We start from the raw sequence: 113,618 nt of genomic DNA on the forward strand, positions 1-113,618 counted from the left end.
CCCGGCCCCTGTCGGTCCAGGAAGTCGTGCGTCTTGACCAGCACCGGCTCACCCGTCGGGCGCCACTGCCGTCCCGCGTTCTTGTAGTCGCCGACCAGCTCCTTCTTCTTCGTGTCCACGCTGATCACCGGATCCCCGGCACCGATGTGGCCCTTGGCCTGGTCGTTGATATAGCGGAACTGGGCGTCACGGTCCGGGTGCTGTGTGCCCTCGACGGTCTTCGCGTTGGCCTGCAAGCTGAAGCCCTCCTCCCGCAGCAGGTCCCCGACCGTGTCCGCGCTGACCCGGTGCCCCTGGCGGGTGAGTTCGCCGGCGAGCTTCCTGGTCGACTTGGTCGTCCAGCGCAGCGGCGACATCGGATCCCCTCGTATGTCCGGCTCAACCAGCGCCAGTAGGGCCGGCCGCAGCCCTGGGTCCACCTCGGCGGCCTTCTTGCGCCCGCCGCCCGGCCGACGCACCCGCCCCAGCGGCCCCTCGCCCGCGTCCAGCTCGTCCGCCCCCTTACGGACCGTCGCTTCACTCACCTCAGCCGCTCGCGCAACCGCACGGATGCCGCCATGCCCCAGAATCCGGGCTTCCGCCCCCATCAGCAGTCGCCGCTGGCGCTCGTCCAGGTGCGGGAACAACACCCCGAACTTCACGGCCAGTTGATCACACGCCTCTTCCGGGATGCTCATACCACAACAACGATCCTCAACGCGGGAAGCAACACGTTGATTCTCTGCGAGCCCTTAGGGCTCGCAGAGAATCAACATGCGGATTTGGTCGCTGGTGAGGGTCGGTTGCCGTATTTGTCGAGGTGGGCGGCTACGTCTGTCGGGGTGCGGAATCGGGCGGTTGACGGCGGGATCGTGTGGCCGTGCTCGGCCAGGACGGGCCGTACTTCCTGGACAGCCCGTGTGAGGGTGCTTCCGGTGACGCCGAAGAGCTGGGCGAGCAGGTCGTGGGTGCCAATCTTGCGGTGGCAGAGCACGGTCGCCAGGATCCGGTCGTCATCGGAGAGCTTGTCCTTGGCGCCCGCACCGCGAGCCCTTCGGCGCTCACCTCCACGGCGCTCGTGGCGAATCTGTTCCCGCCGTCGCGCCAGTTCCGGGATCAACTCATCTACCAGGGCGTCCAGTTGCGGAACGGTCATGCCGGTCAGCTCCGGGTTGCGGAGAGAGCCGGCGTCGACGCCGTTCAGAACCGCGGTCGGCCGAGCAGCCGTACGGACCTCAGTCTCCGGCTCTGGCTCATGTCGTGGGGCGGGAAGAGGCCGGGTGGGGTGGAGGGTGTAGTTCCAGTCGCCGTGGAAACGGTACCTGTCCATCGCGAGGGCGTCGATCTCGGCGTCGGTGACCTTCACGCCGGTGTCGTAGGTGCCCGTGTCGAGTTCGGCCCGGACTTTCAAACCGGCGCGGGTAGTGGTCGCGGCGATGCTGTTCACGATGACTTCGTGGCTGGTCAGCGGTCTGCCGCGCCAGTTCATGGAGATGTGGGAGAAGAGTCGGTGTTCCACCTTGTTCCACTTCGATGTGCCCGGCGGCATGTGGCAGACGGTGATGTCCAGGCCGGTCTCGGCGGCCAGGGCGGCGAGTTCGCTCTTCCAGGCGCGGGTGCGGTAACCGTTGGAGCCGCCCGCGTCAGCGGTGATCAGCAGTCGTGCGGCGTGCGGGTAGTCGTGTCGGCCGACTGCCTGCCACCAGCGGCGGATGGAGGCGACCGCGAACCCGGCGGTGTCGTGGTCGGTGCCGACGCTGACCCAGCCGGTGTTCGCGACGACGTCGTAGATGCCGTACGGGATGGCCTTGCCCGGCCCCTGTCGGTCCAAGAAGTCGTGCGTCTTGACCTGCACGGGCTCGTCGGCCGGCATCCACTCACGGCCGCCGTTCTTGTACTGGCCGACCAACTCCTTCTTCTTGGTGTCCACGCTGATCACCGCGTCCCCGGTGTCCCGGTGGGCGCGGGCTTGTTCGTTGATGTACCGGAACTGGGCGTCCCGGTCCGGGTGCTGTTTGCCCTCGATCGTCTTGGCGTTGGCCTGCAGGCTGAAGCCCTCCTCACGCAGCAGGTCGCCGACGGTGTCCGCCGAGACACGATGTCCCTGCCGGGTGAGTTCGTCGGCGAGTTTGCGCGTCGACTTCGTGGTCCAGCGCAGCGGTGACATCGGGTCTCCGCGCATGTCCGGCTCGACCAGCGCCAACAGAGTGGGTCGCAGGCCCGGGGCCACTTCGGCGGCCTTCTTGCGGCCGCCGCCGGGGCGGCGGACCCGGCCCAGCGGCTCCGCGCCCGCTTCCATTTCGTCGACGCCTTTGCGGACGGTTGTCTCGCTGACCTCAGCCGTCTGCGCTACGGCCCGGATCCCGCCGTGCCCCAGGATCCGGGCTTCCGCCCCCATCAGCAGCCGGCGCTGCCGCTCGTCCAGATGCGGGAATAACACCTCGAACCTCACCGCGAGTTGACCACGGATCTCATCAGGGATGCGCATACCACATCAACGAACCGAATCACGTGAGGCAACAGGTTGATTCTCTGCGAGCCCTAAGTGGCCAGCATCCAATTCCACGTGCCCGCCGGTGAAGCGGTTGCGCATGCGGCGGTCGTGGGTCACGACGACGACCGCGCCTTGGTAGCCGGCCAAAGCTCCTTCCAGTTCCTCGACCAATGCCGGGGAGAGGTGGTTGGTGGGCTCGTCCAGCAGCAACAGATCGACAGGTTCGCTGACCAGACGTGCCAGTTCGATCCGACGCCGCTGTCCGTAGGACAGTTCGCTCACTTTCAGACGCAGGTCGGAGGGGCCGAACAAGCCGAGGGACAGGAGTTGGTCGGTGTGCTCGTCCAGGTCGCCTCCCCGGCCGTAGGCGAACGCCTGCGGGACTGTCAGGCCGGGCCGCCACGGTGTTTCCTCCTGCCTCAGGTGCCCGACCCGGCCTCGCGTGCGCACCGTCCCTTCATCGGGCCGCAGCTCACCTGCCAGCACCCGCATCAGCGTCGTCTTGCCGGCCCCGTTGGACCCGGTGACCAACAGCCGCTCCTCGCCGCCGATTCGCAGCAACGGCACGTGCAGCCGATCCCCGACACGGACGCCGGTGAGCTCCGCCGCGGCCCGCGACGTCCGCGACTCGGCGGTGGCGAGACGGACGGCGAACACCAGCGGTTCGGGCGGCGGCGCGACAGGATGGTCCGTCAGCCGCTCAACACGCTCCTTCGCGTTGCGGACGCGCCCCATCGCCCCGTGACCACGGCCGCGGGCACGGAAGCCGCCGTGGCCGAACACGGCGAACGGCAGCTTGCGAGGGATCGCCGCCAGCCGGGCCACGTTGGTGGCGGCCAGCTTCTGGTTGCGGGCCAGCTCCGTGCGCCAGTCCGCGTGCTCCTGCAGACGCCGCCGCCGCTCAGCGGCCTTGGCGGCAAGGTATCCGTCGTAGCCGTCGCCGTAACGCGTCACCCCGCCCTCGCCGACCTCCAGGATGGTGGTGCTGACCCGTTCGAGGAACACCCGGTCGTGGGTGACCGCGAGCACCGTTCCGCGATGCGCCCGCAGGTGTGCCTCCAGCCACCCCACCGCCTGGTCGTCCAGATCATTGGTCGGCTCGTCCAGCAGCAACAGCTCCGGCTGGGACGCAAGGGTCGCAGCCAACGCCAGCCGTGACCGCTCACCGCCGGACAGCGTGCCCAGGGTTCTGTCCCGGGCCAGGCCCGGCAGGCCAAGTCCGTGCAGGGCGATGTCCACCCGGGCATCGGCTTCGTAACCGGCGCGCGCTTCGTACTGGGCGACCAGGTGGGCGTAGGTGTCCAGCGCGGCGGTGAGCTCCGCTCCCGCCAAGGCCGTGAGCCCGGCCTCGGCGTGACGCATGCGCGCTTCGAGATCACGCAGATCGGCGAGAGCGGCATCCACCGCGTCCTGGACGCTGGCTTCGGGAGGCAGGGCAACGATTGAGCGAGACAGCCCAGGCCGCCTGGCGCGATCACGGTCAGCTCGCCGTTGTCGGGCTGGTCCTGCCCGGCGACCAGCCGCAGCAGCGTGGATTTCCCGGCTCCGTTGTCGCCGATGACGCCGGCCCTCTCGCCCGGCTTGATGCTGAAGGACACGTCATCCAGTACGACGTGGTCGTCGTAGCGGCGGGTGACATTCTGAAGAGATAGCTGTGCAGTAAGCATGGTGCCCCCTGTTCTCGGCCAGGCCGATCGACATGGTGGTGGACGCGTCCGCGCACGCCAGAGACACTCCGCGGCACGTCGGGCAGACGGCCTCACGGGAGGGACGGGGGGCACGGATGAGAACGCGCGACGGCGGAGCGAGCTCAACGCGGTCGCACGGGGACTGTCACAGGGAACCCATGCGCAGCACAGTAGGCGGGCAATCCGTGGGCCGGCAAGCCGTTTCCAGGGTGAGGCGGCGAAGGGGGCAGAGGGGCGGGCCAATCCGCGCTCGGGGCCGACGGCGTCGCGTACGGCATGGGCCACCGGTCTCTTCGCCAGGCAGGCCCGCCTTCCGCTTCCGCGAAAGCCAACTCGTTGGAGAACGGCGCTTTACCGCGTTCCCGGACCATCTGGCAGCCCCGCAGGCCGGAGTTCCTTCACCCGCCAATTGGAATGCGACAGAACACCGGCCAGCTTGTCCACTCACGTGAGCAGCTCGTCGCCCACGCCGAGAACAGACCCGTAGCCAGCTGTTGTGTTCGGCCGCTCCACGGCGGACGTCCCTTTGGTACAACGAACAGAAACTACTCGGGTGCGCCCGGACTGCCACCGAGCGGCTCTCACCGACCCAGGCCGGCGGCCTTGACAGCGCGTTGGGCGAAGACGTCCTCACGGCGTTCTGTCATCTGCCGCAGCGCTTCTTTGCGATCCCGCTTGGAGAGCCGGTCGAGATAGGTGTGACCGAAGAGGTGGTCGGTCTCGTGTTGCAGGCACCGGGCGAAGTAGCCCGTCCCTTCGATGACGAGGGGGTTGCCGTCCTTGTCGAGCCCGCGGACGACCGCACGGTCGGTGCGGGGAACTGCCATGCCTGCACCGGGCACGGACAGGCAGCCCTCGTAGTCCTCAACAAGCTGGCGGCTACCCGGACCGGGCAGGTCCAGAACGGGGTTGATGATGTGGCCGACATGCCGGATCCCGTAGTCGTCCGGGCAGTCGTACACGAACAGCCTCAGGTCGACGTCTACCTGGTTGGCAGCCAGGCCGGCCCCGTCGGCGACATGCATCGTCAGGAACATGTCGTCGATCAGGCTCGACAACTCCGGAGAGCCGAACTCGGTCACCTCTTGGCACGGACGGCTCAGGATCTCTTCGCCCACCACCGTGACCCGGCGCACCGAACCCCGCTCCGTCTCCGGCGGCAGTGATGGATAGCTGTCGACTGGGCGGCCTTGCACACGGACTCGTCGGTCGACGGGACGGGACCGTTCGTGACGAACAGACATAGCTGTCTCCTTTTTTGCGCACGCCACAGGTGCCGCGGATGTCACGCCGCGACCTGATGTCTTCAGCACGGACCACTTGCCAAGCTCTTTGCAAAGTAGCAGACTTTGCAAAGTGACTGAGGATGACCTGAACATCCCGGGCGGCCGGACAGCCGGCACCGGTGAAGCATTGCGCCGGCACGAGGTCCGCACAGCACTGCTGGACCTGCTTGCCGAAGTCGGCGCCGTCACGGCGACCGAAGCCTCCTCCCGGCTGGGCTACAGCTCGGGGCTCTGCTCATTTCACCTGCGGCAGCTCGCACGCCACGGATACATCGAAGAAGCACCCCACAGCGGGGGCCGCGCACGCCCTTGGCGCCTGAAGCAGCACACCCCCGCTTCCGATCCCCCCGTGGAGGAGCAGTTCGGTGACTTGGCCCGGGGCCTGGAGGACGAGAGCTGGCAACAATGGCTGACCCAGCGGAATCAGGCGCCGCCCGAATGGCGCCGCGACGAAGCCTTCAGCGCCGTCGCCTACCTGACACCCGAGGAGATGAGCCGGGTCGCGGACGTCATCCGACGGGCACTCGCTCCCTACCGAGACCGCGAACAACGCCCCCTGGCCCGGCCCGACGGCGCCCGACCAGTGGCTCTCATCACCAGACTGTTCCCCCTGCTCCCCCACGCGACCGACGATGCGGACCAGAGCTGAGGAGGTGGACACAGCCCCTGCCCGAGCAACCCCGCCGGGCCATGCGGGCAGGGGGTGGCCGACAGCCGCGGCGTGACGGCCAGGGCCAGCATCCGCATTGCCTTTCGGCCGTTGCTGAAAACAATGCGGGGAGCAGATACGGGCTCGGCCCAGGTGACACCGCGGACTACCTGCCAGGAGGCCCACTGGCTTCGCCCCTGTCGCACCTTCAGGAGGCACTGGAAGCCCTGGTGAAGGTATGGATCGAACAACTCCCCGTCCAACAGCCCGGTAAGAAGGCCACCTTCACGATCGCCAGCAGCGGCATCGGGCGGCCTCACCTTCGCCTACGACACCACCAAGAGCGTCCTGCTCCGCACCGGTGGCCGCCCTCATCGTCGGTGAGCTGGCAGCCCGTGGCCTCGCCGATCCCCTGGGGCGCCGCGGAGGGACTGGGCGGCGCGGGGTACGGCAGCCTTCACGCGGGCCCTGACGGCGCTTGCCCAGTACGTCCAGCGCGAGCAGCGCACCGTCATTCCGCGTCAGCACACCGAACGGATCACCGTCGACGGCCACGAACACGAAGTTCGCCCCAGGCACCCCTCACAGTCCCGCGAGAGCCTGACTCAGCATCAGCCGCCGCGGCGAAGGACCCGCCCCCCTACGCGTTACGGCTTCAGGGTGGTTCCCAACAAGGTCACGGCTTTCGGCGCGTCATCGGGCGTTTTGGCAGCATCTAATACTAATTTCCGTGATCGTAAGGAATCGATCTGCCACGGATCGCATCCTCGTCACTCCATTGGAGATCACATGAAGCTTCGCAAGGCAGCTGTCATGGTCGCTGCCGTCGGCACCCTCGGAATGCTGGCCGCCGGCACGGCCCAGGCACACGACGGCGGGAAGGGCGACCAATTCGGCATCGGGCAAAGCAGCAACTGCAAGTCTCACGACCTGAACGTCGACGTCCTCGGCCAGGTCGGCATCCTCAACGGCCTGCTGGGCAACGCGCTCAACGGCGAGGGCAACCCGGGTGCCCAGAACACTCACATGGGTTCGAGCATGGGCTGCAACAACAGCGCGTTCTGAGCCAGGGCAGGCTCCACACGTAGCCGCCCTGCTGGATAGGGGTGGCTACTGGTGGATACGGGCGTGGCTGCGATGCGAAACAGCCTCGTCCCCGGCATTGGACCTGCCGGGGACGAGGCTGTTGCCGTATCCACTGGTCTGGCTACCCGAGCCGGACGAAGTCCATGACATACAGGTGATGCAGTGATGCAGCGGCTCGTCGATGAAGAACACGATGCTGAGCCGGCCCACCGACGCGATCCGAGTGTCTTTGCCTTCGGGGTCGGCGGGATCTGGCCAGGAATCCCGCCCCTTGGCGATGAATTGGCGGTCAGTCCTCTGCGGCGAGGCCGAGGTGCTCTTCCAGGCGGGCGATGCGGCGGCCCTGGGGTTCCAGTTCTTGGCGGACAGCGCCGGCGAGCGACTGCCGTGGGGCGGCGGTCGGCTGGGACTGACCGCTCTGGGCCCGCAGGTGTACGTAGCCCGCGAGTGCGGCGGTGACGGCACGGTGGACGAGCTTGGGGTCGGCGCCCTGGGCTCGCAGCGTGGAGAAGTTCGCCGCGTCGGGGAATCCGATGACCGCGCCGACGCGTGCGACGGGGGCGGTCGCACGACTGCGGCATGCAGGCCGGCCGTCCCGGTACTCGCGAGGCAGCTGTGCGAACGAGCCCTGCAGCGCTGACCATTGCGCGACGGACGGGCGCAGTACGCATGGCTGGTCGTAACGGTAAGTGCCGATGGATCCGGCACTCGCGCCCGGCAGGAATCCGGGACGGACGGTCGGCCCGAGGCGCCGGGGGGAGATCGGCGCGGTGGAACGGTGCACCTGGCCAGGACGGATCCACAGCAGGAAGTCACCGGCGATGAGTTCATACATGTCGAAGTCCACCACGCGCGTAACCGGACCGTCGTCGACTGGCAGCAGGTGGAAGCCGATGCGGTGGGTGTGCACAGCACGCGGAGCACCTCCGGCTCGGCGCTGTCCTCCACGGCTCTCCGCACTGTGCTCCTCTGCCCTACCGAGCCGCACGTGTCTTGTTTTCACCACATTCTGACAGGGGCTGACCTTTTCGATGGAAGTGCCGGAAACCTACATTGGAACGCGTTCGAGAGCGTCGCAAGGTGCACGCCTCAAGGCCATGGATCGCGTACAGAAAGACATCACATGAGCAGCGCAGTGAAGCTCGCTGTCATCTACTACTACTCCTCCACCGGCTTCAGCGCCGAGATCGCCCAGAAGACAGCCGAGGCGGGCGGCAAGGCTGGCGCCGAGGTGCGGCTGCTCAGGGCCGTCGAGCTCGCGCCCGAATCCGCGATCGCGATCGCGTCCCACGAGGCATGGGCCGCGCACTCCACCGCCAGTGCGGGCATCCCCGTCGCAACACCGGGAGACGTCGAGTGGGCCGATGGCGCAATCTTCGGTACGCCCGCCCGCTTCGGGAACGTCTCCTCGCAGCTCGCCCACAGCGGCCAGGAGTCCACGCTGCTCGCGCTGTACAACTCCATCCGCCACTTCGGCGGCGTACTGGCCGCTCCCGGCTACACCGACCAGGCGAAGTTCGTCGACGGCAACCCCTACGGCACGTCCCACGTGGAAGGACAGGGCGACAACCCGGTCGGCGACGAGACCCTCAACGCGGCCCGTCACCAGGCCCGGCGCGTGGTCCGCCTGGCCGGCCCGCTCAAGACCGGCGTGGCAGCCTGACCCGCTCGACTCACGAAGAAGGGCACACCATGAAAATCACCGTCGTCGGCACGGGCCTCATCGGCTCCCAGCTCGCCACCAAACTCACCGCCCATGGCCACGACGTCACGACGGCCTCGCTGTCGTCCGGCGTCGACCTGCTCACCGGGGCCGGTCTCGACAAGGCCCTCACTGACGCCCATACCGTCGTCAACGTGACCAACTCGCCCACCTTCGACGAGCAGTCGATCGCGTTCTTCCGCACCACGGTGGGCAATCTGCTCGCCGCGGGCGAGCGTGCGGGCGTGCGGCACCAGGTCGCGCTCTCCATCGTCGGTGTGGACCAGGTACCGCAGCTGGATTACTACCGTGCCAAGGCGCTCCAGGAGGAGCTGCTGCGCGGCGGTCCGACGCCGTACTCGATCGTGCGTGCCACGCAGTTCTTCGAATTCATGGAGCCGACCATGTCGTGGACGTCGGACGAGAGCGCCGTGCGGCTGCCCGCGACGCCGCTGCAGCCCATGGCCAGCGCGGACGTGGTCGACGCGCTCGCGGACGTGGCCACCGGGGCGCCGCTCGGCGGAATCCTTGAGGTCGCGGGCCCCGACGCGTTCACCCTCGACGAGATCGGCCGGATCACCCTGGCCGCCCGCGGCGACGAGCGGCCCGTCGTCGTGGACGACCAGGCCGGGCTGTTCGCCGCCGTCGAGGGCGACGCGCTCACCCCCGGCCCCGACGCCCGCCTGGCGCCCACCCACTACCGGGACTGGCTCAACGGCTGACCGCCCCCAGTCCGGGTCAGATCGTCAACACAGCTGCGGCGACCGCAAGTTGGCGCCCACGGAGACCCGGGCTCCTTTGTCAGTGGCGGTTGCCATCATCCGCGCATGCTCATCAGCACCACATTGATGAGGGACATCCTCGCGGACTTGGCCCGGGGATGCCTCGTACCAGTAGCCCCAGACGCGCTGCTCAGTCGTGACTTCCCCGCACACAGCCGTCGTTCAACAGAGGGGGAGATTCGGCGAGCGACATACACGCTGGCCGGGGCTGCCGACTCGTGGTGTGTGCGAGACCTTCGCCTGGTCAAGGGCGCCTAGGGCGGCGCTACGTGCGGCGATGGCGTCAGGAGTGAGCGCCGGAGGCTGACCCTCCTGGAGACGTACCGGGGCTGAAGCGCGGCTCAGGCCGCGAACGCAGGCCGCTGATCGGCAAGGGGCGGGCTTCTTCGTCCTGCCGCGGTTCACACCACCGGCCGGGCCGTGGTGATGACGGCTGTTGTCGCGAACTGCCCGGCCGCTTTCAGGCGGCGCTGGTCGGCGCAGGATTGTCGGGGAGTTCCCAGTTGCCGCCGCGGTCCTCCTTCGACAGGCGTGCGGCGAGGTCGGGGATGCGCAGGAAGCAAGCCAATACGGTGGTGGCCTGGAAGACATGAACCGCGAGGCCGTCATCGCTGAGGCGCTCGGCCTGCTCGACGAGGCCGGCCTGGACGCCGTCAGCACAAGACGGCTGGCGAAGCGACTGAATGTGGAGCAGCCATCGCTCTACTGGCACTTCCGCACCAAGAAGGACCTCCTCGCCGCCATGGCGGAGGCGGCGATGGAACCCCATGCGACCGCGCCCCTGCCGACACCCGAGGACGACTGGCGCGACTGGTTCGCGGACAACACGCGCAGCTTCCGGCGCACCCTGTTGATGCGCCGGGACGGCGCACGGCTCCACGCCGGCAGCACCCCCACCGGCGACCTCGACCGGATCCGCCGCAAGATGGAATTCCTCATTGCCTCCGGCGTCCCCGAGCGGGACGCGCAGATGGCGATGCTGGCTGCCGGCCGCTTCACGGTCGGCAGCGTCCTGGAGGAGCAGGCAGACACCGCCCCCGCAGACAGCGCGGCGCTACCCGCTGACGTGCCGGTGATCGATCACGAGTCGGCGTTCGAAGCGGGCCTCGCCCTCATTCTGAACGGCCTGATACAGCGAACCGGGGCGTAGGTACTCGGCCGGTCCCGCAGCTCAGGGCCCCAGACGGGTGGGGAGATCCGCTGAGCCGGTACGGGGCCACCCGAGCAGAGAGTGGCCGTTTTTCAAAGAGCGTCATCAGGCCCGCGGGAACGCCCACCTCCCTGGGGGTGTGCAACTACCGGTACTGCTTCGCCGGCCAGATCGGTGATGCCTACCGCGAGCGGGCTGTGGGCGAGGCTCACAACCCGCTCGTGCCGTGACGGTAAGTCAGAGCCATGCAGGACTTGATGAAGGCCCGGAGCAACGCAAAGCCCAGCGACCCCACCGGACTCTGTCAGGTTGGTGCCTGAACCGTTACGGGTCCGACAGTAACTCCCCACAGTCCCGGATCGGTTGGAGCCGGGTGAGCGAAGCGCGCCTGGATTGGCCGTTCGTACCATCGATGGATCAGAACAGCGACCGCCTGTGCCGCCACCATCAGCCCCACGGCAAACAGGACTCCGTTCAGCACGGCGAAGCGGTGTTGTACACCGACGGCCTGCCGGGCGGACATCAACAGAGGAAAGTGAACGATGTAAAGGGCATACGACGCCTCCCCCAGTGCAACCACGGCCGGCCGGGCGAGCAAACCGATCCGGCCCTGAACGTCTCCCATGGCCAGCCCTGCGATAGTCAAGGAGAAAGGCACCCCATAGCCGGCCCCGAGGGAATACGGCAGGGGAACGAATGGAGTTGCCACGACTGCCGTCACCAAGGCTCCGATACGAGTCGGCACGTTCAACCGTGGCCAGGACCCCACTTGGACCAGACGCGCGGTGACCATTCCCAGCACGAACTCCGCCAACCGCACCGGCGGGAACACATAGCTGAACCAGAGTGTGTTCAGACCGAGCGGCCAGCCCGGGAGTACTCGCCCGCCGAGCTCCAGCGCCACGGCGGGGAACACCAGGATCGCGCAGCCAAGGGCCAGCCACGCGCAGCGCAGCCCGGTCCGGGTCAGCCTGCGGACCGCAGGAATCAGCAGCGGGAACAGCAGATAGAAAAAGGCCTCGCAACAGACAGACCACGAAGGGTCGTTGAAGCCGTTGAATACCTCCTGCGCAGGCACCCAGACCTTCACCAGGAACAGCTCTGCCACCCCGCCCCGCATGGCTGGCCTGCCGCCGGCCGCCATGGGGCTGGGGGCGGTCGTGACGACAAAGAAGAGCGCGCCCAGAAACCACCCCAACGCATGGCAGGGGTAGACCCTCCAGAAACGGCGTCGCCAGAAAGCCCGGACACGATTCCCCGGCCGGTACGACCAGGCAAGCACAAAGCCAGAGAGGACGAAGAACCCGGATACCGCGGAGGTGGCCAGCGGCGTCGCAGCGCTCGAAAGCTCAGCCTGCACCTTTTCGCTGAAAAGTGCCGAACCCGCCATGACATGAGCAATCAGGACAGCGGCTGCCAGAAGGAAACGCAGTCCGGTCAGCGACGGAAGCCTCGTCGAGTCAGTAGGGGAAAGCATGCGACCGCCTCTTCCCCGCCTTCAGGGCCACCGAGTTGATACCCGATCAAGCTGTCATAACCAATCCCAATTCCAACCGCCTGAACCATAGCGACCCAACCGTGCCTCAGGGCGCCCGGATGCAATTCGGAGCGCGTCACAACCAGCCGCGCGCCCCCAAGAAGGACAGCGCCGTGGCGAACTCACCGGACGGGCAGCGCCGGGGCGGGACCCACGAACCGTGTACCTGGTGGAGCGGATCTGACAGGCACTGCGGCTGGCCGGGCTGCCGCTTGCGGTGGAGACCGGTTACGCCGGGGTGTACACGGAGCGGGAAGGGCCGCTCTCGGGCCCGATCGACCACGTCGTGGTCAGCTCGCCCACCACCAGCGAGCTGTTCGACGCGGCGAGACAGAGCCGATCCGCCGCCTTCAATTCCAGGGAGCGCAGGTGGTTCTTGGCGTCGTAGTCGTCCAAGGCGCGGGCGGCCGCCTCGCGCTCCTTCTCCAGGATCTCCCCGCGATGAGCCCCGGGCTGGTGGCGTCCTCGCGAACCCGCCGGCGGTAGAACGCGGCCGAGTCGTCGCCCAGGACGATGGGCGTGCACCACGGACACGGCTTCGGCCCCATCGACATGCGCGCAGCACAGGACCGCTCACTCGTGATCAGAAGCAGGGAGACATCGGCGGCGGTATGTCGAGTCAGGAGACCCGACACCCTCAGGCAGGTTCTGGTACTCGGACAGGACGCGGCGGGCGTGGGCTTCATCGATGGTCAGGACGTGGTCGAGAGCTTCGCCTCGACGCGCCCGGTCGGCACCGCCCGCCTCCGGGCCAGGTGCCACAGCCCGCGTCGCGGCCTGGTGGCGAACGCTGCAAACTCTCACGCACTGCGGGGTGCCTCGGTGTCGACTACCTCACAAGGACCACGGAGTTGATCGGCGTCATGTCGTACGGTTCGTACTCGCCCGTAGCACGGGAAACGCCGGAGCAGTTGACACCGTTGTACCCGTAGCAGACCGTGAAGCCCGCGCCACCGGTCTGGCTGTTGACCAGCACACGCAGGCCCGTCACGTTCGACAGGTTGTGGGCGCCGTAGCTGTAAAAGATGTTCTTGCTCAGGATGGTGCCGTTCGTCTCACGGATACAGAATGCTCCGGATGGGCAGGGCGTCGCCGCAGCGGCATCGGGCGCTACAGCGAGGCCGAGCGTACCCACGGTGAGGGACAGCCCCGCGGCGGCTAACGCTAACTTGCGCATACTCTTCTTCCCTCTCTGTCCTGATGCCTTCGGTAGGGAGCACCTTGCATTCGAACGTAGCCTGCGCCAACAGGTGGCATCCAGAACCCGGTTGAAAGTCATGGGTGCGGTTCCGGTTCCGGGACGGGCCGGCAAGCAGCTCGGTACGGCGCATCAGGAGAGCCGCCGGTCGCTCGGGGTCACAGTAGAAGCCGTTTGCGGTGATCCGTTCAAGCCGAAAAGTACGCACCTTCACGTGCGCAGTCACCGCAGAGCGTGTGGTCCCTTGGATCTCAGTCAGCGTGTTGTCCGCAGGGCGCGGAAAGCCGGCCCTGCCGGTCGTGCTCGGGCGCGAGCCGTTCAGGCCGCCCATGAGCGCGGGGTCGCGGCGACGGCCCGCAGGGTGAGGGCGCCCGCGCGGATCCCGGTCACCAGGCCGGCCATCCCTCCGGTAGGAGGCTCGACCGCTTCGCCGGATTCCCGCAGACAGCGGACGGCGAGCGCGGCGCCGCAGGGTTCGCCCGCGTGCAGCTCGTAGCCATGGGGCGGCCGGTCTCAACGGAAGCCCGCCTGTGTGCTCACGCAGCGAGGCGTCCAACACCTCACCCGAAGCACGCGCCATGGCGGCCTGATCCATCGACATCATCGAGGCCGATTCCGTCATATGCCGGTGAATGACATATGGTGGTGTCATGACTGACCGTGCGATGCAGGAACCGACCCTGCTCCTCCTCACTGCGCTCGCGGACGAGCCACGTCACGGCTACGCGATCGCGCGTGAAGTGGAGGCGATCTCCGGTGGGCGGGTGAAGATGCGGACCGGCACGCTGTACGGGGCGCTGGAGCGTCTGTTGCAGCAGGGGCTGATCGAGGTGCACAAGGAGGAGGTCGTCGACAGCCGGCTGCGGCGCACCTACACCTTGACCTCTCCCGGCCGCGCGGCCCTGGCCGTCGAGGCCGAGCGGATCGCGGCCACCGCGCGCGAGGCCACCCGGCGCCTGGGCGTCAGCGGCAAGGCGGCCACCACGTGAACCCCGCATGGCTGCACCTGTATCCGGCCGGCTTCCGCCGCGCCTTCGGCGACGAGATAGCCGAGTCCTACCGAGAGGCGACCGAGGGAGCGAGCCGACGGGCCCGCCTCCGCGAGGCCGCCGACATCGTCACGCACGCCCTGCGGCTGCGCCTCGGCATCGGCTCCGCGCACCCGGGCGGACGCCTCTTCGCCGCTGCCGCCCCCTTCGCCCTGGCCGCGACAGCCGCCTACGCCGCGTTCAACCTCATCGGGAGCGCCGGCGACTGGTACGTCATGCGCGCCGCAGGCACCGCCGACCGCATGAGCCCGCTCATGACCCTCATGAACGGCTGCTACCTGCTGACCCTGATCGGCGCGGTGGTCGCGCTGGCCGGGCGCTACCTCCCCGGAGTGCTGTGCGCGGCCGCCGGGGCGGTCGGCAGCTCGGTGACCTTCCTCTACCCGGTCTGGCGCATGCCGCACGACCTGCGGTGGGAACTCTGGGGATTCCTGCTCGCGCCGATCATCATCGCCGTACTCCCCCTGGCCTGCCCGCCCGACCTGCGCCCGGCCCGCCGGGTGCGCGGCACGGCAGGAGTCCTCGCACTGGTGGCCTGGGCCGTCCTCCTGGTCGGTGCGGTCGCCGTGATCGACCCGCTTGGGATCGGCCTGCTCTTCCCCTGGCGGTTCGGCGTCCCGCTGGCCGCGGCCCTGCTCCTGGCAGGCCGCCGCGCCTTCGCCGGGATTCGCACCACAGCCCAACTCGCCTGCGCCGCCGCGCCGTTCATCGTCACGATGTACTTCTCGGGCTGGGCACAGAGCGAAGAGATCGTGACCGTCGTCGGCGCCCTCGCCGTCACCGCCGTTGCCCTGCGGCTGCGCCGCAGCAACCGCCCCGACACGATGAACCCCGCCTGAACTCAGCCAAGTTGTCGAGCACTGGCACGCGGCAGGAACGGCGGGGCGGCCTCCTCCTGATCACCAGTGGCCAGGGATCAGGCGCAGAGTGCCGGAGACACCTGAATCTTGGCCGAGCCACGCTTCGACCGTCGTCGGCAGCAGAGCGGGTTCGGGCCCCGGCTGCCCTTGCCGCGCGCCCGGGGTCGGGCGCCGGGGCCGAAGAAGAAGCGATGAAGAAGTGCGCCAGGCCATGCCCCCCGCGCCGCCCCGGTCCACAACCGCCCGCCTCGCTCTGCCCCCTGGCGCCCGGCGATCAGGGGGCGGTACGCCCCTCGCCTCCCCCTACCGGCAGCCCTCTTCGACCGGCCGCCCGGCCACAGGAGTTTCCATGCCCGCACCCACCAAAGCTGCCCACATCCTGCCCCGCCCAGCCCGGGCCGACAAACAGCGAACAACCCATGTGCCAGCCGGAGTTGGGCGTCTGGCAGCGGTCGACGGGCTGCGGATGCTCGCGGCGACTGCCGTAGCCGCCTACCACTACCTGGGCACCCCCACCCCCCGCTTCTGGGGCGAGGCATACGACCTGCCGCAGGCAGCACCTCTCATCCACGCGGTCAGCGGCTACGGCTGGCTCGGCGTCGAGGCGTTCTTCCTGATCAGCGGCTTCGTCATCTGCATGAGCTGCTGGGGCCGCACCCCGGCGCAGTTCGCCGTCTCCCGCATCGCCCGGCTCTTCCCGCTGTACTGGGCCGTCGTCCTGATCATCGTCGCCACGGGTACCGTCACCGTGCTCGCCGGACAGCGCTCAGGAGCACCCACCGACCTGCGCACCACCCTCGGCAACCTGACCATGATCCCCAGCCCGCTCGGCCTGGACTTCACCGCCGGCGTCGCCTGGACACTCTGGGTGGAAGCCCGCTTCTACCTGCTCATGGGCGTACTGCTGCTGATCGGCCTGACCTACCGGCGTGCCATCGCCTTCGGCTTCCTCTGGCTCGTCCTGGCCTCCATCGGCCGCGAACTGCACTCCACCGTCCTGGACGAGTTCCTCCTCAGCCAATACGCCGGACTCTTCGTGACCGGTATCGCGCTCTACTTGATGCACCGCTTCGGACCCAACCTGCTCCTGTGGCTCCTGACCGGCTTCGCCTGGTGCTACACCCTGACCGTCCTGAACGACCGCGTCGCCACCCACACCAACTCCAACTGGCCCATCAGCGCCACCGTCCTCACCGCCTTCCTCGTCCTGCTCGCCCTGGCCGGCTCCGGCCCGCTGCGCCTCCTCCAATGGCGAACCCTCATCACCGCCGGCGCCCTGACCTACCCCTTCTACCTCGTCCACCAAAGCCTGGGCATACCCCTCACCCGCGGCATCCTCAAAACCCTCCCCAGCCTCGGCCTGCTCCCCTCCATCGGCCTCGGACTCCTCCTCTCCCTCCTCCTGGCCGCCGCACTGAACCACCTGGTCGACCAAAAACTCGGCCGCCTACTACGCCGCCACCTCACTGCCGCCCTCGACCCCAACCACACCGAGCAAGACCGGTCTACCCCGCCCATCGCTCACTGCCCGCCGGACAAACCCACACCCTCACCCCCTGGTCGTTCCCGCCCCGGAGACGGAGAACGCCACCAACCAGGGGATGTCCGATGGGGCGAGTAACAAGACCCGCCGGACGGCACTACGGGCATCGGTGTGTAAGCCATGTGCAGCTCCAGCTTCTCGCCGCGGGAGAGCTTTGCGGAGACGGTGATGGGCAGCTTGTTGTTGCTGCTGTACGAGCATTCGGTTTCCCTGGACTGCTTCCAGGGCTCGCTCTCACCGCCGTATTCGAACCACACCGTGACACGGCGTGCGTCGCTGGCCGAGGAGAGGGCGCCTGTGGCCTCCGTCAGGATGGGTGGTGCAATCGGGCAGATGGGAGTGCCTCCGGAGGTGTCCGCTCCGTCGCAGCCCCGTTCCTTCTGGGCCGCTTGAATCCTCGGGTGAGTATGTGGATGTTGCTGGAGCCTGCCGCGACGAAGGTCGCCCCGGGGGACAGCGCCGTGGTGAGGCTGCGGGTGCGCAATACGGGGGACACGGTTGAGGAGTACCGGTTGTCCGTGCTTGGGGACGGGGCGGGCTGGGCGGTGGTCGAGCCCGCCGTGTTGCGGCTCTATCCGGGTACGGAGGAGGTTGCCGAGATCACGTTCACGCCGCCGCGCACGTCGGATGTGGCGGCGGGCCCGCTGCCCTTCGGCGTACGGGTCGAGCCCGGTGGGCAGCCTGATGCGGCGGATGTGACCGAGGGCCGGATCACGGTTGGCGCGTTCAGCGAGGCACGGGCCGAGCTGGTGCCGCGCCGGGTGCGCGGGTGGCGGCGCGCCGTGGGCCGGGTCGCGGTGGACAACCTGGGCAACCAACCGCTGACAGCGTCGTTCTCGTCCCGGGACAACGGGGACGCGGTCGAGGTGCAGGTGGTACCGGGGGCAGTTCGGGTGGCGCCGGGCCGGGCCGGGTTCGCGGAGCTGGACATCAGGCCGGGCAAGGTGAAGTGGGTCGGCGGCGGCACCGAGCATCCGTTCTCGGTCTCGGTGGTAAGGGCCGGGTCCACGACACCCGAGGTACTCAACGGCACCTACGTTCAGCCGTCCGTGTTCCCTCGCTGGGTCCTTGCCGCGGGCTCGGTAGTGATGGCGGCGGCGCTGGCACTGGCCGTGGTGTGGTTCCAGCACGACCCGAGCATCAAGACTCAGGCCAGTGAGAAACCGGAGAGCGCCGGCCTCCTCTCGCCCCAGGAGAACTCCCAGGCCCCGGCGGCCAGTCAGGCCCCGCCGTCACCACCGGCATCACAGGCTCCGACTGCGCCCGCGGCCCCCAAGGCAGACGGGCAGCCCAGGCCGGGCGCCCCAGCCCCTGGGGCGGCCCCGGCTCCGGGGACGGGCACGAAGCCGAGGCCGGAGAGCGGTGGTGGCGGAGGCGACACGGGCGGCGGCCCGTCGGGCCCGTCCGAGCAGCGCGTGAGCATCGAGACGGGCCAGCGCGGCGGCTACCTGGGGATGTTCCGCGACAGTATGGGCGACTCGACCCCGGTGTACACGCTGGGCTGGGTCGGCGACCAGAAGGACCTCGACGAGTACTGGATCCTGCGCCGCTACGGCGACGGCACCGTCTCGTTGTCCCCGTCGGGCAATCCCTCTCTGGTCCTGGACCGCAAGGCGGAGAACAACCGGGGCCAGCTGTGGAACGCCGACGGAGGCCAGGACTCCATCAGAGCCGGCCGGCTGCCCGCCAACCAGAAATGGCGGCTCAAGGACCTCGGCGACGGCTGGGTGTCGATCCTCAGCGCCACCGACGGACAGTGCCTCACCGACATGTACGTGAAGCAGAACGGCGGCGGCAACGTCCAGCAAACCCTCGTCTACGCCTGCGAGGACCGCTTCCTCCTGGGCCAGAAATGGAAGCTGGGCTGAGCGAGTCCACATCACCCGCTCCCCCACCGACACCGGTCGCCCCGCGCTCCCCGGCCCGGCACACGGACAGCCGCCTATGAGGATCTCTACTCAGCGATCTCCGTTCGCTCCCACCACTCGTAAACAGGCAGCCGGCCCTGGGCCGTTTCCTCGTGCCGCGAGGTCGCCTTGAAATGCTCGTACCCGCCCCGGAAGGGAACCTTGAGTTCGGTCCCGGGAGGCTGGATCGGAACGATCCGCTCGGGCAGCTCGTCCGGACCGCCCTCAAGAAACGCTTTGGCCTCGATACTCATGACCTCGTAGTTCCCACTCAGTCGCCCCAGGAAGCCTGATGCGCGCGCTGACGCGGCTGGATCAGCCATGTGGTCCAATCACTACGCGCGTCGATTCCCTACGGAGCAATTCCTCATTGACAGCCGGGGCGTCGTGGGGCGTCGGGTGTCGGGGGTCGGGTGGCCAATCAATGGAAGTCACAAGCGGCAGAAGTTTGAAAGCCACATCCGACGTACCTGGGTGGGAGAACCATGCGAAGGGCTCGCCCTGTCCCGCAGACAACTCCGACGGGGCCATCCTCTGGTCCAACCACCCCCTCGGCGTGTACGCCGTACTGACGCAACCGCGCCTCCCGCACACCGCCCCACAGGCACAGCAGGCTCGCCAACACGGCCGGCACGAAACCGATCACCTCACGTGTCGTCATCCGACCCTGCTCCCTGGCGTCGACGATCTGCAAACCAGGTCCGCCTGCCCCACGTCGATCCCCTGCGCAGAGGAAACGGCGAACGCGAAGTCGTACACCTACATCGGCGGCCTCCACGAATCCGAGCACGACCACCTCGGCTCCCTGAAGCTCGGCGGGCCCGCCATCCTGTCCGGGCAGCTCGGAGGGGCAGGCCTCGCCGACACGGGAGCAGCCGACCCCGGCCGTGCCTGGCAGGGCCGTTCTCGCAGAGCATCGCGTCGCACAGCTCGGCCTTCCTGAACTGGAGACGGGGAGTTCCGACCGGATCGGACGGCCGGTTGTTCTTGCGGAAGGCCGGCACCGCGTGCTGCGCGGCCTGCCGACCGGCCCCTCACCGCTGCTGTCGAGTCGTCAGGACGCGCTCGGCCTGGCCCATCACCTCCCGGACGATGTCTCCGGCAGGCCGAATGTCATGGACGAGCCCGACGCCCTGCCCCATCAGCCAAGGCATCTCCTCCCAGTCGGCCTTGGTTGCGGGTACGGGCGGCAGGACGTTGAACTTGCGCAGTACGGTCTCTTCTCCCTGGAAGACCGTGGTGCCGACCTGTCCGAGTTCGTCACGATGGGTCGGTACCTCAGCCAGCCGGTCGTTCCACTCGGCCACCACGCGGTCGCGCTGGACCCGCATCGGGTTGAAGTCGGGCCACTCCGGACCGAAGACTCCGCTGAGTACGGTGTCCTGGCCCTGTGAGGCGATGAGCCGTCGGTGGTGTTCGGGATGTACCTGTGCCTCGCGGGAGGCGACCAGCCGGGTTCCCACCCACACGCCGTCGGCACCCAGGCACAGGGCCGCGGCCACCTGACGTCCGTCGGTGATGCCACCCGCGGCGAGGACCAGCGCCTGCTCGCCCACGGCGTCCACCACGGCGGGTACACCCACCATGGTGGGCAGACCGCCGTAGTTGTGCCCGCCGGCCTCCCAGCCCTGGGCGATGACGACCTCCATGCCGTCGTCGACGGCGCGCTTGGCCGTATCTGCGGAGCCGACCTGTTCCCACACCGAGATCCCGGCCTCGTGCAGCTGCTTGAGCTGTTCGGTGGGAGGGTGCCCCCAGTGGAAGGAGACGATCGGCACCTGCTCCTCGGCACAGATGCGCACGAGCTCGCTGTTGTCGAAGTACGTGATCAGGTTGATGTGGAACGGAGCGCTTCCCACCCCCTTCCGGGTCTCATGGATGATCTGCCGCAGTGTGTCCGGAGGCATCAGTCCGGCACCCACCGCGCCGATACCTCCGGCTGTGGAGACGGCCACCGCCAGTCCCGAGGTGCCGCCCGCGAAGGCCATTCCGGCACAGACGAACGGGTACTTGATGGTGAACCTCTCGGTGAGTCTGGTGGACAGCACACTCATGCCGGCTTCCTTTCGCAACGGCGCCTTCAGGGACTTCCAGGGCTGAAGGGCTTCAAGGACGGGCGTGTGGGCGAAGGTCCCCGGCCAGCCGAGGACCGACGTGGGCAGGCGTCCGCCGCGCATTTTCCTCCTGGCCACGCACCGGGTGAAGCAGCGAAAGTCGGCCATGCGGCAGTGCACCTTCCTGACTGAACGGGCCGACCGGGTCGCACCCGCTGCATGACGCCGCAAGCCACCGCGGCGCCAAGTCACCTGGACCGGACCTCAGTTGAAGTGTGCGACGCCGTCTTCCGGTCAGGGTGATGTCGATCGTCCGCTGCCAGAGGTCCAGCGGCACCGAGGTGACATCGGCGTCGCCGCTCATCGTGGCCGTGGACAGGCCGGCCGCCACGTTGTACAGCCCGTCCAGCCGTCCGTAGGTGCGTACGGCGGTGTTGATGAGGTCGGCGTACGAATCCTCGTGGGTGATGTCGAACTGCCCCACCCCGGCCGGCAGCGGGCCGAACAAGCGGGAGGCACAAGGCCCCTGACCGGAAACTCCGGCGCCGGGCGGCTACACCCGCCCACACGGCGTGCGGCACCTGTTCGCTGCTCTCGACCAACGTCGCCAGGGACCGCGACGTGCCCACCAGCCTCGTCGCTGCCCCCCTTCGGACCCGCCCTGGTACTGGATCGCGCGAGTCGGCGCCCTGGGCATTGGCCGATTCGGAACGGTGCGGCAGAGGGGCGGAGTTCCGTAGGCTCTGCACCGCAACGAGGCGCATCTTCCACAAGCGTCCTGGGGGTTGACGTGTTGTACGCATTCGGCTTCGAGCGGGTCGGCGTCGTGGTGAGCGACCTCTACTTCGTTGACCCGAATCCGCTGCCCGGGCAAGAAACCCCCGAACGCGGGGTGCGGCTGGAGCTGCGGATCTTCGAGCGCGGCGAGTTGACCGGATCCATCTACTCCGCACGGCCCATCTCCATCGGGCGCCCGTTGTGGCGGGTCGATCTCCTCCAGGACACGAACTCTGCCCCGGGCAACCTGGACCGGGCGCACCATCATCCGGACTTCGCCGGATGGGAGCCCGGCCCCAGGGTCTTCGTGGAGGAGTTGTCCAGCGATCCCCTGTCGTGGCTGACCCACAAACTCTACGACGTATCACGCCTGTTGAAGGAAACAAGCAGCTCTCCGGACGAGATCCCCGCATCGGACGCCCACGCACTGCGCACGGCGGCACCCGAGATCACGGATACCGTCCGTAGGCTGCTGGAGCGAGTGTGGTCCGGGGAACTCGGTCGGGCGGGAGACACGGGTTCGGGGACGGCCGCCAGCATGCGAGTGAGCTGGCTCTAGGGGGGTCGTCTGAACGATGTCGCCGTCCGGAAGGCGTTCTCCGTTGAGGAGCTGCTGGAATTGGAATCCTCGTCCGCCTGTGCGGACGACGCGTAGCTGACAACTTGTACGGCGCCGAGCACGGCCGCCATCAGAGCGACGATCGGTTACCGATTTACAGCTGAACGCATGCTGCCACCTTCATGGTGAGATTCGGTCGTCGAATGTCGATCACCGGAACCAAGCGCGTCGGTTCCGGAGCCTTCTCATCAGCGGGCCGCCCAGGGCACTCGAAGCATCATTCGCCGCGGCAACGCCCAATGCACCTTTACTAGGTAGCCGCTACGGCGGCTCGATCGCCAACCGAATCAGGTTCGCAGTCGAAGCCGTCGCCGCCACCGTCGAGGCCGTCGGCGGGGACAGGACCGGAATCCGGCTCTCTCCCGGCGGAACGTTCTGGGGCGTCGAGGAGACCGACGTCCGCGAGCTCTACACCGCACTGCTCACCGAACTGGCCCCCTTCGGGCCGGCATACGTGCACCTGAAGGCCACCGCCGACGAAGAAATGCTCGTCGCCCTGGGCCGGACGTGGCCGGGCACCCTGGTCATGAACCCCGTGCTGCCGATGGGGCCGAAGCAGACCGGCCGCGACGACGCCGACCACTGGCTCAGCCTGGGCGCCGATCTCATCAGCTTCGGCCGCGCCTTCCTCGCCAACCTCGACCTGGTCGAGCGGCTGCGGGGCGGACTTCCCATCGCCGAGCAGGAAGGCGGTGGGTTCCAGAGGAGTCATCCCCTCCGCGGTCCAGTAGCCGTACTGCTTGCGCCACAGGCTCGGGCTCAGGTCCGTGGCTGCGGCGTCAAGCAGGCCGGCCATGTCGGACACACTGTTGCCGCCGGCCATGACGGTCCCGTTCCGCCAACGACCGGCAGTCTTCCGGGAGTTCCTGGTCTGCTGTACGGTCCGCGACATGCTCGCCCGCTCACGCACGCCGTCCCCACGGGGGTGGAGCCGCTGGCTCGTGCCGCCCGCCGCGCTCTCCATCCACCTCGCCATCGGCCAGGCGTACGCCTGGAGTGTCTTCAAACCGCCCCTGGAGTCCTCGCTCGGCCTGTCGGGCACCGCGTCCGCCCTGCCGTTCCAGCTGGCCATCGTCATGCTCGGCCTCTCCGCGGCCTTCGGCGGAACTCTTGTGGAGCGCAACGGGCCCCGGTGGGCGATGGCCGTCTCGGCGGTCTGCTTCTCCTCCGGGTTCCTGGTCGCCGCGCTCGGCGCCGCCACCCGCCAGTACTGGCTCGTGGTCCTCGGCTACGGCTTCATCGGCGGCATCGGACTCGGCATCGGCTACATCTCGCCGGTCTCCACCCTCATCAAATGGTTCCCCGACCGGCCGGGCATGGCCACCGGCATCGCCATCATGGGCTTCGGCGGCGGCGCCCTCATCGCAGCGCCCCTCTCCACCCAGCTGCTCTCCTCCTCCGGCGCGGGCTCCGCGGGCATCGCGCGGACCTTCCTCGTGATGGGGGTCGGCTACGCGGTCTTCATGACACTCGGCGTGCTCCTGGTGCGGCTGCCCCCGGACGGCTGGCGGCCCCCCTCCCTGCCCGCGAACGCGACCTCGGCCGCCACCGGCCAGGTCTCCGCCCGCAATGCCGTGCGCACCCCGCAGTTCTGGTGCCTGTGGGTGGTGCTCTGCATGAACGTGACCGCCGGAATCGGCATTCTGGAGAAGGCCGCGCCGATGATCGGGGACTTCTTCGCCGGTACGGCGTCACCAGTCGCCGCGGCTGCCGCCGCGGGCTTCGTCGGTCTGCTCTCGCTCGCCAACATGCTCGGCCGGATCCTGTGGTCGTCGGCCTCCGACCTCCTCGGCCGCAAGAACGTCTACCGCGGCTACCTCGGCATCGGAGCGCTGATGTACCTGCTCATCGCGTTCACCGGCAACGCATCGAAGCCTGTGTTCATCGTCTGCGCCGCCGTCATCCTCTCCTTCTACGGCGGCGGCTTCGCCACGATTCCCGCCTACCTCAAGGACCTTTTCGGCACCTACCAGGTCGGTGCGATCCACGGCCGGCTGCTCACGGCCTGGTCCACCGCGGGCGTCCTCGGCCCGCTGATCGTCAATGCCATCGCCGACGCGCAGAAGAAGGCCGGACGCACCGGACCGGACCTCTACACCACCTCCTTCTTCATCATGATCGGGCTCCTCGCGGTGGGCTTCGCGGCCAACGAGCTAGTACGCCCCGTCCACCCGCGCCACCATGAACCCCCGTCCGCCGAAGGCGAGTCGACACTCCTCGCCCCGGAGAAGGGAGCCCTGTCATGACGGTCCGCAGAAAAGCCCTGTTCGCCGTCGCCTGGCTGTGGGTCGGCGTGCCGTTCGCGTACGGCATGTACGAACTGGGGCTCAAGCTCAAGCAACTGTTCACCGGCTCCTGACGACCCCACCAGGCCGGTTGATCCGCCGGGATACGGTTTCGGTATCCGCCGACAGGTCCAGGGCGACGAACGCCACCGCGATACTGGCGGGGCACCGCCAGGACGCGGTGCCTCGCAGCCGCACCCGGACGTCGGCAGCCAGCATGATGGGATACAAGAACTGCCACCCGCGCCTTTGGGGGGCGTCGGGAAGGTAGCGGACCGGGACCCGACCCCCATGGGAAGACCCTTGCCCCCGGATGAGCCGGCCTGGAACGTGTGTCGGCTGCCCCGCGCATCGACGAATTCGACCACTGCGAACTGGACAGGCCCGCCCCCCTCTCCGGAGCTACTCATGCGGTGGTGAACCACACCGGGCCACCGGCGCGGGTTCCTTTCTGAAGGAGCCGGTGCCGTCGGTCCGGGCGTGTGCTGCTCGCTCCTGTACTTCTGTCGCACACGGTGAAGCACGTCGTTCTGCGCGGAGTCGGGAAGGTCTCCGATTGCCGCATCGACTGTCTCCCTGGCGAATGCCACTCGCACCGGTCCGTCGCCTCCCCCGGACGCAAGGCAGCCGAGCAATGCGGGGTGCGTCTGGAAAAAGCCCTGGTGGACCAGGGCTTCCAGGACGAAGTCACCATCCATGGCGCGTTGCTGGGCATCGACGTCGAGGCCGTCCGCCGCAACCGGGCCGACCAGGGGAAAGGGGCCCGCCGCCTCACCACTCCCACCCCCACCTGCGCGACCCCTCGGGCTGGCCGCGTGAACGTCCCCGAGCTTCTGGCCGATCTCCGGGCCCGGCACGACGAGGCCACCACCCGGGCCGGTGAACTACGCGATCAGATAGAGCACTTCACCGCCTCCCTCGCCGAGACCGAGGCACATCCGGCGGACCTGGCCACCACCCGGAAAGTCATCGTGGAATTCGTACCGGCCGGGGACAAGCCCCGTCCACCCGAGCCGACCACGACCTACCGGCGCGCGCCGGTGCCCGGCGGCGCGTAGTCGACAGCAGCGCGGGATACGGATGCCTTCACGCGAGGCTTGACCGCGCTTGGGCAGTACGTCCAGCGGGAGCAACAGACCGTCATTCTGCGGCAGCACACCGAACGGACCACCGTCGACGGTCACGAACATGAGGTGAGGCTTGGGGTGTGGGTCTCCAACCAGAAAAGCCGCCCCACCGACCCGAGTAGTGGGCAGCTCGGCATGGACCGGGCGCAGGAAACGGGGTAAACGGAGCTGCGCAGTGCCGTTGAATCCGATGGAGATGTACAGGGATACCGGGGTCTGGACACGGCCCCAGGCCCCCGCGCACTCCCCACGCCGCCGGGCCGGACCCGGGCCTCGAACATACACGCCCTGCCGCTGCCACCGGCGGCCAGACGCTCGCCTTCGGGTGCGGCTGTTGCGGCTGCGCCGACGGCCCCGGAAGCCGCCGGCGGACGGCAGGCACACCAGCCCCCGCTCCCGCATGTTGGTCTAAATGAGCGCACTTTGTGACGTTTTATGCACATTCCTCGTTCTAGAGGTGACAGGTTCTCCACTCCCCCAGGGCGGGCCTGTCACCTCATCTCCGATCAACCGAATGGGAGCATGATCGTGATCAAGCAGGTTCTCGCCGGAGCGGTTCTCGCCGCCGCCGTAACGATGGCCGTCGCCGCACCCGCCTCGGCACAGACCGGGGGTGCCTCGGACTTCGGAACCCGCAACGGCAACACCGTCATTGCCGGTGAGTCGGGCGGCATCCTCAACACCTACGGCGCCCCGCTCGCCAACGTCGACCTCCGCTGCGCGGTGCCGCTGCCCGAGGGCGAGGGCATCGGCGGCCACGGCCTCGGCGGCCCCAAGGCCGCCTGCAACATCGCACCCGTCAACCAGTACCAGGCCCCGCAGAAGCTCCTCTGACCGCGGTCGACTGCGCTGGACCCTGGCCCACAGCCCCCTGCCACGCAGGGGGCTGTGGGCACGCCCGGGGGCCCGGGCAGACCGCTGTGGACAGACCGTTGGGGACGGCCAGGACCACGACGTAGCCCGGGTATTTGGCTCCCACCACAAGAGTCGCTGCGACAGGCCGAACGGGAAGCAGCACGCCGGGCCCGCAATGGGCTGGGCCGGGGAACCAGGGTGACTGGCGATGCCAAGAGCCGTTGAACCGGAACCGAGATCACGATAGAGAGTGCCCCCAAGGGTCCCGGGGTCTGACCAGTCGCCCCGGGACTCGGCACACTCTCCCCGGTCGGGCCGGAGGCACCGGATACACGCGCCCCTACCGGCAGCACCGACGGCCAAGGACGTTCGCTTTGAGGTGCGGTTCTTGTTGAGCGACCGCGATCCCACGGCCTGATCACTCTGCGGGATCGCGGCCACTCAACAAGAGCCGGGCTCATACAAGATTTTCGTTGCGGTTGATCGCCCAGAGCTCATCGTCGGGCACGGGCTGGGGGCTGCGGCGTGAATGGGCGACCAGGATGACGCGCTTGCGCAGGAGCTGGATGCCGGCCCGTCCTGGATCGCGCGGAGACCACGACCACATCCCCGAACTCCTTGACCGAACCGACCTGCACAGCGTTGAGCTGCGGCAACAGTTTCAACAAGTCATCGCACACAGGCAGCATCCCGCGAGCCGCCAGAGCCCGACCCACTGCCCGAGGACGCACCGCCACCCGATGACGACGCCGACGAGGACGAGGAGCCCTGGGCGGACGGGGCCTGCGCGGAGTCGTCACCGTTGTTGCACGCGGTGAGCGAAAGACTGGCAGCGAGGCCGACGGCGGCGAGCGCGGCGGTACGGGTGAACTTCATGGTGATCCCCCAGCATGTGATGCGGTGCGTGCGGTCGGCATCTGTATCTCGCACCGAATTACCGGCAGTTCCCCGCTACCTCTTCGTTCTGTCACAACCGAGGATCGGGCCGGTCTACGCCTGCGGCCTGCCGAGTGTCGGAGAATCGCCTGGTCAACCACCCGACTCCCGTTGGTAGTTGGCGCCGTCGCCGCCCACCGGGCCGAACTACAGGCGCCCCCGGTACACCCTGGTCGCAGCCCCGTCAGCGTCCCCGACGGCGAACTCGAGCAGTACCACGAGCGTGTCCGGACCTCCGTCGAACACGGCGAGGGCGCCGTCGCCCCCACCTGAGCCTCGGACGTGTAAGGCTGTTCGGAGTGTCGGGCTCTCGGCTTGCTTGAGAGCCGGCGCAGCGGCCCGGCGTCGCCGGGCACCGCCGTTCCGCACTGCGCGGTCGCGGTGGGAAGAGGAAGCGTGGAGAGGGGAAGCGTGCAGGATCTGCCCAAGTCGGCGACGGAGCCCGATGGCTCGGTGGTCGTGCGCGTGCTCAGTTACAACATCCGCTCCATGCGCGACGATGTCACGGCCCTCGCCCGGGTGATCCGGGCCTGCCGGCCCGACGTCGTCTGCGTTCAGGAGGCACCGCGGTTCTTCCGCTGGCGCAAAGCCGCCGCCCGCCTCGCCCGGACCTCCGGACTCGTGTACGTCTCGGGCGGCGCCACCGCCTCCGGCCCCATGATCCTCTCTTCGCTCCGTGCCCATGTGGAGCGCACCGAGGACGTCCTGCTGCCCCGCACCCCCGGCCTGCACCAGCGCGGTTTCGCGACCGCCGTGCTGCGGTTCGGCCGGGCCCGGTTGGGCGTGCTCAGCTGTCACCTGAGCGTCAAGGACCAGGAGCGCTACGAGCAGGGCCGACTACTCCTGGACCGGCTGTCCGCCCTGGACGTGCCGTACGCCGTCGCCGGGGGCGACTTCAACGACCGGCCCGACGGCCGTACTTTCGGCCTGCTCGCGGGTGCCCTGCAGGATGGCTGGGCGACGAAGCCGTGGGGGCGGGAGCACACCACCCGGCTGGGCGATCCGCTGCAGCGGATCGACGCGGTCTTCGCGACGGAGGGTGTGGAGGTGCTGGGGTGCGGGGTCCCGATGGGGCTCCCCGGTGTCGCGGAACGAGACCTCCGGGCAGCCACGGATCACCTGCCCGTGCTGGCCGCTCTACGGGTGCCCGCCGCGTAGTGGTCCCCGCCTGCCAGGGACCTGGGCTCAGCTGCCGAGTCCGCGCACGCGGAATTGCATGACGTGGTACGGCCACCCCCTCTCGGTATTCCACTGGCTCACAGACAGGTGCAGGTCGTCCAGCGTTGAGCCCGGGATGATGTAGCCGCCGTACAGCTGGGCGACGTGTGAGTCGTCCTCACGGCCCCAGTCGCCACCCCAGATCAAGGTTTCACGGCGGCCGGAGGGCAGCTTTGCGGGAGTGTCCATGATGATGCCGTCGATGCGGTAGTCACCGGCGTTGAACCAGGTAAGGATCCACTTGCCGTCGAGTGCTCGCAGACACAGCTCCCCGAACTTCCCTGCCAGGATCGGGGTGGGCGGGTTTCCCCACGCCCAAGCGCCATCGAGCTTTCCCCAGGGTTCATAGGCGTTGAGATCGGTGATCCGGCCGCTGGGTACCCGATGCAGGATGAGCGGCTTGTCGCGCTGGAAACCCGTGGAGCAGACGTACACGTATCCGTCGTCGCCGAGGCCCCAGGTGATCAGTTGAAACAGCCCGCCGTGCAGGTCGGAGGGAAATCTGGCCCCGGTGTGGGTCCAGGTCGCGCCTGAGTCGTCCGAGCTCCAGATCTCGGTCCGTACAACGTTGCCCAGACCCTTGTTCACCATGACATGCAGATAGACCGTGTCGCCGACGGTGATCACATCCGAGGGCAGGGCGGTGGAGAAGTCCGAACTGTCGTGCTCGTACGCCCACAACTGCTGTGCCTGCTCGCCGCCCACGGCGCCGGTCCATCTCACCCGGTTGCTGAGCAGACGCGCCCTCCCGTACAGGGCGACCGGCGAGCGCCACCAGCCGCCGCCCACCCTCGCCTCACAGAACGTGTCCCCGAACACGAAGAGCAGCCGGCCGTCGGGCGTACGGACGGGGATGCCGAGGTCGGCTGCCTCCATACCGAAACGGGTGGTGATGTCGGGGCCGGTGAGATCGGCGACCTTGATCACCCGCAAGGCGCGGGTGCCGGGCCGTGCCCTACCGGTCGCGGCCTCCGCCCTAGGTGCCGAATTCACACCCGCAGCACCCGGGAACACGGCTCCGAGCGCAGCATGGAGAAACGACTTGCGGCTGACTCTCGTGGGCGAGGGGAGCCCCGGCCCTCCGGGGGACGCAATGGTTCGCATGATCACTCTCCGCCGGGAGACACGGGATGGGCTGGGGCCCGTGAATTCACCGACACGCGCCCGCCGTTGCTCTGAGCCCAGGTTCTCAGCCGGTCAGCGGTTGAGGCCCGTGACTCGCGCATCGGGCCCCGGGGAGGTGATCCATCTACCGGTCAGTCCTACTTCCCGGCCGTGCCGGGATTCCCGCTGATGGACTCCTGATAGATGTCCGCGTGGGTGCGCGAGTTCTTGATCAGGTCGTCGCAGAAGGCAGCTACGTCATTTCCGATGAGTTCCAGGACTCCCTTGCGGGCCGCGACGCCTCCCTCGAAGAATTCGACAATCCCTGAGAGCAGGGGCCCGTCGGTCAAGTCGGTCGGCCCGACCTTGAAGAAGTACTTCTGCATCTCCTTGTAGACGATCTGGTAATCCGGTGGGAGCGCCTTGACTCGCGCCATGTGCGCTCGCCACTGCTTCTTGCCCTCGATGATGTCCTGGATACTCACGTCAGCCTCCCAGCCGGCCCAATTTCCTTGCGACGTTCCGGTTCAACTGCTCGCGCCATCGGTCGCGATAGCTCCGAGCTCCTTCTCCGCCGGCCAGCGCCGCGCAGAAGCCCTGGATGTCGTCGCCCAGCACCTCGTTGATGCTCTGCCCGTCCGCCGCCGTTTCTTCGAGCAGCCCCAGCGCGCCGTCGAGGATCGGCATCAGATTGCGGCCCGTGAAGCCCGAGTAGGGCGAGAGGTGAAGCTTGATCTGCTCCCACGCCGCCCGGTAGTCGTCCGGCAGTGCCTCGGCCCGGGCTTCGAACGCCTTCCATTCCCTGGTGAGGTCGCTGCCGGTGATGGTCTCCCAGAAATTCATCTCCCGCCTTCCTTGAGCTTGTCGATTCGTGATGAGAGGTACTCCCATTTCGCCCAGAACCTCCTGAGTTCCTCGCCCCCCGCGTCGTTGAGCGCATAGAACTTGCGCGGCGGGCCCACCCCGGACGGTCGCTTCGTCACCTCGACGAGCCCGTTCTTCTCCAGTCGCAGCAGGATGGTGTAGACCGTCCCCTCAATGACGTCGGCGAAGCCGAGTTCATTGAGCCGACGCGTGATGGCGTACCCGTAGGTCTCCTCGCTGCCGATGATTTCAAGCACGCAGCCCTCAAGCGTGCCCTTCAACATCTCCGTCAGGTCGTCCATCCCGGGTCCCCATCTTCTCCCCTCGGTACTGCGTAGTACCGAGTACCACTATACGGTACCACCGAGTAGCCCGGTAGGCGCCGATCGCAGGGCAGGGCCATGGAAGGGGTGCCTGGGATACACCGAGGCGTCCAGGGTTCGGATCGCGTCGGGGTGCGGTGCGATCAAGCCAGATTCCGCCTGGTTGAGAGTGGCGCGATCACCTGGAGGGGGTGATTCCTGTTGGGTCTTTCGCCAGAGGCCGTCCGCCGCCCTGTGTCTCGCCGGGGCAGCGGACGGCTGTCACCGAGAGAGGAATGACCACCCCCGATGAACCTCATCCGTACCGTCTCGCGAACCGCGACTGCTGCCGCCCTCGCCGCCGCCCTCAGCGCGGCCTCCGTCCACGGAGCCGCCGCTGAGCCCCTGACCGACAGGACGAGCAAGGCCAACCGCCTCAACCATTCTGCGGATGACGGAGGTTGGAGCGGTGACGGCCTGTCGCTGAAGCCTGCCGACAATGCCGCGGTCGACGCCTTCTACGACCGGGCGACGGAGGCTGAGCGGACCATCAGCCCCCAGGTACGGGTGGCCGCCCGGGCCAGTGGCGCCGAAGTCATCGGCTTCGACTACCGCCTCAAGTCACCCGACTCGCTGAAGCGCAAGGTCGCCACCTCCCTCAAGGAGCACCCGGGCCAGGAGGTCAACGAAGCGCTGGCCGAGATCAAGGACTCGGTGCGCTACACCCTCCAGTGGCCGGACGGGCGCTACGCCCAGGGTGTCACCGTCGCCTCGGAAGTCCTGTCCGCCTGGGGCAATGAAAGCATCAAGTGGTCCAACACCTGGGCCCGTAGCAAGGGCTACAAGGCCATCAACTCCGGGTGGCTGGCGCCCAGTTCGCAGCACGTCTTCGAGGTCCAGTTCCACACGCCCGCCAGCAAGAACGCCCAGGAGGTGACCCACAAGCTCTATGAGGAGCAGCGCCTGCCCACCACATCTCCGGAACGTGCCCGCGAACTCCAGGCACAGCAGGACGCGATTTTCGCCGCCGTCCCCATGCCCCCGGGCGCCGACCGCCTGACCGCACCGGCACCCGCGCCCGTGCCCGTCGGCTGACGGGGGCTCCGTCTTCGCGCGGCCGCAATCCCCCGCCTCGTCGGCCAGTCGGCCTGACTGAATCCACGGGGCAGTCGTGGGATCCGGGCTGCAACAGCAGGGCGCTGGAGGAGGTGAGTTCGGCAAGCCACCACTGCTGAGGGGCCTGGCCATGGCGGGCCTGAACAGCACTTTCGTCAGGCGGCTTGCCAGAACCATCCCTCCCATCAACTGGCAGTTCGCCACCGGGAGATGAGCGACAGAGCCCGCCTGTTATGGTGCGCCGATGTCATCGATCAAGAAGTTCCAAGTCACCTTCGACTGCGCTGACCCTGAGCGCGTCGCTCGTTTCTGGTGCGAGGTGTTGGGATACGTCGTACCTTCGCCCCCGGAGGGGTTCGCCACGTGGGACGACTTCAATCGCTCGCTGCCGCCTGAGGATCAGGGTTCATGGTTCGTCTGCATGGATCCCTCGGGTGTGGGTCCGCGTATGTACTTCCAGCGGGTTCCCGAAGGGAAGGTTGTCAAGAACCGGGTGCATCTTGACGTGCGGGTCGGCACCGGGCTCGTGGGCGAAGAGCGCCTGGCCACGCTTGAGGCCGAATGCGCACGGCTGGTCGCGCTCGGCGCCGTACGCGTGCGATTGCTGTCCGCCGATGAGGACAACGAGTCGTGCATCGTGATGCAGGACATCGAGGGCAACGAGTTCTGCCTCGACTGAGCATCGCCGAGACGGCAAGGCGGCAACCGCCTCCCTTGGGCTTCCCGCGACGGTGGGCCGTAGGAGGCGGAGGCCGCCCAGGCTGCTCCACCCGGGCAGAGTTCATTTTTGGGGACGGGTCATCTCCATCGGTGTGAGCTGTTCGATGTCGTAGCGTCGGCGCAGTTCGGCGATGGCTTCCTGGTCGACGTTCGGGCCGCAGTTGAGGATGGCGAAGAGTTCTTCGAAGTAGTACTCGTGGTCGGGTGGGGGCGACGCCTGGAAGAACATCCGGGCAGGTTTGTCCGACAGGTTGGCGAACGCGTGCGGGCAGCCTCGCGGCACGACGATCACCGTCCCGGCGGTGGCTCGGACGCACCGTCTACCTGTCGGGGACTCCCACTCCCGCCAGTTGCGGCGGGTGCGAACAAGTGGTTCGAAGGCGAGGACGTCGAGCTCGCCTTCGAGGACGTAGAAGAGCTCTTCGCTGCGGGTGTGCAGGTGGGCGCCCACATCGAACCCCGGAGGGACGACGACCTCGAAGCTGGAGGCTGCTTGTGAGTGCTCACCCGTGGCTTTGAACGTCACCTGTTGTGCCGGGGTGACCAGGGTGCGGCCCTCCCCCGGAGCCATGACCAGGCCGTCAGGAACCATGGGCAGCGTCATCGCGTGGAGCCTTTCGCAAGAGCAGGCAGGCCGGGTGGTCGGCTCACCAGGTCACCTGCAGATCGACCGGCCCGCGGATCAGGACATTGGTCTGCCAGCGCACCTGCCCCGGCGGAAGTGCCAGCCGTAGGTCCGGGAGCCGGTTGATCAGGGTGGACAGCAGGACTTCCGATTCCATGCGGGCCAGCAGCGGGCCCACGCAGAAGTGCGGGCCGTGTCCGAATGCCAGATGCGGCGGCCCCTGACGCTCGACGTCGATCCGTTCGGGGTCTGGGTAGACCAGCTCGTCCCAGTTGGCGGCTACGTACGAGACGTAGACGAACTCGCCGTCACGGATCAGCACACCGCCCACTTCGACGTCCTGGGTGGCGATCCGCGGCTGCCCGACGCCGTGCTTGTGCGGGATCCAGCGCAACAGCTCGTCCACGGCCTGGGGCACCAGCCCGGGCTCGGACCGCAGCCGGTCCATCAGCCCGTCCTGGGTGAGCAGGGCGTACACCATGTTCGAGGTGTTGTTGCAGACGGCGTGCCAGCCGTTGAGCTCCATGAGCGTCGTGAGAGCGAGAAGCTCCTCCTCGTCGATGCGGCCGTCGTCCACGGCGGCCACCATCACACTCATCAGGTCGTCCTGAGGTGCGGCGCGGCGCTGTGCGGCCAGTTCACGGAAGTAGGCACCGGCGGCGCCCCTCACCCGCAGGGCCCTCTCCGCGGCTGCCTCGTCGGACGCCCTGGTCAGAAGGGTCTGCGCCCAGTCCCGGATCCGAGGCCGGTCGGCGGGTGGCACACCGATCAGCTCGCTGACCACGTCCAGGGGGAACGGCGAGGTGATGTGCCGGACGATGTCGGCGGGCGGCCCGGCGGCCACCAGCCGGTCCACCCTCGTGTCGAGAAGCTCCTGGGCTCGGGGCCGCAGCCGGTCCATGGCGCGCTGGGTGAACGCCGGGGCGACCACCGCGCGCACCCGTGCGTGGCCGGGCGGGTCCACGAAGCTGAGTGCCCGGTCCATCGGGATGAAATGCCTGGTCATCTTCGGGATGGGGCGGCCCGTGATATCCCGGCTGAACCGCGGGTCGGAGGTGACGAACCTGACGTCTTCGTACCGGGTCACCAGCCAGCAGTCGCCCTCCCCGTGCGGCAGCCGGATCCGGGAGACCGGGGTGTCCCTCAGCGACTCTCTGAGGAACGGATCGAAGTCCAGTGTCGGCAGGTCTTCCACCGTCCACACACGCACAGGACACCGGTCTGGTCCAGCTTCGGTCGACGTCATCGGCCACCACCCCGTCCGGGAACAGTTCTCTTCCCATAGACAGGTCCCCTGCCAGATGTGTACGCAGCCGACCAGGGCGGGAAAGTCACCCTTCCGAGCCAATGGGCTGACGCGCCGACGCGCTCCCGTCGAGGCTTCGCCTCATCCAGTCGTCAGCGCTTGACCGCGACGTAGTAGACGTTGATCGGGTCGCCCTCGATGGACTTGACGTCGACGTTCCCGAAACCCGCCTCTTCGAGCATGCGCAGGGCCGTTTCGCGGCCCCATACCGTGCCCAGCCCGGCTCCCCCGGTGCTGAGGGAGGTCGTCATGCAGTAGAACACGGAGAAACCGTAGAGCGCGGGCCCGAAGGGATGGCCGATGTTCTCCTCCAGCCTGCTGGAAGCGGCGATGTCGCCCATGAGGAACGTGCCATCGTCACGCAAGGCTCGGGCGATCGCCCCGAGCGTCTCGGCCGGCCGCGCGAGGTCGTGGACCACGTCGAAGGCGGTGACCAGGTCGTACTCGCCGCCGATCGTCGTCGAATCGGCAACGGTGTACCGGACGTTGTGCAGCCCGGCACGGGCCGCCGCGGCCCGTCCGGCCTCGATCCCGGCCTCCGACTGGTCCAGACCGTGGAAGCGGCTGGCGGGGAAGGCCTTCGCGAGGACGAGGGGCGCATGGCCCTGTCCGGTGCCCACGTCGAGGACGTCCATGCCCTCGCCGAGGCGCTCGGCCAGCCCGGGAACCAGCGGCACGATCGTGTCCACCAGCGCCAGGTCGTAGATCCGGGCGGTCTCCTCGGCCTGCAGCGCCTGGAACCGCGGATAGGCCGAGTACGGCACACCTCCGCCGTTGCGGAAGCAGCGCACGACCTGCTGCTCGACCTCACCCATGAGCCCGAGGTAGGGCGTCATGCCTGCCATGTTGTCCGGGCCCGCCGCCGTGGTCAGCGACGCCGCGTGCTCCGGGGGCAGGAAGTAGGTCTCCCCCTCCGGTTCGTACGTGACGAATCCACCGACCACCATGCCGCCCAGCCACTCTCGTACATACCGTTCGTCGAGGCCCGCCGCTTTGGCGATCTCGGCGCTGGACGACGGCGGGAGGCCGGCCATGGTGTCGAACAGCCCGCACTGATGGCCGACGCTGGTGAGCAGCCCCAGCACCGACTTGTTGAGCACATCAACCACTTCAGCGGCGAACGCCTCCTGCTTGGCGGGATCCAGTGGCGTCTGCTGCGCTTGGGGAACCGACATGATCCCTCCTTCGCAAGGGGTCGCGACGGGGCACAGATCCAGAGGTGCACCAATTACCAGGCTATGCCCGAATGGGAGTCCTGTTTTCTACGGACCAGTACCGCGATCTCCCCGCGTCGACCCGGTTGCAGTGGACAGGCCCGGGGCCGCACCGGAGTGAACCGCCATGCCCCGGGCCGGACTTCGAGACGGCGCTCGGTAACGGGACAGCCACGGGACGCCACCCATAACGAGATCCCCGCATTCCGGACAGGCGGCTCCACACGCCCAGCATTGATAACGACTTCATAACTGGGCTAGCCCAATAGTGGCGCCCTGTTCCCATCCTGTTCAGGGAAGTGGCCGCCGAGAGCCACCTGAAGGCGTCAAGGTCTTGGCGAACAGAGGGCAATGAGTACGGGGCGGCCGTGCGGGTCTCCCCAAGTGCCGTGCCCACGGCCGACGTTCGGGCTGTGCGGCCGGTGCGCCATGCGGCAGGTCTGCCCTCACTCGCCTCCGCACCTGCGCGTTCACCTTCACCCGACCACAGGACGACCCGACCACAGGGAGCCCCACGTGTCTGCCAGACCGGAAAGCAACGCATCGGAGAGCAACGCACCCGAAAGCACCGCCCCGGAAAGCAACGGCTTCAGCCGCCGCAAGTTCCTCGGTGCCGCGGCCGGCGCCACCGCGGCCGCGACGCTCCTGCCCGCCTCGCTGCGCTCGGCGGTCGCGGTGGCGGCATCCGGCACCTCACTCGCCGACGTCAAGCACATCGTGATCCTCAGTCAGGAGAACCGGGGGTTCGACCACTACTTCGGTGCCTATCGCGGTGTGCGCGGGTTCAACGACCGCAACGCCATCAAGGTCAACGGCAAGTCCGTGTTCACCCAAGGGGCGGCGAACACCCAGCCGTTCCGCATGAACTGGACGTCGACTTCCCCCTTCTGTGTCGCGGCCGGAAGCCAGGACTGGACGTCGGACCACAAGTGGTGGAACTCCGGCAAGTGCGACCAGTGGCTGCTGTCGGAAAGCGGCGTCAAGATGGGCTACCTGGGCCGCCACGAACTTTCCTTCTACTGGGAGCTCGCCGACGCCTTCACCATCTGCGACAACTACCACAAGTCGTCGTTCACGCAGACGAACCCGAACCGGCTGTACATGTTCACCGGTACCAACGGCATTTCGCTGCCCGGCCAGCCGGTCGCGAGCGACAACTCGTACAACGCGGGCAACCGCACCCTGACCTGGAAGACCACGCCCGAGCGCCTCTCGGAGGCCGGTATCAGCTGGAAGTTCTACCAGCAGGGCCCGCTCGGCGGCGACGGCGGCAACTTCGACGACAACCCGCTGGTCTGGTTCAAGCAGTACCAGGACCCCGCGAGCGACCTCTACAAGCGCGGGATGCAGACCGTCTCCGACATTCCGGCGGCGCTGCGGGCCGACGTGGTGGCGGGCACCCTGCCGCAGGTCTCCTGGATCGTGGCCGACTACGCCGAATCGGAGCACCCGGAGGCCAAGCCGCCGGCCGGCGAGGCATTCACCTCGAAGATCATCGATGCGCTGTACGCGCCCTTCGACGGCTCCCCGCACGGCGTCTGGGAAGACACCATCTTCATCATCACCTACGACGAGGCAGGCGGCTTCTACGACCACGTGCCGCCGCCCGTGCCCCCGTCGCCCGCCAGCGGGAGCGGCAGCAAGAGCAACGTGGGCGTCGACGCCAATGGTGTGGTGACCGGGGAGATCTACCAGAACGTGCCGACCGGACCCGGCTGGCGCGTGCCGATGATCGCGGTCTCGCCCTGGAGCACCGGCGGCTTCGTCTGCTCCCAGACGTTCGACCACACCTCGCTCCTCCGATTCCTGGAGACCTGGTCGGCGGCGGTCGGAAAACCCTTCACCGAGACCAACATCAGCGCCTGGCGCCGTGCCGTGTGCGGCGACTTGACGTCGGTGTTCAACTTCTCCTCCCCCGGCGGCTGGCCGGCCGTGATGCCCGACCCCAGCCCGCTGGGCGGAGCGATCAACGCCGCCTGCTACACCGTCGGCGTCCCGTCGAACCCGGTGGCCGCCACGCAGGAAGCCGGCACCAAGCCCGCCCGTCCCCTGCCCTGGCAGCCCAATGTGGTCGGCCGCACGAGCGGCTCCGAGGGCCGTTTCTACCTCGACATGACCAACGCGGGAAGCGCCGCGGTCACCTTCACCGTGCTGCCCAACGCCATCCGGACCGACGGCCCCTGGCACTACACCGTGGGCGCACACACCACCACGACACCGCTTTCCGACTACTTCAGCAAGGACGACCAGTTCGACGTCTCGCTGTACGGGCCGAACGGCTTCCACCGCCGGTTCGCCGGCAAGATATCGGCCCCGCTGGTCGAGATCGCCTCCAGCTACGCCGCGGACGCCTCGCACCTCACCCTCACATTCACCAACCTGCGCTCCTCGGCCGTCACCGTGACCGTCACCGACGGCGCGTACGTCACCGGCGGCCCCTGGACGGTCGTCGTCCCCGCGTCCGGCACCGCGCAGGCCGACTACCCAACTGACCACGGCTGGTACGACCTGACGGTCACCACCTCCTCGGACTCCGCCTTCGCCCGCCGCCTGGCCGGCCACATCGAGAACGGCCTGCCGAGCATCACCGACCCGCTCCGGGGCGCCCTCGCGCCGATTTCCCGCGCGGGCTGGACCGTCAAGTACGCCGACAGCGAGGAGAAGTCCGGCGAGAACGGCGCGGCCGTCAACGTCCTCGACGGCGCGATCGGCACCATCTGGCACACCCAGTGGTCCACCGCCAACCCCGCACCGCCACACGAGATCCAGCTCGACATGAAGCAGACGTACCCCTGCGCCGGCCTCCAGTACGTTCCCCGCCAGGACGGCAGCGAGAACGGCACCATCGCCGCGTACGAGATCTACATCAGTGCCGACGGCACCAATTGGGGCGCCCCCGTCGCGAGCGGCACCTGGGCCGCCGACACCACCCCGAAGCAGGTCGCCTTCGTCGGCGCCGTCAGCGGCCGCTACATACGCCTGAGGGCGCTGTCGGAGATCAACGGCAACCCCTGGACCTCCGCCGCCGAGATCAACGTCCTCACCCGCCAGTAGAACCCCGCCGGCACAGCTCCGCGCGGCCCACCGCCGTAAACTGCGGTGGGCTGCTAGGGAGGTGGTTCCGCACACATGAGGAGGGCACCATGGAGCCGATCACTGTACGGATCTCCGTCCGCGGATATGAGACCGATGCGCAGGGTCATCTGAACCAGAGCGTGTACCTCCAGTACGCGGAACACGCCCGCTGGTCCGCGCTGGAGCACGGCGGGATCCGGCAGAGCGCCCTGCTGGACAAGGGGGTCGGGCCGGTCACCATGGAGACCACCATCCGCTACCGGCGGGAGCTGCGCGCGGGCGACGAGGTGGACGTGAGCTGCGTGTTCGTATGGGGCGAGGGAAAGTCGTTCCGGATCGAGCAGACCATCCGGCGGGCCGACGACGGAACGGTGGCCGCCGAGATCAGCGCCGTCTGCGGCGTCCTCGGCCTCGCCGAGCGCAAGCTGGTCGCCGACCCGCGCGCCGTCTTCCGCGCCCTGGCCTCGGACGAGACGGTCTTCGGCCTCTAGCCTGCAGTCCCTCAGCACTCGTGCCGGCGGGCGCGGTTCAGTGGTCAACACCCGGTCGGTGCCGGGACTCATGGGCGGCGGACGTGCCGCCGCTCGCGTGTCGGAGGAGTGTGAGGGCCTCCGCGGAAGGGGAGCCGGCGGGAGTGGTGCACACGATGAGCGCCTGGTCCGGTGAACGGGCGATCGACAGCGTCTGCTGGGTCACCGTCACCGTGCCGACCACGGGATGGCGCAGCTCGTAGGACGCGGCATCGCACGGCACGACCCCGTGGGCCCGCCACAGAGCGACGAACTCCGGGCTTTTCATGGTGAGTTCGCCGATCAGTTCCGCCAGCAGTGCGTCCTCCGGGTGTCTGCCGACGGCGATGCGCAGGTTGCCGACCACCGCGCGCCTTGCGCTTCCAGTCCGCGTACAGCTCCTGGCAGTGCGGGTCCAGGAACAGCATCCGGCTCATGTTCGGCCGTCGCGCCGGGTCGTCGGGGCCGTGGAAGTCCAGGTGGCCGGCCAGAAGGGCGTGCCCGAGGGTGTTCCAGGCCAGTACGTCCGTGCGGCGGCCGAGGACCAGGGCGGGGGCACCGTCGACGGCGCGGAGGAGATCGCGTGTGTCATCGGCGAGCTTTTCGGGGCGCGGGCGGCGCGGCCGGGGCGCGTGGCGGGCGGCGTCGGCCAGCCGGTCGAGGTGCGCGCGCTCGTGGCCGTCGAGCAGGAGAGCACGGGCGATCGCGTCGAGTACCTCGGCCGAGGCTCCGCGGGACAGGCCCTGTTCCAGTCGTGCGTAGTACGAGACGCTGACACCCGCCAGCTGGGCCAGTTCCTCGCGCCGGAGCCCGGCCACCCGTCTGCGGGGCCCGAGGTCGCGCAGGCCGACGTCCTCGGGCCGCAGTTGTGAACGTCGGGTCTGGAGGAAGGCGCCGAGCGGGCCGGGTCCGTTCATCACCCCAGTATTCGGTGCGCGGCCCACACTCAGCCACACCCTGTGCGAGGTAGGACAACCGGGGAGTGGTCCGTTCCCGTCCGCGTGTCCAGGCTGGCTCCCATCGGGCCACGTGCCCCTGACCCGAGGACGGACCACATGGATCAGAATCCCGAGCAGATCACCCTGGGCGACGTCACCGTTACCCGTATCAAGGAGTTCTACGGCTCGGTCGCGATGACCCCGAGCCAGTTCTTCCCGGACAGCCCGGACGGTGTCTGGGAGGAGCACCGTGACTGGCTGGCGCCCGACTTCTGGAACCCGGAGACGGACGAGTGCCATTCGGCGATCCAGTCATGGCTGCTGCACAGTGAGGGGCGCACCGTCCTCCTCGACACCGGCGTGGGCAACCACAAGGACCGGCCCTGCGCACCGGTGTGGAGCCGCCTGGACACGGACTACCTCGACAACCTCGCCGCCGCCGGGGTGCGGCCCGAGGATGTGGACATCGTGGTCAACACCCACCTGCACATCGATCACGTCGGCTGGAACACCCGCCTCGACGGCCGCACTTGGGTGCCGACCTTCCCGAACGCCACGTATGTGATGCCCCGGCGGGACTTCGAGTTCTGGGACCCGGCCAACGAGAACAAGAGCGTGCTCGGCCGCGGGAATCAGAACGTCTTCGAGGACAGCGTCCTGCCGGTCGACCGCGCGGGGCTGACGCACCTGTGGGACGGGACGTACCGGATCGACAAGAACCTGCGGCTGGATCCCGCGCCTGGGCACACCCCCGGCTCGTCCGTGCTCACCCTGGAATCCGGCGGCGATCGGGCCCTGTTCGTCGGGGACCTGGTGCACAATGCGCTGCAGATCGCGGAGCCGGAGACCAGCTCCTGCTTCTGCGAGGACCCGGTGGAGTCCCGCGCCACCCGGCACAGGCTGCTCGGCCGCGCCGCCGAGGACAACGCGCTCGTTTTCCCGGCGCATTTCGGCGGCCGGGGCGCTGCGGAGGTCGTTCGCACTCGACCTCAACACCGGCACGGCCAGGGACCCGCTGGCCGGGCTCAGCCCGTTCAGCCTGGTCCTGCCGGTCCAGCCCGCCGAGGGCCCGGCCGGCGACGTCGACCTTCTCATCGGCACCAACACCGAGGAGGGACACCTCTACCTCGTACCGCGGGGTGTCCTGGAGTCCACCATGCAAGCCGACGTGCACACCTTCGCCACCCGAGTACATGCCGACCCCGATACCGCCCTTGCCGCGCACCGCGGGACACGGCCGGACCACACGCCGGGCGAGCTGCGCTCGGCCCTGCTCGGACACACCCTGTTCGAGGCCGGTACGAAGCACATGGCGCAGGCCCACGCCCGGATCTCGGGCGGCCGCACCCACGTCTACTCGTTCGGATACCGCTCGACGGCCCTGGGCGGACGCCTCGGCGCCGCCCACACCGTAGAACTGCCCTTCGTGTTCGACGTCGCCGACGAACCCTGGCTGCACGGAGACACCCGGCTGCTCGGCCCCGCCCCCGCACCGGCGGGACTCGCGGCCCACATGCACGGCGCCTGGATCGCGTTCGCCGACACCGGGGCCCCTGGCTGGGCGGCCTACGATCCTCAGCATCCCGAGGCAGAGCCCCTCGGCCGCTGCCCCGGTTAGGAGTTCCCCGTGTGTCCCGGCGCAGGTGACTGGTCGTCAGAGGCCAGACTTGAGCCACCGGGCCCGGCTCCCGGCCAAAACCCCTCCGAACTAAGGGAACACCATGACCTGGGCATCTTGGACCACGGTGGGCATCCACGTCCTTCCCGGCGTTGTGCAGGCCGAGGGGTTCGGCCCCATGCAGGGAGACCTGACCATCCACACCACCTGGTCAGAGCACGAAGCCCACCTCGCCGTGCAGTACTCCGGCGCGTCCGACTGGTACACCCTCGTCGGCAGTCCCGTGCCCTGCCATTCGGAGGAGGACAGCCGCGCCTACCACCAGGCCGTCGTCGACGGAGTCCGCGAAGGCGAGAGAGCCCAGGACGTGCTGAAGAAGCTCTCCCGTACGGCGTAGAGCGTGGCCAGGTGCACGCCTTCGGCGGCTTTCGCCCGCTCCTAGGACACCGCCCTCCCCCGGGTCGCCCTGCCGACCAGGGTGGCGATCGCACCGATGAGGTTCCATCGGGATGCTCACCGCACGCATCCCCTTGCGGGTCGCGGGTCCGCCCCGGCGGGGCGGATCGGCCAGGGGGAACGCCATTCATCCGCCCCCCTCCGCCACGTCAGCCCCGCGCCGTGCCTCACACCCCGCGGTCCGGCGGGTGCAGCTGCTCGGCGGTCGCCCCGGGCACGGTGAGGAATGCCATGACGGCCAGCACGTACATGCCGAACGGGCGGATGACATCCGGGCGGTACCCGAGCGGCTGACAGACCGGTGGCAGGAGGCATCGGGCGACTTCCCCACCATCGATCCATAGGTTAGGTTAGGCATACCTAACTAAGCAGTTGGTGTTGTGCCGTCCCCATGGAGAACCCGCATGCGCCCCCGCAGTTCCCGCACCAAGCAGCCGACCCCCGCCGAGCGGATGCGGTCGATCATCGTGGCAGCCCAGTCCATGACCGTGGTGACCGACGGCCACCACCATGAGGTCTACAACCTCGACGGAACGGACTTGTTGGGCCGCATCCACCTCCACGACCCGGCCGATCCGCTGGAGCCGGGCCCTCAGGCTCCTCGCATCCCCATCCGCCTGGAGCTCACCGACATCGCCCCCACTCCCGTACGCGACCGACTGCGCGCCCGCGTCACGCTGTCCGGCCTCGTGGCCGCCCCCTATCGCGGGGATTCCGCGGACAGCACCTGCGTGGAGTTCGGCCAGGCGGTGATCGAGGACGCCGAGGGACGCACGTACATCACGCTGGAGCAGTTGCAGGAGGCGGAGACCGACCCGATGGCCACCGGCGAGGCCGGCATGCTCACCCACCTCGTCGACGACCACCCCGCTCTCGTGCCCCTCCTCCTCCGACTCGTCGAGCCACGGCTCAAGAACGGCGTGGTGCGCGCCCTGCCGGTGGCCATGGACCGCTACGGCATCACACTGCGCCTCGAACACACCGTCACGCACCGGGACGTACGGCTGCCGTTCCCCACACCCATGACGGACATCGACCAGGCCGGAGTCCAGTTCCACGCCCTCCTGACCGCTGCGCGCCGTTGCTCCTCCCACCATCGACTGCCGGCCTGAAGATGAACGCGTGACACCGTTCGCCGCAATGAACCTGACCGCCCGTCGGAGAGACGCATTCACCGGTTCACCCTGTCGTGGGCGCCTGAGTCTGGGCGGTGTGGCTGGAGCTCTCGCCGGCGTTCCGGGGGCCTCGGCTTCCGACCCGGGGCAACTCGGGACCGCGCGTACGCCCTCGATCAGAGACCCGAACGCGTCATCGGAACCCCAGCCGGGCTCTGCGGTACGCAGTCAGGGGGCAACGCCACTGGCCGCGGCGCGCCGCGGCCAGTCACGTCGAGCGGGTCACCAGCCCGGACAGCGGTTTTGGCAGCCCTGTCGGCTCCCGGCTCCCCTAGCGGACGGTGACGTTGAAGACCGGGGAAACCGTGGTGCCGCTGATGATGCGCAGGTCGTTCTTGCCCTTCAGGCCGAGCTTGACGCCGAGGGAGTACGAGCCGTTGCGGGAGATCGGCGCGGAGGCGGGGAGTGTGACCCACTTGCCGTTCTGCTTCTGCTGAAGCGTCACCTTGCTGCCCGCCTTCAGGCCGGTGGTGCTGCCGGTGACGCGGAACAGCTGCCAGGCGCCGACCGAGGTCACCGACGGCTTGGCGGAGATGCCGGCTTTCGCAGCCACGGCCTGGTGGGCAGCCGGAGCGGATGCGACGGGGGTGGCGGCCATCGCGGTGCCGGCCAGGGCGACGCAGGTGGCGCTGAGGGCGCCGACGGTGACGATGCGCAGGGAGTGACGCTTGATGACGGTCATGGTTTTATCCCTCTCGACATGGAACATCCGGCTGTGCGCCATAAGCGATGTAAGTTCCCTTGGCGCGTTCTCACCAGGAATGACGGCCTCTCTCCCGGATGCGTTGTCCGTGCTCTGTCACCGTCTCGTAACAGCCGGATCGGCAGGCGCAGCGGGCCCCCGGCTCGCCAGGGCCCGTTGACTTTCAATCCCATCGGGCCAGCCGCCGCGGCCGGTGGGAGCCGGCTACTTGGTGGTCCCGAAACGGCGGTCGCGGGTTGCGTACGTACTGATGGCTGCCCACAGGTGAGTCCGGTCGATGTCGGGCCACAGGGGGTCGAGGAAGAGGTATTCGGCGTAGGTGGACTGCCAGGGCCGGAAGTTGGAGGTCCGTTGTTCGCCGGAGGTCCGGATGAGGAGGTCCACGTCGGGCAGGTCGGGCTGGTAGAGGTGGCGCGCGAGATGCCGGGGTGTGATCCGGTCGGGGTCGAGCCCGCCGTGGGCGGCCTGGCGGGCGAGGGCGCGGGCGGCGTGGGTGAGTTCGTGCCGGCCACCGTAGTTGAGGCAGACGTTCAAGATGAGGCCGGTGCGCTCCCGGGTGGCACGGGCGGCCCGGCGGATGCGATCCACCAGGTCCGCGGGCAGACGGCCGTCGTTGGAGGATCCGGACCAGCGCAATTGGACGTCGCGCTGCCACAGCTCTTCGGTGTTCATGTCGAGCCCGTTGCTCACCACGTGCAGAACGGTCTCGACCTCGGCTGCAGGCCGGGCCCGGTTCTCGGTGGAGAAGGCATAGACGCTCAGGCAGGGCAGGCCGATCTCCGGGGCTCCGTAAATGACATCGCGCAAGGCGTGTTGGCCGGCGTGATGGCCTGCGCTTCGCAGCTGGCCCTGAGCCTCGGCCCATCGGCCGTTGCCGTCCATGATGATCGCCACATGCTGGGGGAGCTGCCGGCCGGACAGAGTGGGTGGGACGGCTCCGCCAGGATGTGGTGCGGGCGGCAGCAAGCCCTGCGGTGCGTGCGGACCGTGGTCGGCGCCGGCCGGCCTCGGGGCGGGCAGCACGGCCGTAGTGGCGGATGCGGTCGGACGATGCCGCTGCCAGGCCCGTGCGACGCGCAGGCGCCCGCGCAGCAGCGTGTACTGGAAGCGGACCGGATTGGGCGGGCGCCGGCCGTCCAGGAGAGCCTGCGGGTTGCGTTCGAGGTGTTGCAGCTCGATGAGGGGGCGGAAGGCCGCTGCGGCGGGCGGGTGCTGGGCGCCGATCGACGCTCCCTGGCCGAGCCACTCGCGAGCCTGCCCCCGTTGCGGGGGTCGCGGCAGTCCGCGCAAGGGCAGTTGTCGCGCAGCCAGAGCGGCGGTGCGGCGGCGAGTGCGTCCACGAGGTCTCCAAGTTGTACAGACGACCTTTGTTCAGGTGGGAGCCTCCCAGCCGATGGTGGCCAACGGATTGCGGGCAGCCCGACATGAGGCGTTCGGACCTGAACACGCCATCACCCGCGCCGAGCCGGCCGCCCGGCACACCACCGGCCGCTCGGCGGGCTGGGGCCGGAAAGATCACCCGGAGCCGTTGCACCCGCCGGTTCTGCCGGAACATGAGCCAGGCGAGGCGCGCTTCGACTTCTTCGGCGGAGGAGAGCAGGGTGTTGAGTGTTCTGCGCTGAGTAGCTCGTCGGGGCCGAGTATCCGGGTATCGGTGACGTGCGGCGCGCCGGGCGGAGATGCTGTCCGCATGGACTCGACAAACGTAAGGAGTGTTCGGTGACGGGTCTCTCGGAGTCGCTCGAGCGGAGATGCTGTCCGCATGGACTCGACAAACGTAAGGAGTGTTCGGTGACGGGTCTCTCGGAGTCGCTCGAATCGATGGAGCAACTGGCCGTGGTCTGGCGTGCCATGGTGCTCGACCGTGACGCGGACGCGGACGTCAGAGACCTGAGCGGCATCGCCGTCCGCTGGGCCGACTGCCGGTTCTCCTTCTGGAACTGCCTCACCTTGACCGACGTCGGCGCGGACGCGGAGCTCGCCGAGCGGCGCCTGGGCCAGGCGGCGGACATCATGCGCTCGAAGAAGCACCCGGGCTTCCTCTGGATCTTCGAGGACCTTCTCGACGAGCAGGCTCGTACCGCACTGGCGGGTGCGGCCGAGCGTGCGGGCCTTGCCTACGCGTTCCCCGGAACCGGCATGGCCGGAAACCTGCTCCCGATCCCCGCGCCCGCGCATCCCGACCTGACCTTCGTGCGCGTGACCACCGACGAACAACTCCAGGCCTACGCGGACCTCAACTCATATGCGTACGGCTTCCCCCTGGAGGACGGCCGTGACGGGCTCGCCGGCTCCCCGCTGTGGAAGAGCGGAGCCCACGCCTACCTCGCCCTGCGGGACGACGTGCCGGTGGCGTGCGCCGCCACAGTGGAAGCAGCAGGCCGCCTCTTCGTCGTACTCGTCGCTACGCATCCGCAGTGGCAGCGCAGGGGCTACGGCGAGGCGGTGACGAGGAAGGCCCTGTACGAGGGGGCCCGTGCCACCGGCCTCACCCGGGCCACCCTGCACGCCACCGAAGCCGGGGCACCCGTATACCCGCGCATCGGCTTCGAGCCGAACACACCTATCCACTTCTACACACTCAAGACTCCCTGAGCTGCCCCAACTGCCGCGCTTGTTACGCCAGTTGGGGCAGCTCTCAGGATTGGACCCGCCCATGGGTGTCCTTGTCCTTCCGGGAGTCAGGAGGGGGCTCCGGCCCAGGCGGTCAGCGCCTCGTGCCGCTCGGCGCGGCGGGCATCGATGCCGGAGGAGCGAGCGGCCCAGGCGATGTGGCCGTCGGGGCGCACGAGGGCCTCGGTCACGCCGTCGAGGTCCGCGTGTTCATCGCGTTTGGTGACGGTGACGGCGGTGACGCGCGAGCCCCATCCCCGGGTGACGTGTGCTGCGAGGTCAGGATCGTCCGAGAAGCAGAGGTGGACGAACCGGCCTGCGGGGAGCAGGTCGTAGACGCGGGTGGCCTGTGATGCGGCGACCGTCAGTCCGATGTCGGGCATGCGCCGTCCCACCAGCGGGTCCGCCCCGGGCCTCGTGGACGGATAGGCGATGCCGAGCGCCGAAACCCTCGCACCGATCCGGCGGTTGACCTCTTCCACACCGAGGAGTTCATCGAAAAGCCTGCGCAGGGCAGCGCCGGGCCGCCGGTACTGCTGGACCAGCGCCAGCTCCAGGAGCAGCGTCTGCACCTCGGTGTTCTCGGTGACTGCCCGGCCGACCGGGCGGCGCTCCTCGTCGTAGCTGTCCAGCAGGCCGGGCGGCGCCCATCCGCCCACCTCGGCGGCCAGCTTCCAGCCGAGGTTCATGGCGTCCTGGAGGCCGGTGTTGAGCCCTTGGCCCGCCGCGGGGAAGTGGATGTGGGCAGCGTCGCCCGCGAGCAGGACCCGGCCGGATCGGTAGGTGTCGGCGAGCCGGGTGGCGTTGCCGAAGCGCGACAGCCAACGGGGCTCGGCGATACCGCAGTCGGAGCCGCACATCCGGATCAGGGACGCGCGGAACTCCTCCAGGTGCAGGGGCTCACGGGACGGGACCCTCATCCGCTCCGGATCGATATGGACGAGCCGGGTCAGACCGTCCTCCACCTGCGCGACCAGCACGCCACGGGCGCTGACCGCGTCAAGGAGCGCCGGGTCGGTGTCGACGACGGCGAAGTCGCCGAGCATCCCGGTGAGGGTCTCGTCGGTGCCCGGGAATCCGATGCCGGCCGCCTGCCGCACCACGCTCCGGCCGCCGTCGCAGCCGACCGCGTACCGGGCGCGGACGGTCTCGACGCCTTCGGGACCCCGCGCCTCCACCTCGACCCCGTCGTCATCCTGGCTCAGCGCGACGACCTCGTACCCGCGCAGGATCTCCACGCCGAGCTCGCGGGCCCGCTCCGCAAGCAGCGCCTCGGTGCGCGCCTGGGCGTGGAAGAGCGTGTAGCCGTGCCGGGAGTCCAGCGCGGAGAAGTCCAGCTGCGTGGGGAGCTGGGCGAAGTGCCAGCCGGGTACTTGCCGCCCGAGCGGCAGGAACCGGTCGAGCGGCAGGAACCGGTCGAGCAACCCCCGCTGGTCCATCAGCTCAGCGCTGCGCGGGTGCAAGGACAGCGCCCGCGAATCCTGCTGCGGCTCGGCGCGGCGCTCCACGATCCGTGTCCGCACACCGGCGAGGGCCAGCTCGCAGGCGAGCATCAGGCCGGTCGGTCCCGCGCCCACGACGATCACGTCGACGTTCATCGAGTTGCCTCCATCATTAGTGAACAGCGTTCACGTGAACGCTGTTCACTATACTGAGGCTCATGAGCTCCCCGTCAAGCCCCACCCGAGGCCGACCCCCGCGACTCGACCGCGCGCGCACCCTGCAGACAGCCCTCGACCTGCTGAATGAGTCGGGCCTGGACGCGTTGACCATGAGGCGGCTGGCCGATGCCGTCGGGGTGCAGGCCGGTGCGCTGTACCGCTACTTCGCCACCAAGCACGACCTGCTGACGGCGATGGCCGAGCGCATCCTGGACGGGGTCACGGATGCGGCCGCCGAGGCCGACGCCGCCGACTGGAGCGAGCACCTGGCCGCCCTCGCCCGCGCTCTACGCACCGCCCTGTTGGCCCATCGCGACGGTGCGCGCCTGTTCGCCGGTACTCACTCGACGGGAGCGAACACCTTGGGTTTCTCCGACGTCGCCGTAGGCGTCCTGCGGGGGGCGGGCTTCCGCGACGAGGACGCGGCGCGGGCCCTGTTCACGGTGGCCAACTTCACCGTGGGCCACACCCTTGAGGAACAGGCCGCCCTCCAGCCTGGCGGCGCAGAACCGGCGGGCGCTGGAGTGCTGCGCGACGCGGTGGCGGCCGGCGACTATCCCCACCTCGAAGCCACCCTGCCCACCCTCACCAGCCCGGACTTCACCCACCTCTTCGAGTTCGGGCTCGACCTGCTCATCAAGGGGCTGAAGGCGCGGCTCTGACCAGCGGGCCTGCTCCGGAGGCCGCGGCGCCAACTCCACCCCGCTCCCCCGCAGGTGGGCCACCAGACCCGGCGAGTCGGCGTCATCACTGATACGTGCGGCCAGCCGCACGGGGCGGGTGGGGCCGACGGCGACCTAGGTGGGACTGCGGGCGGGCCACGCGGGCCGGGCCCGTTCGTCACGTACGAGGATGTGGATGAGCTCCTCGCCGATTACGAGTGCCTGCGAGTCTCGGGTTCGCCCTGTTTATTCGCCGACCGAGGAAGCGTCGTGCGTGCAGACCAACCCACCAAACACACCCAGGATCCCGGGCCGGCCACGCCACAATCCCGGGACCCTGCGCTGCCCGCCACCAGGCACCTGCCTACGGGCGGAAAACGACCCGACGAACTGAACAGGCAGCAGCTCGCGCGGGCTGGCCGAGTTCGGAATGGGCTGGGTGGGGGATGGTGGGTGACCGGGACTGGTGGGCAATTCTAGCCATATGGCCGAGTGTGAGGCCCGGCGCGCTCTGCGAGGACTGGTTCGGCGGAGTCGTCAGGGCAGCTGTGGCAGCACCTCGGCCAGCGCGCTCAACATCTCCGGCGTATACGGCGGCAGCAGTTGGATGACTGCGAGGTCCAGGCCCTGGTCCGCCAGCGCCCTGAGTCGGCTTCTCAGCGCGTCGGGGCGGCCGGTGCTCCCGGGCCGGTATCCGGGCCCCAGCCGGACATGGGCGGACAGCGTCATGTCGGCAGGGTCGCGACCGAGCGCGCGGCAGTGCGTGAAGAGCACGTCCCGCTTCCGGGCGAACTCGTCCGGGTCATCCTCGCCGAAGTTCCAGTGACGCGCATAGCGGGCAGCGGTGTGCAGCGTGCTGCGCTCGCCTCCTCCGCCGATACAGATCGGCGGATGCGGCTCCTGGGGCCCCTTCGGTTCGTGGCGGGCGTCCTTCAGCCGGTAGTGGTTGCCGGTGAAGGAGAACGTCTCGTGCGAGAGCAGCCCAGTCAGGACGGCGCAGGTTTCTTCCAGCCGCTCACTGCGCTCCCGGGGGGTGCCGAGCCGGATGCCGTAGGCGTTCGCTTCCTCATGGTTCCAGCCGGCGCCCAGCCCGAGCTCCAGTCGTCCGCCGGAGATTACGTCGACGGTCGTGACCATCTTGGCCAGCACCGCGGGATGCCGGAAGTGGGCGCCGGTCACCAGGATGCCGAGCCGTAGCCGGGAAGTGGCCTGTGCCAGGGCGGCAAGCGCCGTCCATCCGTCCAGGCACGGCCCCGATGCGTCGCCGAGTACCGGGATCAAGTGGTCGTAGAGCCAGCCGGACTCGAAGACCTCGACTTCGTCCGCCCGCCGCCACAGGGCCAGCAGGTCGGCCCACGTGGTGTGCTCCTGCGGGGTCTCGAAGGCGAAACGCATGGCTCGTCGCCCCCGAATCTCGTAGCTCGACGTACCCGCGATGCCGAAGGCGATGACGCGTAAAGCCGCCGCCCGTACGGAAGTTCGCCAATTAGAGGGATTCTATGCGAGACGCCCGGACCCTACGCTTGCCATGGAGAAGGTACCCATGACCACGGCTTGAACCTGCTTCCCTGACGCGGGCGTCGTCCTGAAGACCCTCGACACCCCCCGGCGCAGGCGGGAACGCCGCCGCGGTCACCGGCACTTCGGCCCCGGGCAGCTGTCGCGCCGAGTAGTTTGCCGCCAACTGCCCCACTGGTGTGGCTGGATATGTCCGGCCACCTACATATGAGGAATGCAATGCCGCACATTTCCCGAGAGCGGATCATCAGCCTTCCACGTACCGAGATCGCCGGGATCGACGCCGGCGGCACCAAGACGCACATGCGCTTCCTCGACCCGGTCACCGGAGAGATCAGGCACGTACAGGCCCGGTCCGCCGACTACGACTCTCTGGAGCACCTCTTCTACGGATGCTTCGACATGGCAGGCTGCCTGCCGCGCTCCCTGGTCGCGGGCGTCGCCGGCCGGCCGGGACGGGACGGCGACGTCAGGATCACCAACCACCCGCAGTGGCCCACCTTCCGGCGCCGCGCCTTCGCCACCGATCTGGAGATGACGCTCGTCACCATCAACGACATGGTCGCCACGACGGCCGGAGTCGCCGACCTCGACGAGTCCGACTGGGTGTCGCTGACCCCGGACGTCGCACCCCATCCCGGCCCCGCCCTGCTGGCCGTGTCGGTCGGCACCGGCGTCGGGAGCGCCTCGGTGGACAGGACGGGTCAGGCCCGCCCAGCAGAATCGGGGCACGTCACCTGGCAGCCGCTGACCGTCCTGGAGGAGGACTACCTCCGCGCGCTGCAGCGGCTTCGGCCGGGCATTCCGATCTCCGTCGAGCTGTCCATCGGCGGACTGCGCGGAATCGACCACATGTACGACTTCATGACCGTGCGGAAGAAGCCGGGCCCCTACATCCAGGAACACGTCGACCGCTTCCGGCGCGAGCACCGCGGCATCGGTCCAGTGATCACCGCGGCCGCCGTCGGCGGTGACGCCTGCTGCCGCGAGATCATGCGGCTTTTCGGCGCCATCCTGGGCCAGTTCCTCCGCAACATCGTGCTGACCTGCATGAGCGAGGGTGGTTCCGTCTGGTTGACGAGCGGGGTGCTGCAGGCTCCGGGGGTCTGTGACCTCCTCATCTCCGACACGGCCTTCCTGGAGCGCTTCGTCGCGACGGGCGCGGAGCACGCCGAACTCATGCAGGAGATCCCGCTCTTCTCAGTGACGGACCGTCAGGTAGCCGTGCGCGGTGCGTTCGCGCTCACTCGTCAGTCCTCCGAGCAGGAATCCCCCGCGCTCAACTAAAGCCACCAACAAGCCTGCGGACAGGTGACCTGTGGGCTAACATCCTTGGCGCACCAGGCAGTTCGCACGTCCATGTCGTCGCGTGCTAGGAGTTCACCGCCTATGTTCTGGGTCCTCCGACACCAAAGCGCAACCTGTAGCCGTCGTTTCCGAACAGGGTCTGCCGAACGTGTCGGATGAGCCGACAGTTCTCCGAAGCGGTCAAGCACGAAACAATCAAGCACCCTCCCACCATCACACGCGATCCGTCACGCACTTCTACGAGCTCTTCCTGCGTGACGCCACCAACGGTTTCGACGCGATCGACCCGGGCGCGGTGAATCAGGCCGTGGCACTCCTCCATGCGGCCCGGCGCCGCCGCGCGCGGGTCTACGTCATGGGCAATGGCGGCAGCGCCTCGACCGCCAGCCACATGGCCTGTGACCTGGCCAAGGGAATCGGCCGCACCAGACACGAGCGCCTGCGCGCCGTCGCACTCGCCGACAACTCCTCGCTGCTCACCGCCTGGGTCAATGACAACGGCAGCGCCCAGGGCTTCTCCGGCCAGTTGGACACCCTGCTCGACCCGCAGGACATCGTGATCGCCGTCAGCGTCAGCGGCACCTCGGAGAACGTCCTGGCAGGCCTGGACACGGCGCGAGAACTCGGTGCCGCCACGATCGGATTGCTCGGCTCCGACGGCGGACGCGCCCTGAACCGGGTCGATGTGGCCCTGCACGTGCCCAGTTGGGACTACGGAGTGGTCGAAACCGTCCACCTCGGACTGGTGCACGCCATGGCCAACGCCCTGCGCGGATATCCACTGACCGCACCTCGGACGGTCGCCGCGGACGCGGTCGACCTCGCCATGGAACCTCCGCCATGACACAGGCGCTTGCGATCGCCTCCGATCGCGGCCCCGTCGCCTTGTTCGGCACAGGGCCGCGACTCCGGATGGAACGCCGCATCGGGAGCGTGACCGCCCTCCTCGACACCGCCGCCCGAGGACTCCCCCGGCGCACGCTGTGGGTCGCACCCTCCGGCGCGGAAGCAGAGCAAAGCACCCTCGGTTCCGCGGAGCACGCGAGCCTCACCCACCACCTGGGCTACAGCTACACCCCCGTCCCCATCAGCGAGCGCCAATACCGCGAGTACTACGACGACGTGGGTGTGCGCATGCTCTGGCTGGCACTGCACGGCCTGTGGCCGGACGTCGCCGGTACGGGCGCCCCGCCGCCGGATCCGGAAACCTTCACCCGCTCCTACCAGCAGGTGAACCGGAGCGTCGCGGAGCAGATCGTGCGGCAGACCCGGCCCGGGACCCCCGTGCTGGTCCAGGACTACCAATTGGCGACCACGCCCAGTTTCATCCGCGCCCTGCGGCGGCCGCATCAGCCCGTCGGGCTCTTCCTGCACACACCGTTCTGCACTCCCGACGAACTGGCCCGGCTACCGCGGTCCGTCTCCGGCTCAGTCCTCGACGGCATGCTTGCGGCGGACCTGATCGGCTTCCAGTCTCCCCGATGGGCGGCCAACTTCCTTGAATGCTGCGCGACTTGGGGCCATCGGGTGCACCGCGGCGATCCCGGCGCGCACGTGGCCGGCGTCGTGGAGAGTGCGCATCCCCCACGCTCCGCCGGGTCCCCGGGCACCACCCGCACCACCGCCGTCAGCTGTTACCCCGTGCCCTCGGACTCGGCACTGCTCGCCGCGAACGCCCAGAGCGCGGAGGTCAGGGCCTGGGAGCGCGACCTCGCGCTGGATCCGGCGATGCTGCACATCGTCAGGGTCGACCGGGTCGACCCGTCCAAGAACATCCTGCGCGGCCTCGAGGCATTCGAGATCGTCCTGGAGCGCTCACCGGAGCTCCGGGGCCGGGTGGCGATGACCGCGTGCCTGACCCCGTCCAGGGAACGCATCCCGGAATACCGCGTCTACGCCGATCGAATCCGGCACATGGCCGAGCGCCTGAACGGCCGGTTTCCCGGCTGCCTCGGCGTGCACCTGGGCCATGACCTGTCCCGGTGCCTGGCGGCGCTCAAGTCGTATGACGTGCTGCTGGTGAACCCGGTGCGCGACGGCATGAACCTCGTGTCGCAGGAGGGGCCTCAGCTCAACACGCGCCACGGAGCACTGGTGCTCTCCCGCACCGCGGGCAGCAGCGATCTGCTCGGTCACCGGGCTGAACTTCTGCACGACCCTCGCGACGTCGACATGACCGCGCGGACGATGCGGGATGCTCTTCGCCTCTCCCCCGACGAGCGCCGACGACGCGCGTCGGGGTTGCGTGCCGCGGCGGCCGGCGGTGATCCGGTCCGCTGGCTCGCGCAGCAGGTTCAGGACTTGGAACGGCTCGTCTGCGCACCTCCGCCAGGCGTCGTCTCGCCATAGTGGTCGAACACGCAGACCTCCCGCCCCGTCCCGACGACCAGCCGGTTGTCGGGCGCCGCGGCCAAGGACCAGCCCGGCGCGGGAAGCACGAAGCCCTCCTGACGCTCCCGGGTGTGCAGGTCCCAGAACCGTACGATCCGGTCGTCGCCGGCCGTCACCACGACCGTCCGGTTCCGCAGCTCCATACAGGCGATGGCGTTGGTGCCGGCCCCCGCGTCGCTGAGGCGCACGCACCTCTTCCGGTCCTTGAGGTCCCAGACGAACACACCGCCGTCGTCGTCGACGCTGACCACCACCTGGCGCCCGTCGAGCGTGGCGCAGTCCAGAGCCCGCACCCAGCCCGTGTGACCGGTGAACACCGCCCAGGCCCTGCCCGTCTCCAGGTCCCACAGCCGGACCGAGCCGTCGAACGACCCGGTCAGCGCGACCGGCCGGCCGTCCAGCGACGTGCACGCCACCGTGTTGATCCCGCCGGTGTGCCCCGACAGGATGCCGCGCTCGCTGCTGCTCAGCAGATCCCAGACCCGCAAGGTGCAGTCGTCGCTGACACTGACGGCCACGGGCCTGCCCCTGATCTGCGTACAGGCCACCGAGCTGACCCAGTCGGTGTGTCCGGTGAGCACCGCGCGCTGACGCCGGCTCATCAGGTCCCACACGCGGACAGTTCCGTCGCTGGCCCCACTGACGACCACGGGCACCTCGCCGAGGTGCGCACACGCCACCGCCCGGACGAACCCGGTGTGTCCCTCGATCACTCCACGTTGGCTGCCGGACTCGATGTCCCAGGCGCGCAGAGTGCGGTCGTCACCGCCGCTGACAGCGACAGCACGGTCCTGCACGCTCATGGCGCCGACCGCGTTCACTCCGCCCGCATGCCACACGACGTCCTTCGACCTGGTCTCCACGCTGGGATCCCATACACACATGGTGCCGTCGCTGGCTCCGGTGACGACCGCGGTGCGCCCCTCGATCTTCACGCCCGCCACGGCGCGCACCCAGTGCGTGTGTCCGATCAGCACGCTCAGTTCGACTTCTCGGCGCAGATCCCAGATATGGGCGTGGCCGCTGTCGGTGCCGCACACCACCACGCTGCGGCCGTCGAGCGTCATGCACGCCACGGCTCTGACCCAGCCCATGTCACCGGAGAACAGGCATTTCTGTTCCTGGCTTCGTACGTCCCAGATGCGCACGGTGCGGTCGTCGCCGCCGCTGATCAGCACGGGCAGCCCGTCCAACTCGGCGAGGGCCACCGCGTTCACCTCGCCGGAGTGCCCCTTCAGCACCGCCCGTTCCCGCCAGCGGTGCGCTGCCCGCCCGGAACCCGCGGACCCGGATTCGGAGGGATCCCACAGCCGTACGCTGCCGTCGCTGCCACCGCTGGCGATGACCGGCCTTCCGTCGACCTCTCCGCACGCAAGTGCTCGGACGGCACCGGTATGGCCGACCAGGCGCTGCTCCTCCTGCCCGGTGACGAAGTCCCAGAGACGGATGGTGCGATCGTCGCCGCCGCTCACCAGCACCAGCCGACCGGAGACGACGACACCGGCCGCCACACCCACCCGGCCCACATGCCCACTGAACACCGCGCGTTCACTCTCGTCCCGTAGGTTCCACACCCGGACCGTGCCATCACTGCTCGCGCTGATCCCGAGGGGCTCGCCCTCGAACCGCAGGTGGTTCACGGAGTTCACTTCCGCCATGTGACCGCGCAGCATGCCGTGCAGGTTGCCATTGCTCAGGTCCCACAAGCGCAGCATGCCGTCCGTGTCCGCGGTGACGGCATAGGGCTGCTGGTCGAGCTCGTAGCAGTCGGCGCTCTTCACTCCGTGGGAATGGTCGACGAAGGACGTCTGCAGGGCGGGATTGACCTGGGAGCCGGTGGCCCACCGTACGCGCCAGGGGAGGTTCGCACTCAACTCCCGCGCCAGTTGCGGGACTTGGTGACTCGCGGCGTCGAAAGCCAGGATCTGCCGACGGGTCGTGGGGTCGGACTGGCGATGCAGAGCGAGCGAGGAGCGGTAGATCGAGCGCACCATACGCGCCTGTTCATTGCTGACCCAGCGCAGTGCGGGGGCCAGGACCACCGGATCGGCGTGCACCAGAAACTCGGGATCGGCGAGAAGTTCGTCTAGGGTGCCGGCGATCGCCGCGTGGCTGGCCAGATGGCTGCGTATGTAGAGGTGGGCGTCGCCCCAGGCCCGGCGCCCACCGCGGGTGAGCACCTGGTCGAGCAGGGTGGTGGTGATCCGGCGATGGACCTCCTTGTCGCGACGGGAGTCCCGCAGGAACTCCGCGAGCGTCTCGTGGTAGAGCCGGAACACCGACCGGTCGCCCACGCGCACCTCGACGATGTAGGCTCCGGCGTTTCGCAGCAGCCAGTTGATGTCCTCGTCGGAACAGCGCTCTCCGGCCAGCACCGAAGCCAGTGGCGCCCACACATTGTCCCAGGGAAGGCCCTGCCCTTCGGCGTAGGCGAGGGGGGTGAGCAGCCTGCGCACCCGCGATTCGTTGGCTCCGAAGCGGGACAGGTACGCGGCGAAGACGTCCTTCACCTCGTTGGGCAGCTGACGGTGCCAGCCGGCCTGGGTCGGGTCCACCTGGACCTGACGGTTGATCAGCGAGCGTGCCGTCATGTTGGCGACGAGGAAGGACTGCCCTGCCCGGGCCGCGACCCCACCGGCGACCGCGGCGGCGAGGGTCGCGTGGCCCCGGTAGGGAGAGAGACTGTCGGGATCGTCCTCGGCAAGGAGCAGGGCCGTCACGTAGTCGGCCACGTCCTTGGTGCCGACGTACGCCGGCTGGTCCAGGTCGATGAGCTCGGCAGCGGTACCGAGGGCCTCGATCGGGCCCCGGCGGGTGCCGACGATGAGCCGGACCTGCACCATCGTCGACATCGGCCGCAGCAATGCCCGAGCGATCAGCGTCGCTTCGGCCTGGTCGCCGACGATGCCGGCTTCGTCCAGGGCGTCGACAAGCACGGTGAACTGCGCGGACCGGTCCCGCAGGAAGCCCAGCAGATCGTCCGGTGTGGTGGCCACGCAGCCCGCGGCGCGGCCCAGTTCGGCGACGACGTCGTCGAGGGTGCGGCGGCGCAGGTGGAGGTGCGTGGTGACACACCCGGTCGGCGGAACGGTTTCGGGCGGTGTTCCGTCGGCCACCGGCATGTCCGCGAGGTGCAGGAGCCGTCCGAGCAGGGCGGACTTGCCCGAGCCCGGCCCACCGGTGACGATCCGCGCGCGGCGATCGTGGGAGGGTTGGGACAGCCAGCGCGACAGTGCCGTAAGGGCGGCGGCCCTCCCGGTGAAGTACGAGCCCACCTCCCCCACGTACTCCACACCGCGTGCGCGCGGATCGAAGTGGGCGGAGCGCTCCCGCCTCATCCTGGTGAGCGTCTCGGCATCCAGCTCCCCGCCGAACAGCCCCGGTACGAAGTTCCGGTTGGGGAAGAAGGGCGGCACACCGGCCGTGTCCACGGATGTGCAACTCGCGTGCTGGTACGGATGGTGCTCGCGGAAGTGCTCATTGACCCGCTCGGTGATCTCCGACAGGTCGATGTACTGCTGGTGGGCACCGGCTCTCGGCGCGGCGAGGGTGCCCTTCAACGCGCCGGTCAGCACGCCTTCGCCGGCCTCGTCCCGGGCGCGGGCGCCCGCCAGCAGCCACAGGTTTCCCGCCGCCGTCGTCCGCCCGGCCGCCAACTGGTTGGCCACCATGGCTATGTCGGTCGTTCCCGCGCCCGCATAGCAGGTGTCAAGGACGATCAGCACGCGAGCCCGCACCTCGTCGCCGGCGAACATCAGGGCCAGGTCGTCCGTTCTGATGGCGGTCGACACCAGGCGGTTCTCGACGCTGTTCGCACAGAGCAGGTAGTGGCGTCCGCCGCTCGCGCGCACGCCGTGGCCGGCGTAGTAGAGCACGACGATGTCGTCCGGTCGGCGGTCCGTCGACCCGAGCCACTCCTCCAGACCGGAGACGAGTTCCCTGTCTGTCGGATTCCTGCTCCGGTCCCGCAGCACCCGTTCGTAGCCGAGGGAAGCGAACAGACTCGCGATGAGTTCCACATCGCCTTCGACCCCCGGAAGGTCCTCGATGCCCGGTTGCGAGTAGGTGCCGGTCCCCGCGGCGATCACGAATCTGCGGGGTTCCCCGCAGTCGGCTCCCGTTGGCTCGTGCGAGATCATCAGACTGCTTCCGCCCCCTCGGAACCCATGTCTTGAGCTTGTACGATACGGCCAATGCGTTTGAATCGGTAGCATTTCGCCGCGCACAGGAAGACACTGATCTCAGGGTCGGCACCGACAGCTGGGGCGGAAATGGGCGATGCGGTCAAATTTCAAACACCCCTGCCATTCACCGAGGGCCGCCTCAAAGTGATCATCACCGGCGCGGCCGGGCGCATCGGCCGCGGATTCGCCGAATTCGCGGCGGACCGCTTCGACCTGCTCCTGCTCGACCGGCCCGGTGTCGATCTTTCAGGGCTCGGCGCCTACGGACAGACCGAGCACTGCGACTTGGCGAACCTGCCCCGGCTCACGGAACTCTGCCGCGGTGCCGACTGCGTACTGCACCTCGCAGCGGACTCGAACACCGCCGCGGCATGGGACAGTCTGCTCGCCGCCAACATCGTGGGCACCTACCACGCGTTCGCCGCCAGCAAGTCGGCCCGCTGTCCGCGGGTCGTCTTCGCCTCGTCGGTACACACCGTCTCCGGCTACGCCCCCGGTCGTCAGATTTCCGCGGACGCACCGGTGAACCCAGGGAACCTCTATGGCGTCTCCAAATGCTTCGGCGAGGCATTGGGGCGCTATATGGCCGAGCATGACGGGCTCACGGTCATGACGGTACGCATCGGCGCCTTCCAGAAACCCGATGCGGCAAGGGAGTCGGATTCCGACTGGATGATCGGAACCTTTGTGGCGGACGAGGATCTGTACCGCATCCTGGAACGCGCCATCCGGATCGAGGGAATTCGCTTCGGAATTTTCCACGCGGTCAGCAACAATTGGTTCAAGCGGCTGGACATCACCGCGACAAGCGAGCTGCTCGGCTACGAGCCCGTCTACGACTTCATGCAGCTGTCGCCGACGTTCAAGGAGCTCTTCACCGATCTGCCGCACGGCCGCGATCCCTCGGGCGCGGGCAAGGGCGGCACTTCACGCTGAGCCCTCGCATGCCGCTGTCCGGGAGGGGCGGTCGGTCACGGCTCAGCCGGCGACCGTGTCCCGCCAGGAGCGGGCAGGGCGCCACCCGAGCAACTCCCGTGCCTTCGCGGAACACTGGAGCGACTCGAAGACGCCCAATGGCCTGGTGACCTTCACCGCCCGGCAAAAAGTGTCGAGCAGTTCCGCGGTGGGCCGGTTCGACAGGGTGTCGGGAGCCGCGACCGTGAGGGCTGTCGCGCCGACGAGGTCCGCCGTCAGAGCGAGCCGGCAACTCATCGCGACATCGGCGAGGTCCACATAACTCCACAGGTTCCACCGCCCGCGTTCGGGCTCGGCCCAGTAGTCGGGCAAAGCCGCGTACTCCGTCCGATCCATGACGACCGAGAAGCGAAGAGCCACCAGGGTCATCCCGCAACGGTGGGCGAAGTGGCGGGCGACTCCTTCAGCTGTCGCCTTCGACAGGGCATAGGAGGTCTCCGGACGAACCGGATGGGTCTCGTCCAAGGGCAGCTGAGCGGGGTCACCGATCCGGAACGGCGGGCCGAGCACGGTCTCGCTGGAGGCCCAGACGACGCGCTCGATACCGTGCACCGCCGCCGCCTGGAACACGTTGTACGCGGACGTGGAATTCGCCGTGTATGTCGCGCCCTCCGCCAGTTCCGGGTGCAAAGTGTGCGAGTCGGGCACGCCCGTCGCGGCGAGGTGAACCACCGCGTCCACCCCGTCCAGGGCGTCCACGGCCTGCCAGAGCTCGCGCAGATCGGCCCGCCGATAACCGGGACTCTGCTCTCGCATCGGCGCGACGTCGACCTGGACGGTTTCGAATCCATGCCCGGCAAGCTCCGCCACCACCGCCCGGCCGATCCGGCCCAGTCCCCCGGTCACCGCTACCCGCATGCCAACTCCCTTGCTGCACAAGTGACCTGACGGACCACCACATGGGCGTGGCGCGCAGGGACTATAGTCGTTGGGCTGACCGCTTCGTAAGGTGACCGGTCCGGCGGGTATCCGAGGAGTACACATGGCGCGGATCGTTGTGGTGCACGGGATCGCCCAGCAGTTCAAAGGACCCCGGACACTCCTCGCCTCGGTCGCGCCCGCCCTGCGCGACGGTGTGACGGCCGCCGTCGGTACGGCCGGACCGGAACTGAGCGACAACGACATCACCTGCGCCTTCTACGGTGACGCGTTCGTGCGGCCCGGCACCCGTGCGACGACGGTCCCGCCCTACGACGAGACGGACATCGAGCCCGACTATGAGTCGGAGCTGCTGCTTGCGTGGTGGCTCGAGGCAGCGCGGGTCTACCCGGAGGTACTGGGTCCCGACACGAAGTCCCGTGGTGTTGCGGGGTACTTGGCCGGGCGCCCGCTGAAGCGCCCCATGGTGCGCCGCGCACTCAACGCCCTGACACATGCGCCCTGTTTCGCTCGCGTCGCCGAACCCCTCCTGATCTTCGGGCTGAAGCAGGTTCGCCGGTACTTCAACGAGCCCGGCCTGCGAGAGCGCGTACAGGAGGCGGTGGCTCGGGCCATCGAGCCGGACACCCGCGTCCTGGTGGGGCATTCGCTGGGCAGCGTGGCGGCCTACGAATTGCTGTGCAACAAGGCGGTGCGGGCGTCACATCCAGAGTGGCGGATCTCCACCCTGGTCACTCTCGGCTCTCCCCTGGGGCTGCGCGGCCTGATCTTCGACCGGCTGCTCCCGGCGCCCCGCGAGGGCAACGGCTTCTGGCCGTCCGGGATTCAGGGCTGGACGAACATCGCCGACGCGGGCGACGTCGTCGCCCTCGTCAAGGCACTCGCTCCCCGGTTCGGCCCGGAGGTCGACGACCGCGAGATCGACAACGGTGTCGAGATGCACTCCGTGAGCCGCTACCTCACCGCTCCCGCCACCGGCAGGGCCATCGCCGACGGCCTCGCCCGCTGATCCGGCCCGCCATGGCGGGCCGTGCGGGCCGCCTTCAAGGGCAAGCCGGGGGTGTCCGGCGGACACCCCCGTGCCAGCCCTACGGTGCGACCTTGCCGACGCCTCCCAGCACCTGGGTGGCGCGCCGGCTGATCTGCCACAGCTGGCCTTCACGGTTGCTGACGTAGATCCAGCCGTTGACGGTGTCCAGCGCGAGCCCCTCGCATGTCCCGAGGCCGGAGGCCACTACGCGCTGCGCGCCGTCGGCGAGGGTGATCTCGTACAGGCGCCCGCCGATGTGGTCGATGGTGTACGCCCGGCCGGCACCGTCGAGCTCCACACGGATGGTGCTCGCCCCGGAAGGAAGGCTGGTCAGGACGCGCTTGGCGCCGTCGGCCAGGTTGACCTCGAACAGCTTGGCGCCGTTGTCCTTCTGGCCGACGTACGCCTTGCCCTTCCCGTCCAGCGCCACTCCGCCGATGCCCCCTCCCAGGCTGGCGACCGTGCGCTTCTGCCGGCCCGTCAGGTCGACCTCGGTGAGGAGCCCGTCGGTCCAGCCGGCCACGTACGCCTTGCCGGCTCCGTCCAGCGCCACGCCGTACGCGCCCGTGACGGCGACGACCAGGCTGGAGGAGCCGCTGGACAGGTCAACCGCGAGCAGGCGCGCACCGGACCAGTCGGTGGTGTAGGCCGTGCCCTGCCGGTCGAGCTTCACATCGCCGATGTCGCCCAGGGTGCTCGCGGCCACGCGCTGGGCTCCGTTGTCGACCTTCACCGTGCACAGCCTCGCGCCGCCCCGGTCGGCGACGTACACCGTGTTCCCCGCCGACGGGTCGACCGCCAGGCCTTCGGACAGCCCCAGACCCGTCGCGATCAGGGCGTAGCCCTTCTTGTTGCCGAGGAGCTTCTGCAGGTCTTCGAGCTTCGGGGCGTCGTCGTCGCTGATGCTCACCTTCGGAGGCCCGAACGCCTTCGTGGTTGACGAGGCCATGTTGGACGTCGAGGCGGGGTCCTCGGACACTTGACGCTGGGCGGCGGCCGCGCCCTGGGCGTTCTGGAACAGCGGGCCGAGGAAGCCCATGACGTCGAACGCGCCGTGCGCGGTCTGGCGCATGACCCAGGGGTCGCGCTCGCTCTCCAGTTTTCGTACGGCCTCCGAGACGTCCCCGGCTCCCGGGGTGTCCTTGTTGAGTGCGTCGGCGGACTTTTCGGCGGAACCGGCCTGCTCTCCACCGTTGTCGAAGATGTTCTTGAAGGACATGGGCTTTCCTCCCTGTCCCCTCCGAGAGGGGCTTCTTCTCTTAGAGGGGCTTCTTCTGGTTCTCGTAATCGAGTACTTCCGGCTGGAAAACCCGGTGTTCTCCGACACGGACAGCGACGATCTCGGCCGTCCCCTTCTGCATGAACCGCTTTCCTTCGTCGGCCAGGTCGAAGCGGCTGGAATCGACATCGCGCTCGCCGAGTTTCCAGGCGATGACCTTGGAGTACTTCGGTTCGGCGGCCTGAGGGGGAGTCTCCTTGACCGCCACCGGCTCGGGATAGTGAAGGGCGACCCAGCCGCCGAACGTGACGGGGAATTCGTAATCGAATTGGCGGATCTGACGACGTGTGGTGGCCATGACGTCCACCCGGCTGCCGAGTTCCAGGCTCATCGAAGCCTGGTGCTTCCATTCGGTGGTCAGCGAACCGCTGACGGAGCCGGTGATACCGAGCAGCAGTTCCCCCCACAACTCCCCGGTGCCGGTGACGGAACTCGTGGAGGTGGTGTTGCTCGTCGCCTCCGTCTGGGTCTCCGTGTTGACGCCCTGGTTGTCCTTGCTGTTGAGCAGGGTGGTCTTCTGGTACTGCTTCATCTCCATGCTCTTCTGGAGCTGCTGCTGAAGCGCCGCGGTGGTTTTCGCCCCGAAGGTGAGCTTCACCTCCCCTTGGAGCGACCAGCTGATCGTGTTCGAAATCGTGAACTCGACCGTGTCCGTCACGGTGATTTTGATCGGGTCGGTGCCATTGATGTACGTCTGCTTGGAGATCATGTCGGGTGGCGGCTGCTGAATGTCGCTTCGCTCTTCGATCACCGGTGCGCCGACATTCATAAAGGCGCGCCAGCCGCGCTCGTGCGCGGTTGCCTCACCCTCGGGGAATTCGCCGTAGCGCACCTTGTTCAGGGAGAACCCGATGGGGTTGATCTGCTCGCCCCCACCCTCAGGGGTTCGCTTGAATACGTTCCTGAGCAGATTGCGCTGCAGGATGGCAGCGGCCTTCGCGGCGATGTCGAGCTCTTGCTGGTTCCGCGTGGTGAGCGGGTGACGCATAAACACGTCGTTGATGTAGGCGGTGCCCACATCGTTCCTCGCGCTGCCTTGTCCCATGCTCTTCAGACCCTCCCCTGCGTGTCGGAGTGGTGACGGTACGCAATCGGAGGCGGATGGGCACCCGGTCGAACCGGCCACACGGTCGTAACCGGACAGGAGGCCCCTGACCAGGGCCATGATCACGATCGGGCGGGCGTGCACCCGGAGCCGCCCGACCGCCCTTGGCGGTCCAGGGCTTGATCCTTTGGGGCCAAGATCCACTGACGCAGCGCCGATGACGTCGACCCGGCCGGGCGCGCGATGTGTCCGGATCCGCGATTCCAGGGCTGCCTCGGCTCGGTCGCCCGGCCTCATCGGCGCGATTTGATCTAGGCCGAGTGTTCGACCTGGTCCGGCAGCGGCATCCCGACCGGCCCGCGCATTGCCCAGCGGCGCGGGTGAGAGAACGTACCGTCGTCAGCTGCGCCCGGCCGGAAGATGCCCGGTCAGCCGCTCCCAATTGCCGGAGCCGATCGCGGCCTTCTCCTCCTCCGTGAACGGCGCCTGCTCCAGGAAAGAGCGCGCGACGCCGCCGCTGGTGTCGAGGAAGGGGAAGCCACCGGGCCTGGTCCCGAAGGCGTACGGATAGTCCGTCGAGTACAGCATCCGGTCGGTCCCGACCACCTCGGCCGTCCAGCGCAGATAGCGCTCGCTGACTGTGCCGCTTCCCGCCACCCAGAAGTTCTGGCGGAAGTAGTCGGCGAGCGGCCGCTCCAGCTTGGCCATGTCCTGCACGACGCCGATGTGGTCGAGATAGAAGAGGACGACCTCGCCCCAGTGACCCGCTATCACCTGCAATCCGGGATGGCGGTCGAACACACCTGAGAAGATCATCCGCAGGTACTGCACGCCGAGGTCGTAGTACCAGCCCAGGCCCGCGGTGGACAGCGCGCGGCCGACACCGTTGGGCAGATCCGAGTAGTAGGCGTCCTGGACCGCCTGCACGGGGGTCTGCGGGTGGAAGTGCAGGGGCACCCGCAAACGCTCGGCGGTGGCATAGAGGTCGTCGAACTCCGGGGCGTCGGCAAGCCTGTCGCCGGTCCGCCCGTACAACATCGCGCCACGGAAGCCCAGTTGGGTGACGGCACGCTCCAGTTCCGCCGCGGCGGCTTCCGGCGACGGAGTCGGGATGGCCGCGAGGGCCTGGAACCGCTCCGGGTTGGCGTGGACGATCTCGGCGAGCGCGTCGTTCGCCTCGCGTGCGACCTGTGCGGCATACGCCGCGGCCAGGTTCTGCACACCCGGTGTGGCCAGCGACAGCACCGCGACGTCCAGGCCCTGATCGTCCATGTCGGCCAGGCGCGCATCGCCGACATCCCGCAGCCGCCGGGCGATCGGCTCCTCGCCGTAGCCGAGCTGCGGAATCCGCGGCACTCCGGCCCGCGCCCAGGCGTCCAGCAAGACGGGCAGAACCACGTGCTCCTCAAGTCCTACGATGCGCAGCTTCTCGGGCATGTCGCTCCCCCACCAGGTTCATTTCCAGTGATACGCACATCACGTTAACACTGATATCATCAACGATACAAGAGCAGTGTTATCGTTGATTCATGCCAAAGGGACCGAAGGCAGAGCCCACTCCAGCCACCAAGCCCCAAGCCGCGGCGGACGCCCGCGAGCTCACGCGTCAGCGCGTGGTCGACGCGGCGGCGGACCTGTTGGCGCGCGAAGGGCGCGACGCGGTCACCACCCGCGCGGTCGCCGCGGCGGCCGGCGTGCAGGCGCCCGTGATCTACCGCCTTTTCGGCGACAAGGACGGGCTGCTGGAAGCTGTGACGGAGCACGCCTACGCCACGTTTCTCGCGGCCAAGCACGTGGACCTCGACGGTCGGGATCCGATCGAAGACCTGCGCGCGGGCTGGGACCTCAGCGTCGAGTTCGGACTCACCAACCCCGAGTTGTACGCGCTGATGTACAGCGACCCGCACCAGGGCGCCACGTCCGCCGCCTTCCAGGCCGGCATGGAGATCCTGATGGGGCGCATCCACCGTCTGGCGACCGGCGGCTGGCTGCGTGTCGACGAGAACCTCGCGGCCGGCCTCATCCACGCGACCGCGCGCGGCGCCGTCCTCACCTGGCTGTCCCTGCCCGACGGCCAACGCGACCCGGCCCTGCTGACCGCCATGCGCGAGTCGATGGTCACCGCCGTCACCAACGAGAAGCCCGCCGTGCAGGAATCGGGCCCGGCCGGCGCCGCCCGAAGCCTGCGCGCCCTCCTGCCCGAACAGACGACGCTGAGCGGTGCCGAGCGGCACCTGCTCGGGGAATGGCTCGACCGACTGGCAGCCGACGGCTAGCGGCCCTGGCCCGAGAGCAAGGCCGCCGGGCACCCGGGACAGCCGTCAACCGGCCAGGGAGCCAAGCCAGTTGATCAGCAGCTCGCCGACCTCGTCACGGCGCTCCTGCTGGACCCAGTGGCCGCAGCCGTCGAGAACGTGACAGGACGTCAGGCCGGGCGGGGTGGTGGGGTATGCCTTGATCGCGTCCGCCAGCCAGGTGGTCGAGGCGTCCGGGGCGCCGCCGATGAACAGGGACGGCTGGGTGATGGGGGCGCCGTCGAAGTCGGCGAGGTCCTCCCAGTCCCGGTCCATGTTCCGGTAGTGGTTCAGGGCCCCGGTCATGCCGGTGCGTTCGAACTCTGCGGCGTAGACGTCGAGGTCGGCTTCCCCGAGCCAGCCGGGCATCGGCGCCGCCATCGTGGGAGGGACGGCGCGGGCGCGGCGAGCTTTGTTGCCGGTTCGGCAAAGGGGCACGACCACGGGCCGCCCAGCAGGCCACACCGAACTTGAGGCAGATGCCGCCTTTGGCCACCCAGAGCTCGGAGTCAGTCGAGGAGAAGGGGGTTGGGGAGCGCGGCGGCGGGGTGCATGCGGAGGAGGGTGTGGAGGACTCCAGCCAGGCCTGACATCAGGCTCGGGGAGAACGCTTCGCGGGCGAGGCCCCGACCGGGCCGCGCTGTTCGAGGCCGGTGAGGATCTCGCCGTCGAGGTCGGCGGAGACGCCGGAGCCCATGGCCGTCAGGAACTCCCACAGGCCCAGGTCCCCGTGACACAGGGTGTGGCTCCATCCGAAGCCCTCTGCCGTGCAGGCCCCGGCGGCCCGGCGAGCCATGTCGAGGTGTACGGGATCGCCGGTGCGGCGGTGGAGGTCGAGCATGCCGATGCCGATCCCCGCGCCGCCGTGGCACCAGCTGGTGAAGAAGTCGTCCTCCGCGCCGATGCGGACATCGAGCCAGTTGCCGTCCTCGGGGCGGTAGAGGGATTCCTGGAAGGCGAAGGCGCGCTCGGCGAGGCCGCCCCAGTCGTGGCGGTCGGCCGCGGAACCGGCCTCGGTGAGGCGAGTCGGCTCAGCGCCCGGCCGATGCCGGTGGCGCCGTGCGCCAAGCCGCCGATGCCCTCCGGGTTGAGACGGGTCGGCCACCGGGCGCCCACGGCATCGGTCACGGCAATCCCGGCCAGCCTGCGGCCGATACGCGCTGCGGCATCCAGCCAGTGGGCCTGCCCGGTCGCGGTGGCCAGGTTGAGGAGGGGGACGATCCCGCCGGCGGCGCCGTTGAGGAGGTCCACTTCGACGTCGTCGTCGACCAGCGGCCCCTTCGTGAGCAGCAGGGCCCGCTCGGCGGCCCGCTTCAGGAGCCAGTCCTCGCCGAGGACCCGGTGCAGCGCCAGCCACGTCCACACCTGGGACGCGGCGCCGCTGAAGGCTCCGGCCGACGGTGTCGGCGTCCGGTCCTCGGTGCCGACCAGCACGCGCAGCGCGCCCTCGAACGTCTCGCGCACGCCCGGCACTTCGTCCGCCCGCCCGGCCACCACCTCGGACACGTACTCGGCCAGCGTGAGTGCCACGCCGCCCTGGCCGGTGTAGAGGTCGGCGGGCAGCACCCTGATCGACCATCCGGCGGGGGTGAAGACGGGGCTGATCCAGGTGACCGTGCCGTCCTCGCCGCTCACCGCCCCGTCGCACAGCCTACGTACCATCTGCGCGGCCAGGTCACGACGGCGGCGCTCCCGGTCGCGGGCGTGCGGATCGCGGGCGGCGGCCTGCACCCGCGGGGGCAGCGACCACTCGTTCAGGTACGCGCCCACCAGTGCGTCCTGGATCACCGACTCCTCCAGGGCCGGGTCGGCGGTGCGCCAGTCCTCGACGGTGCCGCGCACGGCCGCGGCGTCCAGGGTGAAGCCGGACATCGGCACGTCGCCCACCAGCAGATCCGCGAGCTCGGCATCGATGGCCGCGCGGTCGGTCGGCGCACCGGGCAGCGCGTCGGCGTTGCGCCGCAGTCGCAGATGCGCAGCACACCTGTCCAAGGGGCGGCGGACACCTCCGGCCCCACCGCAGGGGGACGAGGCCCGCGCAGCCACCCGAATCACGCCGATGGCATGATCGAGCTTTCGACATGCGCCCGCCTCACCTTCCTCCACCGGAAAACGACGCAGCTCCACATGGAGGGTGATCCGCCGCAACCAGCACCCAACAACACATCGGCAAAACAATTGATACCTACAGATTCACAGAGACTTACGCGAATAAGCCGCAGAATGAAGTTCGCCCGGTGGTGTCAGCCACGCGTGATTCTGTGGGCGACGGCGGGCGTGGTGGCCCTCGGATTCCTCATCGCTCTGGAGATCACCGCGCGTCGCTACGGCGGCGTGCCGGGGCCGCTGGCCACCCAGGCGCGCGAATTGATATTCCCGCCCAAGCCGGGGCCGCTGTACGGCGGTCTGGCGTTGATGATGGTGGTGCTCACCTGGCGGCAACGGTTCATCGCGGCCGGTGTGGCGGTCGGCGTCGACGTCGTCTTCGTGCTTGCGCGCTGGGCATTGGACGTCGAGGTGCCGGAGGGCCATTTCTTCGGCAACGGCGCTCTGTGGGCGATGCTGGGCTGTGCGGTCTTCGCGATCACGCGTCGAACCGGCCGTGAACGCATCCTGCTGCTGAAGGGCGTCGGCCTGGGCCTGCTGCTCGTGGCCGGGCGCAAGACCGGTGACACCTGGCTGCTCATCACCTCGAAGACCCGCCCGACCGTTCTCGATCCATACGTGGCGACCGCCGATCACGCGCTGGGCAACCCGTCGTGGCTGGCAGGCCGCATACTCGACGCCACCGGCTCGATCGGCAGCCAGACGCTCGGCCTGATCTACGCCCAGCTCGCGGTGGCCGCGATCGTCGTCGCCCTGTACCAGCTGCGCAATGTGGCGGCCGAGCGCCGCTTCCCACGGCACCACCTGGTGCGCACCTTCCTGGTGATCGGCCTTCTAGGGCCGGCCATCTACATGGTCTTCCCGGTGGTCGGACCCGTCTTCGCCTACGGTCCGGGCGCCTCCGGCACCGGCGGCGTGCAGTGGGCGGTGGCCAACCTGTGGCCGCACACACCGCCACCGATCACCGTCCCGCACCCGGTGCCGTACGACGGGATCACCCCGCGCAACTGCATGCCCAGCCTGCACACGGCGTGGGCCACCGCGATCTTCATCCACTCCCGCAAGGGCCCCCGACTTCTGCGGTACGCGGGGACGTTCTGGCTGGTCGCCACGCTCGGCGCCACGCTGGGCTTCGGCTACCACTACGGCGTGGATCTCGTCGCCGGCGTGGTGTTCTCCCTCACCGTCGAGGCGGCTCTGCGCACATTCGACCGCGGCTGGGACCGCTCGGGAATCCAGCTGGTCGCCTACGGCACGGCGGTCTTCGCCACGCTCCTGGTGTCGTACCGCTGGCTGCCGATGCAGATGGCCACACATCCGTGGGTGTCCGGACCGCTGGTCATTCTGGCGATGCTCTCGGTCGTCTACGGCTACCTGCGCATCACCAATACGTGGGAACCCGAGGCCGCATCAGCGCTGCGACCGGAACCGCAACCCGAACCGGTCTGAGTCGCGGCGCGGCAGGTCGCGGATGTGCACGGGTGCCGGGCGGCGCGAACAGGCCAACCGGCATGGTTCCTGCCGCCGTTCGTGGGGAGTTGTCCGGGAACTCTCTCAGAATTGTCCGTGATCCGTAACGGAGGCAGCCCCTGGCCACCGCGCCTCGTCCTGCCAGGTGACCAGGGACCGGCGGGGGACTGCGCGAGAAGAGGCGAACATGGCACGGCACAACGGTGGGCGGGGTTGGTACGGCAAAATGGTCGGAGCCGCACTCGGCGTGACGATCCTCGCCACCGGCGCCTCGGTGTGGACCGCGCAGGCGGGCACCTCGGACGACTCGAAGCCGAAGGCGTCGGCCACGCCGAGCTCTGACATCAAGCGGGTCGCGGACACCATCGCGCATTCCTCGGACGCGGGAGCGCGCGGCGTCAACATCACCATCGACGACGGCCCCGACCCGGTGTGGACCCCCAAAGTCCTCGACCTGCTGCGGGAGTACGGGGTGAAGGCCACGTTCTGCATGGTGGGGACACAGGCGCAGGCCCACCCGGGCCTCGTGAAGAAGGTGGTCGCGGACGGGCACCGGCTGTGCGACCACTCGGTGTCGCACGACACCGCCATGGACAAGAAGCCCCAGAGCTACCAGTCGCAGCAGATACTCGACGCCGAACGCATGATCACCGAGGCGTCCGGTGGCGTACGGCCGATGTACTACCGGGCGCCCGGCGGGGCGTTCACCCCGTACAGCCGCGAGCTCGCCGCGTCCCGGGGCATGCGCCCGCTGGGCTGGAACGTGGACACCAAGGACTTCGAGCGTCCGGGTACGGACGTCATTGTCGCCACCGCCGAACGTGAGCTGCCCAACGGCCCGACACTGCTCTTCCACGACGCGGGCGGCGACCGTACCCAGACCGTCGAGGCCCTGCGCAAGCTCCTCCCCCGGCTCACGTCACAGGGCCACACCTTCGGCTTCCCGGTGCACTGAGCCGGGGCTCCGACCGGGGCTCCGACCGGGCGCCCGGATTCGCGGCGCCCGTCTCACCCCGCGAGGTCTCCCGCCCACACCGCCGGGGTTCGGCCCAGCCACGGGCTCGCTTCTTCGAGTTGCCCGGCGAGGCGGAAGAGGCGGCCTTCGAGCCCGTAACCGGCGGCGAACTGCATGCCGATCGGGATCCCGGTCTCGCCGTCGGCCGTCACCGGTACGGACATGGCGGGCGTGCCGGCCATGTTGAACGGCATGGTGAACGGGGAGCGGTCGTTGAGACGGTCGATCCAGCCGAGCCCGTCCAGCGCCTCCACCCCCTCGTCATAGGTGCCGAGCGGTACGGGCAGCTCCGGCAGGGTCGGGGTGAGCAGCAGGTCGTAGGCGTCGAAGGACCGTGCCAGGGTGCGGGCGACCCGATTGCGGACCGAGAGGGCGGCGACGAACTGGGGGCCGCTGACTCGCTGCCCGTAGTGGTAGCCGGCGAGGGTCACCGGCTCCAGGGTGGAGGAGTCGAGGGGCCGGTCGAAGGCGACGGCCAGGTCATTGAGCGAGACCGCGAGATTCGCCGCCATCAGACGGGCACCGGCCAGGACGAACTCCTCCCGGTCGGCCCCGAGTTCAACCTTGGCCTCCTCCACCTGGTGGCCGAGGGATTCGAGCAGCCGGACGGTCCGGGAGAGGGCGTCGGCAACGGGTGCGGTGATGCGGCGCCCGCCCCATGCCTGGGCGAGGACACCGATCCGCAGCGAGCCCGGGGGCCGGGTGACCTCCTGTGCGTAGGGGAGGTTCGGCTCCTGGGCGAAGTAGGGATCGCCCGGTTCGGGGCCGCGGATCTGGTCGAGCAGGACCGCACTGTCGCGTACGGTGCGGCTGACACTGCCGTGCACGGCCAGGCCGTTGAAGATCTCGTCGGTGTCGGGGCCCACGGAGACCCGGCCACGGGTGGGCTTCAGGCCGAAGAGCCCGTTGTAGGCGGCCGGGATACGGATCGAGCCGGCGGCGTCGGTGGCATGAGCGACCGGGACCACTCCGGCGGCGACCGCCGCGCCCGCTCCCCCGCTGGATCCGCCCGCGCTCCGCCGAAGGTCCCACGGGTTGCGGGTAGGACCGTACAGCGTGGGTTCCGTCGTGATGCTGTAGGCCATCTCCGGTGTCGAGGTGCGCCCGAACGTCACCAGGCCGGCCCGCCGCAGGCGCACCATCAGGCTGGAGTCGGCGGCGCCGACGTTGCCGGCGGCGAGGCGGCTGCCCAGCTCCGTTCTCCTCCCGGCCATGGTGACTCCCAAGTCCTTTATCAGGAACGGGACCCCTGCCAGCGGTGCGCGGCCAGGCTGCGGCTCGTCGTCGGCCTGCCACGTCTCGACGATGGCGTTGATGTGCGGATTGACCGCTTGGGCGGCCCCGCGTGCGGCTGTTTCCAGTTCGGCGGGGGTCACCTCGCCCTTGGCCACCAGCTCCGCGAGCCCCACCGCGTCGAAGCTCACGTACTCGGCAATTCTCACTGTCACTCCCAGCGGAAGATGAACGATACCTATGAGTATCTAGCGATACCGATCAGTATCGCATGGAACGGACTGGTACCGTAGCAGCAAACGAGGTCACTACCGCACTACCGACCGGACGTCACGGAGCAGTCATGACATCGACCGCCAGAAGGCCGAGCAGGGTGGCGAAACTGCCGCCGCGTGAGCGCATCCTCGACGCGGCAGAAGAGCTCTTCCAGAGTGAGGGCATCCAGCGGGTGGGCGTCCAGGCGATCGCCGAGAAGGCCGAGACGACCAAGATGGCGATCTACCGGCACTTCGAGACCAAGGACGCGCTGGTCGCGGAGTGGCTGCGGATCCTCGCCGCCGACTACCAGGCGGCCTTCGACCGGGTCGAAGCCGAGTTCCCGGACCGTCCCAAGGAACAGATTCTCGGCCTGGCCCGCTTCATCGCCGACGGGCTGCCGGAGATCTCACACCGAGGCTGCCCCTTCATCAACTCCCTCGCCGAACTGCCCGACCGCTCCCACCCCGCACGGCAAGTGATCGAGAAACACAAGGCCCGCCAGCTCCGCAGACTGGTCGCCATGTGCACCGAAGCCGGGCTGCCCGATCCCGAGCAGGCCGCAGCGGAGATCACGTTCGTACTCGAAGGCGCACAGGTCAGCACGCAGAACGGAAGCATCGATCAGGCAGGGGATCGGCTGATGAGAATCGTCGAGGCCATTGTCGATCGGCCCCGGTCCCCCCTATGAGCGTGCGGGTTCACACCTCCATCGGGTCCGCCATGGAGCACCGGACGGGAGCCGGTCACCAACCGGTCACGCGCGTCCAGAAGTCCTGGATCTCCGGGGCTGTGACCGACAGGGCCAGGTCCTCGATGCGGCAGACGCCGATGCCGGCCATCACCAGGTCGAAGAAGACGTAGTTGCCGGCGCGCAGTTCGGTGACGCCGGTGAGGTCTTCGGCCGCATGGGCCGTGGGGGTGGAGCCGACGCTGACGGTGGTCACGGGCAGGCCGGCCTCACGCAGCCGCTCCGCCGCGGCGACGGCGGTGTCGCGTTCGTTCTTCGCCGCCAGTCGCAGTTCCTCGGCGGTACAGGCGAAGTACGACTCCCCCGCGTGGGTCGTCAGCACTCCGTCCAGACAGCTCGCGGCATGCAGGATGCGGCCGGCCTCGACGAGTTCGGGTGCGTCGGGCTTGAGGCCGCCGCGGTGGCCGTCGCAGTCGATCTCGATCTGGGTGGGGACGGGAAGCCCCGCCCGGCGGGAGGCCTCGGCGACGAACTCCGCCTGCTCGGTGCTGTCCAGCAGGGTGCGCAAGGTGACTCCGCGGCGCAGCAGCGCGAGAACACGCGGGAGTTTGTGGGGGTCGATGCCGACGGCGTACGTGATGTCGGTGTAGCCGCCGTCGGCGAACGCCTCGGCCTCGGCGAGGGTGGAGACGGTGATGGGGCAGGGGGCGCCGTGGTGCAGAAGGGCGGCCACGTCCAGGCTCTTGGCCGTCTTCACGTGAGGGCGTAGGCCAACTGCCAGCTGATCAGCCCGAGTTGACAGTCGTCCGATGTTGCGCCGCACCTTGTGTACGTCGACGACGGCGAACGGGGTGTCGGGATCGGCCAGGGTCCTGGCAGCGTCGGAACTGGTGGCGTTCACGGGGAAGTTCACAGGGAGATGTCCATCTTCTTCAGGAGGGCGAGGCCCACATACAGGTCCTGCAAGCCGATTCCGGAGCTGTCGAAGAGCGTGATGTCACTGTCGTCCGCGCGTCCCGCGGCACGGTGGGTGAGGTCTTCGCCGAGCGGGGTGACGACCGTCCCGTCCGGCGCGTGCTGGCATTCACCCATGCGGCGGGCCTGTTCGGGAAGGTCGCAGAAGACACGAGCGCGGGCGAACAGTCCGGGTGGGAGTTCGCGCTTGCCGGGTGCGTCGGCGCCCATGCAGGAGAGGTGCGTACCGGGGCGGACCCGCGCGGCCTCGAACAGGGGCGGGCTGTCGGCACGGGTGGTCGTGGCGGTGACGATCACGTCGGCGCGGCCGCAGGCCTCTTCGGCCCCTGCGGCACGGGCGTTGTGGCCCTGGGCTGCCAGTGCCGCGGCCGTGCGCTCGGCACGGTCGGCGGTGCGTCCCACGACCAGGACCTCATCAACGGGCCTGACACGACTGACGGCCGCCACCTCGTAGGGCGCCTGGTGACCGGTGCCGAAGACGGCCAGTGTGGTGGCATCGGCGCGGGCCAGCAGGTCGACGGCGAGTGCGTCGGCCGCGGCGGTCCGGTAGGCGTTGGCGGTGCCGACCTCCAGGACGGCCGCGATCCTGCCGATCGTCTGGTGCAGCTGCCGCACCAGTGCCTTCTTGTCCCCCCAGCGAACGGGGAGTCGCGCCGCGCTCTGCGGCCGGTTCCTCCACTGCCCGGCGCAGCCGTCGGGGAACCGGTTGGGGTAGTTCTGGATCACGCTGGGGTGGCCGGGATCCTCGATGCGAGCGAGGCCCGGCTCCGTGGCGGAGTCCCCACCTCGCGGCCCGGCAGGTTGTTCTCGATCGCCCGGATCTCGTGCTGCGGATCCCGCAGGTCATGCAGAACCACCTCGCACAGGCCCGGGAACATGCGGCCCGGCGCAGCAGCGATCTTCTCCGCTTCACGGATGAGGTGTTCGTCCGCCTCAGCCGAGCCCGCGGCGACATCGCTCTCACCCTCGCCCGTCACCCGACCATCGACGACCCGTACGACGCGTGCCACAACGTCCCCCATCCGACCGCTCGGCTGTATTTCTATTCCAGACCTGGACAGCACGTCCAGGAACGGCTCACGGCGATTGTCCAGCGACCCATGCCACCCCGGTGAGCGGCACCTCGGCGACGCCATTCGTCGGCGGCGCGAGCCGGAGGGCATCAGGGTGTCCGAGTCCACCGCGGCAGCGTGGTGGTAGGCGCTCGGGGCCCGGGCCGCGAATCCCAGGCATTCGCCCCGCTGCCAGTGCGCCGGGCAGCCATCTCGCAAGGCGCCGCGAGCACACGGATCAGCACGAACCGGCCCTGCCCCAAAGGCCCTTACGGCAGCCTCACCCTCAAGAGCGAGCATTGTCGGGAGTCGCTCGGGCCGCAGTGAAAGTCCGTCTACTGTACGGACACGCCGCACGCCCAACGCGGCGGCCTGAGGAGGGGATCCCGTGTCATCGCCCTACGACCCACAGTTCGCTCCCGCCGGTGATGTGGGCACAGCCCTCATGATGATCGACTCTCGGCTCAAAGGCATCCACAGCGGCAGGACCGAGACCGACGCGGAACAGCAGGCGCTGACCGACCACTTCGCGGCGTCGCTGGACGCCGAGGGAATCGATGACGTACTGGACGGGGTGTGCACGCTCATCTTCATGTTCATGACGTGGCTCCGCAGAACCCATGAAGAGCACGGCAAGGACGTCATCGAGTACGTGGTGCCCACCCTTGTGGCCACGATGCGCCAGATGCCCAAGAGCGTGAGCGCCGAGACCATCCCCACCATGGCCGGCCTGGTCATCGCCGCCGGCACCGACCTGAGCCCCAACCTGTGGCGCAAACAGTACGGATACTGGACCGAGGAGGAGATGACTCCCCTGGAAGTCACGGCTTTCCTGCTCGCGGAGCACATCAACCGCATTGCCGCGGACCCGGACTTCGCCACCCGCATGATCTCCCGGGCCCTGTCCGGCTCGGACGAAGACTGACGTGCCGCAAACCCAGCCCTGAGAGAATCCGCCCGGCCGCGCGATCACGGCACCACCGCAGCCACCCTCACCCACGGAGCTCGTGGGCGAACCGTGCTGAGCTCACGCTCGACGGTCAGGGGCGAAGGCCGCCGATGGCCAGCTCCATGAGCCGGTCGGCCTGGGCGGCCCCGTCCGCGGTGTCGGGGGTGCGCCACAGGCAGCTCATGAGCATGATGACGTCGACCGGGTCGATACCGGAACGCACCTCTCCTGCCTGCTCACACGCGTCGAGGAGTTGGCCGACGGCAGCAGTTACGGGAGGCCATGAGGCACTCACGACCTCCTGGGCCGCAGCGGAATGCAGCGCCTCGCCGAGGCCGTGCTTGATCCGCACATAGGCGGCCAGGGTGACGAACCACTGCCGCAGCGCGTCCAGTGGAGCGTGGGCGGCGAGAACCTCCGGCACAGCGGCGACCAGGCGATTCACGTCATGCCGGTGGACCTCAAGGATCAGCGCCTCGCGAGTCGGGAAGTGCCGGTAGAGCGTGCCCGCGCCCACGCCCGCGCGCTTGGCGATCGAGTTGAGCGAGGCATGCGGTGACTCGGCGAGCGCGTCGTGGGCGACCTGGAGGATCGCCTCGCGATTCTTCAGCGCGTCGGAGCGCTGGGGCTGGGCGCCGGTCATCGGGTCCTCCTGGCGGTGCGGGCAGCAATGTTCGACCGCGACCCGGAGGACTCTCCGGTAGCGCCGAATGCGCAGCGGAGAGTTCTCCGCTTAGGTTCGTTCTCCATTGTAGGAGGTTCCCCGTGCGCTACATCAAGCTCGGCCGCACCGGCCTCGATGTCTCCCCGGTCGCCATCGGCGCCATGACCTACGGCGAGCCCGGCCGCGGCCACCCCGTCCGGCCCCTCGACGAGGAGAGCGGTCGCTCCCTGATCAAGCACGCCCTCGAAGCTGGCGTCAACTTCTTCGACACCGCCAATATGTGGTGCGACCCGCGCCCAGATCGCTCTCGCCTGGCTGCGCCGCAACCCCGTCGTCGCTGCCCCACTCGTCCGCGCCCGCACCACCCAGCAGATCGACGACGCCGTGGCCTCCCTCAGCCTCGACCTCACCGATGAGGAAGCCCGCCGCCCGGAAGCCCCCTACACCCCACGCCACGGCTTCCAGGGCATCTCCGATGCCCGCGAACTCCGGCGCGTCAAGGCAAGCATCCCCGGCTTCGCCAACCACTGAGCCCGCGCCGGCCGAGCCGGGACACTCCGGCCAGGGACGGTTCCGGCCGGGATGATCCCGGCCGGAACCCGTTCCCTCAGGCCCCGTTCACCCACGCGGCGCGCAGTGCCTTTTTGTCCACCTTGCCGACCTTCGTGGTCGGCAGCTGGGAGAGCAGCACCGTCTTCCGGGGCCTGTAGAGCTCCCCCAGCTCGGCGGTCACGGCCTCGCCGATCTCGTCCGGGTCGACGTGCACGCCCTCGGCCGTGGCCAGGAAGATCTGCACGGCCTCCCCGTACTCCTCGTCCGGAAATCCCAGTGCCGCCGCATTGCGCACGCCTGGCAGCGTGAGCAGGAAGTCCTCCAGGACGCGGGAGTAGACGTTGTCGCTGGTGCTGCCGGTGACGATGATGTCCTTGGCGCGGTCGACGAGATAGAGGTATCCCTCGGCGTCGACGTAACCCAAGTCACCGGTGCGCAGCCAGCCGTCCTGCAACGCCTCGGCGGTGCGCTGCGGGTCCTCGTAGTAGCCCAGCATCACCGTCTCGCCCTGGACACACACCTCGCCGACCTGCCCGGCGGGCAGCGTCGCCGCGCCGTCCTCGGCCCGGATCTCGATCTGCGTGTCGAATATCGGGAGCCCGCAGCTTCGCCAGAGTTCCGGCCGCTCGGCGCCCTTCGAAGCAAGGTCCTCGGCGGCGAACGCAGTGATGCCCAGCGCCTCCGACTGCCCGTAGCCCTGGCTGAGCACCGGCCCGAAGACCTCGACCGCCTGCTGCAGCCGGCTGGGCGACGAGGCCGCTCCCGCGACGACGACCCGCCGCAGCTCGGGCAGGGCGCCCGCCTTGCACTCCGGGTGGTCGAGGAGCGCGTACAGCATCGGCGGTACGAACATGGTGGCGGTGATCCGCTCCTCGCGCAGCACCTCCAGCGCCGCGCCCGCTTCGAACTCGGGCAGCACAACAAGGGCGACTCCCGCCAACAGCGCCTGGATCGAGGTGAGGTGGCCGCTTCCGTGGGTGAGCAGCGTGGAGACGAGCACCCGGTCGGTCTCCGGGTCCATGCCCGGGAAGGCCGACCGGCGGGAGTTCTGCGAGGCGTCGTTCTCGGCCGGGTCCGCCGGGGTGTCCAGGTCTACCAGAGCGTCGTAGAGCCGGCGGCTCTGCGCGGCGAGCTTGGGGCGGCCCAGGGTGCCGCCGGTGTAGAGGACGGTGACCGGCTCGTCCGTCGCCAGGGCCCGCACGCCTTCGGGGCGCTCCGCCGGGCACTCGGCCTCCAGGGCCAGCAGGTCCTGGCACTCCTGCCCGCAGGGGCCGAGGCTGAGCAGGACGGGCGCGTGAACGCTGCGGGCCGCGGCGTCGGCGGCCCGCTCCGCGAAGAGCGGGTCGGTGACCACGACGCGTGCGGCGGACTGCTCGACCAGCGCGGCGAGCTCGCCAGGTCCCGGCTCCGGTGGCAGGAACACGACGCGGCAGCCGATCAGATGGACCGCGAGCTGCACCAGCACGGAGTCCACACGGTTGGCGAGGAACAGCCCCACTCCGTCGCCGGGCTCAAGCCCCTGTTTGCGCAGCGCGTGCCCCAGCCGGAACAGCCGCCGCCGGGCTTCGGCCCGGCTCAGCCGCTGCTCACCCTGGACGAGCGCCTCGGCATCCTCGTCCTTGTGCCAGTGCTCCAGAATGCGGTCCAGGTACGCCAGCGGTGTGGACGTTTCCTGCGGGTTAACGATCATCGATACATCCAAGCATGCGGCACGGTAGCCATCGAATCGCAGGGTGCATCTCCGGCCGCCCAAGGATGTGATAGTCGTGGGGTTGCCTGTCGGGGCCGTCTTCATCATTCTCGACGCCCTGTTCGCCATGGTCCGGGCCTGGATGCCGACCTGACGGATCCTCACTGAACCCTTTTCATCCTGAATAGCTGCAGGTCATCAGGGTGTGAACTGCCTTGATGATCCGGCTGATGCGGTTGGTGGAGCAGCGTGCCTGCCTCAGGATGCGCCAGGTTTTCAGCTGGGCGAAGGCGCGTTCGCCGGGTGCGCGGTGTCGTGCGTGGTCGCGGTTGAACTGCTGGTAGTGCTCTGGCTGTTCGCGGTGGTGGTAGTAGGGGGTGCGGACGGTGGCGCCGGCGCCTTGGTAGGCCCGGTCCGCGAGGACGAGGATCTGCCGAGTGAGGCAGGCCTGCACAATCCCGTGGGCGCGAGCCGCGGTCAGGTCGTGCGTCCGGCCGGGCAGCGCACGCGAAAACCAGAGTGGTGTGCCGTCGGGACGGGCGATGACCTGGACGTTCATGCCGTGCTTTCTGTGTTTCATGGAGTAGTAGGGCTCGTCCGCCTTGATGCGGTCGGTGGGGATGAGGGTGCCGTCAACGATGACGAAGTCGCCTTCACCCAGTCCCACCAGGGCTTCGTGCAGGCCCGGTGCCCACGCCGCCAGGACGTCGAGTGTCTCGTCGACGTACCGCCGGGCGGTTGTGGTGGAGACACCGAACCCGGCCGCGAGCTGCGGGAACGTCTCGTTCTGCCGCAGATGGGCCAGGGCCAGGAGGGCCTGCTTGAAACAACCCAGTCTCCGCCAAGGCGAGTTAAGTTCCTGCCGGCGGGCGTGGAGCAGCCAAGAAACATGCTCAACGAGGCCGTGCGGGACATCGAGCGTGGAAGAATACGCAACCAACAGGGCCCCTCGGACGCCGGTGTGATGAGTGAGATCACCATGCCAACGACCAGGGGCCCTGCCTCGTCACCCAACCCCTCTGACCAGCACGTACACCCCATCAGAGCCGGGATGAAAAGGGTTCACTGACCGGGTGTACCACGCCGACTGCGCCGAGGCCTTGGCCTGCAAGTGATTGAAGTGGGCGCCGCGGGCGTGGCTGTGGAGGATCTCGTGGCTCCTGCCCGACTCCAGATCGCTTCAGGCACCGCCCAGCCACGCGTTCGCGCATCGTGCCCACACTCAATCCCTTGACGTCGAACTCATCGGTGGGGATTGGTAGTTGGCCGATATCCGCGCATGCGACCCGCCTCCCGCCCGCACGGCAAGGCTCGACGGACCCGACCCGCCCGTACCGAGCGAACGAACCGCGCCTACGGCGAGACCCTCCGGGAGCTCAGGATCGCCCCATGTGGCATCCAGGTCGGCTGAGCGTTTGAACCAAGGGGGTTTCGCCGGTGAGGGCTATCGGGATCGTTCACGTGCGGGTGAAGCACGGGTCTCGCCGGCGAATTCGTGGTGCGGAACCGAGCGGCCCAGCACGGTCAGGGCGGGAACCGTGAGGATCGTCGTCACCAGGGCCATCAGAACCATCAGGGAGTAGAAGGTCCGGTCGATCAGGCCCAGGTCCAGGCCGACCGAGACGATGACGATCTCGGTCAGGCCCCGGGTGTTCATCAGGACGGCGGCGGTCAGGGACTGGCCGCGGTCGGCGCCGCAGAGCCGGCCGCCTGCGTACACGCCGAGCGTCTTGGTGACCGTGGCGACCACGACGAGCAGGATCAACGTGAGGATGCCGCCCGCGCCGGTCCCCGCGAGGTTCACCTTCACGCCCGCCACGGCGAAGTACACCGGCAATAGCAGCGCGCCGGTCTGGCGCATCCGCGTGGCGATCCCGTCGCGCAGCGGCTCCGGGAGCGAGCGGGGCATCACCGCGCCGAAGGCGAACGCCCCGAAGATGAAGTGGAGCCCGAGCCACTCCGTAGCGGCGGCCGAGCCCAGCAGGCCCACGGCCAGAACGGGGAACACGAAGGCCGCGCCGCCTGTTTCACGAGACTCGGCACGGCGCAGGAGCACCGCCAGCGAAGGCCGGACCACGAAGACCATCACCCCCGCGTACAGCGGCAGCAGGGCGATCCGCCACGGGACAGCCACCTCCGCGTACGCCACGATCGCGGCCAGGCACACCCAGGCGACCAGATCTCCGACCGCGGCGGCGACGAGGACGACGGCTCCCGTGCGCGACCGGTGCAAGTCCCGGTCGGCGACGATCCGGGCCAGGACGGGAAACGCCGTCACCGACATGGCCACGCCGACGAAGAGGACGAACGCCACCTTGCCGCCGGCGGCATGGGACGGCGCCAGGGGCAGTGCCAGCGCCATGCCGCCGGCCAGCGGGACCAGCGTTCCGCCCACCGCGATGCCGAACGGCAGCCGTCTGCTGCCGCGCGGCAGGACGGCCTCGGTTTCGTAGCCGACCAGGAACATGAAGGTCGCAAGCCCCACCGAGGCCAGGGCCGTCAGGGCCGGGCGCGTGCTGTCGGGCAGCAGGTGCCCGCTCACGGACGCGGGCAGGATCATCGGGCCGAGCAGGATCCCGGTGAGGATCTCCCCCACCACCGGCGGCTGGCCCACACGGGTCAGCGCCGCGCCCAGGAGCCTCGCCGTGCCGACGACGAGGGCCAGGGCCAGGAAGAGGTCGGCTTGGGCGTTACCGGTCACGGGATCGTGGTGACGAACCGGCGGGCGGCCGAGAGCACCCGGCGGTGTGCCTCGTCGCCGCCCACCGAAATACGGACGCCCTGTCCCGGAAAGGCCCTCACCCGCACCCCGGCGGCCAGCGCCGCCGCCCCGAAACGCTCCGCGTCGGCGCCCAGCGGCAGCCACACGAAGTTCGCGTACGAGGGCAGCGGGGTAAGGCCCTGCGCGCGCAGGGCCTCGTACAGCGCCGTCCGGGCGTGCCGTACCGTCTCCATCCGCTCGGCCAGTTGCCGGGGCTGCGCCAGGGAGACGCCTGCCGCGTGTTCGGCCGCGTACGTGACGGAGAACGGCAGTTGGGTCTTGCGGGCCGGACCCGCGACGTCGGGTGCCGCGAACGCGTATCCGGCGCGCAGTCCCGCGAGTCCGTACGCCTTGGAGAAGGTCCTCAGCAGGACGGTCCGGGGTCCGGCACTGCGGTGGTCGAGGTCCTCCACCTCCTGCTTCTCGTCGAACTCCACGTACGCCTGGTCGAGGACCGTCACGACGCGCGGCGGGAAGGCCGCGAGCAGGTCCGTCAGGTCGGAGCGGGTGATGCGGCGGCCGGTGGGGTTGTGCGGGGAGCACAGGATGACCATGCGGGTCCGTGAGGTGACCGCGGCCGCGAACGCCGCCAGGTCATGCTCGCCCGAGGCGGTCAGTGGCACCGGCGTGCCCCGGGCCCCCGCCGTCGCGATCAGGAAGGGATAGGCGTCGAAGCCGGGCCAGGGGTAGAGGACTTCGTCGCCGTGGCCGCACAGCGCGAGCAGCAGCTGCTGGAGCACCGCGCCGCTGCCGGGGCCGACGACGACCTCGTCCGGGTCCACGTCGTAGTGCCGGGCCACGGTGTTCAGCAGGGTGCGTGCCGTGGGGTCCGGGTAGAGGTTGACGCGGCCGCCGCTGTGGCCGAGGGATTCCACCACCGCCGGGAGGGGTGGGAGCGCCAGTTCGTTGTTGGACAGGTCCAGCACACCATCGGCACCCTTGGCCGCCGGGTCGGCGGAACGGTAGGCCGGAAGGCGTGCGAGTTCCTCGGCGCGCGAGGGGGCGGATGGGACTTGGCTCGTGGTCATGAGCGTCCTTGTCGAGTGGTCACTGGTGCGGCCAGGCCGTGAACCGGCGCAGCCCGTAGAGGAGGGGGGTGCCGTCGGCGTGGCTGATGGCTCCGACCTCGCCGAACACCACGGTGTGGTCGCCGACGTCGAGCAGTCCGCTGACCCGGCAGTCGGCCACGGCGAACGCGGCGTCCGCCAGGTGCGGAAGGCCGGAGGGCGAACGGCGCCAGCACACGCGCGAGAAGCGGTCCGGGTCGGGCCCGGCGAACAGTTCGGCCGTACGCTGTCCGCCGCTGTGCAGGAGATTGACGGCGAAGCTTCCGTGTGCGACGACGGCTTCGAGCGTGGCGCTTCCGGCCCGCAGGCTGACGAGCAGCGTGGGCGGGGTCAGGGTGACACTGGCGACCGAGTTGCAGGTCATGCCGCGTGGCAGGCCTTCGGTGTCCAGGGTCGTGACCACCGCGACACCGGTGGGAAAGGAGCTCATCAGGTCGCGGTAGCGCCGCTGATGCGCCAGAGCGGAGATGCCGGTGTGAGCTACGGTGGCCCGGTTCATGAGGCGCCGTGCAGCCGACGCAGCAGTTCGTACGTGGTGGGCAGCGACTCCGCCCAGTCGTGCTGCTTGTGCTTGATGTCGGCGAACAACTGCTCCGCCTGCGCGCGGGATTCGGGCTTGTGCGCCAGCGAGGGCAGGGGGCGCCGGGGCAGCATGCCGAGCCCTGCGAAGATGCAGTAATAGCTGCCGTTCGTCCAGAAGTTGCGGAACTCGGCCTCGAAGTTGCCGTAGTAGGTGCCCTCGTCGCTGATCGGCAGGTTCACCGGCAGCCCGGCCCGGTAGCTCTCCACCTTGTCCTTGATGCCGTCGGCGAGCCGCAGTTCCTTGTTGGCCCGCCAGAAGGGCGTGTCCACGCGCGGCGAGAAGTAGTAGTGGGCCTGGAGAAAGTCCCGGGTGTCGTCGAACATCTCCTGGATCTCGCGGTTGAACCGGTCGACGAGCACCGGGTCGAACCGCCGGTCGGGGAAGTGCTTCGCCAGCATGTGGATGGCCGCGTAGATGAAGTAGATCCCGCTGGACTCCAGGGGCTCCACGAAGCAGGAGGCCAGGCCGACGCTGACGCAGTTGCGCACCCAGGCCCTGCGGTTGCGGCCGACCCGGAAGCGGATGTGGTTGAAGCGGGTCTGCTCGACGTCGAGTCCCCACAGCCTCGCGAAGTCCGCGGTGGCCTCGTCGCGCTCGGCGAAGCGGCTGGAGTAGACGTAGCCGCTGCCGAACCGGCCGAGCATGGGGATCTTCCACGTCCAGCCGGCGGGCATGGCGATGGAGGAGGTGTACGGCTCGACGCCGTTCGCCGCGTCGTCGTGCGGCACGGCGGTGGCCACGGCGCTGTCGCACAGCAGGTGGTCGCTCATGTCCAGGAACGGCTCGCCCATGGCCTGGTTGATGAGCAGCCCACGGAAGCCCGAGCAGTCGATGAAGAGGTCGCCGTCCAGCAGTCGCCCGGACTTCGTGCGCAGGGCGGTGATGAAGCCGTGCTCGTCGCGGAGAGCCTCCGTCATCTCGTCCTCGACGTGCTCGACGGCCTGCTTGGTGACCGCGAAGGTGCACAGGTACGCGGCGACGAGCTGGGCGTCGAAGTGCCAGGCGTAGTTGGTGGCCCGGCGCATGTCGAGCCAGCGGGGCGCCTTGCGGGCGTCCATGATCGGCGTTTCGGTGAAGCAGGCGTAGTCGTACGGCTCGTTCGTCTCGCCGCGCAGTGTCTTGGCCGCCCAGTAGTGCGAGAGCGGTATCTGGTCGGAGGACGGCAGCAGGCCGAAGGGGTGGTGGAAGACGTCGGGCCGTCCGTCCACGGTGCGCGGGCCGGGGCTGCCGTCGCCGGGGGTGCGCCAGTTGATGAACTTGACGGCCATCTTGTAGCTGGCGTTGCACTCGCGCATCCACTCCTCCTCGGGGATGCCGAGGTAGTCGAAGAAGGCGCGCTGCAGATTGGGGATGGTGGCCTCGCCGACCCCGATGCGCGGGATGGCCGGCGCCTCCAGAACGGTGATCTGCACGGTGTTCTGCAGGGCCTTGCCGAGGTAGGCCGCGGTCATCCAGCCGGCGGTGCCGCCGCCGAGTATGACGACCTTCCTGATCCGGTGGTCCTGGCCGCTCTGCGGGCGTTCGTCCGTACACTTGCTCATGGTGTGATGTCCTGACTCGGTTGATTCCGAAGGAAGTTGAGTGTCCGTCAGTTGACGAGTCCACGGGCGCGCAGGTCCGTGACGACGGCGTCGGGCAGCCTCGCGGCGCGCACCTGGCCGGGAGAGAACGAGAGGGGCACGCTCTGCTCGAAGGCGAAGACCCCGTCGGGGTCGTAGCGGCGCTTGACCTCCATGAGGCGCGGCAGGCTGTCCCCGTAGTAGGCGTACGGCCAGTCGGCCAGGTCCCGGTCGGGGCTGTTGACATAGGCCCCTCCGGTCATGAACGGGAGCATCTCCGCACGGGTGCCGGCCAGCCAGTCCAGGTGCTCGCCGTCGCCCCCGGCATCGCCCCAGTGACCCAGGTACTCCACGCACAGGAAGGCGCCGCGGTGCGCGAAGGCGGAGTGGTCGGGCGGCACGTCGGCCAGGACGGCGCCGCCCATGGCGTAGAGGCCGGTCTTCACCCCCGAAGGCGCCTTCTCGTGCCGCCGTTCCAGGGTGCGCAGGGCCTCGGAGCCGAGCGGCCCGGCCGCGAGCGCCGGGGTGAACTTGGCGCGAATGGAGGGCACTCGGTCGGTCCAGGTGCCGATGCTCTCCCCGTACGGCAGGGTGCGAACGGACCGGGTGCGCGGCGGGCGGGCTTGGGCCAGCGGCCGCAGCAGCACGTCCAGCTCGTCGGCGGGGCCTTCGAACAGGCCGGTGGTGAGGGCCCTGTCGACGGAGGCCGGGAACAGGTTGAAGCGCGCGTTGACGCGGGAGTCCGCGTGTCGGATCCAGTGCTGCCAGGCGTCGAGGGCGGCGATGGCATCGGCCGCGCCCCACTCCAGGGAGAACAGGGTGACGTCGGCGATGGGCCGCATCGCGAAGGTGTAGGAGGTGACGACCCCGAAGTTGCCGCCGCCTCCGCCGCGCGAGGCCCACAGCAGGTCCGGGTGATGGTGCTCGTCGACGTCGAGGCTCGCGCCATGGGCGTCGACGAGGGTGAGGCCCAGGAGGTGGTCGATGAGCAGACCTCGCGAGCGCACCAGCATCCCTATGCCGCCGCCCATCACATGGCCGCCGATACGGATGTCGGGGCAGACCCCGGCGGGGATCGTGCGGCCGAGCGCCCACAGGGCCTCGTACGCCTCGCCGAGCAGGACACCGGGGCCGAGCACGGCCCGGGTCCGGTCGCTGTCGACGGCCAGCGAGGCCAGCCGTGACACATCGATGACGAGGCCGTCGTCCAGGGCGCTGAAGCCCTCGCTGCTGTGGCCGCCGGAGCGGATGCGGAAGGGGAGGCCGTGGTCGCGGGCGAAGCCGACGGCCGCTGCGGTCTGCTCGCTGTCGCGGGGGTAGGCGATGGCTCGGGGCCGGTAGTCGAACCGTTCGTTCCACACCCGTCGCGCCGAGTCGTACCGGGCGTCGGCGGCTGTCACCACGGTGCCCATCTCGCGGGGAAAGGTGCCCATCACGCGGTGCCTTCGTGGCCGCGCGCGAAGAACCTGATGGCGAGTTTCGCCGTCGGGGCCTCCTCGGTCCGGGGCGGCCGCCAGGCGGCGAACGTGTGGGTGACCCCGCCGCCGCGGCTCTCCAGGTAACAGATGACGTTCAGTGGCCAGCCCGCGTTGCGGAAGAGGTACTCGTCCATGCGGCTGGGGTTCTCACTGAGGTTCTCCGTGCCGCGCTCGTGCGGGGGACCCACGCGGTGCCAGTCGGGGTGCATGTGGACCGAGCCGAGCATGTCCAGGCCGTCGTCCTCGAACTCCCGCACCACCTTGAGGAGTTGGCGCGAATCGCACCAAAAGCCCCGCTCTCCGTCGTCGTACTGCTTGCCGAAGCGGGGCACTATGTTTCGCTCGAACTCCTCCAGGGGCACCTGGTCGACGGCACGGACATTGGCCGCGAAGGCGACGCGGCGCACGACGAGCGCGTCGTCCTCCAGGGTTCCGCCGAGCAGACCGAAGCTGTTGGGGCGGTGCAGTCGTGAACCGCCCGCCGCCACCGAGGCGAGGCCGAGGCGGTACTGGGCGACGGCGTCCTCCACGAACTCGGTGAAGACGTCCGCGTCCGCGACCATCGTCTCGACGCTGTCGAAGGGATTCTCGGCAGGTGTCCGGTGTTCTTGCGTGGGTGCTGTGCGCGCGTGCGCCGTGCCGGCTTCGGGCATGGCGGCGCTCCTTTCCATGGGTACAGCGAGCATGCGGATGTGTGAACGGAGTGGGGCGGCGTCAGACGATGCCGCCGTTGGCGCGGACGACCTGGCCGTTGATCCAGCCGCCCTGCGGTCCGGTCAGGAAGGCCACCACGTCGGCGATGTCCTCCGGGCGGCCGATCCGGCCGAGCGGTACCTGGCGGGCCAGGGCGTCGAGGTCCTCGGCGGTTCTCCCGCGCAGGAACAGTTCCGTGCCGGTCGGGCCGGGGGCGACGGCGTTGACCGTGATGCCGCGTCCGGCCAGTTCCCGGGCGAGCTGCCGGGTCAGCGCCTCGACCGCGGTCTTGGCCGCGTTGTAGACGGCCTGGCCCGGTACGCCCAGGGCCGCCGCCGAGCTGGACACGGTCACGATGCGGCCACCGGGGCGCAGGTGCCGTGCCGCGGCACGCAGCAGGTAGCCGGTGCCCAGCAGGTTCACCTCCACGACGCGGCGCACGTCCTCGTCGTCCATGTCGGCGAGCGGGCCGCGCCGGCGGGCATGGGCGCCGGCACAGCCGACGACCACGTCCACGCCGCCGTACGCCTCCTCGGCCCGCGCGAACAGCGCCTCGGCCGTCTCGGGCCGGGCGATGTCACCGCACACCAGCCGGACCCGGGCGGCGGTGGTCTTCTCGACGTCGTCCGCCAACTCCTGTGCCGCCAGGGCGTCCTGGGCGTAGCCGACGACGAGGTCGGCTCCCTCGGCGGCGAGGCGACGTGAGACGGACGCGCCGATGCCGCGGCTGCCGCCGGTCACGAGCGCGACCGTGCGCGGGGTGTCGGTGGCCATCATTCGCCCTCCCGTATCTCGCCGAGCGCGGCCCGGCCAAGCTCGGACCACCGTGAGGCCTCGGCGCCCGCGAAGCGCTCCCCGTACGCCTCCAGGAACTTGACGCGCTCGGGCACGGGGTCGTCGACGCGGTTGAGGAAGGGGAGGTCGGAGTCGACCATGTGCCGGATCGCGAGCAGCGGCACCGGGCTACGCAGCGGCCGGAAGCCCGGGTTGTGCAGGCCGCCCTGGTCACTGCGCGGATGGAACTTGCCGATCATCAGGCCGGAGGCGACGAAGTCGCCCTTGAGCCTGCGGTGCGTCTCGTCGACGACGACGGGCGCGTCCTCCTCGCTGACATCGGGCAGGATCACCAGGATCGCCTTGTCCAGAGTGCCCGGCCCGCTGGTCGGTTCGGTCTCCAGGAAGACCGTGCGGTACGCGGCGATGGTGGCGTCGATGTCCTCGACCGCCCGGCCCCGGGTGCGGACCACGGTGAAGCCGATCCGGTCCAGGGCCAGGGCCCGCGGGAGGAAGGGGCACACCGAGCCGCCGCGGCCGAGGTCGGGATGCGGCCGGCACAGGAACTCCTCGCACCAGGCGGCGATGCGTTCCATGACGGGCAGGTCGGCGGCCAGCCGGAGCAGGTCGTCCGAAGTGTAGGGCGGATGTGGTCGTGTGGTCTCGTTCATGCGGTCCCCGTTGTGAAGGTCACCAGGTGACGGGCAGTGCGGCCAGGGCATGGGTGACCATGGCGGGCTGCCACGGCACGTCCTCGGCCGAGCCGTCCAGACGCAGCCCCGGTACGCCGCGTACCAACGCGGCGAGGGCCTCCTGGAGTTGGATGCGTGCCAGCGGCGCGCCGATGCAGTAGTGCGCTCCCTTGCCGAAGCCCAGGTGCCCGGTCGCGGGGCGGTGGATGTCGAATCGGTCCGGATCGGCGAACTGCCCGTCGTCCCGGTGCGCCGAGGAGATCACCGGCATCACGCCCCGTCCTTGGCACACCGGGCCCGACGGCAGGTCGACGTCCTCGGTGGCCACTCGCAGGAAGCCCACGTCGGCCGGGAAGTCGTGGCGCACGATCTCCTCGACGGCCGCCGGCACCAGCGTGGGATCCGCCACCAGGTCCTCGTACTGTTCGCGGTGGCGCAGCAGGGTGAACGTGCCGCGTCCGATGGTGGTCATGGTCGTCTCGTGTCCGGCGAGCAGCAACGAGCGTGCGGTGTCGATGAGTTCGGCCTCGGTCAGCCGCTCGCCGTCCTCCTGGGCCGCGATCATGGCGTCGAGGAGGTCGGTGCCGGGTTCGCGGCGATGGCGGGCGACGAGCTCGCGCAGGTAGGTGTAGAACTCGTCGCGCCCTCGGGCGCGTTCGGCGGCGCGCTCGGGCCCGATGGTCATCGCCGCCTCGGACCAGCGGCGGAACTGTTCGAGGTCGCCGTCGGCGACGCCGAGGATCTCCGCGATGACCCGGATCGGCAACGGCCGTGCGAGTGAGGCCATCAGGTCGGCGGGCGGCCCGGCTTCGACCATGGTGTCGACGAGTTCCCGCACGACGGAGCGGATGCGCGGGCGCCATTCCTCACTGCTCCGCACAGAGAACGTGCGGGCGAGGATACGGCGCAGCCGGGTGTGGCGTGGTGGGTCGAGGTTGATCAGGGTGTCGCGGTCTTCCGACATGTCGGCGTCGGGCTGCAGCCGGGGCATGCCGGGGCGGTTCAGATCGCGGCTGAAGCGCGGGTCGGTGAGCACCGCCTCGACGTCGGCGTAGCGCACCGCGACGTGGACGACGTCGCCGCTGGGCAGTACGGCATCCCCCAGGGGCTCGTGGGCCCGCCGCCTGGCACAGCTGCGGGGAACTTCACCCAGGGGCTCGTCGGGGAACGGAAAGGGTTCCGGTGTCATGACTCAGTCCTCGAAGGTGAGCAGCGGGACGTCCCACAGGTCGGTGTGGACCGGGCGGCGCATCTCCGGCGTCAGGACTTCGACGACCAGCATCTCGGTGAGGTACTGGACCGTGGCCGATATGAGGTGGCTGGAGTACGCGAGTGCCGCGTGCTGTTTCAGCCCGACGGTGACGTGGACGTGCGGAACGATGGCGTCGTTGTCCGGATCGTAGGAGAAGGTGCCGCACCCCATCGCCTCGACCTTCTCCAGATGGACGGGGAGACGCACTGGTGCTTCGGGGTCCTCGACGCGTTGACAGGTGCCCGCGATCTCGGTCTCGGCGAAAGCAGCGAGGAACATGGGGACATAGCCCTGGCGGACGTCGTGCTCGCGACAGAAGTCGGCCAGGGCGGGCAGGAACTCCTCGCCGTGGTCGAAGTTGACGCCGAAGGTCCGGCCGGTCTTCAACTCATGGGTACGCATGGAGGTCACTTCCGTAGCAGAAGGCAGGTGGGTGGGCGGAGAGGGTCGGGGCAGGGCGTCGTCACAGGGCGACGCGCAGGTCCTGGGAGGTCAGCCAGGCGTTCAGATCCAGGACCATCTCCAGGCTGATGCGCGTCAGGGTGGACGCGGTGGCCTGAGGCGGGGTGGCCAGCAGGGCCTTGACGGCCTGGGTGTCGAGCAGCGGCAGGACGGGGGCGGTGCCGTCGGCGACCAGGTCGGCCAGGAGAGCCCGCAGAGCCATGCCGTAGGCGGGGTCCTGCGTGGCCGGGTAGGGGCTCTTTCGCCGTTCGAGCACCGAGGCGGGCAGCAGGTCGCGGCAAGCGGCGCGCAGCAAGCTCTTCTCCCGCCCGTCGTAGGTCTTCATCGACCACGGCGTGTTGAAGACGTACTCGACCAGCCGGTGGTCGCAGAACGGCACCCGCACCTCCAGGCCGTGTGCCATGCTCAGCCGGTCCTTGCGGTCGAGCAGCATCGTCACGAACCGCGTGAGGTGGAGGTACGAGACTTCTCGCATCCGGCGTTCGCGCCCGTCGGCGCCGGCGACGTGCGGAACCTCGGCCAACGCCTCCTGGTAGCGGTCGTGTTCGTAACCGGTGATGTCGAGTTGCTCCCGCAGCCCCAGGTCGAGGAGGTTCTCGGGGCGCTGCTGCCGCATCATGACGACCAGCCACGGGAACGTCCGGGCGGCCACGGCCTCCGGCAGGTGGAACCAGGCGTACCCACCGAACACCTCGTCGGCGGACTCCCCCGAGAGCGCGACCGTCGAGTGTCCGCGGATCGCCTGGAACAGCAGGTGGAGCGAGGTGTTCATGTCCCCGCTGAACTGTGGGTACTCCCAGGCTCGCACCACATCGGAGCGCAGCGAGGGCAAGGCCAGTCCGGCGGTGTCCAGGACGATGTCGGTGTGGTCGGGCCGCAGGTGCCGCACGACGTCCCGCACATAGGGGCCGTCGGGCGAGCCGCGCATGCCGTCGTCCTCGAAGTGGTCGGCGTATCCGTCGAAGTCCACGGCGAAGGAGCGGAGTTCGCCGTGGCGCGCCCCCAGCGCCGTGATCGCGCTGGAGTCGAGACCCCCCGAGAGCAGGCTGCACAGGGGTACGTCAGCGACGAGTTGCCGTTCGACGATGTCTTCGAGGAGTCCCCGCACCGTCTCGATGGTGGTGTCGAGGTCGTCGGTGTGCTCCTGGGCTTCCAGGGTCCAGTAGCGCCGGGCGGACAGGCCGGCCCGCCCGAACCGCAGCAGCTGCCCGGGGCGCAGCTCGTGCAGGCCCCGGTACACGGACCGCCCGGGTGTCTGGGCGATGGTGAGGATTTCCCGCAGGCCGTCGGCGTCCACAGCACGCGGGACTCGCGGATGGGCCAGGATCGCCTTCGGTTCCGACCCGAACAGCAGCCCCCCGCCCGGTGGTTGGCAGTAGAAGAGCGGCTTGACGCCCATCCGGTCCCGTACCAGCAGGAGTTCCTCGGTGCGTGCGTCCCATACGGCAAAGGCGTACATGCCGTTCAGCCGCTGCGCGACGCCCTCGCCCCACTCCATGTACCCCCGCAACACCACCTCGGTGTCGCTCCGCGTACGGAACCGGTGTCCCTTCGCCTCCAGTTCGGCCCGCAACTCGCGGAAGTTGTACACCTCTCCGCTGTAGGTCAGGACCACCCCGCTCTCGGTGGTCATCGGCTGGCGCCCGCCCTCGATGTCGATCACTGCGAGGCGCCGGTGGCCCAGCGCGGCATGCGGCCCCAGCCACACCCCCGCGCCGTCGGGCCCCCGAGGCGCGAGCGTCGCGGTCATGGCGGACGCGACAGCTCCCTCCTCACTCAAGTCCCGTTCGAAGTCGATCCAGCCCGCGATACCGCACATACAACCGTCCATTCGTCAGTTCCGGCGCAGTGCGCATTTCCGCAACGCGGCGGAAATTGCGTGTTCATGTCGCGTCTACGTGGATGCCCATGACAACGCACGGAATTCTGACGGGGGCAGTTCATGCCATGCCCGCGATGTCCTCTCGGATCTGGTGATATCCGCCCCCGTGGAATCGGTTTCGACCCTAGCAAGGCAATCTGGAAGGTTGTCCGCGAAAGAAACGGATCGCGCCAGGATCAACAGGCATCCGGGGGGCATGAAACAGAAAACCGGTATATGGGATTCAGGCATGCGCGGCGGTGCTCGGATGGTGTCGCCTCGACATCTACCGACACCGAGTCGGTTACCTCAGGGACAGAAGCGGGCAGGGAAACATGGCTCTACCAGGCGCCAGGCGTGCAGAGTTGGCCGAAGAATCCCCCGCTCCGTAATTCGAGAGCACGCAAGTGGCTCTTGGGTTTGCCATATTCGTCGACTGTGTACAAAACCGCGCGAGCAGGCGTTTCTCATCAGCCACTGGGGATTCCTGATCAGGGTGACTTCGACGGAGCACCCTGGCTTGCAGCGAACTTCCGGTCAGCTATCCGGAGGGCCCCGCTCGGGGACGGCGCCTACGGCATGCCGGGAAGCCGGACCGTGACGAAGAGACCGCCGGCGGGGCCGGGGGCGAGGTCGAGGGTTCCGTCGTGGGCGCGGACGATGCTCTGCACGATGGCCAGGCCGAGACCGACGCCGGCGTGCTCGTCGGTGCGTACGCGTTCCGTTCCGCGCCGGAAGGGTTCGGTGAGGGTCGGCACCAGTTCCGGCGGGAGCCGGCGGCCCGTGTTCTCGACCCGCAGCACGCTCACGTCGCCGTGCGCCTCGGTGTGGACCGTCACGGTTCCGCCGGTGGGGAGGTTGTGGACGATGGCGTTCTGGACGAGGTTCGTCACCATCCTCAGCAGGAGCTCCGCGGAGCCGCTCGTCCGGGCCGCCCCGCCGGTGACGTCGAGCATGATCCGGCGCTGTTCGGCGAGGGGAAGCAGCGTTTCGGCGGCTTCTTCGGCGATGAGGGAGAGGTCGACGTCCTCGCTGGTGAAATTCCCGCGGTCGCCGCGGCTGAGCAGGAGGAGGGCCTCGGTGAGGTCGATCGCCCGCGCATTGACGGCGTGTAGGCGTTCGATGAGTTCGCCGCGGTCCCGCGTGGGGTCCTTTCGGGCGACGTCGAGGAGCGTCCGCGAGATCGCCAGTGGGGTGCGCAATTCGTGGGAGGCGTTCGCGGCGAACCTCTGCTGCTCGGCGACGTGGGACTCGAGTTGTTCAAGCATCGAGTCGAACGTGTCGGAGAGTTCACGGAATTCGTCCTGGCGGCCCTTCATGCGGATCCGGTGGGACAGCGACCCGCTCCCGGCCCTCCGCGCCGCATCCGTGATCTGTGTGAGGGGTGCGAGCATCCGGCCCGCGAGGATCCACCCTCCCACGAGGCCGAGCACCAGCAGGAATGCCAGCACTGCCGCTGCCTTCGGAGCGAAAACATGCAGGAGGTTGGACCGGATGGGAAAGACACCATGGGCGGGGGCGGTGTCGGAGGAGACGAGGAGCGCACGCTCGGGGACGTAGCGCAGGAGGAACAGCCACACCGCCGCAAGCAGCAGGACGCCGGCGACCATGAGGAATCCGGCGTAGCTGAGGGTGAGCTTGAAGCGAATGCTCAGCCCGGGCGCTCTATCCACGGTCTCCTCCCTCGTGGCCGGCCTCCGGTTGCGTGTCGATCCGGTAGCCGACGCCGGGCACCGTCGCGATGATCCACGGTTCGCCGAGCCGTTTGCGCAGTGCGGAGACGGTGATGCGCACGGCGTTGGTGAGGGGGTCGGCGTTCTCGTCCCAGGCCCGTTCAAGGAGCTCTTCGGCGCTGACGACCCCGCCCTCGGCGGCGACGAGGACTTCGAGGACGGCGAACTGTTTGCGGGTGAGCGCGACGTAGCGTCCGTCGCGGAACACCTCCCGGCGGAAGGGGTCGAGCCGCAGGCCCGCGATCTCGCGGACCGGGGGCCGGGCGTACGCGCGTCTGCGGTCGAGCGCCCTCAGCCGCAGGACGAGCTCCCGCAGCTCGAACGGTTTGGTGAGGTAGTCGTCGGCGCCGAGTTCGAACCCGGATGCCTTGTCGTCGATCCGGTCGGCGGCGGTGAGCATGAGGATCGGGATGCCGCTGCCGGAGGCGACGATGCGCCGGGCGACCTCGTCGCCGGAGGGGCCGGGGATGTCGCGGTCGAGGACCGCGAGGTCGTAGGTGTTGACGCTGAGCAGTTCCAGGGCCGAGTTGCCGTCGCCGGCGATGTCGGCGGCGATCGCCTCAAGCCGCAGACCGTCACGGACGGCTTCGGCCAGGTAGGGCTCGTCCTCCACGATCAGTACGCGCATGTCCGAAGCCTAAGCAGCCGGTGCCTGCGTCGGCAGGGAGCGAGGCCGGTCCGACGACGCCGGCACCGTGGTACGCCACCAGCGGCGCGACGCCAGCCCGGCCAGCAGGGCGCCGGTGGCGTTGACCAGTACATCGTCCACGGAGGACACCCGGTCCAGTTGCAGGACGTACTGTGCGGTTTCGACCAGCGCCGAGCAGCCCGCCCCGAGCGCCAGGATCCGCGGCGCGGATGCCAGCGCCGCGAACCGCATCGGGGCGAAGAACCCCAGCGCCGCGAAGATCAGAAGGTTGCCGACGATTCCGACCGGCCCCATCGTGACCAGGTCCCGCAGCGGTACCAGGCTCACCCGGGCGGGGGCGGTGCCGGCCGCGGCGCCCGGCATCATGGTCAGCCACAGGAACGGCACCGTCCCGTACACCATGCCCACCTCGGCCAGCGACCTCCGCCACGCCCAGGTGGCACCGGCGGCACGCCGACTGTGCGCCAGAGCCCACACCACCAGCGCGGCCAACGGCAGCCCGACCAACGTCATGAGCACCACACCGTTGAACGTGTCGAAGCAGCCGTGCCACTGCCCGGCCATGCACCTCGGAGCGGACATCATGAGCGGCCGCCGCACGACGAACACGGCGCCCGTCACGCCCAGGATCGCCAGGCCGAGGAACACGGTCCTGCGCATGCGGCGGAGCAGCGCCGACAGGGTTGTGGTGTGGTTCATGCCCCCATTGGAGACGGCGGGCCGTTGCGACGGCGTATGCGATTTTCGATACGCCCGCGATACACGGATTCCCGGGCGACCGCATCCTCGCAGGGCAGCTCACGCCCGTCGCCGAGCCGCTCGGGCCACTTGTCCCGGGACGCGGGCCACCCGGAAACCGTGGCCGCAGGCGGCGTCCACCGGTGGGTGCGCGGCACCTGGAGCCAGTCGGCGCAGATGTCACCGACGAGGTGGCGGATGAGTGCGGAGACGACCGGGTCGAAGAAGGTGCCGGGCACGATCTCCTCGTAGAGGTCGATGAGTTGCCGGGTGAGGTGAGCACCCTCGTCGCACGGTCCCCATGTGCCGGACCATGTACGGGTCGAGGAACTGGCGTGCTTCCCCAAGGGACTTGGGGACGGCGTCCTGGTCGACGCCGAGCATGGCACCGACCACGCGCCAGGCGTAGTAGTACGCTTCCGCGCCTTCCGTCGACATGGGGATGCCGAGTCGGTGCAGGCTGTCCAGGACCAGCAGGGAGAAGAACATCTGCCCGCCGATCATGTCCTCCTGGCAGATCGGCGTTCCGTATGTGCCGGTGTCCCAGCGGTTCTCACGCTTGAGGTGGTGGCGGATGGAGGCGTGCAGGAGGCGGACCTTCTGGGCGGCGGGGATGAAGCGGCTGTCGGCCGAAGGCGTCGGGATACCCGTGGCACGTGGTTCCCTCTCAGGTCGACGACACGCTGCCGGAGCTCGCGCCCCTCGTCCACGCGGTGCGGGCTCGGAGGCCCGATGCGGGTACCTGGTGCGAGGCGTGGACCGTGCGGGACATCCTCGTTCATCGGACGGGCAATGCCGAGGAACTGGCACGTGTGCTGCAAGCGTTCCGCGCGGGCTCACCGGTGGAGACGCGAAGGTTCGACCCGCGCGAGGCCCCCTGTCGACGGATGTCGGACTCCGATCTCTGGGAGGCGTTCATGAGCCGCTGCCAACATCTCACCGAGATCGCCGCGGCCGCCGCACAGGACCTGTCACCCGACACCGAGGTGATGTGGACCGGCCGGAGTGTGAAGGTTCCCTTCTTCGCGGAGCACATGCGCGAGGAACTGATCCTGCATCGCTGGGACCTGAGCGGTGACGACCGGACAGCGGTGGAGGCGCTCACCGAGCCATGGATGACCGAGCACAGCGTGGTGTCCGTCGGCCGGCCGTTGCCGGTCTTGATCTGGGGCCCGGGGAAAGGGTCGAGGGCCGCCTGCGCACGCCGGGTACGGACGACATCGCGGTGACCGCCGGCCCCGAGGGCAGCAGCATCCGCCTCACCGCCCCCGTTGGCCCCGCCACCATCGAGAGCATCGAGAGCGACGCGGCCACCCGTGTCCTGCTTCTCTGGGGACGACGCCTCCGCCGACCCGTGACGCTGGCACAGCTCAGCCGGCCCGGAAACCCTGCGCCGGGTACGAACCCTCCTGGGCGGCTGCTGAGTTCGGGCGAGGCCGAGCCGCCGGGCGGGCGGGGCTCACGGGATACGCCGGGTCGCCTTCACCCGTACGGGCCGGTTCCGATGTCAGGGGCGGGGGCAAACAGGGGTCGTCCCTCCCCATCCGTGAACGACTGCCCCGGAGGCATCCGTGCCCGACATGAACGGCCCCTACGAACCCGGCACTCCCTGCTGGATCGACCTCATGGTCCCCGATCAGCAGGCGGCCCTCGACTTCTACCGCGACCTCTTCGGCTGGCAGGGAGAGATCGGCCCACCGGAGACCGGCGGCTACTCGGTCTGCACGCTCAAGGGCAAGCCGGTGGCCGGGATCATGCGCGCCTCGAATCCCGACGGCTCCGCCCCCGACCCGATGCCTCCGACCGTGTGGACCACGTACCTGTCCACCGACGGCGTCGACGCCACCCTCAAGGCGGTCACCGACGCCGGTGGCAGCGTCATGATGGGCCCGATGGACGTCATGGAGCTCGGACGGATGGCCGTCATCACCGACCCGACGGGTGCCGTCGTCGGCCTCTGGCAGCCCGGTACCTTCGCCGGGGCGGGCATCGTCAACGAGCACGGTGCCTTGATCTGGAACGAGTTGAGCACCGGTGACACCGACGCCGCCGCTCGGTTCTACTCGGCCGTCCTGCCGATCAGCACCGCCCCGTCGACCTTGCCGGGTGCCGAGGGGTACACGGAACTCAAGGTCGCCGATCGCGCGGTAGCCGGGATGATGGACCTCTCCACCCTGCCGGACGGAGTTCCACCGCACTGGCTGCCGTACTTCCACGCCGACGACGTCGACAGCATCCAGGCGGCCACGGTACGGGCGGGCGGCAGCGTCAAGGCGCCGGCTTTCGACATGGCGGCCGGCCGGATGGCCGTCCTCGCCGACCCCCAGGGCGGCACCTTCGCGGTGATCACTGCGAGCTCTCCGGAACAGCCTGCCTGAGCACGCGTGGCTCGCTGCCCCGATCGCCGGACCGGGGCAGCGAGCCCTCCCCCCCCCCGGCTGATACCGCCCTTTGCTGACGACCCCTCAGGTCGTACTCGTCGCCGCGAAGCCCCGCTACGCCCTGACGCGCCGGGCGACGGCCACGCCCCAGGGGATGCCGAGCAGAACCAGCAGACCGAGCCCGAGTGGAAGGGGGCCGGTCGAGCCGCGCCGAGGGCGAGGCTCACGGCAGCAGCCCTGGCACTGGTGCGGGCGAGCGGGCGGTACAGTGCCCGGTCCTCGCGCCAGGCACGCAGAGTGGTGGCCAGCACCATGGTGATGGAAGAGCACCACCGGCTCGCCGGGGCGCGCATCGCGGCGTACATGTGCCCCCAACGGGGGCCGTTCCATGGGGAGTTCGCCTGTCGTGCACACCGGCCAACAAGGGCCGGCTCAGCCGTTACTCGCCGTTCGTCGAGGGTATGCCTGCGTTTGCTTGTATCGAGGGATGGACCACATCACGTTCGTCGTGGCGGTCGTCATCGTCACGGCACTGGCCTTCGACTTCACGAACGGGTTCCACGACACGGCGAACGCGATGGCCACGTCCATCGCCACCGGTGCGCTGAAGCCCCGGACAGCGGTCCTGATCAGCGGCGTACTCAACGTCGTCGGCGCGTTTCTGTCGACCGAGGTCGCCAAAACGATCTCCGGTGGCATCGTCGACGACTCCCTGGTGTCTCCGGGGATGATCTTCGCCGGACTGGTCGGGGCGATCCTGTGGAACCTGGTGACCTGGCTCGCGGGGCTGCCGTCGAGTTCCTCGCACGCCCTGTTCGGCGGGCTGATCGGGGCGGTCTGGGTCGGCGCGGGCACCGACGGCGTCCACTTCGACAAGGTGGTGGAGAAGGTACTGATCCCGGCCGTCGCCTCGCCTGTCGTCGCGGGCATCGCCGCGCTGATCGCCACCTATCTCGCCTACCGGATCACCCATCGGGCCCGCGAGAACACCGTCACCAAGGGGTTCCGGCTCGGCCAGATCGCCTCGGCCTCCCTCGTCTCCCTCGCGCACGGCACGAATGACGCCCAGAAGACCATGGGCGTCATCACGCTCACCCTCATCTCCGCGGGCGCCCTCGGTCACGACGCGGGCCCGCCCGCATGGGTCATCGCCTGCGCGGGCCTGGCCATCGGCCTCGGCACCTACCTCGGCGGCTGGCGCATCATCCGCACCATGGGCAAGGGCCTCACCGAGATCCAGTCACCGCAGGGCTTCGCCGCCGAGACCGCCTCCACCACCGTCATCCTCACCTCGGCCCACCTGGGCTTCGCCCTGTCCACCACCCAGGTTGCCTCCGGCAGCATCCTCGGCGCCGGGCTGGGCCGCCGTCTGGCGGAGGTCCGCTGGAGTGTGGCCGGCCGCATGGCGGCCTCCTGGCTCATCACGCTGCCCGCCGCTGCGCTCGTCGGCGGCCTGGCCGCGAGCGTCGTCAAGCACGGCGGCACGGCCGGCACCGTGGTGATCGCTCTGGTCGCCGTCGCGCTGGCCGCAGGCATCGTCGCGCTGTCGCGTCGCAACCCGGTCAGCGCCCACAACGTCAACGACCACCACGAGGTCACCGTCCGTGCCCCGGTCCCGACCCAGGTCGGCTCGGCCGCCTGAACCACCGGAGTTCTCGATGCACTTGGACTGGTCCGCGCTCGGCAAGGTCGCCACGGTCAGCGTCGGCGCGACCGTCGCCCTGGTCGTCGTCTTCGCCCTCGGCGTCCTCGGCCTTTCGCAGGTCGGGGCCGTACGCGCGCGGGGCTCCGGCAGCCCGGCCCCCGGCCTCGCCCAGGCAGGCCTCTGCTTCCTCGCCTGCGCGGCCGTGGTCGCGTACGGCATCTATCTGATCGTCCCTCAGTTCCACTGATCCCCGCGCCCTGAGGGGACTTGGCCTGCCGCCCCCGACCGGGCAGGGAAGCTCCTCGCGATCGCCAATGTCGCACGGGCGATCGCAAGGTTCCGCTCACGCGACCAGGCGCAGCCAGGCCTCGGCGAGTGCGGCGTGACCGGCCGGCGTCGGGTGTACGCCGTCCGCGGACCAGTGCTCCGGCCCGGTCGTCGCGGCGAGTGCGGCGAACATGCCGTCGGCGGCGAGGAGATGAGCGCCGTACTTGCCGGCGAGCTCGCGCACGGCCTGGATCTTCGGGTCCAGATCCGTGCGCCATTCCTTTCGCTCTTTCTCTCCGACGAGCGCGGCACCGGCCTCGACGACGCCGGATACCGGCAGGAGGAACGGCTCGATCAGAATCAGCTTCGTGCCCGCCTCGGCGAGGGGCGCGAGCAGGCGGTCATAACCCGCCGCGAATTCCTCGGCGGAGATTACGTATCCCTCCGGGTCCAGCGTGTGCCAGCCCATGTCGTTGACCCCGGCGAGGATCGACACCACGTCCGGGCGGGCGTCGAGCACGTCTGTCTGCCAGCGGGCTTCGAGGTCCATCACCTTGTGGCCTGCGATCCCGGTGTTCAGCCAGGTCACTGCCCGGTCCGGGTGCCGGAGCCCCCACTCGCCCGCGACGCGCAGCGGGTAGCCGAACCCGAGACCGTCCTCGCTCTCCAGCCGTTGGCAGTCGGTGATCGAATCGCCGGTGAACATCACGGTGCTGCCCGGTCGGAGTGTGATCGCCATGTACGCCCCTCGATATCGGATGGAAAGGGAAAACGAATGAGGAATTAGATTTCCGGGCTACCGAACCAATTACCGGCTGCCTGCTCGAATGCTTCGGGATCAGGGGTGCCATCGCCTGCCCAGACGACCACCCCGTCGGGGCGGACGAGCACGGCGCCCAGTCCGAGGTCGTTCCTCGCCGGCCCGGCCGCGTACCGCAGCCGGCTCTCCCGGCCCGTCGCCGAAGCGTGCAGGCGACGGTCGGCGCTGAAATCGAGCACGACGCCTCGTCCGTCCTGCATCAGGTCGCCGAGGCGGGTGCCGTCTTCGAGGCAAAGGTCCGGGGCGTTGCGGCCGACCAGGGGATGCTCGCTGCCGAGGTCGTAGCGGATCGACGATCCCGAGATCCTCTCGAACACGTACGTCGTGCCGTCCCGGGTCCCGAGCAGGTCGCGGAGCACCCCTTGGATCGCCTGGGCATGCGGATCCGGCTTCATGATCGCCACCTGGGCGCGCGACCAGTCGAGCACCCGGGCGCCGATCGGATGGCGCTCCTGGGTGTACGTGTCGAGCAGCCCGTCCGGGGCGTGTCCGTTCACGGTCGCGGCGAGCTTCCAGCCCAGGTTCAGGGCGTCGCCGATGCCGGTGTTGAGTCCCTGGCCGCCGAGGGGCGAGTGGATGTGAGCGGCGTCGCCCGCGAGCAGGACACGTCCGCGCCGGTAGGTCGTCGTCTGCATAGCCCGGTCGGTGAAGCTCGACGCGAGACGCACGTCGCTCACCGTCACGTCGGTGCCGGACACCCGGCGGAGAACCGTCTGGAGATGGTCACGGGTCGGCGGCTGCGAGCGGTCGAACGCGCCGCCGTCGAAGTCCGCCATGCCGATGTGCCCGTCGGCGGGCATCCGTACGTACATGCCCGTCGGCGTCAGGTTGATCCCGGGGTTCAGCTTCTCGGAATCGACGATGGTGGCGTGCATGGTGTAACCGGTGAACTGCGGCTCGGTGCCGACGAATTCGAACCCGGCGAGCCTACGCACCGCACTGCGTCCGCCGTCACAGCCGACGACCCAGCGCGCCGCGTACTCCTGCTCACCGGCGTGCACGAGCACGCCCTCGTCGTGTGACGCGAGGGCGTCCACGGTGACGCCGCGCCTGATCTCCACGCCCAGCTTGGCCGCCCGCTCGGACAGCACCGACTCGACCGCGTCGAGGCTGATCAGCATGAAGCCCGGTGCCGGGGTGGGCAGCCGGTACGGCAGGGCGGTGACGTCGATGTCGGCCGCATCGAGCACCATGCCGGCGAAGTGGCCTGCCATGCGCGGGGGTGACGGCTCGTCAGTGTCGGAATCCGCGTCGGGCTCGTCGCTGATGGTCGCGGCCGCCATCAGCGGATGCAGCACTCCCCGGCGGTAGAAGCCGACGACCGACGCGCCGGACAGGCCCCGCATGCCGAGCGGTTCGGCCCGCCACGGGGAACCGGGCTCCGGTTCCCGCTCGAGTACCAGGACAGAGCAGCCGGCGAGCCCGAGTTCGCAGGCGAGGAACAGACCGACCGGCCCGGCTCCCACGATCACTACGTCATGCACGAGAGATCCCCTTCCCAATCCCACCGCCGGGATGGGCACCCGGCAGGACCTCTCAAAAGCTGCCAGGCCTCACCGACATCGGACCTACAGTCCCCCGACACGCCACCGACAGCGGACCGGCAGCGCCGATGAACCCGACGCCGAGGCAGGACGAAGCCGTCGACGGCCGTCAACCGGGGCACCCGCGCGGTGAGCAGCGCGAACGGACGGCTCAAGGGACACCAAGGGCAGGACCGGAGCGCTCCCCCTTGTCATCGTTCGGCCGGCGCAGCCGTATCCGGCAACCCGCGCGGGCCGGACTCCAGGTCGCAGACCACTCCGAAATGGTCGGACGGCCAGAGTGAACCGCGAGCGGTGAGGTGCGGTGTGGTGAACGCCAACTCGGCGTGCGCTGCCCGGAGTCCGGCCGTGAGGATGTAGTCGATACGCCGCGCAGGTTCGCGGGCTTTGCGCGCATGCCTGTTGGCGGGTGTGTACGTGTGGCCCGGACCGCGGCCGCCGCACGCCCACGCGTCCTCCATGCGGCTGGTCAGCCACCGGATCTCGTCCGTGTCCGGGGCGGCGTTGAGGTCGCCCAGAAGAACGACGTCGCGTCCGGCGGCGAGTTCCGCGAGGAATCGCACCTGCTGTTGCCTGATGTGCGCGTACTCCCATTCCCAGGTCACATGCGTGACGAGCACGGTCGTCGAGGAGCCCACCTCGGCACACAGCACCGACCTGGGCTCGACGCCCGGCGTCGGCAGCGGGAGCACCTCGTACCGCGCGACGGGTGCCCGGCTGAGCAGAGCATTGCCCTGGGTGGCGCGATTGCGTGCCGTGCGGGCCGGCGCGTAGGTGACGTGATAGCCCAGGGCATCGGCGATCTGTTCCGCCTGGCACCGCGAGCCCATGCGCCACACCTCCTGCAGACCGACAAAGTCAGGAGCGAGCCGTACGAGTTCGTCCCTGACCAGGGGCAGCCGCCGACGCCAGGCCGAGCCCCGTCCCCAGATATTGAGAGTGACAGCACGAGCCATGTTCACCACCCCACCGTACGCGGGGCTGAACCACCACCGGCCGCCGGCCGAATCCGCACGCCGCGGCGGACACGGGTTCCTGCGGCCGCCAGTCCTCCGGTTCCTTCAGAGCCAGCAACTTGATCACGGCCCCGCTGCGCCCGAAGTCCAGCCCGCCGGCCGACCTCGGACCGGTGTCGAACTCCCCCTGGCCGCGCCGGGCGTGGGCTGCCAGACTGCGGCGGTGGACATTCGGGGGGATGATCGGCTTGGCCTGCAGCCGTTCGCGTTACGGCCGGTCGCGTTGGTGGCCGCCGTTCTCTTCGCGGTACTGGTCGCACTGTCCGGGCGCTACGGCTTCCACCGCGACGAGCTGTACTTCCTGCTCGCCGGCCGGCATCCGGCCTGGGGCTACGTCGACCAGCCGCCGCTGACCCCCTTGCTCGCCCGGGCCGGGACCGCCGTCTTCGGTGCGAGCCCGACGGGGCTGCGGATCGTACCCGCGCTGCTCTCCGCATGCTCCGTGGTGCTGACCGCACTGCTGGCCCGGGAACTGGGAGCCGGCCGGGGCGGGCAGATGCTCGCCGCCGCGTGCTGTGCCTGCTCGGGGTACGTCCTGGCCATTGGCCACTTGCTGTCCACCAGCACCTTCGATCTGACCGCCGAACTGGGCGTTCTGCTCCTCACGCTCCGGCTGCTGCGGACCCGCGACAGCCGCTGGTGGCCGGCCCTGGGCGCGGTGATCGGGGTGACGCTGCTGGACAAGCAGCTCGTCCTCTCGCTGCTCCTCGCACTGCTGGCGGGTCTGCTCGCCGCCCGCCCCTGGCACGAGACCATGCGGCGCCCCCGGCCCGCCGACGCACGGCTGCTGCTCGGCCCCCTGCTCGCACTCCTCCTCGCGCTCCTCATCAGCGCACCCACGCTCTGGTGGCAGGCCACGCACGGCTGGCCCGAGCTGAAGGTGGCCGGGGTGCTCAGCCACGTCGACGGCGTGTCGGGACGGCTGCTGTTCCTGCCGCTCCAACTGCTCCAGTTCTCCCCGATCCTGGTTCCGGTCGCGGTCGTTGGCCTGCGTCGGCTGCTCCGCGACGATGAGCTGCGCTGGGCCCGGCCGGTAGCCCTCGCCTACCCGGTCCTCTGCGTCCTGGTGCTCGTCGGCGGTGGCAAGCCGTACTACCCGCTTCCGCTTCTGCTCGCCGTGACGGCGGCCGGCTGCGAACCCGTCGTCCGCCGTGCCCGCCGGTCCTGGCGCACCCTCACGCCCCTCCTTCTCCTGGCGGCGGCGACCAGCGCCCTGGCCGCCCTGCCAGTACTGCCGGTCTCGGCGGTCGCCGTGACCAACGCCGTCGACATCGACCAGGGCGAGCAGGTGGGCTGGCCCCCGTTCACGCGTGCCGTCGCAGCCGCCTGGACGTCGGTCCCCACCGCACAGCGTGCCCAAGCCACCCTGCTCACGTCGAACTACGGCGAGGCGGGCGCCCTCGCCCGTTACGGCACCGCGTACGGACTGCCCACCGCCTACTCCGGCCACATGAGCCTGTACGAATGGGGCCCGCCCCCGGACAGCGACGACGGCCCCGTTCTCCTCGTCGAGCAGGCCGACGGACAACACCGCCTGGAACAGCCCTTCAGCGACTGCCACACCGTCACACGAATCGACAACGGACTCGGCATCGACAACCAAGAACAGCACGCGGAGGTGGTGCTGTGCACTGGTGCGCACCGACCCTGGTCCGCCCTCTGGCCGTCACTGCGCGAGTACTGACTCTCCGTCAGGAACTCGGGCGGGGCCGGTCGGCCGCCGATCCGCGAGCCCTCGCATACATCCGTCGGCCAGCAGCGCCCGCGCAGAATGGACAGTCCGTGCACGTCGCAACCCACGAGTCGAGGAACGGACATGAGCGACGATCGTATAGCCAGGTGCCGCTGTGGCCACCTGTGGACGGTCCACATGGAGGGCCACTGTGAGGGCGGGCACGGCGAGGACGACAGGGACGGCCGCTGCAAGTGCCGGGGTTTTTATCCCGACGACTGGCGCTCCAACACCACCGATACGTGCCGCGGATGTGGCCATCGCAAATCTCAGCACTCTGGAGTGAGCTGCCACGCCGGCATCGGCCAAGACACCGTGACCGAACGCCACTTCGGCGTCGAAGGCGATACATGGACCACAGAGGGCACGGTAACCATCTTCTGCTCCTGCCAGAGCTTTTGGTGAGTGAGCCTCCGCTATCCGGAGTATCCGGTTCAAGTCACCATCGAGTCCTGGCAGTTGTGACATCTGCGGGGCAACCCGGGTTCCTTGCGTCCCGTGTACAGAGGTGTGCAGCACATAGCTGCGCACCGCACGGAGTCCGGCCAGGGCATGCCGACGTCCGGTGGAGTCACACACAGACAGAAACGCAGACTGAAACGGAGAATCCCGCCATGGCTGTTCGTCGTCGTACGATCCCGCTCGCTCTCGTCACCGCCGGCGCGGCGCTGACCCTGGCTGCCTGCGGAGGCGGCTCGGGCGACGCGGCCGCCGGCCCTTCCACCGCCGACGCGACCCCGGGCACCGCCACGGCAACGGCCACACCGGGATCCGGCGGCTCGGGCGGCGCCAAGACCGGCGGCGGGGGCGGATCGTCCTCCGGAACCACGGGCGGGACCGCCGGCACCAAGACCGGAGGCAGGGACGCCACCAGCGACTCCTACGCGTACAAGCACCTGTGCGCAGCCGATCAGCTCGCGGTCAGCACGAAGGAGCTCGACTCGAACCCGGACCAGTACGTCATCTCCGTGACCAATCACGGCAAGGCCGCCTGCGGCCTGTCCTCGTACTACCCCAGGGTCGACCTGGGCCCGAAGAACGCGGCGGACCGCTCCCACAACATCCACCCGCTCGTACCCGGCGGGCTGGGTGGCGCCCCCGCCGTGCCGGTCTACGCGGGGCGTACCGTCTACGCGGTACTCGACGTCGATCCCAACGGTGCCAAGGGCAGCAACGGCGGCATCGACGAGATCAACGTCCTTGCGGACACGCGCTTCCCGAACGCCGACACGCACAACTTCCCGATGAACGAGGGAGCCACCGTCGTCCAGCACCCCAAGCTGGGCCTGTACCGCGACAGCATCAGTGATGCGGTCAGCAGCATGCGCACGGCGGACACCAACGGCAGCTGAAGCGCCCGGCCCACCGTCACCCCGGCCGTCGTTGCCCTCTGGGCCGGCTGCTCCGTGGCGGACGCTTCCGGATGTCAGGCCTGCACCGTGGGCCGGACGACGATCTCGCTGATGTCGATGCCGGCGGGCTGCTCGATCGCGTAACCGATCGCGGATGCGATGGCGGAGGGCGGGATGGCGATCTCATCGCGCTGTCGGACGATCGCCGCCGCGGCTTCGGGACTCCCTCCCTTGCCCACGCCCTCGGTGTTGGTGAATCCCGGTGAGACGAGGGTGACACGCAGGTGGGGTCCCGACTCCTGCCGCAGGCCCTCGGTCAGCACCTTCACCGCCGTCTTGGTGGCCGCGTACACGCCCTGCGGGGACTTCACGACGTAGGCCGCGGTGGAGGCAACGTTGACGAACTGGCCGGAGCGCTGCCGTCGAAAGATGGGAAGTGCGGCCCCGATGCCGTTCAGCAAGCCGGTGACGTGCGTGGCGACCATGGCGTCCCAGTCGTCCTGGCGCAGCTCGTCGAACGGTGACACCGCCATCGTGCCGGCATTGGAGACCAGGACGTCGAGCCGGCCGAACCGGTCGACCGCCATGTCCGTAAGACGCTTGAGATCCTCGCGGCGTGTCACGTCGATGACGGCCCCGACGGCCGAGCCGCCCTTCGCCGTGATCTGGTCCACCACCGCGTTCAGCCGCTCCTCCCGTCGAGCCCCGAGCACGAGCCGGGCACCTTTTTCGGCGAGGTAGGTCGCCGTCGCCGCTCCGATGCCACTGCTGGCACCTGTGATCGCTACGACCTTGCCCGCGACACCCGACATGATCAACCCTCCAAGATGGATGTAGGCAGGTCAGAGCCTGACCCGCAGCAAAAGTGGGGGCGCCACCACTTACGCCAGGCTAAGCGGACACCCCTCCGCTTAGCAAGGATGTGCGACCGGGGAAGGGAATGGGCGACCGCTGATGGGCGGAGTGGACGGAGCGAACCGAAGGGCACAAGCCCATTGCGAGCCGACGCACGGCGCAACAGAGACAAGAGCCTCACGGCCGCGGTGCGCGTGCCGGCCAAGGAGGGAGTGGACGCGCGCCTGGAGCCCATCGCCAAAGAGGCGGGCGTCGGCAGCACACCCCTGTACCGCAGCGGGGCCGACGGCTCGATGACCGGCACGGCCCACGACGTCAACCGCTTCTTCAGCGCCCTGGCCAGCGGGCGCCTGCTCAAGCCCGCCGATCTCGCCGCCATGCAGACCACAGTGCCGGTGCCACCCGACAGCGGCGAACCGGCAGGCACTCGGGACGGCCTGGGGCTGTTCGTCAACTCCCTTTCCCGCGACGGCAGTTACCTGGGCCGCGGAGGCAGCGGCTTCGGATACGTCATCCGCACCGCGCCCACCACAGACGGCCGACGCGGCATCACCGTCTCCGCACACACCCGCCCGGCGGACCCACAGACCGCAGCCCGCCGGGAAGACACCCTGCGCAGCCTCGTCGACCACGCTCTGTGCCACACCGCTTGAACCTGCACTCGGCCCGGTGAAGCACATGGGGGGGGCTCGGCGTCCACTGCCAGGCGACCGTGCCCGTCGCAGCAATCCGCCCCGCCGGATCAGATCCAGCGGGGCGGATTCCGACACGGGCCCGCACCATTGGGGCTCGCGCCTAGGGCCACGAGGCGGCCGACACGGCGTCAGCCGCGCAGCACGCGGCCCTCCTTGTCGGTGCGGTCGTTGCTGACGAGGTAGATGATCCCGTCGATCAGCGCCCAGATTCCGAGCCCACCACAGGTGAGCAGCTGAGCGATACCCACGCCAACAGAACCGGCGTAGAAGCGGCCAATGCCCAGCGTGCCGAGGAAGAGCTGGAGGATTCCGGCGACGATCTTCGACTTGTCCGAGTACGGACGGCCCTGGGGGTCGTAGCCGAAGGGAGCGGCGGGGCCGGAGGGGACGGTCATGGTGGTGCTCCTGGAGAAGGGTGTGGCAAGGCCGGGCGGACTGCCCGGACGGCACAGGGAGGAACCTCGCTCATAGCGCACTGACCCCTATTTACGGCAGCCGCTGGCTACCGCGGGCTGCCCCCTGCACATAATGATCATAACCCACCCAAAGGGGGCATAAGGACGTGAGTCCAGCGGCCCGAAGCGGGTCGGGGCGGCCGCTCCCCTGCCTGCGATCCATTACCGGCCCCGGTATCTCAGGTGACGTTGCGCAGGACCGCCCAGGCCACCGCCCCGAGCAGGATCGTCACTTGGAGAGCCGGGGCGATCTCCGGTCGCCAGGACCGGCCCCTCAGCCCCTCCAGCGTCCAGCGGCCCCACAGCGCGAGCGCGAACGGCGCGACGAGCAACAGGGCCCGGTTGTCCAGCCAGGCCTCGGCGAGGTGACCGTGCATCAGGTCGTACGTCATGCGGGTGCCGCCACAGGCCGGGCAGAGCAGTCCGGTGACGAGCCGGAACGGGCAGGCGGGCAGCAGGTGTCCGGCTTCGTGGGGGTCGGTGCCCCACAGGTACCAGGCCCCTGCGACGCCGGCGACAAGCACCGCCAGGGGGGCCACCGCAGGACGCCGGGCCAGGCGGCCCGGCGTCGACATCGACCGGACCGGGTCAGCCACGCAGGATCCGGCCCTGGTCGTCCGTGCGGTCGTCGCCGACGAGGTACATGATGCCGTCGATCAGTGCCCAGATTCCGAGCCCACCACAGGTGAGCAGCTGAGCGATACCCACACCGACAGAACCGGCGTAGAAACGGCCAATGCCCAGGCTGCCCACGGCAAGCTGAAGGATTCCCGCGACGATCTTCGACTTGTCCGAGTACGGGCGGCCGTAAGGGTCGTAGCCGTAGGGCGCGTTGGGGTCGCCGGTATAGAAGCCGGGCGGCGGCCGGTACCCCGACGCCTGCTGGTAGCCACCCTGCGGGTAGCCATGGGGACCGGCCTGGCCGGGCGCGCCGGGGTTCTGGTTCGGGTAGCCGTGACCGGGCGGCTGGAAAGGCGGCTGCGGCTGCTCGCTCACAGTGGCGTCACTCCTGAAATTTACGGAAAGATGCCAATCTTATCGCAGAACTTGGTTGACAAGTGGGCAAGGGTGCCGAGTATCGCTGTCTCCATGCGATCGGCCCGCCAGGCCGGGGGGCCGTTTTGCGAGCCTCTCGGCTGGGGGCAGCTCCGCGGTGGTGACGGCCGGAACCGGCGCCACCGCCATGGGAGTTGAAGCGTGGCACTGCTCGGCCGGGGAGGCATGGGCGAGGTCCGACTGGGGCGGGACTCTTCGGTGCTGCGGCGCGATGTGGCCGTCAAGGTGATGCCGTCCCCACCTGTGCGGCGGCGGTGCGGCGTTTCCAACGGGAGGCGTCCACCCTCACGGGGCTCCAGCATCCCGGGATCCCCGTAGTGCACGACGCCGGTGAGCACGACGGGTTGCTGTTCATCGTCATGGAACTGCTGCGTCATGGAACTGCTGCGTGGTCGCGATCCGGCCCGTCGGCAGCGACCTACGAGCGGCCCTCGCCTTCAGTCCCGACGGCCGAACCCTGCCCGACACCGGGGAGGACCGGGTGATCCGCCTGCGGAACGTACGGATCCTCTAGCGGCCGCGGTCTCGGGCCACTGCTCGGCGCGTCTTCAACGGGAGTACACCGCAACGCCGTTGGAGACCGCGCGTTCCGCGCCGTGGTCGAGGGCATTGCGCACCACGATGTGGCCGGTGCGGTCCCGGGTCGCCAAGGTGGCTGATCCGCCGCCGTCCAGATAGGCGCCCGTATCACATCCCAAGGTGGCCAGAAGACGGGCGAGCTCGCTCACGGTCAGGCCGCTGGACGTTCCTTCCCTGCCGTCCGTCGACAGCAGGCGCATCACGTGGCCGCCCCGCGCGGCCCCGACGGCCGAACGCGGTTCGGCAACCGCCGTGTCAAGGCCAGGAAAGGGCCGGCCGTGCTCGACGATCGAGTGGGCACCCAGAGCGAAGGTGAACGGTGTGCGGCTGCTGGAGGCCAGGTGGTAGTCCACCCTCACAGCCGTACCCAGGGCCAGCGCGCGCAGGGCTTGCGCTCCGCCCTCGCGGCCCAGCAGGACGACGCTGTCCGCCGGGATCTGCCCGGACCCGGGTGTCGACGAGGCGGAGCGGACGATGCCGCGGCGGACCGTGACCTCGTAGGCGTCCTGGGTGCAGGGTGCAGCCCGGTTGTTGTCGGTGCCGCAGACGGCGCGGGCGCGGGACGTGGCGCCCCAGCTCGGAGTGAAGAGCCCGATGGAACCGACGGGGAGGGCGTACTGATTGAGGCCGCGCAGGGGCAGGGTGTCGTGGCCTGCGGTGCGGATGTGGCCCTGCAGGGTGAGACGGCCGGTGCGGGCGAGGCCGTCGGTGCCGACCCCGAAGACGTCTTCGGTGGAGCCGCCTTGAGGCAGCGGCCAGCCGAATCGCTGCCCGTCGGGAACGGCGGCCTTCAGCGCCCGTCCTGCCCGCACGGCCGGGCCGGAGGTCGCACCGGTCGGCTGCACGCCGGGATGCTGCGACTCCTCGATGTTGAAGAAGTCGCCGTTCACCGCGGCCACCGCTCCCTGTCGCGCAGCCATCACGGACACCTTCTCGCGCGCGGCCACAGCACCCGGGAACAGCAGGCCTGCCCGCACTCCCTGACGGTCCAGATCCACCGTCAGCACATGCACCCGGGCGCTGCCGTGCGACGTAGGCACAGTGAACGCCCGGTATCCGACTCCGGGCGCGACCACCTCCGACACCGGGGCCGCGTCCGCCTGAACGGCCGCGGGCCGCACCGAGGACGGGGCGGAGGCAGAGGCTGACGTCCAGGACGACGCGACACCCACGCCAGCGAACACGAGTACTACCACAGCACCCCTGAGCCTCTTCACCCCACCACCATGCCCGAAGCCGCACCCCCCACACTGCGCACCTTCCGGCCAACCCCACCAACAGCCCCAAAGAGCAACCCATTTGATGTGCAATCAGCTATCCATCGCCCGGAGGCGGCGCGCCGGGCCGGGCTCAGGAGGAGGGCGCCTGTCGCTCTGGCTGCCAGCCACTCATCGAGTCGGCCAGCCTGTCCGATCCGGCCTTGTCGTGGCGGCCGCGCAGCGCCGAGGCGGCTGCGCCGACCAGGGCCATCGCCGCGGCGACAGTGAAGACGGTGACGAGGCCGTGCTGGAAGGCCCCGGAGACCAGCTGGGGGAAGAAGCGCGTACCGGTCAGGGTCTGCACGCTGTGGGCGGGCAGCGTGTGCAGTACGCCGCTGGGGCCGAGCAGGTGGCTGATGGGTTTGTTGCCGAGGAACGTGGCGAACAGCGTGCTCACCGGCGGCAGTCCGGCCACCTGCGCGGCGGTCCCGGCGGGCACGCCCTGGGCCTGCAAGCCGCTGTTCAGCGCGTGCGGGAGCGCCCGGCCAGGCCGGAGATCATCAGCGAGAAGCACACCCCGATCGACAGTGCGGTAGCCGAGTTCTGGAACGTCGAGCGCATGCCGGAGGCCGCTCCGCGCTGCTCGGGCGGCACAGTGCCCATGATCGACGAGGTGTTGGGGGCGCAGAACATGCCCTGACCGAGCCCGCTGAGCAACAACTGAGCCGCGAAGGCGGGGTAGGGGAAGTCGACCGGCAGGGCGAGCAGTCCGACGAACGCGGCGGCCACGAGGAGCAGCCCGGCGGTGGAGAACAGCCGCGTACCGAAGCGGTCCGACAGGTAGCCGGAGGTCGGGCCCCCGATGAGGAAGCCGATGGTCAGCGGCAGCATGAAGATGCCGGCCCACAACGGCGTACGTTCGAAGTCGTAGCCGTGCAGCGGCAGCCAGACGCCCTGCAACCAGATGATCAGCATGAACTGCATGCCGCCACGGGCGATCGCGGTCAGGAGCGAGGCCAGGTTCCCGGCGGCGAAGGCACGGATACGGAACAGGCCGAGCTGGAACATCGGCTCGGCGATCCGCGTCTCCGCGATGCAGAACGCGGCGAGCAGCACGACCCCGGCGCCCAGCCCGCCGAGCCCCCAGGGGTTGGTCCAGGCGGTCGACCGGCCGCCGTAGGGCTGGATGCCGTAGGTGATCGCGGCAAGGAGCGCGCCGGCGCCCGCGGTGAAGGTGAGGTTGCCGATCCAGTCGATGCGGCCCGGCTTGCGGGAGCCGATCTCACGCAGGCTGCGGTACGACCAGAAGGTGCCGACCACCCCGATCGGCACGCTGACCCAGAACACGGCGCGCCAGTCGATGGTGGCGATCAGCACGCCCATCGTCGTGGTGTTGGACAGCGCGACCCACTTGTAGCGCCCGACCGGGGCGAGTTCGGCGGCCCCGGTCGGGCGCCGGGCGTTCACAACCGCTCCCCGAGCCGGTCGAGCAGCGCCAGCATCGCGAGGAGTTCGCGTCGTTCGGCGGGGGTGAACTCCTCGTCGATGGCAGCGGCCATGCGCTGCACGGATACGGAGCGCCGGTCGGCCGTCATCTTGCGGCCCGCGTCCGTGACCGTGATCACCGCGCGGCCACCCCCTCCAGTTCGGCGAGCGCCCCCGGAGAATCGGGGCCGTACGAGTCAAGGCGGGCCGGCACGGACGACTCCGAGAGAGTCCGGCCCCCCACCACTGTCAGTGCGGTCAGTGGTGTTGAGTCATGTGGGCGAGGGTCTGGGCAGCGCTGTCGGGGGCGAAGGCGCCCTCGATTCCCTCGGCGGCTCCTGCGGCCGCTTCAGTGGAGCGAGGGAAGAGAAGGTCCTCGTAGGCGCGGACAGCGTCGTCGATGGCTGTGTTGTCGATGAGGGCGCGGGCGAGGTCGGCGCCGTCGAGCATGGCGAGGTTGGCGCCCATGCCGGAGAACGGCGACATGAGGTGGGCGGCGTCGCCGAGGAGGGTGAGGCCGGGGGTGTGCTGCCAGGTGTGGGGGACGGGCAGGGCGTACAGCGGCCGGTTGATGTAACCGGTGTCGGTGTCGGTGATGAAGCCGAGCAGATCGCCGCTCCAGCCGGTGAACTCCTTGAGCAGCGCTTCGCGTACGGCAGCGGCGTCGGCCAGGTCGAGGCCGGCTTTCCGGTGCCAGTCCTCGTCGGTGCGCATGCCGACGTAGGCGCGGATGTGCTGGTGGCTGTTGCGCTGGGCGACGAAGCCCTGGTTGTTGTCGAGGGCCATCATGGTGCCGTCGCCGGTGAGGGCGGCGAGTGCGGGGTGGCGGATGTCGGCGTCGTCGAGACCGGTCTCGACGAAGGTGACACCGGTGTAGACGGGTGTCGCGTCGGACAGCAGGCGGCGGACTTTCGACCAGGCACCGTCGGCTCCGATGACGAGGTCGGCCTCGGTGGTGGTGCCGTCGGCGAAGTGCAGACGGTGGACACCGTCGGCAAGGGGTTCGGCGTGGGTGAGCTTGTGGCTCCAGCGCACGGTGTCGGGCTTCAGCGAATCCAGCAGGAGGTCGCGGAGCCGGCCCCGGTCGATTTCAGGGTTGCCGTCTTCGGTGTCGGCCTCGGGCGGGACGACGTCGAACAGGACGCGTCCATCGCGGCCGACCAGGCGCATCTGCTGGCCTTCGGGGCGGGCCAACTCCAGGAACTCCCGCAGCAGTCCGGCTTCGCGCAGGGCGCTCT

At 69.2% G+C, this 113,618-nt stretch carries 98 protein-coding genes and 14 pseudogenes (2 of these 112 cut by a window edge); 46 read left to right on the top strand and 66 right to left on the bottom strand.

From position 1 onward, the window contains the following. From ACSHXC_RS00835 to def, 4 genes and pseudogenes are all read right to left on the bottom strand, one after another. A protein-coding gene (locus tag ACSHXC_RS00835; protein WP_438289644.1) for an ISAzo13 family transposase crosses the window boundary here: on the bottom strand, positions 1-677 show its 5' portion. It extends 1,021 nt beyond the left edge of the window; only the first 677 of its 1,698 coding nucleotides appear in the window; the start codon lies at positions 675-677; its stop codon lies off the left edge, out of view. A gap of 71 nt (positions 678-748) precedes the next feature. Then, positions 749-2,467 (bottom strand): ISAzo13 family transposase, encoded by a 1,719-nt coding sequence (locus ACSHXC_RS00840; protein WP_438289645.1) that lies wholly within the window; start codon positions 2,465-2,467, stop codon positions 749-751. 6 nt (positions 2,468-2,473) lie between these two features. Beyond that, a pseudogene (locus ACSHXC_RS00845) lies at positions 2,474-4,140 on the bottom strand (TlrC/CarA/OleB/SrmB family ABC-F type ribosomal protection protein). Between the two features lie 602 nt (positions 4,141-4,742). Next, a complete protein-coding gene (gene def, locus ACSHXC_RS00850; protein WP_438289646.1) occupies positions 4,743-5,405 on the bottom strand; it encodes a peptide deformylase in 663 nt (220 codons plus the stop codon). Between the two features lie 112 nt (positions 5,406-5,517). On the opposite strand from def, the gene ACSHXC_RS00855 reads away from it, so the two are divergent. Continuing rightward, positions 5,518-6,096 (top strand): winged helix-turn-helix domain-containing protein, encoded by a 579-nt coding sequence (locus tag ACSHXC_RS00855; RefSeq protein ID WP_438289647.1) that lies wholly within the window; start codon positions 5,518-5,520, stop codon positions 6,094-6,096. 789 nt (positions 6,097-6,885) lie between these two features. After that, positions 6,886-7,161 (top strand): hypothetical protein, encoded by a 276-nt coding sequence (locus tag ACSHXC_RS00860; RefSeq protein ID WP_438289648.1) that lies wholly within the window; start codon positions 6,886-6,888, stop codon positions 7,159-7,161. A gap of 310 nt (positions 7,162-7,471) precedes the next feature. Here the strand turns inward: ACSHXC_RS00860 and ACSHXC_RS00865 are convergent, their stop codons facing one another. Beyond that, the gene (locus ACSHXC_RS00865; protein WP_438289649.1) at positions 7,472-8,092 is read right to left on the bottom strand and encodes a hypothetical protein; all 621 of its coding nucleotides are present in this window, start codon (positions 8,090-8,092) and stop codon (positions 7,472-7,474) included. A gap of 213 nt (positions 8,093-8,305) precedes the next feature. Here ACSHXC_RS00865 and ACSHXC_RS00870 point away from each other — a divergent pair, with 213 nt between their 5' ends. The 3 genes from ACSHXC_RS00870 (at position 8,306) to ACSHXC_RS00880 (ending at position 10,816) form a co-directional block, all read left to right on the top strand. Continuing rightward, the gene (locus ACSHXC_RS00870) at positions 8,306-8,845 is read left to right on the top strand and encodes an NAD(P)H dehydrogenase (RefSeq protein WP_438289650.1); all 540 of its coding nucleotides are present in this window, start codon (positions 8,306-8,308) and stop codon (positions 8,843-8,845) included. 29 nt (positions 8,846-8,874) lie between these two features. Then, the gene (locus ACSHXC_RS00875; RefSeq protein WP_438289651.1) at positions 8,875-9,606 is read left to right on the top strand and encodes an SDR family oxidoreductase; all 732 of its coding nucleotides are present in this window, start codon (positions 8,875-8,877) and stop codon (positions 9,604-9,606) included. Between the two features lie 649 nt (positions 9,607-10,255). Then, complete coding sequence (locus ACSHXC_RS00880) at positions 10,256-10,816, top strand: TetR/AcrR family transcriptional regulator C-terminal domain-containing protein (RefSeq protein WP_438289653.1); 561 nt, start codon at positions 10,256-10,258, stop codon at positions 10,814-10,816. 304 nt (positions 10,817-11,120) lie between these two features. Here ACSHXC_RS00880 and ACSHXC_RS00885 read toward each other — a convergent pair whose 3' ends face one another. The 3 genes from ACSHXC_RS00885 to ACSHXC_RS00895 form a co-directional block, all read right to left on the bottom strand. Next, the gene (locus ACSHXC_RS00885) at positions 11,121-12,293 is read right to left on the bottom strand and encodes an acyltransferase family protein (RefSeq protein WP_438289654.1); all 1,173 of its coding nucleotides are present in this window, start codon (positions 12,291-12,293) and stop codon (positions 11,121-11,123) included. A 288-nt stretch (positions 12,294-12,581) separates the two neighbouring features. Continuing rightward, on the bottom strand, positions 12,582-12,887 hold the full coding sequence (locus tag ACSHXC_RS00890; RefSeq protein ID WP_438289655.1) for a hypothetical protein: 306 nt from the start codon (positions 12,885-12,887) through the stop codon (positions 12,582-12,584). Positions 12,888-13,182: 295 nt separating this feature from the next. Then, positions 13,183-13,530, bottom strand: coding sequence for a hypothetical protein (locus ACSHXC_RS00895; protein WP_438289656.1), 348 nt, complete (start codon positions 13,528-13,530; stop codon positions 13,183-13,185). Positions 13,531-14,201: 671 nt separating this feature from the next. Here ACSHXC_RS00895 and ACSHXC_RS00900 point away from each other — a divergent pair. From ACSHXC_RS00900 to ACSHXC_RS00915, 4 genes are all read left to right on the top strand, one after another. Beyond that, on the top strand, positions 14,202-14,540 hold the full coding sequence (locus tag ACSHXC_RS00900) for a PadR family transcriptional regulator (protein ID WP_438289657.1): 339 nt from the start codon (positions 14,202-14,204) through the stop codon (positions 14,538-14,540). Then, positions 14,537-15,439 carry a hypothetical protein gene (locus ACSHXC_RS00905; RefSeq protein WP_438289658.1) on the top strand — a complete coding sequence of 301 codons (903 nt, stop codon included), beginning with the start codon at positions 14,537-14,539 and terminating at the stop codon, positions 15,437-15,439. Before ACSHXC_RS00900 ends, ACSHXC_RS00905 begins: the two co-directional genes overlap by 4 nt. Before the next feature lie 370 nt (positions 15,440-15,809). Continuing rightward, complete coding sequence (locus ACSHXC_RS00910) at positions 15,810-17,081, top strand: acyltransferase family protein (RefSeq protein ID WP_438289659.1); 1,272 nt, start codon at positions 15,810-15,812, stop codon at positions 17,079-17,081. A gap of 335 nt (positions 17,082-17,416) precedes the next feature. Continuing rightward, a complete protein-coding gene (locus ACSHXC_RS00915) occupies positions 17,417-18,871 on the top strand; it encodes a hypothetical protein (protein WP_438289660.1) in 1,455 nt (484 codons plus the stop codon). A gap of 86 nt (positions 18,872-18,957) precedes the next feature. On the opposite strand, the gene ACSHXC_RS00920 is transcribed toward ACSHXC_RS00915, so the two are convergent. From ACSHXC_RS00920 to ACSHXC_RS00930, 3 genes are all read right to left on the bottom strand, one after another. After that, complete coding sequence (locus ACSHXC_RS00920) at positions 18,958-19,164, bottom strand: DUF5988 family protein (protein WP_438289661.1); 207 nt, start codon at positions 19,162-19,164, stop codon at positions 18,958-18,960. A 780-nt stretch (positions 19,165-19,944) separates the two neighbouring features. After that, on the bottom strand, positions 19,945-20,964 hold the full coding sequence (locus tag ACSHXC_RS00925; protein WP_438289662.1) for an NAD(P)H-dependent flavin oxidoreductase: 1,020 nt from the start codon (positions 20,962-20,964) through the stop codon (positions 19,945-19,947). Positions 20,965-21,016: 52 nt separating this feature from the next. Beyond that, positions 21,017-21,448: an SDR family oxidoreductase gene (locus ACSHXC_RS00930; protein WP_438289663.1), complete on the bottom strand. Its 432-nt coding sequence runs from the start codon at positions 21,446-21,448 to the stop codon at positions 21,017-21,019. A gap of 306 nt (positions 21,449-21,754) precedes the next feature. Here ACSHXC_RS00930 and ACSHXC_RS00935 point away from each other — a divergent pair, with 306 nt between their 5' ends. The 6 genes and pseudogenes from ACSHXC_RS00935 to ACSHXC_RS00960 all read left to right on the top strand — a co-directional run bounded on the left by ACSHXC_RS00935 (position 21,755) and on the right by ACSHXC_RS00960 (position 26,606). After that, entirely contained in the window at positions 21,755-22,300 is a 546-nt protein-coding gene (locus tag ACSHXC_RS00935; RefSeq protein WP_438289664.1) for a hypothetical protein, read from the top strand. A gap of 298 nt (positions 22,301-22,598) precedes the next feature. Further along, a pseudogene (locus tag ACSHXC_RS00940) lies at positions 22,599-23,039 on the top strand (alkene reductase); the annotation flags it as partial. A 211-nt stretch (positions 23,040-23,250) separates the two neighbouring features. Then, positions 23,251-24,606, top strand: coding sequence for an L-lactate MFS transporter (locus tag ACSHXC_RS00945; RefSeq protein WP_438296374.1), 1,356 nt, complete (start codon positions 23,251-23,253; stop codon positions 24,604-24,606). Beyond that, the gene (locus ACSHXC_RS00950) at positions 24,603-24,719 is read left to right on the top strand and encodes an MFS transporter small subunit (RefSeq protein ID WP_438289665.1); all 117 of its coding nucleotides are present in this window, start codon (positions 24,603-24,605) and stop codon (positions 24,717-24,719) included. Before ACSHXC_RS00945 ends, ACSHXC_RS00950 begins: the two co-directional genes overlap by 4 nt. A 567-nt stretch (positions 24,720-25,286) precedes the next feature. Continuing rightward, positions 25,287-25,703, top strand: a complete 417-nt coding sequence (locus ACSHXC_RS00955; RefSeq protein WP_438289666.1) for a hypothetical protein — start codon at positions 25,287-25,289, stop codon at positions 25,701-25,703. 591 nt (positions 25,704-26,294) lie between these two features. Continuing rightward, entirely contained in the window at positions 26,295-26,606 is a 312-nt protein-coding gene (locus ACSHXC_RS00960; RefSeq protein ID WP_438289667.1) for a hypothetical protein, read from the top strand. A gap of 478 nt (positions 26,607-27,084) precedes the next feature. Here ACSHXC_RS00960 and ACSHXC_RS00965 read toward each other — a convergent pair whose 3' ends face one another. Both ACSHXC_RS00965 and ACSHXC_RS00970 read right to left on the bottom strand, forming a co-directional pair. Further along, positions 27,085-27,234: a hypothetical protein gene (locus ACSHXC_RS00965; RefSeq protein WP_438289668.1), complete on the bottom strand. Its 150-nt coding sequence runs from the start codon at positions 27,232-27,234 to the stop codon at positions 27,085-27,087. A gap of 62 nt (positions 27,235-27,296) precedes the next feature. Beyond that, positions 27,297-27,503 (bottom strand): hypothetical protein, encoded by a 207-nt coding sequence (locus ACSHXC_RS00970; RefSeq protein WP_438289669.1) that lies wholly within the window; start codon positions 27,501-27,503, stop codon positions 27,297-27,299. A gap of 471 nt (positions 27,504-27,974) precedes the next feature. On the opposite strand from ACSHXC_RS00970, the gene ACSHXC_RS00975 reads away from it, so the two are divergent. Beyond that, entirely contained in the window at positions 27,975-28,721 is a 747-nt protein-coding gene (locus tag ACSHXC_RS00975; RefSeq protein ID WP_438289670.1) for an endonuclease/exonuclease/phosphatase family protein, read from the top strand. Between the two features lie 27 nt (positions 28,722-28,748). Here ACSHXC_RS00975 and ACSHXC_RS00980 read toward each other — a convergent pair whose 3' ends face one another. The 4 genes from ACSHXC_RS00980 to ACSHXC_RS00995 form a co-directional block, all read right to left on the bottom strand. Further along, complete coding sequence (locus ACSHXC_RS00980; protein WP_438289671.1) at positions 28,749-29,774, bottom strand: DUF4185 domain-containing protein; 1,026 nt, start codon at positions 29,772-29,774, stop codon at positions 28,749-28,751. Between the two features lie 269 nt (positions 29,775-30,043). Continuing rightward, positions 30,044-30,370, bottom strand: a complete 327-nt coding sequence (locus ACSHXC_RS00985) for a DUF1048 domain-containing protein (RefSeq protein ID WP_438289672.1) — start codon at positions 30,368-30,370, stop codon at positions 30,044-30,046. 1 nt (position 30,371) lies between these two features. Further along, the gene (locus tag ACSHXC_RS00990) at positions 30,372-30,728 is read right to left on the bottom strand and encodes a DUF1048 domain-containing protein (RefSeq protein WP_438289673.1); all 357 of its coding nucleotides are present in this window, start codon (positions 30,726-30,728) and stop codon (positions 30,372-30,374) included. Further along, positions 30,725-31,051 carry a PadR family transcriptional regulator gene (locus ACSHXC_RS00995; protein ID WP_438289674.1) on the bottom strand — a complete coding sequence of 109 codons (327 nt, stop codon included), beginning with the start codon at positions 31,049-31,051 and terminating at the stop codon, positions 30,725-30,727. Before ACSHXC_RS00995 ends, ACSHXC_RS00990 begins: the two co-directional genes overlap by 4 nt. Positions 31,052-31,360: 309 nt before the next feature. On the opposite strand from ACSHXC_RS00995, the gene ACSHXC_RS01000 reads away from it, so the two are divergent. Next, positions 31,361-32,146 carry an ATP nucleotide 3'-pyrophosphokinase gene (locus ACSHXC_RS01000; protein WP_438289675.1) on the top strand — a complete coding sequence of 262 codons (786 nt, stop codon included), beginning with the start codon at positions 31,361-31,363 and terminating at the stop codon, positions 32,144-32,146. A gap of 265 nt (positions 32,147-32,411) precedes the next feature. After that, positions 32,412-32,846 carry a VOC family protein gene (locus ACSHXC_RS01005; RefSeq protein WP_438289676.1) on the top strand — a complete coding sequence of 145 codons (435 nt, stop codon included), beginning with the start codon at positions 32,412-32,414 and terminating at the stop codon, positions 32,844-32,846. Between the two features lie 102 nt (positions 32,847-32,948). On the opposite strand, the gene ACSHXC_RS01010 is transcribed toward ACSHXC_RS01005, so the two are convergent. From ACSHXC_RS01010 to ACSHXC_RS01020, 3 genes are all read right to left on the bottom strand, one after another. Further along, on the bottom strand, positions 32,949-33,491 hold the full coding sequence (locus ACSHXC_RS01010) for a cupin domain-containing protein (RefSeq protein ID WP_438289677.1): 543 nt from the start codon (positions 33,489-33,491) through the stop codon (positions 32,949-32,951). A 43-nt stretch (positions 33,492-33,534) separates the two neighbouring features. After that, a complete protein-coding gene (locus tag ACSHXC_RS01015; protein ID WP_438289678.1) occupies positions 33,535-34,716 on the bottom strand; it encodes a cytochrome P450 in 1,182 nt (393 codons plus the stop codon). Positions 34,717-34,910: 194 nt separating this feature from the next. Continuing rightward, positions 34,911-35,993 carry a class I SAM-dependent methyltransferase gene (locus tag ACSHXC_RS01020; protein WP_438289679.1) on the bottom strand — a complete coding sequence of 361 codons (1,083 nt, stop codon included), beginning with the start codon at positions 35,991-35,993 and terminating at the stop codon, positions 34,911-34,913. A 555-nt stretch (positions 35,994-36,548) separates the two neighbouring features. On the opposite strand from ACSHXC_RS01020, the gene ACSHXC_RS01025 reads away from it, so the two are divergent. Both ACSHXC_RS01025 and ACSHXC_RS01030 read left to right on the top strand, forming a co-directional pair. After that, a complete protein-coding gene (locus tag ACSHXC_RS01025) occupies positions 36,549-39,086 on the top strand; it encodes a phosphocholine-specific phospholipase C (protein ID WP_438289680.1) in 2,538 nt (845 codons plus the stop codon). A gap of 89 nt (positions 39,087-39,175) precedes the next feature. Then, positions 39,176-39,598 (top strand): acyl-CoA thioesterase, encoded by a 423-nt coding sequence (locus ACSHXC_RS01030; protein WP_438289681.1) that lies wholly within the window; start codon positions 39,176-39,178, stop codon positions 39,596-39,598. Positions 39,599-39,635: 37 nt separating this feature from the next. Here ACSHXC_RS01030 and ACSHXC_RS01035 read toward each other — a convergent pair. Beyond that, positions 39,636-40,533 (bottom strand): annotated as a pseudogene (locus tag ACSHXC_RS01035) (helix-turn-helix domain-containing protein). 138 nt (positions 40,534-40,671) lie between these two features. Between ACSHXC_RS01035 and ACSHXC_RS01040 the strand changes: the two are divergent. The 3 genes and pseudogenes from ACSHXC_RS01040 to ACSHXC_RS01050 form a co-directional block, all read left to right on the top strand. Next, a pseudogene (locus ACSHXC_RS01040) lies at positions 40,672-41,535 on the top strand (MBL fold metallo-hydrolase); the annotation flags it as partial. 740 nt (positions 41,536-42,275) lie between these two features. After that, on the top strand, positions 42,276-42,569 hold the full coding sequence (locus ACSHXC_RS01045) for a hypothetical protein (RefSeq protein ID WP_438289682.1): 294 nt from the start codon (positions 42,276-42,278) through the stop codon (positions 42,567-42,569). Between the two features lie 463 nt (positions 42,570-43,032). Further along, entirely contained in the window at positions 43,033-43,740 is a 708-nt protein-coding gene (locus tag ACSHXC_RS01050) for a DUF2470 domain-containing protein (protein WP_438289683.1), read from the top strand. Positions 43,741-44,074: 334 nt separating this feature from the next. Here ACSHXC_RS01050 and ACSHXC_RS01055 read toward each other — a convergent pair whose 3' ends face one another. Together ACSHXC_RS01055 and uppS are read right to left on the bottom strand one after the other, a co-directional pair. Continuing rightward, positions 44,075-44,485: a hypothetical protein gene (locus ACSHXC_RS01055; RefSeq protein WP_438289684.1), complete on the bottom strand. Its 411-nt coding sequence runs from the start codon at positions 44,483-44,485 to the stop codon at positions 44,075-44,077. 225 nt (positions 44,486-44,710) lie between these two features. After that, on the bottom strand, positions 44,711-45,796 hold the full coding sequence (uppS, locus tag ACSHXC_RS01060) for a polyprenyl diphosphate synthase (protein WP_438289685.1): 1,086 nt from the start codon (positions 45,794-45,796) through the stop codon (positions 44,711-44,713). Positions 45,797-46,297: 501 nt separating this feature from the next. Here uppS and ACSHXC_RS01065 point away from each other — a divergent pair. Further along, positions 46,298-47,101, top strand: coding sequence for a GNAT family N-acetyltransferase (locus tag ACSHXC_RS01065; protein WP_438289686.1), 804 nt, complete (start codon positions 46,298-46,300; stop codon positions 47,099-47,101). Between the two features lie 86 nt (positions 47,102-47,187). On the opposite strand, the gene ACSHXC_RS01070 is transcribed toward ACSHXC_RS01065, so the two are convergent. Further along, positions 47,188-48,717 (bottom strand): monooxygenase, encoded by a 1,530-nt coding sequence (locus tag ACSHXC_RS01070; protein WP_438289687.1) that lies wholly within the window; start codon positions 48,715-48,717, stop codon positions 47,188-47,190. 62 nt (positions 48,718-48,779) lie between these two features. On the opposite strand from ACSHXC_RS01070, the gene ACSHXC_RS01075 reads away from it, so the two are divergent. Then, positions 48,780-49,442, top strand: a complete 663-nt coding sequence (locus tag ACSHXC_RS01075) for a TetR/AcrR family transcriptional regulator (protein WP_438289688.1) — start codon at positions 48,780-48,782, stop codon at positions 49,440-49,442. Positions 49,443-49,979: 537 nt separating this feature from the next. On the opposite strand, the gene ACSHXC_RS01080 is transcribed toward ACSHXC_RS01075, so the two are convergent. Continuing rightward, positions 49,980-50,837 carry a TIGR03560 family F420-dependent LLM class oxidoreductase gene (locus tag ACSHXC_RS01080; protein WP_438289689.1) on the bottom strand — a complete coding sequence of 286 codons (858 nt, stop codon included), beginning with the start codon at positions 50,835-50,837 and terminating at the stop codon, positions 49,980-49,982. Positions 50,838-51,179: 342 nt separating this feature from the next. On the opposite strand from ACSHXC_RS01080, the gene ACSHXC_RS01085 reads away from it, so the two are divergent. The 3 genes from ACSHXC_RS01085 to ACSHXC_RS01095 all read left to right on the top strand — a co-directional run bounded on the left by ACSHXC_RS01085 (position 51,180) and on the right by ACSHXC_RS01095 (position 54,617). Further along, entirely contained in the window at positions 51,180-52,247 is a 1,068-nt protein-coding gene (locus tag ACSHXC_RS01085; RefSeq protein ID WP_438289690.1) for a glucokinase, read from the top strand. A gap of 316 nt (positions 52,248-52,563) precedes the next feature. Continuing rightward, entirely contained in the window at positions 52,564-53,112 is a 549-nt protein-coding gene (locus ACSHXC_RS01090; protein ID WP_438289691.1) for an SIS domain-containing protein, read from the top strand. Further along, a complete protein-coding gene (locus tag ACSHXC_RS01095) occupies positions 53,109-54,617 on the top strand; it encodes an alpha,alpha-trehalose-phosphate synthase (UDP-forming) (protein ID WP_438289692.1) in 1,509 nt (502 codons plus the stop codon). Before ACSHXC_RS01090 ends, ACSHXC_RS01095 begins: the two co-directional genes overlap by 4 nt. Here the strand turns inward: ACSHXC_RS01095 and ACSHXC_RS01100 are convergent. After that, positions 54,563-58,747 carry a caspase family protein gene (locus tag ACSHXC_RS01100; RefSeq protein ID WP_438289693.1) on the bottom strand — a complete coding sequence of 1,395 codons (4,185 nt, stop codon included), beginning with the start codon at positions 58,745-58,747 and terminating at the stop codon, positions 54,563-54,565. The two genes, ACSHXC_RS01095 and ACSHXC_RS01100, sit on opposite strands and share 55 nt — an antisense overlap. Before the next feature lie 183 nt (positions 58,748-58,930). On the opposite strand from ACSHXC_RS01100, the gene ACSHXC_RS01105 reads away from it, so the two are divergent. Continuing rightward, complete coding sequence (locus tag ACSHXC_RS01105) at positions 58,931-59,779, top strand: NAD-dependent epimerase/dehydratase family protein (RefSeq protein ID WP_438289694.1); 849 nt, start codon at positions 58,931-58,933, stop codon at positions 59,777-59,779. 42 nt (positions 59,780-59,821) lie between these two features. Here the strand turns inward: ACSHXC_RS01105 and ACSHXC_RS01110 are convergent, their stop codons facing one another. Beyond that, positions 59,822-60,676 (bottom strand): NAD-dependent epimerase/dehydratase family protein, encoded by an 855-nt coding sequence (locus tag ACSHXC_RS01110; RefSeq protein ID WP_438289695.1) that lies wholly within the window; start codon positions 60,674-60,676, stop codon positions 59,822-59,824. Positions 60,677-60,800: 124 nt separating this feature from the next. On the opposite strand from ACSHXC_RS01110, the gene ACSHXC_RS01115 reads away from it, so the two are divergent. Then, a complete protein-coding gene (locus ACSHXC_RS01115; protein WP_438289696.1) occupies positions 60,801-61,706 on the top strand; it encodes an antibiotic ABC transporter ATP-binding protein in 906 nt (301 codons plus the stop codon). Between the two features lie 79 nt (positions 61,707-61,785). On the opposite strand, the gene ACSHXC_RS01120 is transcribed toward ACSHXC_RS01115, so the two are convergent. The 3 genes from ACSHXC_RS01120 to ACSHXC_RS01130 form a co-directional block, all read right to left on the bottom strand. Beyond that, the gene (locus tag ACSHXC_RS01120) at positions 61,786-62,946 is read right to left on the bottom strand and encodes a hypothetical protein (protein WP_438289697.1); all 1,161 of its coding nucleotides are present in this window, start codon (positions 62,944-62,946) and stop codon (positions 61,786-61,788) included. Positions 62,947-62,986: 40 nt separating this feature from the next. Further along, positions 62,987-64,024 carry a gluconolaconase gene (locus ACSHXC_RS01125; RefSeq protein ID WP_438289698.1) on the bottom strand — a complete coding sequence of 346 codons (1,038 nt, stop codon included), beginning with the start codon at positions 64,022-64,024 and terminating at the stop codon, positions 62,987-62,989. A gap of 426 nt (positions 64,025-64,450) precedes the next feature. After that, positions 64,451-65,488, bottom strand: a complete 1,038-nt coding sequence (locus ACSHXC_RS01130; RefSeq protein WP_438289699.1) for an amidohydrolase family protein — start codon at positions 65,486-65,488, stop codon at positions 64,451-64,453. A 92-nt stretch (positions 65,489-65,580) separates the two neighbouring features. On the opposite strand from ACSHXC_RS01130, the gene ACSHXC_RS01135 reads away from it, so the two are divergent. Beyond that, the gene (locus ACSHXC_RS01135; RefSeq protein ID WP_438289700.1) at positions 65,581-66,327 is read left to right on the top strand and encodes a TetR/AcrR family transcriptional regulator; all 747 of its coding nucleotides are present in this window, start codon (positions 65,581-65,583) and stop codon (positions 66,325-66,327) included. A gap of 45 nt (positions 66,328-66,372) precedes the next feature. On the opposite strand, the pseudogene ACSHXC_RS01140 reads toward ACSHXC_RS01135, so the two are convergent. From ACSHXC_RS01140 to ACSHXC_RS01150, 3 pseudogenes are all read right to left on the bottom strand, one after another. Continuing rightward, positions 66,373-66,717, bottom strand: a pseudogene (locus ACSHXC_RS01140) (alpha/beta fold hydrolase); the annotation flags it as partial. A 379-nt stretch (positions 66,718-67,096) separates the two neighbouring features. Next, a pseudogene (locus ACSHXC_RS01145) lies at positions 67,097-67,450 on the bottom strand (lanthionine synthetase LanC family protein); the annotation flags it as partial. Continuing rightward, positions 67,381-68,217 (bottom strand): annotated as a pseudogene (locus ACSHXC_RS01150) (lanthionine synthetase LanC family protein); the annotation flags it as partial. The pseudogenes ACSHXC_RS01145 and ACSHXC_RS01150, both read right to left, overlap by 70 nt. Before the next feature lie 351 nt (positions 68,218-68,568). On the opposite strand from ACSHXC_RS01150, the gene ACSHXC_RS01155 reads away from it, so the two are divergent. Beyond that, positions 68,569-69,900 carry a phosphatase PAP2 family protein gene (locus tag ACSHXC_RS01155; RefSeq protein WP_438289701.1) on the top strand — a complete coding sequence of 444 codons (1,332 nt, stop codon included), beginning with the start codon at positions 68,569-68,571 and terminating at the stop codon, positions 69,898-69,900. A 208-nt stretch (positions 69,901-70,108) separates the two neighbouring features. After that, the gene (locus ACSHXC_RS01160; RefSeq protein ID WP_438289702.1) at positions 70,109-70,876 is read left to right on the top strand and encodes a polysaccharide deacetylase family protein; all 768 of its coding nucleotides are present in this window, start codon (positions 70,109-70,111) and stop codon (positions 70,874-70,876) included. A 53-nt stretch (positions 70,877-70,929) separates the two neighbouring features. On the opposite strand, the gene ACSHXC_RS01165 is transcribed toward ACSHXC_RS01160, so the two are convergent. Further along, positions 70,930-72,378, bottom strand: a complete 1,449-nt coding sequence (locus ACSHXC_RS01165; protein WP_438289703.1) for an amidase — start codon at positions 72,376-72,378, stop codon at positions 70,930-70,932. A 134-nt stretch (positions 72,379-72,512) separates the two neighbouring features. Here ACSHXC_RS01165 and ACSHXC_RS01170 point away from each other — a divergent pair, with 134 nt between their 5' ends. Then, entirely contained in the window at positions 72,513-73,115 is a 603-nt protein-coding gene (locus ACSHXC_RS01170) for a TetR/AcrR family transcriptional regulator (protein WP_438289704.1), read from the top strand. Between the two features lie 88 nt (positions 73,116-73,203). Here ACSHXC_RS01170 and ACSHXC_RS01175 read toward each other — a convergent pair. The 3 genes and pseudogenes from ACSHXC_RS01175 to ACSHXC_RS01185 all read right to left on the bottom strand — a co-directional run. Then, positions 73,204-74,028 (bottom strand): annotated as a pseudogene (locus ACSHXC_RS01175) (alanine racemase); the annotation flags it as partial. Beyond that, positions 74,025-74,705 carry an ornithine cyclodeaminase family protein gene (locus ACSHXC_RS01180; protein ID WP_438296376.1) on the bottom strand — a complete coding sequence of 227 codons (681 nt, stop codon included), beginning with the start codon at positions 74,703-74,705 and terminating at the stop codon, positions 74,025-74,027. The pseudogene ACSHXC_RS01175 and the gene ACSHXC_RS01180, both read right to left, overlap by 4 nt. 75 nt (positions 74,706-74,780) lie before the next feature. Further along, positions 74,781-75,112: pseudogene (locus tag ACSHXC_RS01185) on the bottom strand (PAS domain-containing protein); the annotation flags it as partial. Positions 75,113-75,530: 418 nt separating this feature from the next. Here ACSHXC_RS01185 and ACSHXC_RS01190 point away from each other — a divergent pair. Continuing rightward, positions 75,531-76,067 carry a hypothetical protein gene (locus tag ACSHXC_RS01190; protein WP_438289705.1) on the top strand — a complete coding sequence of 179 codons (537 nt, stop codon included), beginning with the start codon at positions 75,531-75,533 and terminating at the stop codon, positions 76,065-76,067. A gap of 115 nt (positions 76,068-76,182) precedes the next feature. Here ACSHXC_RS01190 and ACSHXC_RS01195 read toward each other — a convergent pair whose 3' ends face one another. After that, positions 76,183-76,734 (bottom strand): TetR/AcrR family transcriptional regulator, encoded by a 552-nt coding sequence (locus ACSHXC_RS01195; protein WP_438289706.1) that lies wholly within the window; start codon positions 76,732-76,734, stop codon positions 76,183-76,185. Positions 76,735-76,856: 122 nt separating this feature from the next. Here ACSHXC_RS01195 and ACSHXC_RS01200 point away from each other — a divergent pair. The 3 genes and pseudogenes from ACSHXC_RS01200 to ACSHXC_RS01210 form a co-directional block, all read left to right on the top strand. Continuing rightward, positions 76,857-77,039: pseudogene (locus tag ACSHXC_RS01200) on the top strand (aldo/keto reductase); the annotation flags it as partial. A 31-nt stretch (positions 77,040-77,070) separates the two neighbouring features. Next, positions 77,071-77,124, top strand: a pseudogene (locus ACSHXC_RS01205) (hypothetical protein); the annotation flags it as partial. A 15-nt stretch (positions 77,125-77,139) separates the two neighbouring features. Beyond that, the gene (locus ACSHXC_RS01210) at positions 77,140-77,286 is read left to right on the top strand and encodes a hypothetical protein (protein ID WP_438289707.1); all 147 of its coding nucleotides are present in this window, start codon (positions 77,140-77,142) and stop codon (positions 77,284-77,286) included. Between the two features lie 76 nt (positions 77,287-77,362). Here ACSHXC_RS01210 and ACSHXC_RS01215 read toward each other — a convergent pair whose 3' ends face one another. The 17 genes and pseudogenes from ACSHXC_RS01215 to ACSHXC_RS01295 form a co-directional block, all read right to left on the bottom strand. Continuing rightward, entirely contained in the window at positions 77,363-78,997 is a 1,635-nt protein-coding gene (locus ACSHXC_RS01215; RefSeq protein WP_438289708.1) for a class I adenylate-forming enzyme family protein, read from the bottom strand. A 175-nt stretch (positions 78,998-79,172) separates the two neighbouring features. Further along, positions 79,173-79,978: pseudogene (locus tag ACSHXC_RS01220) on the bottom strand (transposase family protein). 463 nt (positions 79,979-80,441) lie between these two features. Next, on the bottom strand, positions 80,442-81,698 hold the full coding sequence (locus ACSHXC_RS01225) for a cation:proton antiporter domain-containing protein (RefSeq protein ID WP_438289709.1): 1,257 nt from the start codon (positions 81,696-81,698) through the stop codon (positions 80,442-80,444). Further along, complete coding sequence (locus ACSHXC_RS01230; RefSeq protein ID WP_438289711.1) at positions 81,695-82,786, bottom strand: aminotransferase class I/II-fold pyridoxal phosphate-dependent enzyme; 1,092 nt, start codon at positions 82,784-82,786, stop codon at positions 81,695-81,697. The genes ACSHXC_RS01225 and ACSHXC_RS01230 overlap by 4 nt, the downstream gene beginning before the upstream one ends. Before the next feature lie 19 nt (positions 82,787-82,805). Next, entirely contained in the window at positions 82,806-83,255 is a 450-nt protein-coding gene (locus tag ACSHXC_RS01235; RefSeq protein WP_438289712.1) for a flavin reductase family protein, read from the bottom strand. Positions 83,256-83,320: 65 nt separating this feature from the next. After that, a complete protein-coding gene (locus ACSHXC_RS01240) occupies positions 83,321-84,949 on the bottom strand; it encodes a tryptophan halogenase family protein (protein WP_438289713.1) in 1,629 nt (542 codons plus the stop codon). Between the two features lie 47 nt (positions 84,950-84,996). After that, positions 84,997-86,400: an FAD-binding oxidoreductase gene (locus ACSHXC_RS01245; protein WP_438289714.1), complete on the bottom strand. Its 1,404-nt coding sequence runs from the start codon at positions 86,398-86,400 to the stop codon at positions 84,997-84,999. Next, on the bottom strand, positions 86,400-87,098 hold the full coding sequence (locus ACSHXC_RS01250; RefSeq protein ID WP_438289715.1) for a hypothetical protein: 699 nt from the start codon (positions 87,096-87,098) through the stop codon (positions 86,400-86,402). The genes ACSHXC_RS01245 and ACSHXC_RS01250 overlap by 1 nt, the downstream gene beginning before the upstream one ends. Positions 87,099-87,159: 61 nt before the next feature. After that, complete coding sequence (locus ACSHXC_RS01255; protein ID WP_438289716.1) at positions 87,160-87,912, bottom strand: SDR family oxidoreductase; 753 nt, start codon at positions 87,910-87,912, stop codon at positions 87,160-87,162. Then, positions 87,912-88,583, bottom strand: coding sequence for a DUF6875 domain-containing protein (locus ACSHXC_RS01260; RefSeq protein ID WP_438289717.1), 672 nt, complete (start codon positions 88,581-88,583; stop codon positions 87,912-87,914). Before ACSHXC_RS01260 ends, ACSHXC_RS01255 begins: the two co-directional genes overlap by 1 nt. A gap of 19 nt (positions 88,584-88,602) precedes the next feature. Next, the gene (locus tag ACSHXC_RS01265) at positions 88,603-89,793 is read right to left on the bottom strand and encodes a cytochrome P450 (RefSeq protein WP_438289718.1); all 1,191 of its coding nucleotides are present in this window, start codon (positions 89,791-89,793) and stop codon (positions 88,603-88,605) included. Positions 89,794-89,796: 3 nt separating this feature from the next. Further along, on the bottom strand, positions 89,797-90,258 hold the full coding sequence (locus tag ACSHXC_RS01270; protein ID WP_438296378.1) for a PPC domain-containing DNA-binding protein: 462 nt from the start codon (positions 90,256-90,258) through the stop codon (positions 89,797-89,799). A 61-nt stretch (positions 90,259-90,319) separates the two neighbouring features. Further along, a complete protein-coding gene (asnB, locus tag ACSHXC_RS01275) occupies positions 90,320-92,137 on the bottom strand; it encodes an asparagine synthase (glutamine-hydrolyzing) (RefSeq protein ID WP_438289719.1) in 1,818 nt (605 codons plus the stop codon). A 614-nt stretch (positions 92,138-92,751) separates the two neighbouring features. After that, entirely contained in the window at positions 92,752-93,852 is a 1,101-nt protein-coding gene (locus ACSHXC_RS01280) for a sensor histidine kinase (RefSeq protein WP_438289720.1), read from the bottom strand. After that, complete coding sequence (locus ACSHXC_RS01285; RefSeq protein ID WP_438289721.1) at positions 93,845-94,540, bottom strand: response regulator transcription factor; 696 nt, start codon at positions 94,538-94,540, stop codon at positions 93,845-93,847. Before ACSHXC_RS01285 ends, ACSHXC_RS01280 begins: the two co-directional genes overlap by 8 nt. A gap of 9 nt (positions 94,541-94,549) precedes the next feature. Beyond that, positions 94,550-95,260, bottom strand: a complete 711-nt coding sequence (locus ACSHXC_RS01290) for a VanZ family protein (RefSeq protein ID WP_438289722.1) — start codon at positions 95,258-95,260, stop codon at positions 94,550-94,552. Between the two features lie 185 nt (positions 95,261-95,445). Continuing rightward, positions 95,446-95,929: pseudogene (locus ACSHXC_RS01295) on the bottom strand (oxygenase MpaB family protein); the annotation flags it as partial. A 26-nt stretch (positions 95,930-95,955) separates the two neighbouring features. Between ACSHXC_RS01295 and ACSHXC_RS01300 the strand changes: the two are divergent. The 4 genes from ACSHXC_RS01300 (at position 95,956) to ACSHXC_RS01315 (ending at position 99,572) form a co-directional block, all read left to right on the top strand. Beyond that, positions 95,956-96,528 carry a maleylpyruvate isomerase N-terminal domain-containing protein gene (locus tag ACSHXC_RS01300; protein ID WP_438289723.1) on the top strand — a complete coding sequence of 191 codons (573 nt, stop codon included), beginning with the start codon at positions 95,956-95,958 and terminating at the stop codon, positions 96,526-96,528. 351 nt (positions 96,529-96,879) lie between these two features. Continuing rightward, the gene (locus tag ACSHXC_RS01305; protein ID WP_438296380.1) at positions 96,880-97,677 is read left to right on the top strand and encodes a VOC family protein; all 798 of its coding nucleotides are present in this window, start codon (positions 96,880-96,882) and stop codon (positions 97,675-97,677) included. A 490-nt stretch (positions 97,678-98,167) separates the two neighbouring features. Next, the gene (locus ACSHXC_RS01310; protein WP_438289724.1) at positions 98,168-99,322 is read left to right on the top strand and encodes an anion permease; all 1,155 of its coding nucleotides are present in this window, start codon (positions 98,168-98,170) and stop codon (positions 99,320-99,322) included. Positions 99,323-99,338: 16 nt separating this feature from the next. Next, positions 99,339-99,572 carry a hypothetical protein gene (locus ACSHXC_RS01315; RefSeq protein ID WP_438289725.1) on the top strand — a complete coding sequence of 78 codons (234 nt, stop codon included), beginning with the start codon at positions 99,339-99,341 and terminating at the stop codon, positions 99,570-99,572. Between the two features lie 96 nt (positions 99,573-99,668). Here ACSHXC_RS01315 and ACSHXC_RS01320 read toward each other — a convergent pair whose 3' ends face one another. The 3 genes from ACSHXC_RS01320 to ACSHXC_RS01330 form a co-directional block, all read right to left on the bottom strand. Next, positions 99,669-100,331: an SGNH/GDSL hydrolase family protein gene (locus ACSHXC_RS01320; protein WP_438289726.1), complete on the bottom strand. Its 663-nt coding sequence runs from the start codon at positions 100,329-100,331 to the stop codon at positions 99,669-99,671. A 44-nt stretch (positions 100,332-100,375) separates the two neighbouring features. Next, positions 100,376-101,896, bottom strand: coding sequence for an FAD-dependent oxidoreductase (locus ACSHXC_RS01325; protein ID WP_438289727.1), 1,521 nt, complete (start codon positions 101,894-101,896; stop codon positions 100,376-100,378). A 251-nt stretch (positions 101,897-102,147) separates the two neighbouring features. Continuing rightward, the gene (locus ACSHXC_RS01330) at positions 102,148-102,912 is read right to left on the bottom strand and encodes an endonuclease/exonuclease/phosphatase family protein (protein WP_438289728.1); all 765 of its coding nucleotides are present in this window, start codon (positions 102,910-102,912) and stop codon (positions 102,148-102,150) included. A gap of 286 nt (positions 102,913-103,198) precedes the next feature. Between ACSHXC_RS01330 and ACSHXC_RS01335 the strand changes: the two genes are divergently transcribed. Beyond that, complete coding sequence (locus ACSHXC_RS01335) at positions 103,199-104,656, top strand: ArnT family glycosyltransferase (RefSeq protein WP_438289729.1); 1,458 nt, start codon at positions 103,199-103,201, stop codon at positions 104,654-104,656. A gap of 662 nt (positions 104,657-105,318) precedes the next feature. Continuing rightward, the gene (locus tag ACSHXC_RS01340; RefSeq protein WP_438289730.1) at positions 105,319-106,056 is read left to right on the top strand and encodes a DUF4232 domain-containing protein; all 738 of its coding nucleotides are present in this window, start codon (positions 105,319-105,321) and stop codon (positions 106,054-106,056) included. Between the two features lie 74 nt (positions 106,057-106,130). Here ACSHXC_RS01340 and ACSHXC_RS01345 read toward each other — a convergent pair whose 3' ends face one another. Beyond that, entirely contained in the window at positions 106,131-106,868 is a 738-nt protein-coding gene (locus ACSHXC_RS01345) for an SDR family oxidoreductase (RefSeq protein ID WP_438289731.1), read from the bottom strand. Positions 106,869-107,051: 183 nt separating this feature from the next. Between ACSHXC_RS01345 and ACSHXC_RS01350 the strand changes: the two genes are divergently transcribed. After that, complete coding sequence (locus tag ACSHXC_RS01350; protein WP_438289732.1) at positions 107,052-107,564, top strand: serine hydrolase; 513 nt, start codon at positions 107,052-107,054, stop codon at positions 107,562-107,564. 170 nt (positions 107,565-107,734) lie between these two features. On the opposite strand, the gene ACSHXC_RS01355 is transcribed toward ACSHXC_RS01350, so the two are convergent. The 3 genes from ACSHXC_RS01355 to ACSHXC_RS01365 all read right to left on the bottom strand — a co-directional run bounded on the left by ACSHXC_RS01355 (position 107,735) and on the right by ACSHXC_RS01365 (position 109,057). Next, entirely contained in the window at positions 107,735-108,001 is a 267-nt protein-coding gene (locus ACSHXC_RS01355; RefSeq protein ID WP_438289733.1) for a TM2 domain-containing protein, read from the bottom strand. Positions 108,002-108,240: 239 nt separating this feature from the next. Beyond that, the gene (locus ACSHXC_RS01360) at positions 108,241-108,636 is read right to left on the bottom strand and encodes a DUF2752 domain-containing protein (RefSeq protein WP_438296382.1); all 396 of its coding nucleotides are present in this window, start codon (positions 108,634-108,636) and stop codon (positions 108,241-108,243) included. A 13-nt stretch (positions 108,637-108,649) separates the two neighbouring features. Next, positions 108,650-109,057 (bottom strand): TM2 domain-containing protein, encoded by a 408-nt coding sequence (locus ACSHXC_RS01365; RefSeq protein WP_438289734.1) that lies wholly within the window; start codon positions 109,055-109,057, stop codon positions 108,650-108,652. A 448-nt stretch (positions 109,058-109,505) separates the two neighbouring features. Here ACSHXC_RS01365 and ACSHXC_RS01370 point away from each other — a divergent pair, with 448 nt between their 5' ends. After that, positions 109,506-109,631 (top strand): hypothetical protein, encoded by a 126-nt coding sequence (locus ACSHXC_RS01370; RefSeq protein ID WP_438289735.1) that lies wholly within the window; start codon positions 109,506-109,508, stop codon positions 109,629-109,631. Between the two features lie 34 nt (positions 109,632-109,665). Here the strand turns inward: ACSHXC_RS01370 and ACSHXC_RS01375 are convergent, their stop codons facing one another. The 4 genes and pseudogenes from ACSHXC_RS01375 to ACSHXC_RS01390 all read right to left on the bottom strand — a co-directional run. Beyond that, the gene (locus tag ACSHXC_RS01375) at positions 109,666-110,616 is read right to left on the bottom strand and encodes a phosphodiester glycosidase family protein (RefSeq protein WP_438289736.1); all 951 of its coding nucleotides are present in this window, start codon (positions 110,614-110,616) and stop codon (positions 109,666-109,668) included. Positions 110,617-111,046: 430 nt separating this feature from the next. Further along, a pseudogene (locus ACSHXC_RS01380) lies at positions 111,047-112,275 on the bottom strand (MFS transporter); the annotation flags it as partial. A gap of 83 nt (positions 112,276-112,358) precedes the next feature. Then, a complete protein-coding gene (locus tag ACSHXC_RS01385) occupies positions 112,359-112,520 on the bottom strand; it encodes a hypothetical protein (protein WP_438289737.1) in 162 nt (53 codons plus the stop codon). 118 nt (positions 112,521-112,638) lie between these two features. Further along, positions 112,639-113,618: the 3' portion of an FAD-dependent oxidoreductase gene (locus tag ACSHXC_RS01390; protein WP_438289738.1), read on the bottom strand. It continues 172 nt past the right edge of the window; the window shows 980 of its 1,152 coding nt (coding positions 173-1,152); its start codon lies off the right edge, out of view; its stop codon occupies positions 112,639-112,641.

Source organism: Streptomyces sp. HUAS TT7, from assembly GCF_051550175.1.
In the GTDB taxonomy this organism is placed as follows: Bacteria; Actinomycetota; Actinomycetes; order Streptomycetales; family Streptomycetaceae; genus Streptomyces.

Bases quoted from the DNA above. Each gene is read 5' to 3' on its own strand.
- ACSHXC_RS00840 (WP_438289645.1), bottom strand. From the start codon at position 2,467: ATGCGCATCCCTGATGAGATCCGTGGTCAACTCGCGGTGAGGTTCGAG.
- def (WP_438289646.1), bottom strand. From the start codon at position 5,405: ATGTCTGTTCGTCACGAACGGTCCCGTCCCGTCGACCGACGAGTCCGT.
- ACSHXC_RS00860 (WP_438289648.1), top strand. From the start codon at position 6,886: ATGAAGCTTCGCAAGGCAGCTGTCATGGTCGCTGCCGTCGGCACCCTC.
- ACSHXC_RS00870 (WP_438289650.1), top strand. From the start codon at position 8,306: ATGAGCAGCGCAGTGAAGCTCGCTGTCATCTACTACTACTCCTCCACC.
- ACSHXC_RS00875 (WP_438289651.1), top strand. From the start codon at position 8,875: ATGAAAATCACCGTCGTCGGCACGGGCCTCATCGGCTCCCAGCTCGCC.
- ACSHXC_RS00880 (WP_438289653.1), top strand. From the start codon at position 10,256: ATGAACCGCGAGGCCGTCATCGCTGAGGCGCTCGGCCTGCTCGACGAG.
- ACSHXC_RS00885 (WP_438289654.1), bottom strand. From the start codon at position 12,293: ATGCTTTCCCCTACTGACTCGACGAGGCTTCCGTCGCTGACCGGACTG.
- ACSHXC_RS00895 (WP_438289656.1), bottom strand. From the start codon at position 13,530: ATGCGCAAGTTAGCGTTAGCCGCCGCGGGGCTGTCCCTCACCGTGGGT.
- ACSHXC_RS00900 (WP_438289657.1), top strand. From the start codon at position 14,202: ATGACTGACCGTGCGATGCAGGAACCGACCCTGCTCCTCCTCACTGCG.
- ACSHXC_RS00910 (WP_438289659.1), top strand. From the start codon at position 15,810: ATGCCCGCACCCACCAAAGCTGCCCACATCCTGCCCCGCCCAGCCCGG.
- ACSHXC_RS00915 (WP_438289660.1), top strand. From the start codon at position 17,417: ATGTTGCTGGAGCCTGCCGCGACGAAGGTCGCCCCGGGGGACAGCGCC.
- ACSHXC_RS00920 (WP_438289661.1), bottom strand. From the start codon at position 19,164: ATGAGTATCGAGGCCAAAGCGTTTCTTGAGGGCGGTCCGGACGAGCTG.
- ACSHXC_RS00925 (WP_438289662.1), bottom strand. From the start codon at position 20,964: ATGAGTGTGCTGTCCACCAGACTCACCGAGAGGTTCACCATCAAGTAC.
- ACSHXC_RS00945 (WP_438296374.1), top strand. From the start codon at position 23,251: ATGCTCGCCCGCTCACGCACGCCGTCCCCACGGGGGTGGAGCCGCTGG.
- ACSHXC_RS00950 (WP_438289665.1), top strand. From the start codon at position 24,603: ATGACGGTCCGCAGAAAAGCCCTGTTCGCCGTCGCCTGGCTGTGGGTC.
- ACSHXC_RS00960 (WP_438289667.1), top strand. From the start codon at position 26,295: ATGATCGTGATCAAGCAGGTTCTCGCCGGAGCGGTTCTCGCCGCCGCC.
- ACSHXC_RS00965 (WP_438289668.1), bottom strand. From the start codon at position 27,234: ATGTGGTCGTGGTCTCCGCGCGATCCAGGACGGGCCGGCATCCAGCTC.
- ACSHXC_RS00970 (WP_438289669.1), bottom strand. From the start codon at position 27,503: ATGAAGTTCACCCGTACCGCCGCGCTCGCCGCCGTCGGCCTCGCTGCC.
- ACSHXC_RS00990 (WP_438289673.1), bottom strand. From the start codon at position 30,728: ATGAATTTCTGGGAGACCATCACCGGCAGCGACCTCACCAGGGAATGG.
- ACSHXC_RS00995 (WP_438289674.1), bottom strand. From the start codon at position 31,051: ATGGACGACCTGACGGAGATGTTGAAGGGCACGCTTGAGGGCTGCGTG.
- ACSHXC_RS01000 (WP_438289675.1), top strand. From the start codon at position 31,361: ATGAACCTCATCCGTACCGTCTCGCGAACCGCGACTGCTGCCGCCCTC.
- ACSHXC_RS01005 (WP_438289676.1), top strand. From the start codon at position 32,412: ATGTCATCGATCAAGAAGTTCCAAGTCACCTTCGACTGCGCTGACCCT.
- ACSHXC_RS01010 (WP_438289677.1), bottom strand. From the start codon at position 33,491: ATGACGCTGCCCATGGTTCCTGACGGCCTGGTCATGGCTCCGGGGGAG.
- ACSHXC_RS01020 (WP_438289679.1), bottom strand. From the start codon at position 35,993: ATGTCGGTTCCCCAAGCGCAGCAGACGCCACTGGATCCCGCCAAGCAG.
- ACSHXC_RS01030 (WP_438289681.1), top strand. From the start codon at position 39,176: ATGGAGCCGATCACTGTACGGATCTCCGTCCGCGGATATGAGACCGAT.
- ACSHXC_RS01045 (WP_438289682.1), top strand. From the start codon at position 42,276: ATGACCTGGGCATCTTGGACCACGGTGGGCATCCACGTCCTTCCCGGC.
- ACSHXC_RS01050 (WP_438289683.1), top strand. From the start codon at position 43,033: ATGCGCCCCCGCAGTTCCCGCACCAAGCAGCCGACCCCCGCCGAGCGG.
- ACSHXC_RS01055 (WP_438289684.1), bottom strand. From the start codon at position 44,485: ATGACCGTCATCAAGCGTCACTCCCTGCGCATCGTCACCGTCGGCGCC.
- ACSHXC_RS01070 (WP_438289687.1), bottom strand. From the start codon at position 48,717: ATGAACGTCGACGTGATCGTCGTGGGCGCGGGACCGACCGGCCTGATG.
- ACSHXC_RS01075 (WP_438289688.1), top strand. From the start codon at position 48,780: ATGAGCTCCCCGTCAAGCCCCACCCGAGGCCGACCCCCGCGACTCGAC.
- ACSHXC_RS01080 (WP_438289689.1), bottom strand. From the start codon at position 50,837: ATGCGTTTCGCCTTCGAGACCCCGCAGGAGCACACCACGTGGGCCGAC.
- ACSHXC_RS01085 (WP_438289690.1), top strand. From the start codon at position 51,180: ATGCCGCACATTTCCCGAGAGCGGATCATCAGCCTTCCACGTACCGAG.
- ACSHXC_RS01095 (WP_438289692.1), top strand. From the start codon at position 53,109: ATGACACAGGCGCTTGCGATCGCCTCCGATCGCGGCCCCGTCGCCTTG.
- ACSHXC_RS01105 (WP_438289694.1), top strand. From the start codon at position 58,931: ATGGGCGATGCGGTCAAATTTCAAACACCCCTGCCATTCACCGAGGGC.
- ACSHXC_RS01110 (WP_438289695.1), bottom strand. From the start codon at position 60,676: ATGCGGGTAGCGGTGACCGGGGGACTGGGCCGGATCGGCCGGGCGGTG.
- ACSHXC_RS01115 (WP_438289696.1), top strand. From the start codon at position 60,801: ATGGCGCGGATCGTTGTGGTGCACGGGATCGCCCAGCAGTTCAAAGGA.
- ACSHXC_RS01120 (WP_438289697.1), bottom strand. From the start codon at position 62,946: ATGTCCTTCAAGAACATCTTCGACAACGGTGGAGAGCAGGCCGGTTCC.
- ACSHXC_RS01130 (WP_438289699.1), bottom strand. From the start codon at position 65,488: ATGCCCGAGAAGCTGCGCATCGTAGGACTTGAGGAGCACGTGGTTCTG.
- ACSHXC_RS01135 (WP_438289700.1), top strand. From the start codon at position 65,581: ATGCCAAAGGGACCGAAGGCAGAGCCCACTCCAGCCACCAAGCCCCAA.
- ACSHXC_RS01155 (WP_438289701.1), top strand. From the start codon at position 68,569: ATGAAGTTCGCCCGGTGGTGTCAGCCACGCGTGATTCTGTGGGCGACG.
- ACSHXC_RS01160 (WP_438289702.1), top strand. From the start codon at position 70,109: ATGGCACGGCACAACGGTGGGCGGGGTTGGTACGGCAAAATGGTCGGA.
- ACSHXC_RS01170 (WP_438289704.1), top strand. From the start codon at position 72,513: ATGACATCGACCGCCAGAAGGCCGAGCAGGGTGGCGAAACTGCCGCCG.
- ACSHXC_RS01195 (WP_438289706.1), bottom strand. From the start codon at position 76,734: ATGACCGGCGCCCAGCCCCAGCGCTCCGACGCGCTGAAGAATCGCGAG.
- ACSHXC_RS01215 (WP_438289708.1), bottom strand. From the start codon at position 78,997: ATGATCGTTAACCCGCAGGAAACGTCCACACCGCTGGCGTACCTGGAC.
- ACSHXC_RS01230 (WP_438289711.1), bottom strand. From the start codon at position 82,786: ATGACCACGAGCCAAGTCCCATCCGCCCCCTCGCGCGCCGAGGAACTC.
- ACSHXC_RS01235 (WP_438289712.1), bottom strand. From the start codon at position 83,255: ATGAGCTCCTTTCCCACCGGTGTCGCGGTGGTCACGACCCTGGACACC.
- ACSHXC_RS01240 (WP_438289713.1), bottom strand. From the start codon at position 84,949: ATGAGCAAGTGTACGGACGAACGCCCGCAGAGCGGCCAGGACCACCGG.
- ACSHXC_RS01245 (WP_438289714.1), bottom strand. From the start codon at position 86,400: ATGGGCACCTTTCCCCGCGAGATGGGCACCGTGGTGACAGCCGCCGAC.
- ACSHXC_RS01250 (WP_438289715.1), bottom strand. From the start codon at position 87,098: ATGCCCGAAGCCGGCACGGCGCACGCGCGCACAGCACCCACGCAAGAA.
- ACSHXC_RS01255 (WP_438289716.1), bottom strand. From the start codon at position 87,912: ATGGCCACCGACACCCCGCGCACGGTCGCGCTCGTGACCGGCGGCAGC.
- ACSHXC_RS01260 (WP_438289717.1), bottom strand. From the start codon at position 88,583: ATGAACGAGACCACACGACCACATCCGCCCTACACTTCGGACGACCTG.
- ACSHXC_RS01265 (WP_438289718.1), bottom strand. From the start codon at position 89,793: ATGACACCGGAACCCTTTCCGTTCCCCGACGAGCCCCTGGGTGAAGTT.
- ACSHXC_RS01270 (WP_438296378.1), bottom strand. From the start codon at position 90,258: ATGCGTACCCATGAGTTGAAGACCGGCCGGACCTTCGGCGTCAACTTC.
- asnB (WP_438289719.1), bottom strand. From the start codon at position 92,137: ATGTGCGGTATCGCGGGCTGGATCGACTTCGAACGGGACTTGAGTGAG.
- ACSHXC_RS01285 (WP_438289721.1), bottom strand. From the start codon at position 94,540: ATGCGCGTACTGATCGTGGAGGACGAGCCCTACCTGGCCGAAGCCGTC.
- ACSHXC_RS01290 (WP_438289722.1), bottom strand. From the start codon at position 95,260: ATGAACCACACCACAACCCTGTCGGCGCTGCTCCGCCGCATGCGCAGG.
- ACSHXC_RS01305 (WP_438296380.1), top strand. From the start codon at position 96,880: ATGAACGGCCCCTACGAACCCGGCACTCCCTGCTGGATCGACCTCATG.
- ACSHXC_RS01310 (WP_438289724.1), top strand. From the start codon at position 98,168: ATGGACCACATCACGTTCGTCGTGGCGGTCGTCATCGTCACGGCACTG.
- ACSHXC_RS01315 (WP_438289725.1), top strand. From the start codon at position 99,339: ATGCACTTGGACTGGTCCGCGCTCGGCAAGGTCGCCACGGTCAGCGTC.
- ACSHXC_RS01320 (WP_438289726.1), bottom strand. From the start codon at position 100,331: ATGGCGATCACACTCCGACCGGGCAGCACCGTGATGTTCACCGGCGAT.
- ACSHXC_RS01330 (WP_438289728.1), bottom strand. From the start codon at position 102,912: ATGGCTCGTGCTGTCACTCTCAATATCTGGGGACGGGGCTCGGCCTGG.
- ACSHXC_RS01340 (WP_438289730.1), top strand. From the start codon at position 105,319: ATGGCTGTTCGTCGTCGTACGATCCCGCTCGCTCTCGTCACCGCCGGC.
- ACSHXC_RS01345 (WP_438289731.1), bottom strand. From the start codon at position 106,868: ATGTCGGGTGTCGCGGGCAAGGTCGTAGCGATCACAGGTGCCAGCAGT.
- ACSHXC_RS01355 (WP_438289733.1), bottom strand. From the start codon at position 108,001: ATGACCGTCCCCTCCGGCCCCGCCGCTCCCTTCGGCTACGACCCCCAG.
- ACSHXC_RS01360 (WP_438296382.1), bottom strand. From the start codon at position 108,636: ATGTCGACGCCGGGCCGCCTGGCCCGGCGTCCTGCGGTGGCCCCCCTG.
- ACSHXC_RS01375 (WP_438289736.1), bottom strand. From the start codon at position 110,616: ATGGCTGCGCGACAGGGAGCGGTGGCCGCGGTGAACGGCGACTTCTTC.